General features: G+C 42.9%; 111 protein-coding genes and 2 tRNA genes (1 of these 113 running past the window's edge). 58 read left to right on the top strand and 55 right to left on the bottom strand.

Features of this window, described 5'->3' with window-relative positions; all coding sequences use genetic code 11:
* The 6 genes from M3P07_RS15795 to M3P07_RS15770 all read left to right on the top strand — a co-directional run.
* A protein-coding gene (locus tag M3P07_RS15795) for a T9SS type B sorting domain-containing protein (RefSeq protein ID WP_470299696.1) crosses the window boundary here: on the top strand, nucleotides 1-500 show its final stretch. 1468 nt of this gene lie to the left of the window's left edge; only the last 500 of its 1968 coding nucleotides appear in the window; the start codon falls outside the window, past its left edge; it ends in the stop codon at nucleotides 498-500.
* A 26-nt stretch (nucleotides 501-526) separates the two neighbouring features.
* Nucleotides 527-1459, top strand: a complete 933-nt coding sequence (locus M3P07_RS15790; RefSeq protein ID WP_249970897.1) for a PorP/SprF family type IX secretion system membrane protein — start codon at nucleotides 527-529, stop codon at nucleotides 1457-1459.
* A 73-nt stretch (nucleotides 1460-1532) separates the two neighbouring features.
* Nucleotides 1533-2072 (top strand): isopentenyl-diphosphate Delta-isomerase, encoded by a 540-nt coding sequence (gene idi / locus M3P07_RS15785; RefSeq protein WP_249970896.1) that lies wholly within the window; start codon nucleotides 1533-1535, stop codon nucleotides 2070-2072.
* On the top strand, nucleotides 2062-2469 hold the full coding sequence (locus M3P07_RS15780; RefSeq protein ID WP_249970895.1) for a 6-pyruvoyl trahydropterin synthase family protein: 408 nt from the start codon (nucleotides 2062-2064) through the stop codon (nucleotides 2467-2469). Before idi ends, M3P07_RS15780 begins: the two co-directional genes overlap by 11 nt.
* Nucleotides 2470-2472: 3 nt before the next feature.
* On the top strand, nucleotides 2473-3441 hold the full coding sequence (locus M3P07_RS15775) for a type I phosphomannose isomerase catalytic subunit (protein WP_249970894.1): 969 nt from the start codon (nucleotides 2473-2475) through the stop codon (nucleotides 3439-3441).
* Nucleotides 3442-3465: 24 nt separating this feature from the next.
* A complete protein-coding gene (locus M3P07_RS15770; protein WP_249970893.1) occupies nucleotides 3466-3738 on the top strand; it encodes a hypothetical protein in 273 nt (90 codons plus the stop codon).
* A gap of 5 nt (nucleotides 3739-3743) precedes the next feature.
* Here the strand turns inward: M3P07_RS15770 and M3P07_RS15765 are convergent, their stop codons facing one another.
* Genes M3P07_RS15765 through M3P07_RS15750 form a run of 4 tightly spaced genes read right to left on the bottom strand, consistent with a single transcriptional unit; the run spans nucleotide 3744 to nucleotide 8782 of the window.
* Nucleotides 3744-4442, bottom strand: a complete 699-nt coding sequence (locus tag M3P07_RS15765) for a DUF4369 domain-containing protein (protein ID WP_249970892.1) — start codon at nucleotides 4440-4442, stop codon at nucleotides 3744-3746.
* Between the two features lie 45 nt (nucleotides 4443-4487).
* Entirely contained in the window at nucleotides 4488-5750 is a 1263-nt protein-coding gene (locus tag M3P07_RS15760; protein ID WP_249970891.1) for a DUF819 family protein, read from the bottom strand.
* A 34-nt stretch (nucleotides 5751-5784) separates the two neighbouring features.
* A complete protein-coding gene (locus M3P07_RS15755) occupies nucleotides 5785-6582 on the bottom strand; it encodes a Cof-type HAD-IIB family hydrolase (protein ID WP_249970890.1) in 798 nt (265 codons plus the stop codon).
* Between the two features lies 1 nt (nucleotide 6583).
* A complete protein-coding gene (locus M3P07_RS15750; RefSeq protein WP_249970889.1) occupies nucleotides 6584-8782 on the bottom strand; it encodes a DUF5916 domain-containing protein in 2199 nt (732 codons plus the stop codon).
* A gap of 165 nt (nucleotides 8783-8947) precedes the next feature.
* On the opposite strand from M3P07_RS15750, the gene M3P07_RS15745 reads away from it, so the two are divergent.
* A complete protein-coding gene (locus M3P07_RS15745) occupies nucleotides 8948-9718 on the top strand; it encodes a S1/P1 nuclease (RefSeq protein ID WP_249970888.1) in 771 nt (256 codons plus the stop codon).
* Between the two features lie 2 nt (nucleotides 9719-9720).
* On the opposite strand, the gene M3P07_RS15740 is transcribed toward M3P07_RS15745, so the two are convergent.
* The 3 genes from M3P07_RS15740 to M3P07_RS15730 all read right to left on the bottom strand — a co-directional run bounded on the left by M3P07_RS15740 (nucleotide 9721) and on the right by M3P07_RS15730 (nucleotide 12137).
* Entirely contained in the window at nucleotides 9721-10317 is a 597-nt protein-coding gene (locus M3P07_RS15740; protein WP_249970887.1) for an alpha-ketoglutarate-dependent dioxygenase AlkB family protein, read from the bottom strand.
* Nucleotides 10318-11086: 769 nt separating this feature from the next.
* Nucleotides 11087-11722 carry an MOSC domain-containing protein gene (locus M3P07_RS15735; RefSeq protein WP_249970886.1) on the bottom strand — a complete coding sequence of 212 codons (636 nt, stop codon included), beginning with the start codon at nucleotides 11720-11722 and terminating at the stop codon, nucleotides 11087-11089.
* A 61-nt stretch (nucleotides 11723-11783) separates the two neighbouring features.
* A complete protein-coding gene (locus M3P07_RS15730; protein WP_249970885.1) occupies nucleotides 11784-12137 on the bottom strand; it encodes a DUF6249 domain-containing protein in 354 nt (117 codons plus the stop codon).
* Between the two features lie 453 nt (nucleotides 12138-12590).
* On the opposite strand from M3P07_RS15730, the gene M3P07_RS15725 reads away from it, so the two are divergent.
* Together M3P07_RS15725 and M3P07_RS15720 are read left to right on the top strand one after the other, a co-directional pair.
* On the top strand, nucleotides 12591-13175 hold the full coding sequence (locus M3P07_RS15725) for an RNA polymerase sigma factor (protein ID WP_249970884.1): 585 nt from the start codon (nucleotides 12591-12593) through the stop codon (nucleotides 13173-13175).
* On the top strand, nucleotides 13162-13560 hold the full coding sequence (locus tag M3P07_RS15720; protein WP_249970883.1) for a hypothetical protein: 399 nt from the start codon (nucleotides 13162-13164) through the stop codon (nucleotides 13558-13560). Before M3P07_RS15725 ends, M3P07_RS15720 begins: the two co-directional genes overlap by 14 nt.
* A gap of 99 nt (nucleotides 13561-13659) precedes the next feature.
* Here the strand turns inward: M3P07_RS15720 and htpG are convergent, their stop codons facing one another.
* Nucleotides 13660-15546 carry a molecular chaperone HtpG gene (gene htpG / locus M3P07_RS15715; RefSeq protein WP_249970882.1) on the bottom strand — a complete coding sequence of 629 codons (1887 nt, stop codon included), beginning with the start codon at nucleotides 15544-15546 and terminating at the stop codon, nucleotides 13660-13662.
* 393 nt (nucleotides 15547-15939) lie between these two features.
* Here htpG and M3P07_RS15710 point away from each other — a divergent pair, with 393 nt between their 5' ends.
* Together M3P07_RS15710 and M3P07_RS15705 are read left to right on the top strand one after the other, a co-directional pair.
* Nucleotides 15940-16947 carry a 3-oxoacyl-ACP synthase III family protein gene (locus M3P07_RS15710; protein WP_249970881.1) on the top strand — a complete coding sequence of 336 codons (1008 nt, stop codon included), beginning with the start codon at nucleotides 15940-15942 and terminating at the stop codon, nucleotides 16945-16947.
* A gap of 1 nt (nucleotide 16948) precedes the next feature.
* Nucleotides 16949-17488: a pyridoxamine 5'-phosphate oxidase family protein gene (locus M3P07_RS15705; protein ID WP_249970880.1), complete on the top strand. Its 540-nt coding sequence runs from the start codon at nucleotides 16949-16951 to the stop codon at nucleotides 17486-17488.
* A gap of 96 nt (nucleotides 17489-17584) precedes the next feature.
* Here M3P07_RS15705 and M3P07_RS15700 read toward each other — a convergent pair whose 3' ends face one another.
* The gene (locus M3P07_RS15700; protein WP_249970879.1) at nucleotides 17585-20038 is read right to left on the bottom strand and encodes a TonB-dependent receptor; all 2454 of its coding nucleotides are present in this window, start codon (nucleotides 20036-20038) and stop codon (nucleotides 17585-17587) included.
* A 327-nt stretch (nucleotides 20039-20365) separates the two neighbouring features.
* Here M3P07_RS15700 and M3P07_RS15695 point away from each other — a divergent pair, with 327 nt between their 5' ends.
* Entirely contained in the window at nucleotides 20366-20725 is a 360-nt protein-coding gene (locus tag M3P07_RS15695) for a CoA-binding protein (RefSeq protein WP_249970878.1), read from the top strand.
* Here the strand turns inward: M3P07_RS15695 and M3P07_RS15690 are convergent.
* On the bottom strand, nucleotides 20709-22190 hold the full coding sequence (locus tag M3P07_RS15690) for a sodium:solute symporter (RefSeq protein WP_249970877.1): 1482 nt from the start codon (nucleotides 22188-22190) through the stop codon (nucleotides 20709-20711). The genes M3P07_RS15695 and M3P07_RS15690 overlap by 17 nt on opposite strands.
* A 76-nt stretch (nucleotides 22191-22266) precedes the next feature.
* On the opposite strand from M3P07_RS15690, the gene recR reads away from it, so the two are divergent.
* The 11 genes from recR to M3P07_RS15635 all read left to right on the top strand — a co-directional run bounded on the left by recR (nucleotide 22267) and on the right by M3P07_RS15635 (nucleotide 30412).
* On the top strand, nucleotides 22267-22887 hold the full coding sequence (recR, locus tag M3P07_RS15685) for a recombination mediator RecR (RefSeq protein ID WP_249970876.1): 621 nt from the start codon (nucleotides 22267-22269) through the stop codon (nucleotides 22885-22887).
* Nucleotides 22888-22980: 93 nt separating this feature from the next.
* The gene (locus tag M3P07_RS15680; RefSeq protein ID WP_249970875.1) at nucleotides 22981-24321 is read left to right on the top strand and encodes a dihydrolipoamide acetyltransferase family protein; all 1341 of its coding nucleotides are present in this window, start codon (nucleotides 22981-22983) and stop codon (nucleotides 24319-24321) included.
* 64 nt (nucleotides 24322-24385) lie between these two features.
* A complete protein-coding gene (locus M3P07_RS15675; RefSeq protein WP_249970874.1) occupies nucleotides 24386-25168 on the top strand; it encodes a carboxylesterase family protein in 783 nt (260 codons plus the stop codon).
* Between the two features lie 259 nt (nucleotides 25169-25427).
* The gene (locus M3P07_RS15670) at nucleotides 25428-26678 is read left to right on the top strand and encodes a DUF481 domain-containing protein (protein ID WP_249970873.1); all 1251 of its coding nucleotides are present in this window, start codon (nucleotides 25428-25430) and stop codon (nucleotides 26676-26678) included.
* A 35-nt stretch (nucleotides 26679-26713) separates the two neighbouring features.
* Nucleotides 26714-27490: a 3'-5' exonuclease gene (locus M3P07_RS15665; RefSeq protein ID WP_249970872.1), complete on the top strand. Its 777-nt coding sequence runs from the start codon at nucleotides 26714-26716 to the stop codon at nucleotides 27488-27490.
* Between the two features lie 19 nt (nucleotides 27491-27509).
* Nucleotides 27510-28121: a fumarylacetoacetate hydrolase family protein gene (locus M3P07_RS15660; protein ID WP_249970871.1), complete on the top strand. Its 612-nt coding sequence runs from the start codon at nucleotides 27510-27512 to the stop codon at nucleotides 28119-28121.
* On the top strand, nucleotides 28121-28459 hold the full coding sequence (locus tag M3P07_RS15655; RefSeq protein WP_249970870.1) for an Hpt domain-containing protein: 339 nt from the start codon (nucleotides 28121-28123) through the stop codon (nucleotides 28457-28459). The genes M3P07_RS15660 and M3P07_RS15655 overlap by 1 nt, the downstream gene beginning before the upstream one ends.
* Complete coding sequence (locus M3P07_RS15650) at nucleotides 28460-29707, top strand: competence/damage-inducible protein A (protein WP_249970869.1); 1248 nt, start codon at nucleotides 28460-28462, stop codon at nucleotides 29705-29707. It abuts the gene before it with no gap.
* A 73-nt stretch (nucleotides 29708-29780) separates the two neighbouring features.
* Nucleotides 29781-30008: a 50S ribosomal protein L28 gene (rpmB, locus tag M3P07_RS15645; RefSeq protein WP_249970868.1), complete on the top strand. Its 228-nt coding sequence runs from the start codon at nucleotides 29781-29783 to the stop codon at nucleotides 30006-30008.
* A gap of 26 nt (nucleotides 30009-30034) precedes the next feature.
* On the top strand, nucleotides 30035-30217 hold the full coding sequence (rpmG, locus tag M3P07_RS15640; protein WP_053972430.1) for a 50S ribosomal protein L33: 183 nt from the start codon (nucleotides 30035-30037) through the stop codon (nucleotides 30215-30217).
* A 42-nt stretch (nucleotides 30218-30259) separates the two neighbouring features.
* The gene (locus tag M3P07_RS15635) at nucleotides 30260-30412 is read left to right on the top strand and encodes a DUF4295 domain-containing protein (protein ID WP_073181591.1); all 153 of its coding nucleotides are present in this window, start codon (nucleotides 30260-30262) and stop codon (nucleotides 30410-30412) included.
* A 51-nt stretch (nucleotides 30413-30463) separates the two neighbouring features.
* Here the strand turns inward: M3P07_RS15635 and M3P07_RS15630 are convergent, their stop codons facing one another.
* Nucleotides 30464-32353, bottom strand: a complete 1890-nt coding sequence (locus M3P07_RS15630) for a hypothetical protein (RefSeq protein ID WP_249970867.1) — start codon at nucleotides 32351-32353, stop codon at nucleotides 30464-30466.
* Nucleotides 32354-32571: 218 nt separating this feature from the next.
* Between M3P07_RS15630 and ftsY the strand changes: the two genes are divergently transcribed.
* The 14 genes from ftsY (at nucleotide 32572) to M3P07_RS15560 (ending at nucleotide 47340) form a co-directional block, all read left to right on the top strand.
* Nucleotides 32572-33528, top strand: a complete 957-nt coding sequence (gene ftsY, locus M3P07_RS15625; protein ID WP_249970866.1) for a signal recognition particle-docking protein FtsY — start codon at nucleotides 32572-32574, stop codon at nucleotides 33526-33528.
* A 1-nt stretch (nucleotide 33529) separates the two neighbouring features.
* Nucleotides 33530-33928: an RDD family protein gene (locus M3P07_RS15620; protein WP_249970865.1), complete on the top strand. Its 399-nt coding sequence runs from the start codon at nucleotides 33530-33532 to the stop codon at nucleotides 33926-33928.
* Between the two features lie 18 nt (nucleotides 33929-33946).
* Nucleotides 33947-34717: a hypothetical protein gene (locus M3P07_RS15615; RefSeq protein ID WP_249970864.1), complete on the top strand. Its 771-nt coding sequence runs from the start codon at nucleotides 33947-33949 to the stop codon at nucleotides 34715-34717.
* A 42-nt stretch (nucleotides 34718-34759) separates the two neighbouring features.
* Nucleotides 34760-36163 (top strand): sialate O-acetylesterase, encoded by a 1404-nt coding sequence (locus M3P07_RS15610; RefSeq protein WP_249970863.1) that lies wholly within the window; start codon nucleotides 34760-34762, stop codon nucleotides 36161-36163.
* A gap of 4 nt (nucleotides 36164-36167) precedes the next feature.
* Nucleotides 36168-37031: a DUF2911 domain-containing protein gene (locus M3P07_RS15605; protein WP_249970862.1), complete on the top strand. Its 864-nt coding sequence runs from the start codon at nucleotides 36168-36170 to the stop codon at nucleotides 37029-37031.
* Nucleotides 37010-38773 carry an amidase family protein gene (locus M3P07_RS15600; protein ID WP_249970861.1) on the top strand — a complete coding sequence of 588 codons (1764 nt, stop codon included), beginning with the start codon at nucleotides 37010-37012 and terminating at the stop codon, nucleotides 38771-38773. Before M3P07_RS15605 ends, M3P07_RS15600 begins: the two co-directional genes overlap by 22 nt.
* 56 nt (nucleotides 38774-38829) lie before the next feature.
* Nucleotides 38830-40137: a 30S ribosomal protein S12 methylthiotransferase RimO gene (gene rimO / locus M3P07_RS15595; protein ID WP_249970860.1), complete on the top strand. Its 1308-nt coding sequence runs from the start codon at nucleotides 38830-38832 to the stop codon at nucleotides 40135-40137.
* A gap of 92 nt (nucleotides 40138-40229) precedes the next feature.
* Complete coding sequence (locus M3P07_RS15590) at nucleotides 40230-40715, top strand: DoxX family membrane protein (protein WP_249970859.1); 486 nt, start codon at nucleotides 40230-40232, stop codon at nucleotides 40713-40715.
* A complete protein-coding gene (locus tag M3P07_RS15585; protein WP_249970858.1) occupies nucleotides 40715-42337 on the top strand; it encodes a Gfo/Idh/MocA family protein in 1623 nt (540 codons plus the stop codon). The genes M3P07_RS15590 and M3P07_RS15585 overlap by 1 nt, the downstream gene beginning before the upstream one ends.
* A gap of 94 nt (nucleotides 42338-42431) precedes the next feature.
* Nucleotides 42432-43157 (top strand): FadR/GntR family transcriptional regulator, encoded by a 726-nt coding sequence (locus M3P07_RS15580; protein WP_249970857.1) that lies wholly within the window; start codon nucleotides 42432-42434, stop codon nucleotides 43155-43157.
* A complete protein-coding gene (locus tag M3P07_RS15575; RefSeq protein ID WP_249970856.1) occupies nucleotides 43154-44164 on the top strand; it encodes a sugar kinase in 1011 nt (336 codons plus the stop codon). The genes M3P07_RS15580 and M3P07_RS15575 overlap by 4 nt, the downstream gene beginning before the upstream one ends.
* Nucleotides 44161-44814 carry a bifunctional 4-hydroxy-2-oxoglutarate aldolase/2-dehydro-3-deoxy-phosphogluconate aldolase gene (locus M3P07_RS15570; RefSeq protein WP_249970855.1) on the top strand — a complete coding sequence of 218 codons (654 nt, stop codon included), beginning with the start codon at nucleotides 44161-44163 and terminating at the stop codon, nucleotides 44812-44814. The genes M3P07_RS15575 and M3P07_RS15570 overlap by 4 nt, the downstream gene beginning before the upstream one ends.
* A complete protein-coding gene (gene dgoD / locus M3P07_RS15565) occupies nucleotides 44795-45952 on the top strand; it encodes a galactonate dehydratase (RefSeq protein WP_249970854.1) in 1158 nt (385 codons plus the stop codon). Before M3P07_RS15570 ends, dgoD begins: the two co-directional genes overlap by 20 nt.
* A 62-nt stretch (nucleotides 45953-46014) precedes the next feature.
* The gene (locus M3P07_RS15560) at nucleotides 46015-47340 is read left to right on the top strand and encodes a GntP family permease (RefSeq protein ID WP_249970853.1); all 1326 of its coding nucleotides are present in this window, start codon (nucleotides 46015-46017) and stop codon (nucleotides 47338-47340) included.
* 18 nt (nucleotides 47341-47358) lie between these two features.
* On the opposite strand, the gene M3P07_RS15555 is transcribed toward M3P07_RS15560, so the two are convergent.
* Genes M3P07_RS15555 through M3P07_RS15540 form a run of 4 tightly spaced genes read right to left on the bottom strand, consistent with a single transcriptional unit; the run spans nucleotide 47359 to nucleotide 49730 of the window.
* The gene (locus M3P07_RS15555; protein WP_249970852.1) at nucleotides 47359-47871 is read right to left on the bottom strand and encodes an SRPBCC family protein; all 513 of its coding nucleotides are present in this window, start codon (nucleotides 47869-47871) and stop codon (nucleotides 47359-47361) included.
* The gene (locus M3P07_RS15550) at nucleotides 47868-49025 is read right to left on the bottom strand and encodes a serine hydrolase (protein WP_249970851.1); all 1158 of its coding nucleotides are present in this window, start codon (nucleotides 49023-49025) and stop codon (nucleotides 47868-47870) included. Before M3P07_RS15550 ends, M3P07_RS15555 begins: the two co-directional genes overlap by 4 nt.
* Nucleotides 49012-49272: a hypothetical protein gene (locus M3P07_RS15545; RefSeq protein ID WP_249970850.1), complete on the bottom strand. Its 261-nt coding sequence runs from the start codon at nucleotides 49270-49272 to the stop codon at nucleotides 49012-49014. Before M3P07_RS15545 ends, M3P07_RS15550 begins: the two co-directional genes overlap by 14 nt.
* A 5-nt stretch (nucleotides 49273-49277) precedes the next feature.
* Entirely contained in the window at nucleotides 49278-49730 is a 453-nt protein-coding gene (locus M3P07_RS15540; protein WP_249970849.1) for an SRPBCC family protein, read from the bottom strand.
* 116 nt (nucleotides 49731-49846) lie between these two features.
* Between M3P07_RS15540 and M3P07_RS15535 the strand changes: the two genes are divergently transcribed.
* The 6 genes from M3P07_RS15535 to M3P07_RS15510 all read left to right on the top strand — a co-directional run bounded on the left by M3P07_RS15535 (nucleotide 49847) and on the right by M3P07_RS15510 (nucleotide 56664).
* A complete protein-coding gene (locus M3P07_RS15535) occupies nucleotides 49847-50728 on the top strand; it encodes a peptidyl-prolyl cis-trans isomerase (protein ID WP_249970848.1) in 882 nt (293 codons plus the stop codon).
* Nucleotides 50679-52115 (top strand): peptidylprolyl isomerase, encoded by a 1437-nt coding sequence (locus M3P07_RS15530; RefSeq protein ID WP_249970847.1) that lies wholly within the window; start codon nucleotides 50679-50681, stop codon nucleotides 52113-52115. The genes M3P07_RS15535 and M3P07_RS15530 overlap by 50 nt, the downstream gene beginning before the upstream one ends.
* Nucleotides 52116-52119: 4 nt before the next feature.
* Entirely contained in the window at nucleotides 52120-53073 is a 954-nt protein-coding gene (locus tag M3P07_RS15525; RefSeq protein WP_249970846.1) for an AAA family ATPase, read from the top strand.
* A 100-nt stretch (nucleotides 53074-53173) separates the two neighbouring features.
* Nucleotides 53174-55444, top strand: coding sequence for an aconitate hydratase (locus tag M3P07_RS15520; protein WP_249970845.1), 2271 nt, complete (start codon nucleotides 53174-53176; stop codon nucleotides 55442-55444).
* Between the two features lie 76 nt (nucleotides 55445-55520).
* Nucleotides 55521-56081, top strand: a complete 561-nt coding sequence (locus M3P07_RS15515; protein ID WP_249970844.1) for a TlpA family protein disulfide reductase — start codon at nucleotides 55521-55523, stop codon at nucleotides 56079-56081.
* 10 nt (nucleotides 56082-56091) lie between these two features.
* Nucleotides 56092-56664 carry a TlpA family protein disulfide reductase gene (locus M3P07_RS15510; RefSeq protein ID WP_249970843.1) on the top strand — a complete coding sequence of 191 codons (573 nt, stop codon included), beginning with the start codon at nucleotides 56092-56094 and terminating at the stop codon, nucleotides 56662-56664.
* Here the strand turns inward: M3P07_RS15510 and M3P07_RS15505 are convergent.
* The 17 genes from M3P07_RS15505 to M3P07_RS15425 all read right to left on the bottom strand — a co-directional run bounded on the left by M3P07_RS15505 (nucleotide 56654) and on the right by M3P07_RS15425 (nucleotide 71815).
* Nucleotides 56654-57103 carry a sterol desaturase family protein gene (locus M3P07_RS15505; RefSeq protein ID WP_249970842.1) on the bottom strand — a complete coding sequence of 150 codons (450 nt, stop codon included), beginning with the start codon at nucleotides 57101-57103 and terminating at the stop codon, nucleotides 56654-56656. The genes M3P07_RS15510 and M3P07_RS15505 overlap by 11 nt on opposite strands.
* Nucleotides 57104-57943 (bottom strand): phytoene/squalene synthase family protein, encoded by an 840-nt coding sequence (locus tag M3P07_RS15500; protein WP_249970841.1) that lies wholly within the window; start codon nucleotides 57941-57943, stop codon nucleotides 57104-57106.
* The gene (locus M3P07_RS15495) at nucleotides 57940-59397 is read right to left on the bottom strand and encodes a phytoene desaturase family protein (protein ID WP_249970840.1); all 1458 of its coding nucleotides are present in this window, start codon (nucleotides 59395-59397) and stop codon (nucleotides 57940-57942) included. The genes M3P07_RS15500 and M3P07_RS15495 overlap by 4 nt, the downstream gene beginning before the upstream one ends.
* An 8-nt stretch (nucleotides 59398-59405) precedes the next feature.
* Nucleotides 59406-60305 (bottom strand): MerR family transcriptional regulator, encoded by a 900-nt coding sequence (locus M3P07_RS15490; protein ID WP_249970981.1) that lies wholly within the window; start codon nucleotides 60303-60305, stop codon nucleotides 59406-59408.
* A gap of 150 nt (nucleotides 60306-60455) precedes the next feature.
* A tRNA-Leu gene (locus M3P07_RS15485) sits at nucleotides 60456-60542 on the bottom strand.
* Between the two features lie 88 nt (nucleotides 60543-60630).
* Nucleotides 60631-61344 carry a gluconate 2-dehydrogenase subunit 3 family protein gene (locus M3P07_RS15480; RefSeq protein ID WP_249970839.1) on the bottom strand — a complete coding sequence of 238 codons (714 nt, stop codon included), beginning with the start codon at nucleotides 61342-61344 and terminating at the stop codon, nucleotides 60631-60633.
* Between the two features lie 2 nt (nucleotides 61345-61346).
* The gene (locus M3P07_RS15475; protein WP_249970838.1) at nucleotides 61347-63065 is read right to left on the bottom strand and encodes a GMC family oxidoreductase; all 1719 of its coding nucleotides are present in this window, start codon (nucleotides 63063-63065) and stop codon (nucleotides 61347-61349) included.
* Between the two features lie 111 nt (nucleotides 63066-63176).
* Nucleotides 63177-63959 (bottom strand): ABC transporter permease, encoded by a 783-nt coding sequence (locus M3P07_RS15470; RefSeq protein ID WP_249970837.1) that lies wholly within the window; start codon nucleotides 63957-63959, stop codon nucleotides 63177-63179.
* Nucleotides 63952-64662, bottom strand: coding sequence for an ABC transporter ATP-binding protein (locus tag M3P07_RS15465; protein ID WP_249970836.1), 711 nt, complete (start codon nucleotides 64660-64662; stop codon nucleotides 63952-63954). The genes M3P07_RS15470 and M3P07_RS15465 overlap by 8 nt, the downstream gene beginning before the upstream one ends.
* The gene (locus M3P07_RS15460) at nucleotides 64659-65897 is read right to left on the bottom strand and encodes a nitrous oxide reductase family maturation protein NosD (protein ID WP_249970835.1); all 1239 of its coding nucleotides are present in this window, start codon (nucleotides 65895-65897) and stop codon (nucleotides 64659-64661) included. The genes M3P07_RS15465 and M3P07_RS15460 overlap by 4 nt, the downstream gene beginning before the upstream one ends.
* A gap of 13 nt (nucleotides 65898-65910) precedes the next feature.
* Nucleotides 65911-67302 carry a nitrous oxide reductase accessory protein NosL gene (locus M3P07_RS15455; protein ID WP_249970834.1) on the bottom strand — a complete coding sequence of 464 codons (1392 nt, stop codon included), beginning with the start codon at nucleotides 67300-67302 and terminating at the stop codon, nucleotides 65911-65913.
* 7 nt (nucleotides 67303-67309) lie between these two features.
* On the bottom strand, nucleotides 67310-67603 hold the full coding sequence (locus M3P07_RS15450; protein ID WP_249970833.1) for a cupin domain-containing protein: 294 nt from the start codon (nucleotides 67601-67603) through the stop codon (nucleotides 67310-67312).
* 8 nt (nucleotides 67604-67611) lie between these two features.
* Entirely contained in the window at nucleotides 67612-68058 is a 447-nt protein-coding gene (locus M3P07_RS15445) for a nitrous oxide reductase accessory protein NosL (RefSeq protein ID WP_249970832.1), read from the bottom strand.
* A gap of 1 nt (nucleotide 68059) precedes the next feature.
* The gene (locus M3P07_RS15440; protein ID WP_249970831.1) at nucleotides 68060-68662 is read right to left on the bottom strand and encodes a hypothetical protein; all 603 of its coding nucleotides are present in this window, start codon (nucleotides 68660-68662) and stop codon (nucleotides 68060-68062) included.
* Between the two features lie 77 nt (nucleotides 68663-68739).
* The gene (gene nosZ, locus M3P07_RS15435) at nucleotides 68740-70653 is read right to left on the bottom strand and encodes a Sec-dependent nitrous-oxide reductase (protein ID WP_249970980.1); all 1914 of its coding nucleotides are present in this window, start codon (nucleotides 70651-70653) and stop codon (nucleotides 68740-68742) included.
* Nucleotides 70654-70724: 71 nt separating this feature from the next.
* Nucleotides 70725-71303, bottom strand: coding sequence for a fasciclin domain-containing protein (locus M3P07_RS15430; RefSeq protein ID WP_249970830.1), 579 nt, complete (start codon nucleotides 71301-71303; stop codon nucleotides 70725-70727).
* A gap of 8 nt (nucleotides 71304-71311) precedes the next feature.
* On the bottom strand, nucleotides 71312-71815 hold the full coding sequence (locus M3P07_RS15425) for a c-type cytochrome (RefSeq protein WP_249970829.1): 504 nt from the start codon (nucleotides 71813-71815) through the stop codon (nucleotides 71312-71314).
* Nucleotides 71816-71939: 124 nt separating this feature from the next.
* Between M3P07_RS15425 and M3P07_RS15420 the strand changes: the two genes are divergently transcribed.
* On the top strand, nucleotides 71940-72371 hold the full coding sequence (locus M3P07_RS15420; RefSeq protein ID WP_249970828.1) for an RrF2 family transcriptional regulator: 432 nt from the start codon (nucleotides 71940-71942) through the stop codon (nucleotides 72369-72371).
* Between the two features lie 33 nt (nucleotides 72372-72404).
* Here the strand turns inward: M3P07_RS15420 and M3P07_RS15415 are convergent, their stop codons facing one another.
* Nucleotides 72405-73475: an aldose epimerase family protein gene (locus M3P07_RS15415; RefSeq protein WP_249970827.1), complete on the bottom strand. Its 1071-nt coding sequence runs from the start codon at nucleotides 73473-73475 to the stop codon at nucleotides 72405-72407.
* A 307-nt stretch (nucleotides 73476-73782) separates the two neighbouring features.
* On the opposite strand from M3P07_RS15415, the gene M3P07_RS15410 reads away from it, so the two are divergent.
* Nucleotides 73783-74835 carry an SMP-30/gluconolactonase/LRE family protein gene (locus M3P07_RS15410; protein WP_249970826.1) on the top strand — a complete coding sequence of 351 codons (1053 nt, stop codon included), beginning with the start codon at nucleotides 73783-73785 and terminating at the stop codon, nucleotides 74833-74835.
* Nucleotides 74836-74967: 132 nt separating this feature from the next.
* On the opposite strand, the gene M3P07_RS15405 is transcribed toward M3P07_RS15410, so the two are convergent.
* The 9 genes from M3P07_RS15405 to M3P07_RS15365 all read right to left on the bottom strand — a co-directional run bounded on the left by M3P07_RS15405 (nucleotide 74968) and on the right by M3P07_RS15365 (nucleotide 91627).
* The gene (locus M3P07_RS15405; RefSeq protein ID WP_249970825.1) at nucleotides 74968-76509 is read right to left on the bottom strand and encodes a sulfatase family protein; all 1542 of its coding nucleotides are present in this window, start codon (nucleotides 76507-76509) and stop codon (nucleotides 74968-74970) included.
* 12 nt (nucleotides 76510-76521) lie between these two features.
* On the bottom strand, nucleotides 76522-78372 hold the full coding sequence (locus M3P07_RS15400) for a glycoside hydrolase family 36 protein (protein ID WP_249970824.1): 1851 nt from the start codon (nucleotides 78370-78372) through the stop codon (nucleotides 76522-76524).
* Between the two features lie 39 nt (nucleotides 78373-78411).
* The gene (locus tag M3P07_RS15395; protein WP_249970823.1) at nucleotides 78412-79641 is read right to left on the bottom strand and encodes a cytochrome c3 family protein; all 1230 of its coding nucleotides are present in this window, start codon (nucleotides 79639-79641) and stop codon (nucleotides 78412-78414) included.
* Nucleotides 79642-79714: 73 nt separating this feature from the next.
* On the bottom strand, nucleotides 79715-83023 hold the full coding sequence (locus M3P07_RS15390) for a VCBS repeat-containing protein (protein ID WP_249970822.1): 3309 nt from the start codon (nucleotides 83021-83023) through the stop codon (nucleotides 79715-79717).
* A 97-nt stretch (nucleotides 83024-83120) separates the two neighbouring features.
* Nucleotides 83121-84992 carry a RagB/SusD family nutrient uptake outer membrane protein gene (locus M3P07_RS15385; protein WP_249970821.1) on the bottom strand — a complete coding sequence of 624 codons (1872 nt, stop codon included), beginning with the start codon at nucleotides 84990-84992 and terminating at the stop codon, nucleotides 83121-83123.
* An 11-nt stretch (nucleotides 84993-85003) separates the two neighbouring features.
* The gene (locus M3P07_RS15380) at nucleotides 85004-88480 is read right to left on the bottom strand and encodes a TonB-dependent receptor (RefSeq protein ID WP_249970820.1); all 3477 of its coding nucleotides are present in this window, start codon (nucleotides 88478-88480) and stop codon (nucleotides 85004-85006) included.
* A gap of 187 nt (nucleotides 88481-88667) precedes the next feature.
* The gene (locus M3P07_RS15375) at nucleotides 88668-89774 is read right to left on the bottom strand and encodes a FecR family protein (RefSeq protein ID WP_249970819.1); all 1107 of its coding nucleotides are present in this window, start codon (nucleotides 89772-89774) and stop codon (nucleotides 88668-88670) included.
* Between the two features lie 216 nt (nucleotides 89775-89990).
* Nucleotides 89991-90590, bottom strand: coding sequence for an RNA polymerase sigma-70 factor (locus M3P07_RS15370; protein WP_249970818.1), 600 nt, complete (start codon nucleotides 90588-90590; stop codon nucleotides 89991-89993).
* 86 nt (nucleotides 90591-90676) lie between these two features.
* On the bottom strand, nucleotides 90677-91627 hold the full coding sequence (locus M3P07_RS15365) for an NAD-dependent epimerase/dehydratase family protein (protein WP_249970817.1): 951 nt from the start codon (nucleotides 91625-91627) through the stop codon (nucleotides 90677-90679).
* A gap of 146 nt (nucleotides 91628-91773) precedes the next feature.
* On the opposite strand from M3P07_RS15365, the gene M3P07_RS15360 reads away from it, so the two are divergent.
* The 5 genes from M3P07_RS15360 to M3P07_RS15340 all read left to right on the top strand — a co-directional run bounded on the left by M3P07_RS15360 (nucleotide 91774) and on the right by M3P07_RS15340 (nucleotide 97397).
* Nucleotides 91774-92265, top strand: coding sequence for an Lrp/AsnC family transcriptional regulator (locus M3P07_RS15360; protein ID WP_249970816.1), 492 nt, complete (start codon nucleotides 91774-91776; stop codon nucleotides 92263-92265).
* A gap of 173 nt (nucleotides 92266-92438) precedes the next feature.
* A complete protein-coding gene (locus tag M3P07_RS15355; RefSeq protein ID WP_249970815.1) occupies nucleotides 92439-93455 on the top strand; it encodes a zinc-dependent alcohol dehydrogenase in 1017 nt (338 codons plus the stop codon).
* A gap of 12 nt (nucleotides 93456-93467) precedes the next feature.
* Nucleotides 93468-94238 carry an SDR family NAD(P)-dependent oxidoreductase gene (locus M3P07_RS15350; RefSeq protein WP_249970814.1) on the top strand — a complete coding sequence of 257 codons (771 nt, stop codon included), beginning with the start codon at nucleotides 93468-93470 and terminating at the stop codon, nucleotides 94236-94238.
* Nucleotides 94239-94584: 346 nt separating this feature from the next.
* On the top strand, nucleotides 94585-96507 hold the full coding sequence (locus M3P07_RS15345; protein WP_249970813.1) for an FAD-dependent oxidoreductase: 1923 nt from the start codon (nucleotides 94585-94587) through the stop codon (nucleotides 96505-96507).
* Nucleotides 96504-97397 carry a hypothetical protein gene (locus M3P07_RS15340; RefSeq protein WP_249970812.1) on the top strand — a complete coding sequence of 298 codons (894 nt, stop codon included), beginning with the start codon at nucleotides 96504-96506 and terminating at the stop codon, nucleotides 97395-97397. Before M3P07_RS15345 ends, M3P07_RS15340 begins: the two co-directional genes overlap by 4 nt.
* A gap of 286 nt (nucleotides 97398-97683) precedes the next feature.
* Here M3P07_RS15340 and M3P07_RS15335 read toward each other — a convergent pair.
* A tRNA-Lys gene (locus tag M3P07_RS15335) sits at nucleotides 97684-97756 on the bottom strand.
* Nucleotides 97757-97876: 120 nt separating this feature from the next.
* Between M3P07_RS15335 and M3P07_RS15330 the strand changes: the two genes are divergently transcribed.
* Nucleotides 97877-98392, top strand: coding sequence for a shikimate kinase (locus tag M3P07_RS15330; RefSeq protein WP_249970811.1), 516 nt, complete (start codon nucleotides 97877-97879; stop codon nucleotides 98390-98392).
* On the opposite strand, the gene M3P07_RS15325 is transcribed toward M3P07_RS15330, so the two are convergent.
* Together M3P07_RS15325 and M3P07_RS15320 are read right to left on the bottom strand one after the other, a co-directional pair.
* Entirely contained in the window at nucleotides 98384-98881 is a 498-nt protein-coding gene (locus M3P07_RS15325) for a phosphoribosyltransferase family protein (RefSeq protein ID WP_249970810.1), read from the bottom strand. The genes M3P07_RS15330 and M3P07_RS15325 overlap by 9 nt on opposite strands.
* Nucleotides 98882-98917: 36 nt before the next feature.
* Complete coding sequence (locus M3P07_RS15320) at nucleotides 98918-99289, bottom strand: RNA-binding S4 domain-containing protein (RefSeq protein WP_249970809.1); 372 nt, start codon at nucleotides 99287-99289, stop codon at nucleotides 98918-98920.
* Between the two features lie 78 nt (nucleotides 99290-99367).
* Here M3P07_RS15320 and M3P07_RS15315 point away from each other — a divergent pair, with 78 nt between their 5' ends.
* Nucleotides 99368-100378, top strand: a complete 1011-nt coding sequence (locus tag M3P07_RS15315) for an FKBP-type peptidyl-prolyl cis-trans isomerase (RefSeq protein ID WP_249970808.1) — start codon at nucleotides 99368-99370, stop codon at nucleotides 100376-100378.
* Nucleotides 100379-100434: 56 nt separating this feature from the next.
* On the opposite strand, the gene M3P07_RS15310 is transcribed toward M3P07_RS15315, so the two are convergent.
* The 3 genes from M3P07_RS15310 to M3P07_RS15300 are packed head-to-tail and all read right to left on the bottom strand — an operon-like array spanning nucleotide 100435 to nucleotide 102913.
* On the bottom strand, nucleotides 100435-101046 hold the full coding sequence (locus M3P07_RS15310) for an outer membrane beta-barrel protein (RefSeq protein ID WP_249970807.1): 612 nt from the start codon (nucleotides 101044-101046) through the stop codon (nucleotides 100435-100437).
* Between the two features lie 51 nt (nucleotides 101047-101097).
* Nucleotides 101098-102051, bottom strand: coding sequence for a transketolase family protein (locus M3P07_RS15305; RefSeq protein ID WP_249970806.1), 954 nt, complete (start codon nucleotides 102049-102051; stop codon nucleotides 101098-101100).
* A 16-nt stretch (nucleotides 102052-102067) separates the two neighbouring features.
* A complete protein-coding gene (locus tag M3P07_RS15300) occupies nucleotides 102068-102913 on the bottom strand; it encodes a transketolase (RefSeq protein WP_249970805.1) in 846 nt (281 codons plus the stop codon).
* 155 nt (nucleotides 102914-103068) lie between these two features.
* On the opposite strand from M3P07_RS15300, the gene tgt reads away from it, so the two are divergent.
* The 5 genes from tgt to M3P07_RS15275 all read left to right on the top strand — a co-directional run bounded on the left by tgt (nucleotide 103069) and on the right by M3P07_RS15275 (nucleotide 109379).
* Nucleotides 103069-104199, top strand: a complete 1131-nt coding sequence (tgt, locus tag M3P07_RS15295; RefSeq protein WP_249970804.1) for a tRNA guanosine(34) transglycosylase Tgt — start codon at nucleotides 103069-103071, stop codon at nucleotides 104197-104199.
* A complete protein-coding gene (locus tag M3P07_RS15290) occupies nucleotides 104199-105281 on the top strand; it encodes an LptF/LptG family permease (protein ID WP_249970803.1) in 1083 nt (360 codons plus the stop codon). The genes tgt and M3P07_RS15290 overlap by 1 nt, the downstream gene beginning before the upstream one ends.
* 108 nt (nucleotides 105282-105389) lie before the next feature.
* Nucleotides 105390-106343, top strand: a complete 954-nt coding sequence (locus M3P07_RS15285) for an acetyl-CoA carboxylase carboxyltransferase subunit alpha (protein WP_249970802.1) — start codon at nucleotides 105390-105392, stop codon at nucleotides 106341-106343.
* Between the two features lie 167 nt (nucleotides 106344-106510).
* Nucleotides 106511-108055 (top strand): replicative DNA helicase, encoded by a 1545-nt coding sequence (dnaB, locus tag M3P07_RS15280; protein WP_249970801.1) that lies wholly within the window; start codon nucleotides 106511-106513, stop codon nucleotides 108053-108055.
* A gap of 109 nt (nucleotides 108056-108164) precedes the next feature.
* Nucleotides 108165-109379: an asparagine synthetase B gene (locus M3P07_RS15275; protein ID WP_417952752.1), complete on the top strand. Its 1215-nt coding sequence runs from the start codon at nucleotides 108165-108167 to the stop codon at nucleotides 109377-109379.
* Here the strand turns inward: M3P07_RS15275 and M3P07_RS15270 are convergent.
* Nucleotides 109376-109888 (bottom strand): cupin domain-containing protein, encoded by a 513-nt coding sequence (locus M3P07_RS15270; protein ID WP_249970799.1) that lies wholly within the window; start codon nucleotides 109886-109888, stop codon nucleotides 109376-109378. The genes M3P07_RS15275 and M3P07_RS15270 overlap by 4 nt on opposite strands.
* Nucleotides 109885-110676, bottom strand: coding sequence for an HAD family hydrolase (locus M3P07_RS15265; protein ID WP_249970798.1), 792 nt, complete (start codon nucleotides 110674-110676; stop codon nucleotides 109885-109887). Before M3P07_RS15265 ends, M3P07_RS15270 begins: the two co-directional genes overlap by 4 nt.
* A 72-nt stretch (nucleotides 110677-110748) precedes the next feature.
* On the opposite strand from M3P07_RS15265, the gene M3P07_RS15260 reads away from it, so the two are divergent.
* Nucleotides 110749-111171, top strand: a complete 423-nt coding sequence (locus tag M3P07_RS15260) for a secondary thiamine-phosphate synthase enzyme YjbQ (RefSeq protein ID WP_249970797.1) — start codon at nucleotides 110749-110751, stop codon at nucleotides 111169-111171.
* Here M3P07_RS15260 and M3P07_RS15255 read toward each other — a convergent pair.
* From M3P07_RS15255 to thrS, 5 genes are all read right to left on the bottom strand, one after another.
* Nucleotides 111152-111802 (bottom strand): SGNH/GDSL hydrolase family protein, encoded by a 651-nt coding sequence (locus tag M3P07_RS15255; RefSeq protein ID WP_249970796.1) that lies wholly within the window; start codon nucleotides 111800-111802, stop codon nucleotides 111152-111154. The two genes, M3P07_RS15260 and M3P07_RS15255, sit on opposite strands and share 20 nt — an antisense overlap.
* A 91-nt stretch (nucleotides 111803-111893) precedes the next feature.
* Nucleotides 111894-112238 (bottom strand): 50S ribosomal protein L20, encoded by a 345-nt coding sequence (rplT, locus tag M3P07_RS15250; protein ID WP_249970795.1) that lies wholly within the window; start codon nucleotides 112236-112238, stop codon nucleotides 111894-111896.
* 91 nt (nucleotides 112239-112329) lie between these two features.
* Nucleotides 112330-112527: a 50S ribosomal protein L35 gene (rpmI, locus tag M3P07_RS15245; RefSeq protein WP_073181711.1), complete on the bottom strand. Its 198-nt coding sequence runs from the start codon at nucleotides 112525-112527 to the stop codon at nucleotides 112330-112332.
* Between the two features lie 49 nt (nucleotides 112528-112576).
* Nucleotides 112577-113125, bottom strand: coding sequence for a translation initiation factor IF-3 (infC, locus tag M3P07_RS15240; protein ID WP_262710861.1), 549 nt, complete (start codon nucleotides 113123-113125; stop codon nucleotides 112577-112579).
* A 36-nt stretch (nucleotides 113126-113161) separates the two neighbouring features.
* Nucleotides 113162-115102: a threonine--tRNA ligase gene (thrS, locus tag M3P07_RS15235; RefSeq protein WP_249970794.1), complete on the bottom strand. Its 1941-nt coding sequence runs from the start codon at nucleotides 115100-115102 to the stop codon at nucleotides 113162-113164.
* Nucleotides 115103-115343: the final 241 nt, after the last annotated feature.

Here is a 115343-nt window from a genome sequence, read left to right as displayed (position 1 = left end):
TCGATAATCCATCCCTTGATCTTATGGATACAGATTCAGATGGGGTATTGGATTACAGGGACTCTGATGATGACGATGACGGAATCGCTACTATCGATGAAGACCTGAACGGGGATGGAAATTATGCCAATGACGATTCCGATGAAGATGGCATACCCAACTATCTGGATCCAGACCTAGGTCCAACCCAAGTGGATCCTATTGATGTAATTAACGTGATTACGCCGAATGGCGATGGTATACATGATGTATTCACAATAAACAACTTAGAAGATTATCCAAACAACACAGTTAAAATTTATAACAGATGGGGTGTGCAGGTCTACGCAACCAGGGCATACAACACCAATGGGAATGTCTTTGATGGCACTTCCGAAGGCAGGGTAACCGTGAACAAGGACAACAAACTTCCGGTAGGTACTTACTTCTATGTGATAGATTATCAAGATCCAACAGGAAGAAATAACCAGCTTACGGGCTACCTATACATTAACCGATAAAAGAATTTGATACTGTGGCTAAGCGTATGAGAAAGAGAATTCAGTGGTTGCAATTTCTGGTAGTTTTGAGCATGGGTACCCTGGTACATGCCCAACAAGATGCCCAATACACCCAATATATGTACAACACGGTGAGTGTTAACCCAGGTTATGCAGGGTCCAGGGGGCATATGAGTATAGCTGCGCTGTATCGAAACCAGTGGTTGGGATTGGAGGGAGCTCCAGAAACCCAAACCTTGAATGTACATACTCCCTTGGGCTATCGAGGAATAGGGCTGGGACTTTCAGTGGTGAACGATAAGATTGGACCTACTTCGGAAACCTATTTTGATGTTGACTTTTCATATACCATTCAAACTTCGTTTGACGGAAAACTGAGCTTTGGACTTAAGGCCAGCGCCCATATGTTGGATATTCGGTATTCCGAATTGGACGAGTTTGAAATTGACCCACAACTGCAGGCCCAACAAGATATTCAAAACAAATTTTCTCCGAATATCGGTGCAGGGGTGTACTATCACACTGATAGATTTTACGCCGGCGCATCTGCTCCCAGATTGCTTGAAACCACACATTTTGACCAAGCTTCGGTCTCCACCGCCAAGGAACGAATCAACTGGTACATGATCACAGGTTATGTTTGGGATATCAATCCCTTCCTCAAATTCAAGCCAACGGTCTTGGGAAAAATGGTCCAAGGAGCACCATTGCAAGTAGATGTTTCCGCAAATTTTATGTTGAACGAGAAGTTTGTCGGGGGAATCGCTTATCGATGGGATGCCGCATTTAGTGGGCTTTTTGGATTCAGGCTGTCCGATGAAATCTTTTTGGGACTGGCCTATGATCGTGAAATCACGGAATTGGGTGCCGCCACCTTCAACGATGGATCTTTCGAAGTCATTTTTAGATACGATTTCATTAAGAACTTGGGTAACTTAAAATCCCCACGATTCTTCTAAAGAAATCGATTCGAACCACATTTTTTAGAACCTCTTAGGATATAAATCCTCCCAAAGGTCATATTTTTACCGCATGGAAGAGGAAAAGGTGATTTTGGTCAATGCGGATGACGAACCCATTGGCTTGATGCCCAAAATGGAAGCCCATGAAAAGGCTGTGCTTCATAGGGCCTTCTCTGTTTTTATCATGAATGAAAAAGGGGAAACCATGTTGCAGCAACGTGCCAAGGACAAGTACCATTCCCCCCTTTTATGGACCAATACCTGTTGTAGCCATCAACGGGACGGAGAAACCAATATTGAGGCCGGCAAACGGAGATTGATGGAAGAGATGGGATTTACCACCGAATTGAAAGAATTATTTTCATTCATTTACAAAGCTCCCTTTGACAACGGACTTACCGAACACGAACTGGATCATGTAATGATGGGAACCTATGATTCGGAACCCAAAATAAATCCGGACGAGGTCGAGAACTGGAAGTGGATGCATCCCTCCGAAATCAAACAAGATATCGCCCAAAATCCAGATCAGTATACGGCTTGGTTTAAGATAATCTTCGAACGATTTTACGGTTTTCTAACAGATAACAATGCGGGCCATGAAGGTTAAAGCAAGCAGAAAGGCTAGTTTCAATGCCGCACACAGGCTATTTCGATCTGACTGGAGCGATGAAAAAAACGATGCGGTTTTTGGAAAGTGCAACAACCCCAAATACCACGGCCATAATTACGAGTTGATTGTTAGCGTATATGGGGAAATCGATCAAGAAACCGGGTTTGTCATGGACCTAAAAATTCTGAAAGAGCTTATTAAAGAACATGTGGAGGAAGCCTTGGACCATAAAAACCTGAATCTGGATGTGCCAGAATTTAAAAATTTGAATCCAACGGCCGAAAATATTGCAGTGGTCATCTGGAACAAACTGAGGCCACATATCGACAAAAAAAAGGAACTGGAGGTGGTACTTTATGAGACCCCTCGTAACTTTGTAACCTATTCCGGATAAAATATGAACCTATACCCATTAAAATTTAAACCCATACTAAAAGAACGTCTATGGGGCGGAACCAAGCTTAAAGATGTCTTGAACAAATCCATAGATAGCGATATCACCGGCGAGAGCTGGGAACTTTCTGGGGTTGATGGCGATATATCCATCGTTGAAAATGGGAGTATGGAGGGTACATCCTTACAAGAACTTATTCAACAAGATGGGGAATCCTTATTGGGAAATTCCGTTGTGGACCGTTTTGGAAAGGACTTTCCCATTTTGATCAAGTTTATTGATGCCAAACAGGACTTGTCCATTCAGCTCCACCCAAGTGATGAATTGGCTAAAAAAAGGCATAATTCCTTTGGAAAGACCGAGATGTGGTATGTGATGGATGCCGACCCCGGGGCCAAGCTTATTGTCGGTTTTAATAGGGATGTTGCAAAGGAGGAATATGTGAAAAGTTTGGAAGAAGGTAGCTTGGAAAGTTTGATGAATTATGAAGAAGTGGGGGAAGGAGATACTTTTTTCATCAATACGGGAAAAATCCATGCTATCGGAGCTGGTGTACTATTGGCCGAAATTCAACAGACCTCGGATGTGACTTACAGGGTGTTCGATTTTAACCGGAGGGACAAAAATGGAAATCTCCGGGAACTACATACCGAGCTTGCTCTGGATGCCATGGATTATTCCAAAAAAGACGACTTTAAAGTATCGTATTCCAAGGAGCAGGACAAGGTAAACGATATGGTGGACTGCCCGTACTTTAAGACCAATTTTTTGGATTTAACAGCTACGCTGGACCAGGAAGTTGCCACAAGAGATTCCTTCACAATTTATATGTGTGTGGCCGGCAGCGCGGAAGTTTCGAATGAGGAGGGAGTTGTCGGCATAATCAAAGGGGAAACAGTGTTGGTACCTGCTTCCAGTAATAAAATTTCCATTGCAACCGAGGGGGCAAGACTTTTAGAAGTAACCATTTAATAGTACATTTGAAAAAACACTAGTATGGCAAGTATTCGAGATTTAAAGAAAGATGTCAATTTTGTTTTGGGGGATATCATCGAGGCGGTTTACCTATGGGAAGCCGGTTCCGACAATAAGGACTCCGAGGAAGGAACCATGATCATTGATAAGGCCATTAACGTTTTTGACGAGCTTATGGCCAAAATCCACCAAAAAGACGTGGATAACCGCAAGGCACATTTTAAAGATATCCGAAACCTGCTGGAAGAAAAGGCAACCGCTTTGGTACAAGAGTTCAACAAACTCTCCAACTAAAAAGCTTATTTGCTACTTTCCAATTGTTCCTTTAAGGCTTTACCATATTTGGAGGATGCTACTTCAGGTTCCAAAAGTCCGTATACAGAATCCAAGTACTTAGGGTTTACTACATCCGCAACCGTGCTCATCAAATAAGGCGTTGCATACGAATCGCCGTGCATCAACCCAAAATTCAAAGCATATCTATACGAACTAATGATATTTCGGTCGATTAGCCTTTGTACCGAATCCAATTTCAAGGAATCTTCTTGGTATTCTTCCAAGGTGCCCAATTGTAGCAGCTCAATTTCCCGAATGCTGAAGTTGGACATCATTTCATTGAATTCCTCCATTTTATCATGACTTTTAGAGCCTAGGATTTCAGGATTTAAATCAAAAGTGTTCCATTGGGTATTGATGGTAATCTCCCCGGCCTCCCCAAAAAAAGTAATTCGGTCATTGATCGTGTTGTTATCCTGTTTATCCAGGTATAAGTAAAAAATCTCTGGTTCCATCACTTCGTGGGAAAATGCGAAACTACCATTTCCTTGAATTTCAATGGAATCGATGACAACCAAGGCAGAATCCTGAAAATGTTGTAGAAATAGCACTCCTTTTTTAAGCCCTTTGACATTGCCGGATACCGTCATGGTGTTTTCAGATTTGCCACCACAGGAAGCCAATAATACAACGAAGACCAAAATTGATAAAACCCGTTTCATGAATAAAATTTTTGCGTGGCAAATATGCACAAACTTAGGGAATAATTAAACCTTGGAAGCAACTTCCATAAGGATGGCACATAAATAAGCGCCCGCAGTGCCCACCACATAGCCAAAAACGGCCAAAAGAATCCCGACTGACGTCAAAGAAGGGTGAAATTCAGCGGCGACCACAGGAGCCGAAGCGGCCCCACCAACGTTGGCTTGACTGCCAACGGCCAAAAAGAAATATGGGGCTTTGATCAATTTGGCGACAGCGATCAAAAGTCCGGCGTGGATACATATCCAGACCAAACCAATGGCAATGAGGCCTGGATTTTCCATAACTCGGCCCAAGTCCATTTTCATCCCTATGGTTGCAACCAAAATATAAATGAACATGCCCCCAATTTTACTGGCACCGGCACCCTCATAGTTTTTGGCCTTTGTAAAGGAAAGACCAATACCTATGGCTGTGGCAAAAACAACCATCCAAAGGAATTTGGAACCTAGGGACGACAATATTTTTTCCTTGTTGCGAATCACTTCGAAGTTGTTCTCCAGAAATTCAGCGAAATGATGTCCCACCAAATGGGCGATACCCACACCGGCAAATGCATAAAGTAACATCATCATGAAATCATGAAGCGATGTCACCCTTGCTATTTTGGCTGTATGTGCAGTTACTTTTTCCTTTAGTTCTTCAATAGATGAAGTGTCGGCTTTAAGCCAAGCGTCAATTCTTTTGGTTTTTCCAATGCCCAACAACAAGATCGCCATCCAAAGATTGGCCACCACAATATCCACGAGCACCATTCCCCCATAGTTTTCTTGATTGAATTGGAAAACCTCCAACATGGCTGCTTGGTTGGCCCCTCCGCCGATCCAACTGCCCGCGATTGTGGCCAAACCTCTCCAAACTGCATCAAAACCGACTCCCCCGACTGTTTCCGGAGAAAAAATGGAAACAATTAAGATGGCAAGGGGACCACCGATGATGATTCCCGCGGTACCTGTCAAAAACATGATCAGCGCCTTGGAGCCCAAGTTGGCAATAGCTTTGAGGTCTATGCTCAAGGTCATTAAAATCAAGGCGGCTGGGAGCAAATACCGGCTTGCCACGTAGTAGGTGTTGGAAGACTTTTCATCCACGATACCCGTACTGGCCAGAATGGCCGGCAGCAAATAACACATGAGCACCGTTGGAACGATTCCGTAGAATTTTTTCCAAAAGCCTGATTTAATTGATGAAGTATAAAAAACGAAGCCGAGGCAAAGGCATAGCAATCCAAAGATGATGGTATCTTCGGTAAAGGGTAGTTGGTTCATAGACTAAGACTAGTGATTTCCAAATATAGGAAAATCACAAATGGTCTTGGATAAACTGGGCCACCCCATGTTCTGTGTTGCTAAGGGTTAGGTGATTGGCCGCTTTTTTTGCTGCTTCCCGGGCATTGTAAACGGCAACTCCGCATCCTACTTTTTCCAACATTTCCACGTCGTTGAAGTTGTCACCAAAGGCGATCACATCTTCCAGAGATTCCCCAGGTTGTAAGAGGGACCGGATAGCTTGCAGTTTAGAAACAGTTTTGGGTGCAATTTCAATCAATGTATCATTGGAGCGATAGCCATTCATTTCGTCCGAAAATCTGGCTTGCAAAACCGGGGTTATTTCGTCCATCGCCTGTTTGCTTCCCATGAGCATTATTTTATGGGGACCATTGGCATGTGCTTCCCATCTTTCGAGTGTTGTGGATGTAGGCTCAAAAGTAGGACGGGCTTTGGTGTTGAAAATTTCCTTTTCCACCCTTTCAGAAGTTTCTGCGACGCACCAATCATCATTTTGGTAGAGCCCCAGCTTAATATCGGCTGCCTTGCAAAGGGCATGCAGCTCTTTGGTTTTTGATATGGATATTGTAGTACTGTGGATCACCTTGTTGGCTTCTAGTACCAAGGCCCCGTTGTAGCATACGATTGGATTTTCCTCAATGCCCATTCTTTTTTGAAGATAGGTCATGGATTTGGGCATTCTTGCGGATACCAGGATTATTTTAATCCGATCTTTAATCCGGTTGATTTCGTTTACCGTAAAATCTGAAACATCGTTCTTACTGGACAATAACGTACCATCCAAATCGGAGCATAGTATTTTGTAATTCATCCTAGATATTGAGCCAATAGGTGAGTTTCAGGTTGATGGACCTATTACGGGGCATAAAGGAGTTCACATAATAGTTGTCGTTGTAGACCAAGAACAGGTCGGATAAAGGTGCAAAACGCCACTGAAGCCGGGAATTGAAGCCCAAATTGTCTCTTTGACTACTGTATTGTACCAGGGTGGACCAAAAAATGGACTTGCTAAAGGTGATATCAACCCTTGGTGCCACAAGCCATATGTCTGCTCTGGCATAGGGTGCGGGCAAATCTATATGATCATAATTGAACATCATGGACATATTGACAACGGGTTGTAATCTAAAATTCAAATCTCCTTCAACGGAAAATTTGGTTCCATTGAAGAACTCGCCATAGGTGGGCATAACCCCAAAGGAGAAGTTTTTTCTCCGATCGGATTGAAATTCTATTGTTGAGGCAGTAAAATGGTATCCTTGATTTGCTGGTAAGGCCACCGCACCGTCTTTGCCAGTAGGTTCAAATTCATCGGTTAAATAAATGAACCTATGGGTAACGTCTGCATTCAGCATAGAAAGATTGTTGAATTCTGCTCCCCAGTTCAAATTGTAATAGTAGTCGGTGTTCTGATAATCCAAGCCAGGTCGCCAAGTATAAATGGAAAACAACCCTATACTGTGGTTGTTTATCTTTCGGTCTTTGGGCCAGAAGTTTTTATTGAAGTTGGAAGCAATCTTAAAAATGTCATTCCTTGGGATAAACCCAAGGTCAGATTGAAATTCTTCATCGATGTATACCAAATCAATAAATGCCCCATAGTTTTTAGCATTATAATTAGTAAAAGCTCCAAAGGAATAATTGCCATCACTGTCATTGGGCTGAAATGATTTGTGCCCATAGAACTTACCACTCCAGGTATTGTCTGCACTGGCCAGATTATAGTCCATACCCATCACGCGATTATATTCTTCACTCTCGTCCAAAAACTCGGGAGAATCAAAAGACTGCCTGTTGATGAAGAACATACTGATATTCGACCGCGAGAAGACTTTTTGTTGCAATGCAAGCATCATATTGTTATTGGATGCAATTTCGTTGGCTTCATCTTCTTCCGTCTGAATGTTCAGAAAACCAAGTCTTAGATTGTTATTGAGTTTGCCACTCAAACGCACCCCTCCAATAATTTTATTCTCGATGGTATTGTCATCGGTATCTTTGGCGATACCAATGCGTCTGGAGAAAAATGGATTGGCATCCCTGCCTCCACCAAAAGTGGAAAATAGGTCGCTGTTGTCTATAAAAAACTGTCTTCTTTCCGGTAAGGACACTTCAAATCGGGTGAGGTTGGTAATAAAATTATCCACTTCTACCTGCGAAAAATCCGGATTCAAGGTGATATCCAAATTCATACCGTTACCGATGGCAATTTTGGCATCGCCGCCAACTTTTACGTTGTTTTCGGAAATATCGTTTTCAAAATCCCTCCCTGAAATCCCATTGATATATGGAATTAATGCCAATGGAGTTCTAGATTTCCCCAAGGGTTTTTCAAAATGCATGTCACCCATAAACGCCAAATTGAAGACCCATTGATTTTGGGGTATTATGGTCCAGTTACTGCGTTCATTGCTCTGTAAATCAAATCGGTAGCTGTTAAATCGCCATTTGGTTTCCCCTTCCCTAAACTTAAAGGATGTCAGGGGAATGGCCATTTCCGAAATGTAATAGTTGTCATGGATTTTGGATTCACCACGCCATTTCACGTCCCAGGATGTGGTAAATCCCCTTAGGTCGTTACCTCCTCCGGAAATCAAGGCCTCTCTTCGCACTCCCAATGGATTGATTCCGAACAAAAAGGCATTGGTACCATCATTAAAAGTATCGAACAACAGCGTAATGTTATCACTATTCCCTGCTCTATAATCCCTTCGTAGTGAAGGAGTTATGTAGTCTCTTCCTGCTGCTTCCTGCTTAATCCCGATATACAAGGTGGTATCATCAAAAAGCATTTTGATTTCGGTCTTTTGTTTGGCTATAACAGAATCTGTAGGAAAGAACTGTTGAAATCCGTGCGCACTTTCTGCATCTTCCCAGACGGATTCATCAAGAATCCCGTCTACGGTAATCGGTTGGGTAATGTATTTTACGGTAAAACTCTTCTCGTTGGATTGGGCGATCAAGTACAATGGTAATATGGCCATGGCCAGTACCAAGCGAAGTTTCAACATAAGGGCGTTTGAGTTAGATTGACAAATTTAAGGGCAACCTTAGTTAAAAAAATCCTAAAAAGTGCAATCGTTTGTATTCACTTGACGGATGGGGCATTTGAATTAATCTGTGGGGCATGTGTAAAGTTTCATTTGTAGTTTTTACATTTGAAAAAATCATCAATCATGAAAAACCTCGCTTTCCTTTTCCTGCTGATTCCTACCTTGATATTCAGCAACAATTTCTGGGGGAAGACCGGGCATAGGGTCACCGGACATATCGCGGAAAACCACCTGACAGGAAAGGCAAAAAGAGCATTAAAAGATTTATTGGATGGGCATAGCTTGGCTTATGTTTCCACCTATGCGGATGAAATCAAGGCCGACCGTAAATACTCTGGATATTTTGCATGGCATTTTGTCAATTACCCTTTGGATGTGCGCTATGAGGATTCCGAGAAAAGTAAGTATGGGGATATAATCACGGGAATTGAAGAATGTATCCGCATTGTAAAGGACAAAGAAAGGAGTAAGGAAACCCGTTCTTTCCATCTTAAAATGTTGGTTCATTTGATTGGCGATCTACATCAACCCTTGCATGTGAGCAGGGCGGAGGATAAAGGTGGGAATTCCATTCAAGTACAGTGGTTTGGTGAAGGAAGCAATCTACATCGGGTCTGGGACAAAAATTTGATTGAATCCTATGGGATGACCTATACGGAACTCGGCACCGAATTGGACCATTTGGGACGCAAGGAGCGAAAGAAAATACAGGAGGGAACCATATATGATTGGGCGCAGGAAAGCCACGAAGTGTGCGCCGATATTTATGAATCTGCCAAATCGGGTGACAAATTGGGCTATCAATATGGGTATAACTACAATGATCTGCTTTTTGAGCAACTCCAACGTGGAGGGCTTCGCCTGGCCAAAGTCCTCAACGACCTTTTCGATTGATACTACTGGATAACCCTAAAAGTAAGATTGATTCTTTCCCCGATGGGCTTGGCTGTTTTAGGGATTTGATGTTGCCAAAAATGCTGGGTTTCGCCTTTCATGACCAGTAAACTTCCATGTTCCAACAGCATTTTGTGTTTTAAAGTTTTGTCCGATTTATTTCGCAAATGAAAGAAACGCTCTGCCCCAAGACTTACGGATGCAATGACCGGGTTTTTCCCAAGCTCTTTTTCATCATCGGAATGCCAGCCATTACTGTCTTTGCCATCGCGGTAGAAGTTTAACAAGCAGGTGCTGAAGCTAGTTTTTGCAATTTGCTCCACAATCTCCTTCAGATCTAGAAGATTCTGGGTAAATTCAAGTGGCTGCATGGTAATTCCCGAATAGGAGTAGGCCTTGCTATTATTACCATATAAAGCAGTCAAACGAGGTTGTGGATGGGTTTTACCAAAAACAGTTATTTCATCTTGCCGCCACGGGACGGTTTCCTTCAATATCTTAAAATATTGGTCCGATTTTTCGGTGGATAAAATGGCAGGATAATAAACCATGTCCGATTTTGGTAGATTCAGGTTTATTCCATTGTCGGTAAATCCCATTTTTTAAGTCCTTGTTTAAGTGATGGGTGCTTAGCTTTCGAAGCTTTTTGGAGATTATGAAGTAAGTAAGGACTTTTATATGGAAAGACAAAAAGACCTGCCGGGAAAGATTAGGCCATTGCACCCGGCAGGACAAAAGAACACTAACTAATTACATCACTTCAATCGTAATCTTGGATTGCAATGGTTCTGTTGCACTAAGGCCTAAATGTACATTGGTTTTGTACTATTTTTCCGTCCCAATGGACGTATGCCCGTTTTCAATTGACCGTTGACAATTATCAATGAACAATTATCAATGAACAATGTTCAGTGAGCAATTTTGAATGTTGGGTTTTGAATTTTCAATTAGATAGATGCGGGATGCGGGATGCGGGATGCGGGATGCGGAATGCTAGATGTTTGAAGATGCGCGTTAGATTTCAAATGTTAAACTTCAGACTTCAGACTTCAGACTTCAGACTTCGGACTTCCGACTTCAGACGTCAGTCAACAGTTTTCAACTTTCCATTTTCCATTTTTCAACTTTGTGACACCAGACATCAAACAATCTAATACGGCTTAATAAAAAATTGAACTTGAGTTTGAACATCGAATGCTGGATTTTTCGATTATTGGACTGTTGGAAGCAACTGGATAGCAGATTTCAGATGACAGTTTTAATTTTACTGACTACTGACTACTGACTACTGACTACTGACTACTGGCTACTGACTACTGACTACTGATTACTGATTGCTGAACCTTGAACTTGAACTTGAGTTTGAACTTATTTCAAAAACCTCCGCAGTTTGTCCCTTTTCCGCTCTGGTAATGCCTCATTTTCTATAGCCAGTTGCACTATAGTCGGGTGTTTTTTTCGAGCAAAAAGTAGGTGGTAGAATTGCTGGGTGGTTAAGTCGTTGGTAGCTTCTTTTACCAAGGTAAATTCATCTCCAACCTGTACCTGCCCAACTTCCAAAACTCGAACGTAGGTACCTGGAAAACCATGGTCTATAAATTCCTTGAGAATGCCTTGGTCGTTAAATCGGATTCCTAATTTAAAACAGGGTTCACGTGGTTGTGTAACTTGTACTAAAGCCGACCCAACTTTGTAAATATTTCCAATCTTAAGCGTGGTTTCGTCCAACCCCTCAACAGTCAAATTTTCCCCAAACATGCCCCAATCCCAGTCCAGGTGAGGGTATTTTTCTTTCCAATAAGGGTAGTGTTCAGATGCGAAAAGATAGCAGGCCTTAAACTCCCCACCATGTACCCTTCTGTCGCTGATATTGTCACCAGCTACACTCTCGGTTTCCAAGGTCAACGGGTGGTCTACTGGGTATTTAAAGATTCCGGTTGTTGTTTCTTCACCATTCCAGCGAATTGGAGTGGGTTTACCAAGGTTGGTGGAAATAATTCGCATGGGATGAAATTAAAAAAACCATCGGGATATCCGATGGCCTTTAACAGAAAGATGGTTGGATCTATCCCTTTTTTTCCAGTTTCTTGGTGATTAAAAAACCCACCATCAAGCCGACCCCGGCCATTAAAAAGATGGTCCCCGGATAGGCAATTTCCTCATCCACGCCCAGTCCACTAACCATGGAAGAACCTAAAAAGATGGCCACTCCTATACTCATTAAAAGCACGGAAAAGTTGATCAATACAATTTTCCATGTGGACAGTTCGCCATCGTTCTTGGATTTGAAAAAGATACTGGCGTCCACTCCTTTTTCTATTAAGGCTAACCGCTCTTTGTTACGGGTGGAAAAATAGAGGTAACAAATTGCAAATACGACCAGAAAAAAACTGATTGGGATTAATATTGCTTCTACCATTGTGTTCGTTTTTTAATTGATTAATAAACTTGTTTTGCCCATAGGACGACACTTTTTTTGTCAAGGTTACAGATCAGGTGAATTTTTTTGACCAGAAGTGCATTTGGATGTTCCTTGGTTCAAATCATCTAGAAAAATGGTTTTAAAATTCTAATTCTCGACATATTTGACCCAAGACCCAAGACCCAAGACCCAAGACCCAAGACCCAAGATGCGGGATGCTTGTTGTTTGGTGTTCTAAGGATGAGGAGGCTTTCCATTTTCAACTTTTCATTTTCCATTTTCAATCATCAGACATCAGACATCAGACATCAGACATTGGTTTACCGTTTTTTATTTTTCAGTGTAGGACCATATAGACCACTTGAATGGACGAATTGTTATCCAAATGCACCAGCGTTTTTTTTAATTTTAATGTAACCTACGACGCTTCGGTGTCGTCTTATTGTATAAATGGAGCAGCCTACGGACCAACCGGATATCAATGCTATCGTTCATGGAGATTCGCAAGAATTTTCCAAGTTGGTGGACCAATACAAACATTTGGTATTTACAATTGCCGTGCGGACCCTTAAAAACAGGGAGGAAGCTGAAGAGGTGGCCCAGGATACCTTCATTAAGGTGTATAAGTCTCTCAAAAATTTTAAGGGAGATGCCAAGCTATCTTCCTGGATATATAGAATAGCGTACAATACCTGCCTGGACCGGATTAAAAAGCACAAAAAAGAGCTTGGAAATATCAGTGTGGATGAAGTTTCGGGCAATCAGGTGGCCGACATGAAAAATGCCCTGGACGGAATGGTACAAAAAGAAAAGTCGGACTTGATCAAAGCCTGTATCGCGCAATTGAGTCCTGTGGATGCGGCATTGTTGACGCTGTTTTATTTTGAAGAACGAAACCTTAATGAAATGGCCAAAACCTTGAACCTGGCACCAAACACGGCCAAGGTGAAGCTCTTTAGGGCGCGTACAAGGTTGGGTGTAATTTTAAAGGAACAAATGGAACCTGAAACAATCAAAAGTTATGGGAACGGATAAAGAACTGGAAAAATTGGTAGATCGGTTAATGGAAGAGGCCCCGTTGGAAACACCATCCTCCAACTTTACATTTAATGTAATGCAAGAGGTGGCCAAGCAACAGGCAGCGGTTGTATCAAGGCCCCTGATTTCCAAACGGGCAATTTTTATAGCCCTGACCTCTCTTGCGATTTTTGCGGTTTATCTGTTTTCCATTGGTACAGGGACCGAAGGTGTGGATGGACAATATTTGGAGTTGCTCACAAACACCAAAAGTTGGTTTGCCGAAAGATTACCGCAACTCCAGTTTTCCAAAACGCTCAGCTATATGGTGGGTGCTGTAGGATTGATGGTATGCTTTCAGGCCTTGGTGCTCAAACGGTATTTTAATAACCGATGGGCCTAGCCACAGTGTGAAGCTAAAACCATATCGAGCGCAGTAGAGGTATTTTTGACCTACCCTTTGATAGGGCCTCTACTGCGCTCGAACTGGTATTGTATAATTTTATTTGATCATGTCGTAGCTTCGGGCAATAAAGTTGGTCAATTCTTCACCCTTTAATAAGCCTTTGGACAACCTGGCCAAATCCAATGATTGATTGATCAATCGTTCCCTTTTCTTGGCGGTCTTGGTGTTTAGGATTTCACCTACCAGCTCGTGGTTGGTGTTCACGATCAGGTTGTACATATCCGGCATATTGCCCATCCCGAACATACCACCTCCTCCGGTCTGCTGCATCTCCTTCATCCTTCGCATAAATTCCGGCTCGGTTATAATAAAGGGAGAGGCTTCGCTGTCCATGGCCTCCATTTGAATGGTGAACCCTTTCTCTTGCACAACTTTTTCCAATTCTTCTTTTAGTTTATCCTTTTCCTCGTCGGAAAGTTTGGATATGGCGGTATCCTCTTTTTTGATCAAATTGTCCAGATGGTCAGCATCTACACGGGCAAAAGAGAGGTTTTCCTTGGAGGTTTCCAGTTTTTGCATCAAATGGGATACAATTGGGGAATCCATCAGCAGTACTTCGTAACCTTTCGCCTTGGCGGCTTCAATGTAGCTATGCTGTGCCTCTTGGTCTGAAGCATATAGTACGACCAATTTATCATCCTTGTCCGTTTGGTTGTCTTTGATTTTGTCCTGAAGCTCCTCAAAGGTGTAATAGGTTCCATCAACCGTCGGGTAAAGCGCAAACTTGTCAGCTTTTTCAAAGAACTTGTCTTCGGAAAGCATTCCGTATTCGATTACCACTTTGATGTCGTTCCATTTTTGTTCAAAATCCTCTCGATTGTTTTTGAACAGCGAGTTCAATTTATCGGCTACCTTTCTGGTGATATAGGACGAAATTTTCTTCACCGCACCATCAGCCTGAAGGTATGAACGGGAAACGTTCAGTGGAATGTCAGGAGAATCGATAACCCCTTTTAGCATGGTTAGGAATTCGGGTACAATACCTTCCACATTATCCGTAACAAATACCTGGTTTTGATAAAGCTGGATCCTATCTTTTTGGATGTTGAGGTCGTTGGTCAGCTTAGGGAAATATAGAATTCCCGTTAGGTTGAAGGGATAGTCGACGTTCAGGTGGATGTTGAACAAAGGCTCTTCAAACTGCATGGGATATAGTTCCCTATAAAAACTCTTATAATCCGCATCCTCGAGCTCCGTGGGCTGCTTGGTCCACGCTGGGTTGGGATTGTTGATGATATCGTCTACCTCTTGGGTTGGGGCTGGATCCTCTTCCTTGGCATCTTCTGGTTTGGGAAGGGTTTCCGTCTTGGTCCCGAACTTAATGGGAATGGGCATGAATTTGTTGTACTTGGTCAACAGTTCACGGATTTTCGCATCTTCCAAAAATTCTGTGGAATCTTCCGCTACGTGAAGCACAATTTCCGTACCTCGATCTTCTTTTTTGGCCTCGGTCAAGGTAAACTCTGGTGATCCATCACAGGTCCAGTGCACGGCTGGTTCGTCCTTAAAGCTTTTGGTGATGATCTCCACTTTGTCCGCCACCATAAAGGCCGAATAAAATCCAAGCCCAAAATGACCTATGATCCCTGCATCCTTTTCGGCATCCTTATACTTGTCCAAAAATTCCTCGGCACCGGAAAAGGCCACTTCGTTGATATATTTTTTTACCTCCGCCTCGGTCATCCCAATACCTTGGTCAATAATCCGGATTTGATTGTTGTCCTTGTCAACCTTTATCTCAATCTGGGGGTTGCCATATTCTACCTTGGCCTCGCCAATGGAGGTGAGGTGCTTTAGCTTGAGGGTAGCGTCCGTGGCATTGGAAATAAGCTCCCTGAGAAAGATTTCGTGGTCGCTATATAGAAATTTCTTGATTAGGGGAAATATGTTCTCTACGGAAACATTGATTTTGCCTGTAGCCATTTTAAAATAGTTTTCTTTTTTGCTAAGCATGACAAAAAAAATACCACAATGCCATATCTGACAAACTGACATCGAATTCGAATTCAGGGCCAAAACAATATTTTAACATAATTTTGTTTAACTAAAATTTGGAAAAGATAAACAAAACTATATATTTGTGCTGTTATGGAGGAAGATTGCTATGAAAAATTCCATGCTATAACACATTTGTTTATTGGTTAGGTTGTTTAAAACGCGCTATCGCCCGGTAGCGCGTTTTGTATTGGGAGATCATCGTTTTAAGACCTCCTATGGACTAATTTTTAGGCGATTTCACCACTAGGTTGAATATATTTTTTACTTTTCCACGAAATAGTTCGTGTCCCTTTTGCCGGGCATCCCAAAGAATATCTTATGTACAACTCAAAAATTTCTGGACTCGGGTTTTATGTTCCCGAGAACGTAGTGACCAATGATGATCTTTCCAAAGTGATGGACACCAATGATGAATGGATTCAGGAACGTACTGGAATTCAGGAACGCCGGCATGTGGTAAAAGGCACGGATACAACTACTTCGATGGGCGTAAAGGCAGCAAAAATTGCCATTGAGCGCGCCGGTATCGACAAGGATGAAATAGATTTTATTGTATTTGCCACCTTAAGTCCAGATTATTATTTCCCGGGCCCAGGTGTGCTAGTGCAACGCGACTTGGGCATTAAAACCGTTGGAGCGTTGGATGTAAGAAACCAGTGTTCCGGTTTTGTGTATGGAGTTTCCGTAGCGGACCAATACATCAAAAGTGGGATGTACAAAAATGTGCTCGTTATCGGTTCGGAACTACATTCACATGGATTGGACATGAGCACAAGGGGTAGGGGAGTCTCCGTGATTTTTGGTGACGGTGCCGGAGCGGCAGTTTTAAGTCGTGAAGAAGACAGCTCCAAGGGAATTCTTTCCTCCCATTTACATTCCGAAGGACAACATGCGGAGGAATTATCTTTAATCGCCCCGGGAATGGGAAAAAGATGGGTAACTGATATTATCGATGAAAAAGATCCGGAAGACACTTCGTACTATCCGTATATGAATGGGCAATTTGTGTTTAAAAATGCAGTGGTCCGATTTAGTGAAGTGATCATGGAAGGGCTGCAAAAAAACCAATTGGGTCCCCAGGACATCGATATGTTGATTCCCCATCAGGCCAATCTAAGGATTTCTCAATTTGTCCAGAAGAAATTTGGACTTTCCAATGACCAGGTCTTCAATAATATTATGAACTACGGGAATACCACGGCCGCCTCAATACCCATTGCCCTGACAGAGGCATGGGAACAAGGAAAGGTCAAAGAAGGAGATTTGGTGGTATTGGCCGCTTTTGGAAGTGGCTTTACTTGGGGAAGTGTCATCATTAGATGGTAAGATGGGCCGGCGACTTGAAAGTTTGAACCCTTTCCTCACGGAATTCATAGAAAATCAAAAAATGTTCTTTGTGGCCACTGCCATGCAAGACGGAACCATAAACCTTTCACCCAAAGGTCTGGATTCGCTTCGGGTTATGGACCCCAACAGAGTGCTGTGGCTCAATCTTACCGGAAGTGGAAACGAGACTGCTATCCACTTAAGCCATCACAATAGGATAACCCTAATGTTCTGTGCTTTTGAAGGAGACCCCATGATTCTCAGACTTTATGGCAAAGCCAAGGTATATGGGCCAAAAAATGCAAATTGGGAAGAACATATCGGGCTTTTTCCCAAGATAGCAGGGAGTAGGCAATTGGTGGATATGGAAATTGAAAAGGTGCAGACATCATGTGGTATGGGTGTTCCTTTCATGGACTATAAATCCGACCGACAAGGATTACTGGATTGGGCGGAACAACAAGGAGATGAGGGTTTGGAAAGGTATTGGAGAAAAAAGAATACTACCAGCATAGATGGCGTAAAGGCCAACGAAGATTAAAACAAAACCCCAATTCCTAATCGAAATTGGGGTTTTTAAATGATAGACCTTGAAGACTAACCAACCAACACTCTGTCAAGGAATATCAAAGTCATTCTACAAAATTCCTCCACCGGATTGTTTGGTGTTGTTGTCCCTGCGCTTACGTTGCTTGGCACGGTACTTCCCGCCACCAAATCGGTAAGAAAGTCCAGCATATACATTATGGCTTTCCCAGTTGAATCCACCGGTTTGCACATAAGGTCTTTGCCCGTCAAACTGGAACATCATGCTATTGAAGATGTCGTTGTAATTAAGGCTGATGGTACCCTTGCCTTTAGCAAAGCTGTATCGTGCCCCAAGGTTCATAAAGTACATGGGTTCTATAATGAACTGTATGTTTTGGTTCTGGCCGCGGTAGAATGCAAAAGCTTGCAGCGTGAGTTTTTTGGTCACAGTAAAACTATTGTTCATTCTTAAGTTCCACGCGGTGTTGTCCACCTCTACGTTCTCCACGACAATATCGTTCTCCGTTGGATTTTGACTATCGCCCACCAAACTTTCCGTGATTCCGCGGTTGGTCTGGTTATAGTAGTCAAAACTTCCGTTGATGCTCCACCACTTGAACGGTTTGTAGTTCACAGAGGCTTCAAACCCGTAGGCATTGGTCTTATCAAAATTGTCAAACGTCAGTATCAGTTTGTTAAAGTCCAATCGGTCCACATACACGGCCCGGTTGATTTCATCTGAAATGGTTCTATAGAAAATCCCTCCGGTGACACTACCATTCTTAATTCGATGCGTATAATTCATCTCATAAGAATTGGTAAACTGTGGTACCAAGCTTGGATTTCCAAAAGATGAGATCAAGGGGGTAGCCCATTCCCTTATCGGATTTACCTGTTGCAATCCAGGACGGTCCACCCTACGGCTAAAACTTACTTGCAATTGATCCTTTTCGTTGGGTTTGTAGGTCAAAAATGCCGAAGGATATACTTGGGTGTACTTATCGGTAAAAGACCTAACCGTGTTGGTGTCCGCCTTTACTTCAACATTTTCTATACGAGCACCCACCTGATAGGACCACTTTTCCCTGCTTTGCCCAAAGGTTACGTAAGCACTGTACACATCCATTTTGTAATCGAAGTCTGTGCTAGGGGTAGGTCTAAGTACTCCTTCGGAGTTAAACGATAAGCCCGTGGAATTATAGCCCACATTGGTCTCGAAGTTTCTGGATTCCACCCCAATTTCCAGTTTGGAAATACTGTCCAATGGATTTACATAATCCAAGTTTGCGATGGTTTGGGTTCGTTCGGTATCCACAAAATCCATGTAATCGGGGAACAAACTGGCCCCCCTTGTTGCAAAGTTGGCGTCTTGGTTGTTTTCGAACCGGTTGTGATCAACTTCAAGTTCTATGTTGTGCCCTTCTTTCTTGAAGTCCAATTTATAATCAAAATTGTATTGCTCACTTCTATTTTCGCTTTCATCCGTAAAGATTTGCGTTACATTTCTGGCCAAATCGTCATTATAGGTCACCGCTGTGATACCCTCGCCGTTACCATCGAATATGTTTTGGTTGGTAAATAGCGAGATGGTGTTATTGTCGTTCAGGTAAAAGTCCACCCCGACCTTGTACAAATGCGACTTGTTATTGTTGAAGAAATCAAATTTTTGAAAGGAGTTTTCATCCACTCTTCGAATTCCACCATCATTGACATACTTACCAATATTGGTACCGTAGTTGCCATAAAAGTTGAACTTACCGTTCCTGTAATTCATGTCGATGGAATTGTTGAATTTCGCTTCAATACCCTTGGTAAGCCCAGTGGTCACACTACCGTTAAAACCGATATTGGCATTTTTGTGCAACACAATATTGATGATACCACTCATACCCTCCGGATTGTACTTTGCGGAAGGATTGGTGATCAATTCAATGGACTTAATGGATGTGGAGGGAATCTGGCGTAACAATTGGGCAACCGGTACATTGGATAATTTTCCATCTACCATAACCCTTACATTGCTGTTACCGCGCATGCTAATGTCTCCTGTTTGGGCATCCACATTCACTGATGGAATGTTGTTCATGATGTCCGAGGCAGTGGCACCAGCCGTGGTCAGATCCTTCCCTACATTGATTACCTTTCGATCTACCCGCTGCTCAATGGTGGTTCTTTCGGCCACCACTTCAACTTCGGAAAGCTCTTCGGTCTCTTCCATCAAGGTAATGGTTCCCACATTCACTTTTCTGTTCCTCTTGGTGATGACCAATTTTTGGGAGTGGGTTTTATATCCAATGAACTGGACTTCCAGTGTAAAATTCCCTTCAGGCAATTTTTTAATTTCGAAAGTACCATCTTCAGTGGTAATGCCCCCGGTAATGGTTTCCGTACCATCCTCGGATTTTACCACAATGGCCGCATAGGCCACGGGTCGGTTCAGTGCTTGGTCCACAACAGTACCCGAAATGGAACCTACAGGAGGTTCAGTATCGTTGTTGGCCTTTAAATTTTCTGGTAAAATGATGCACAGGACTAGTGCAAAAAGCAAAATTACTCTGTTCATGAGTTGTTCGTTTTTGATTGATTGATGTTGTCTACAAGACGATGTCTTACCTGGAATGTTACAGATTTATTCAGGTTTAACATATTTTAACAAAACCAAAAACGTTAAGGCCTTGTAAGGCAGTCCTTTTAACAAGGACAAAAAAGAAACCCTGACTTTCGACATTGACCGAAACGCCAGGGTTATACATTGATAAGCTATACTAAACACTAACCATTAACTATAAAAAAATACAGACTTACCAATGCTTAATTTTATACTTACAATAGACGAGCTTTTTTTTGAATAGTTACAATCTTTATTTCAGTTTAACACATAAATTAACAAATGCGTATGACTCTTGTCTTTGGGGCATCCTTAAATCCCGCTAGATACAGTAATCTTGCAATTCACAGATTGGTTGAAAACAACCTTGAAACCATGGCTTTTGGGGTTAGGGAAGGAACTGTGTCCGGAATACAAATTAAAACCAAGCTGGATGATTTTCAAAATGTTGACACCATTACTTTGTACCTAAATCCGTCTCGGCAAAAGGAATATTATCAGAAAATACTGGATTTAAAGCCCAAACGCGTGATTTTTAACCCCGGAACTGAAAATGCAGAATTTTCGAAAATCTTGAAAGATAACGGCATAAAAGTGGAAAATTCCTGCACATTGGTGCTCTTGGCTACTGGGCAGTATTGAATTTTTCCCCTTTTTCCCGAATCAACCAAAGTCCAAAAAAGGTCAAAAGCCCGTTAAGGGGAAGTAGTTCGTAACCCACAATATATCCCCCCAAATAATCGGAAGGAATATTGGCAACAATCCAAATAATGGCAACAGAAAGCCCGCTTACAAGCCATACAAATTGGTCCTTGACCTTATACTTGGTCAGAATGCCAAATGCAAAAAGACCTAATAACGGACCGTAGGTATACCCGGCCACGGTGAGCAAACTATCAATAACATTGCTGCTAAGGATGTATTTAAATGCAATAATCACCGCCACCAACATAAAACTCATGGCGATATGGGTACGCTTACGCAGTTGTTTTTGACGGGCTTCCTCTTTCTTTTCGATTTCCAAAAAGTCCACGCAAAAAGAGGTGGTCAAGGAGGTTAACGCACTGTCCGCACTACTGTAGGCAGCAGCAACAAGTCCCAGCATAAAAGTAACTGCCAAACTAAGCCCCAAACCACTATTCAGAGCCACTTCTGGGAACAACAGGTCGGATTTTGGAGTGCCGTCCATCAGGGGAATGGAAATGCCGTTTTTACCTGCATAGATAAACAGTAAAGCCCCTAAAAGCATAAATAGGAAGGTAACCCCTACCAATACCAAACTAAATGACACCATATTTTTTTGGGCATCTTTTAAGGATTTACAGGTGAGGTTCTTTTGCATCATATCCTGATCCAATCCCGTCATGCAAATGGTTACAAACATTCCACCGATAAAAGATTTTAAAAAATGGTTTCGGTCCAAAAAGCTATCCGTGAACAAGAACTTATCGTACACCTTAAGTTCTTCTGAGGCCAAAAATTCCCCAAAGCTCCAATCCAATTCCCTATTGATCATAATAATGGATAGGATAACAGCCAAAATCATAAACAAGGTCTGAAGGGTATCGGTCCAGACAATGGTCTTTATACCTCCCCGATTGGTGTAGATCCAAATAAGGAGAATGGAGATGATCACGGTGAACTCGAACCGGACCCCTAAATCATCAAAAACAAACTGTTGCAAAACAATGGCCACCAAATACAACCGAAAAGCCGCTCCCAAAACCCGGGAAATAAAGAAGAAAAACGCTCCGGTTTTATGGCTTACCGTTCCAAAGCGATCCAACAGGTATTCATATATGGAGGTAAGGTTAAGCTTGTAGTATAGTGGCAACAGCACATAGGCCACCACAAAATAACCCACTAAATAGCCAAGTACCACCTGCATATACCCGAATTGCGAATCTTCAACCCATCCGGGTACGGAAATAAAGGTAACTCCAGATAACGAGGCTCCGACCATTCCAAAGGCAACCAAGTACCAGGGGGATTGTTTTCCCGCCTTAAAAAAATCGGCGTTACTATCGTTTTTACCAGTAAAATAAGAGATGATCATCAGTACCAAGAAATAGGCACCAACAAGCAAGAGGATTTGAAATGCGGACATAGTTGGAATTTGAATTGCAAAGTACAAAAGTAATTTGGTAAAGGTAAAATCGTAATTTTGTGGGATATCCGAAATTATGGAATTTTCATCGAAGCTTTTGGAGAATGCGGTATACGAAATGTCCCAATTACCGGGCATTGGCAAACGAACGGCGCTTCGGTTGGTGCTACATTTGTTGAAACAACCGGAAGAACGAACCAATTTGCTTTCCGAAGCCCTGTCCAAATTGCGGAACGATGTGAACTTTTGCAAGCGTTGCAACAATATTTCGGATACCGAATTGTGTGAAATCTGCAGCAATCCCAAACGGGATGCAAGTCTGGTTTGTGTGGTCGAAGATATTCGGGATGTGATGGCCATAGAGAATACCTCCCAATACAAGGGGTTGTATCACGTGCTTGGAGGTAAAATATCCCCCATGGAAGGTATTGGCCCCCAGGATTTAAATATTGCCCCGTTGATCAACAGGGTAAAGCAAGGAGAGGTGCAGGAGTTAATATTTGCCTTGAGCTCGACCATGGAAGGGGATACCACCAATTTCTATATCTATAAGCAATTGGAAGGCTTGGAAGTGACCACTTCGACCATTGCACGCGGAATTTCGGTGGGAGATGAATTGGAGTATGCCGATGAGGTGACCTTGGGTCGGAGTATCCTTAACCGGATTCCCTTTGAGAGTTCGATCAAGGCGGGTTAGTTGTGGATTATTAATGCATAAAAACTAAGAATAAGCGGAATTCTTTATTATTTTTGCAAAATATAAGTCAATATCCGTTCGTTAAATAAGAATATGTCAAAATTTGAATTGAAATTGCCGCAAATGGGGGAAAGTGTTGCCGAAGCAACTTTAACCTCTTGGCTGAAGGAAGTCGGGGACAGCATTGAAATGGATGAGGCCATTTTTGAAATTGCCACGGACAAGGTAGATTCAGAGGTGCCCAGTGAGGTGGAAGGCGTGCTGTTGGAAAAACGGTTCAATGTGGACGATGTGATCAAGGTGGGAGAGGTTGTTGCCGTAATCCAGACCGATCAAGCTGTTGAAGCTACTTCAAACGGACAGGATACCAAAACAGTGGAAGAAATCGTTGAAGTCCCAGCTGTTGAGGAACTCGAAAACCAAATCTCCCAAATTCAGGAGACCGTAAGCGCACCAACACCCAATTTTGGGGAATCCCAGCGATTCTATTCCCCCTTGGTTCGAAATATTGCAAAAGAAGAAGGCGTTTCCATGGAAGAATTGGAAACTATTATAGGTACTGGAAAAGAAGGCAGGGTCACGAAGAACGATATCAAAGCCTTTTTGGAACATCGATCAGCCAATGGTACGGCTGCGGTCCAGGAACCCCAGAAGACAAAGGAACCAGTTGCGACCCCGAAACAGACCCCCGCAAAACCTGAGGGTGAATCCATTCCCGTTACCGACGGGGATGAGATTATTCCATTGACGCGAATGGGTAAATTGATTGCACATCACATGGTCGAGAGCCTTTCCACTTCGGCCCATGTCCAAAGTTTTGTGGAGGTAGATGTGACCAATGTGGTGAACTGGAGGAACAAGATGAAGGATGCCTTCCAAAAACGGGAAGGGGAAAAGTTGACCTTTACCCCAATCTTTATGGAAGCAGTTGCCATGGCGCTCAAAAAATATCCCATGATGAACATTTCTTTGGATGGCGACAAGGTCATCAAAAAGAAAAACATCAATTTGGGGATGGCTGCGGCCCTTCCGGATGGAAATCTTATTGTTCCCGTGATCAAAAACGCGGATCAACTCAATTTGGTGGGGATGGCCAAAACCGTGAATGATTTGGCCAATAGGGCCCGTAACAATGCCCTTAAGCCAGATGAGGTTCAGGATGGAACCTATACCGTGACCAACGTGGGGTCCTTCGGCAGTATTTTTGGTACACCGATCATTAATCAGCCGCAAGTGGGGATTCTCGCCCTGGGAGCGATCCGTAAAATGCCATCTGTAATAGAAACCGACCAAGGTGAGTACATTGGTATCCGAAGCAAAATGTTCCTATCCCATAGTTATGACCACAGGGTGGTCAACGGGGCCCTTGGAGGAATGTTTGTAAAGACCGTGGCCGATTATTTGGAGGCTTGGGATGTAAATCGGGAAATCTAGCCCCGAAAATCCCCGTTTTCATTTCACTATGCTTATTTTAGGGGTTGAATAAATTCATCAATCCATGAAGTACCTTATGCCCTTTTGTTTTGGGATTCTTTTTTTGTTTTGCAGTGTTATGGAAGCCCAAGACCTTTCAGCCTATCAGAAAAAATATTTTGAGAAGAACGGGGACAGTATTCCCTATCGCCTTTTATTGCCAAAGGATTACGATCCTACGGTAAAGTACCCTCTTATTCTCTTTCTCCATGGCTCCGGGGAACGGGGAAACAATAATGAGGCACAATTGGTACACGGATCAAGTCTTTTTCTTCAAGAGGCGGTGCGGAGCAATTACCAAGCCATTGTGGTATTTCCCCAATGTGCGGCCAACAGCTCCTGGGCCAAGGTCGATTATGCGGGCAATGCAGATAATTTTAAGTTCATATTTCATGAAGATGCCGATGCTACCAAGGATATGTTGTTGTTGGAAGGACTGCTGAAATATCTAAAAAAGAGCTACAAGTTGGATAAAAACCGGCTTTACGTTGGGGGGCTTTCCATGGGAGGCATGGGGACCTTTGAACTCGTCCGGAGAAATCCCAAAATGTTTGCCGCAGCGTTTCCAATTTGCGGAGGTGCAAATCCACAGATCAGTAAAAAACTAAAAAAACCTCATTGGTGGATTTTTCATGGGGAAGCGGATACCGTGGTGCCCGAAAAATATTCGGCAGATATGGCCCAGGCCATGGGACAATTGGGTATCAATACCAAATACACGGTTTACCCAGGTGTTGGGCACAACAGTTGGGACAATGCCTTTGCCGAACCAGAGTTGTTGTCCTGGTTATTTTCCAAATCCAAATAGGGTTGACCTCAAGATTACCTAGGCCTACTTCAAAGTTTTAAAGGCGTTAATAAGTGCCAACTACTTCACTTAACTGTCATTTTTGGTGGAATGGCTGAATTTTATTGCGAATTTGTCAAAATCTAGAATGATAAATAACAAATTCATAAATAGATAAGTGTTTTTTTGAAATATTTGTCATTAACATAACCCTAACAACCCAGCTCGTTTTTACATTTTATCTTCATGGCCGACCAAACCAATATTTAGAGATACACCCATGGGTTTTTGTTTTCAAAGGGCTAGAAATGTGCTATTGGCCCTGCTACCTCTGTTTTGCTTATCCGTTTCTGCACAAGAAGAACCGACCAAGGAATCCCTTAAACTATTCACCGAATGTAATTGCGATCGAAGATATGTTCTGCAAGAAATAAATTTTGCGGCCCATGTTCGCGATCAAGGTTTAGCCAATATTGTCCTGTTCATTTATGATGTGGCCAACGGTAGTGGGGGTCGTACCTATCGATTGGAATTTGAAGGTACCGGTGGTTACGAAGGAATAGCAAATGAACTTTCATTTGACACCAATGCAAATATGACCTCGGACGACGTTCGCAAAGGCCTGGTCAAAACCATAAAATCAGGGCTATTGAAATATGTCTTGGAATCCGACCTTGCTGATAAAATCACCTATGAAGTCTCCGATGCGCAAACTGCACAAGAGCAGGACATTGACTTTGAGGACCCTTGGAACAATTGGATTTTTGAGATTTACGGTGAGGCAGAGCTGGAAAAGGAGTCGAGCCGAAGAAAATTTGAGTACGAACTGGGGTTTGAAAGCGACAGGGTGACCGAAAAATGGCGTGTTAGAACCGATTTACAATTGAACCAATCGAATAGCGAGTTCGATCGAAGTGAAGAAACCTTTACCAGTAGAAGATCAAGGTATGCCGGGGCAGGCAGTATAGTGAGAAGCCTTTCGGACCATTGGTCCACGGGAATATTTGGAGGAGCGAGGCACGATACCTTTACCAATCTCGATTTCAGGTATTATTTCAGTCCCGCCCTTGAATACAACATTTTCCCTTACAACGAGGTGCTTCGCCGCGAAATTACCTTTGCGTATAAGATTGGGTACTTTTTCAATGATTATATCGATACCACGATATTTGGAAAGGATGAAGAGGGCATTTTTAACCACTCTTTGGATGTTCAGGTAAATTATCGACAACCTTGGGGCAATTTGTACTCCAGGTTGAGGGCATCCAGTTTCTTGGACGATTTTTCAAAGAATCGTATGCAATTGTTCGGAAGGTGTTCCATACGGGTTTTCAAAGGTCTGGCGACCCGCTTTTCCGGAAGGTTTGAAATTATCCGTGATCAAATAAACCTGCCAGCTGGTGATGCTTCCATAGAGGATGTTTTATTGCAACAAAAACAGATTGCCACCGATTTCGAACTCGGTTTCAGCGTTGGGCTGAGCTATACGTTCGGTTCCACATTTAATAATATCATCAATACCCGCTTATAGAATTTTTGATACCCTATCTTTGCTAAAAAACCAATATGGAGCTTAACCTTACAAAGCCAATCTGCTTTTTCGATTTGGAGACTACGGGCATTAATGTTGCCAAGGATAGAATTGTGGAGATTTCCATTCTAAAGGTTTTTCCGAACGGAAATAAAGAGAGCAAAACATGGTTGGTGAACCCAGAAATGCCCATTCCGGCAGAGGTTGTGGCCGTACATGGTATTTCCAACGAAAAGGTGGCCAACGAACCTACCTTTAAACAACTGTCCAAGGAAATTTATAAAATGATCAAGGATAGCGATTTGGCCGGATTCAATTCCGATAGGTTTGATATCCCATTATTGGCCGAGGAAATGCTGCGGGCCGATGTGGATTTTGACATGAAGCATATGGTGTCCGTAGATGTACAGACCATCTTCCATAAAATGGAAAAAAGAACTCTCGAAGCGGCCTATAAGTTCTATTGTGATAAAAATCTGGAAGATGCACATAGTGCCCAAGCCGATACCTTGGCTACCTACGAGGTGCTTTTGTCCCAATTGGACCGGTATCCAGAACTGGAGAACAACGTAAAAAAGCTCTCAGAGTTTACCACCCGAAAACAATCTTTGGATTTTGCAGGTTTCATCGGTATTGATGATCAGGACAGGCCCATTTTTGCCTTCGGGAAACACAAGGGTAAAACGGTTGATGAGGTGATGGAGTCCGAACCAGGATATTTTGGATGGATACTTAACGCGGATTTCCCGTTGTACACCAAAAAAGTTCTTACCCAAATAAAGTTGAGCAAACTGAACAACAAACTTTCTTAAACCAAAATCCCAGAAGCGAATGAAGCTGATATGCATTGGAAGGAACTATGCTGCGCATATTGACGAATTGAACAACGAGCGACCAGAGGAACCTGTGGTGTTCATTAAACCAGATTCCGCCATTCTACCCAGGGAGCAGGATTTTTACATTCCCCAATTTTCAAACGATGTCCACTACGAAGTGGAGGTATTGGTTAAAATCAAAAAGGTGGGAAAACACATTGCTCCGCAATTTGCGCATAACTATTATGATGAAATTGGTTTAGGAGTGGATTTTACCGCAAGAGACCTTCAATCCAAATTGAAGGCAAAGGGACTGCCATGGGAAAAAGCCAAGGGTTTTGATGGATCAGCCATAGTTGGTAGGTGGATGCCGAAAAATGCGTACGAAAATATTGACAAAATTTCTTTTTGTCTTTTGAAGAATGATGAAAAAGTACAAAATGGCAATACTTCCTTGATGCTGTGGAAAATAGACGAACTTATCGCCCATGTTTCCACCTATTTTATGCTAAAAAAGGGGGATATTCTGTTTACTGGAACCCCTGCGGGTGTTGGTAAAGTAAGCCCAAATGATTACCTTGTAGGTATGTTGGAAGGAGAACAATTGTTCGAAATTAATGTGAGATAATGATTTACAACCTCGATAAGATTAATGAAATGGCGGAAGGCGATAACGACTTTGTTATTTCCGTAATTTCTGTTTTTTTGGAAGAAGTTCCTGTGGATTTGGAAGGCCTCGAAAGTGCCATTGCCCAACGGGATTTTGAAAATGTGTATAAACTCGCCCATAAGATAAAGCCCAATGTAGATCTTCTGGGCATGGAGCAGACCAGGGCCACCGCACTGGAAATAGAAACTCTGGGTAAGAGCACCGCCAGTATGGACGAAATTGAGCAAAAATTCCCCCTATTGAAAAAAGACGTGTTGCAGGTCATATCCGAACTGCAAAAAGACTTCAATCTGTAAATGCAAGCTGAAATCATAACCATTGGGGATGAAATCCTCATTGGTCAAATTGTCGATTCCAATTCTGCATTCATTTCCAAAGCACTGAATAAGATAGGCGTTGCTGTCTATCAGATTACTTCGGTTCAAGATGAACGCGAACATATCTTGGATGCCTTGGAAACCGCAGGTAATCGCTCGGAGGTTGTCATCCTTACGGGCGGACTAGGGCCCACAAAAGATGATATTACCAAGCACACCCTCTGCGAATTTTTGGATGATACGCTGGTTCGGGACCAAAAGGTTCTTGAAAATATAGAGGAACTCTTTAAAAAGTACTTTTCCACGCCTATTTCGGAATTGAACAGGAACCAGGCACTGGTTCCTTCGAAGGCAACGGTGTTGCAGAATCCCAATGGCACGGCGCCTGGCCTATGGACGAAAAAGGGCAGGACGGTCTTTGTTTCCTTGCCCGGGGTTCCCTTCGAAATGAAGCATTTGATCCATACCGAGGTAATTCCGAAAATCACTTCAGAATTTGAACGGCCGCATATTTATCATAAGACCATTGTTACCTATGGTATGGGGGAGAGCGCTATTGCAGACAAGATTGAGGAATGGGAAAACAATCTTCCCCATTTCATAAGGTTGGCGTATCTGCCAAATCTAGGGAAGGTGCGCTTGCGTCTTACCGCAAGGGGCGCTGATAAGGAACAATTAGAAACTGTGGTGGCACAGCAGGTACAACAACTCCACACCCTAATAGGGGATATCATATACGGAGAGGATGATGGCGATTCCATTGAACAGCAGATTGGGAAGGTGTTGACACAAAAGCAACTCAGCCTGTCGACAGCCGAGAGTTTTACTGGAGGAAAGATTGCAGAAAAAATAACGGCAATCCCTGGAGCTTCAGCCTATTTTAAGGGTAGTGTGGTGAGTTATGCAACCGAAACCAAGATTGAAGTGTTAGGGGTTCCCAAAGCTGTTATTGAGGAACATTCCGTGGTGAGTGAGGAAGTTGCCACGGCTATGGCCGAAAATGTCCGGAGGATCATGGAATCTGATTTTGCGATTGCCACAACAGGCAATGCTGGACCCTCAAAAGGCGACTCGGATGCCGAAGTCGGAACTGTTTTTATTGCAATCAGCTCCCCAAACGGTACCTTTGCACAAAAATTTACCATCGGGAAGAACCGGGAACGAATAGTGAATCGTTCAGTAAATAGGGCCTTTGAGATGCTCTGGAAAGAAATTTTAAATTTCTGAAAAAGAATTTTGTGCGTCCGATTTAAAAGGCATAAATTTGCAGCCTCAATAAAATCACTCAAAAGTTAGGGAGATGTCTAAAGTTTGTGAAGTTACAGGAAAAAAGGTGATGTTTGGAAACAATGTTTCCTTCTCTATCAATAAGACAAAGAGAAGGTTTGATTCCAATATTTCCAAAAAGAAATTCTACATCCCGGAAGAAGACCGTTGGGTAACCCTTACCGTTTCATCCAAAGGTTTAAAAATCATCAACAAAAAAGGAATCTCTGCTGTTTTGAAGGAAATTAATTCCAAGAAATAAGCTGACAAGGTTTTAAGCACAAGACAATGGCAAAGAAAGGAAATAGAATTCAGGTTATTTTAGAGTGTACAGAGCATAAAGAATCTGGTATGCCAGGTACTTCTAGGTACATTACTACCAAGAACAAAAAGAACACGCCAGATAGAATGGAGATCAAGAAATTCAATCCCATTCTTAAGCGTATGACGATTCATAAAGAGATTAAGTAATTCAGGTTTTACACAGTAGAATCCAACAATAATAAGTAAGCCATGGCAAAGAAAACAGTAGCAACGCTTCAGTCATCATCCAAAAGATTGACCAAGGCCATTAAAATGGTAAAATCTCCAAAAACAGGAGCTTATACTTTCGTGGAGTCGGTTATGGCGCCAGAATTGGTAAACGATTGGTTGAACAAAAAGTAATCAATCCCTAGAAAAAATTGGAAACCGCTTTTTAAGCGGTTTTTTTTTGCCCTAATTTTTATCCACTCGGTAGGTTATCCCTCGATTTGTAATTACGTTGTCGACCCTTGTGAACAAGGTGGCTGTGTTCGAAGTGGTGTCATCACAAACAAAACTTAAGTTTACCAAAACCACGCGATATTGATTATTGTTTTCACTTGGCGTTGGTGCGGTAATGGTCAATGTGCTTGTGGCAGTTCCCGAATAAATACCCGTATCGGAAAGATTGTCCCAAGTAGAACCGTTAAATAGTTGCCATTGGAACGAATCCGCCCCTGAAGTAACGGAGAAATTGGCCACACATCCAGAACCTGGACAAGTGGTAACATCTGTAGGTTGGGTTGTAATAGTTGGAGCAGCTCCGGCTTCCCTATAATCATAGGTGGTATTGGAGTCGCCGTCATCCGGAGTGGAATACCCATCAGAACCACTTGTAACTACTCCATTGGCGTCCACCGTTACTGGAAGTGGCCCCAAAAGACCATCCCCATTGTCATCTGTGAATCCAGCTTCTGTGACATCATTACAACTATCTGCATCGGCGTCCAGACTGAATGCATCATAGGTGCCATCCGAATCCGAATCCAAGACCGAATAAGATAGTATGGCGTAAGCAGTGTCATTGTCTTCTATACTATTGAATAATCCGTTGGATCCCGAACCACTTGTGGCTCCATCTATGACCCCGTCATTGTTGGCATCGGCTACGCCAGATTCTGCCAATACCCCAGATTCAACGATATCGTAAATACCATCATTGTCGGAGTCCAAATCCAATTCATTGCTTATACCGTCTCCATCCGTATCGCAGATGGCACTGGCAAACAGATTCCCGCTAAAACCTTCAGGCCCGGGTCCTGCTTGGTTGGTAACCGTAAATACATTAGGGTTGCCAGGTACCCAGGTTATGGTATTGAACGGAGTGCTGGCTTGGGCCCTCATGGGTTCCAACACGGTTGAACTAGAGGTTCTTGTTCCATACAAGTTAGCATTGCCCGATTCATCAACAATAAGTCGTAATCTCGGAAGACCATTGGAATTGGACACCCAAGGCGAGGAGATAAAAGCTCCATCGGATTGAAACACAAAATACTCTTCCCCAGTACCCAAGGCACCGCTTTCAAACTCTAAAATGGAAGGGTGTACCGTAGTTCCGTTAACGTCAAGCTGAAAGGAGTTGTCCATGGAGGAAAAATCCAATCGTAAAAATCCGGTATCCGTATGGTTTACCACCACAGACCTTGTACCCACGTCGGCAGACACCAAAAAAGTGGCATTGGCCGTGGTGCAATATTCTTCCTCATCGGTCATACCGTCATTGTCATCGTCAAGGTCGACCGAGTCGGCAATAGTATCCCCATCAGTATCTATAATGGGTGCGGCAGTGGCCGTTATAAGTACGTTATCAATATAGACCGTATCGTCATTTCCAGACCAGTTGGCGCCCCCTTTGCTAAATCGTATGGTGGTCGTGCTGGACATGTAAGAACTAATATCCTGGTTGAATGTGCCACTCTGGGTTCCAGTGAATGTACTTAGGGTGGTAAACGAAGACCCGTCGCTCGAGGCTTCCACTATCAGGGTTTCCCCTGATTCAAGACTGTCGGTACGCCAATCAAAAGTTAAGATGGCCGAAGTGTAGGAGCTCAAGTCAGCCGCTCTTCGAATAGTTTCAGACCATATATAGCGAAATCTTAACTCATTTCCAGTAATTCTAATGTAGCCCCCGGAAGCAGAATTATCATCCCCAGATTCTTGCCAGTTGCCCGACCAGTTCTGGTTGCCATTGTCGTTTGCATAGGAAACTGCACTAAAAGTATCGGAAAAGGTGTCTTGTGCTACGCCACGCAAGGATAACATCAGCAGCAAAAAAAACATGGGATATTTGTATCCTTTATGCATGGGAATAGGATATTAAAAGCTTAAAAATAATAGGAGGAGCAAAGGTTACCCAGAAATTGTTGTGAAGCTGCCAAATACATGGGTCAATGGAGGATTTTGGTGTTGAAAACCACGAAAAAGCGAATTCACCCCCAAAATTTCGAACAAATTAGCCCATTGGGGCGTTAACAAAACTCCCCTTACTTTCCTATCTTTGACAGCTTGATGGCGAATGCATTATGAGTCTTTTTAAAAATATTTTTTCTTCTGACAAAAAAGAAACTTTGGACAAGGGCCTGGAAAAGTCCAAAACCAGTTTCTTTGGAAAATTGGGCAAGGCCGTTGCTGGAAAATCCAAGGTAGACGATGAGGTATTGGATAATTTGGAGGAAGTCTTGGTCACCTCCGATGTGGGGGTGGATACCACGCTTAAGATTATAGAACGTATTGAGGAACGCGTTTCCCGTGACAAGTATTTGGGGACCGAGGAACTGAATACGATTTTACGTGAGGAGATAGCTGGACTTCTTTCAGAAACCCACCTTGGGGAAGATACAGAGTTTGTGGTCCCACAGGATAAAAAGCCCTATGTGATTATGGTTGTTGGGGTTAATGGCGTGGGCAAGACCACCACCATTGGAAAACTGGCACATCAATTTAAGAACCAAGGTTTAAAAGTTGTGTTAGGGGCAGGTGACACCTTTAGGGCCGCTGCCATAGACCAATTAGAGGTATGGGCCAATAGGGTGGAAGTACCTATAATCAAACAAAAAATGGGAAGTGATCCGGCATCGGTGGCGTTCGATACCCTGAATTCTGCCGTAGCAGACCAGGCGGATGTTGTTCTAATTGATACAGCTGGTAGATTACACAATAAGGTCAACCTTATGAACGAGCTTTCCAAGGTAAAGCGCGTTATGCAAAAGGTAGTGCCAGATGCTCCCCATGATGTGTTATTGGTCTTGGATGGGTCTACTGGACAAAATGCCTTTGAGCAGGCCAAACAATTTACCAAGGCCACCGAAGTGACCAGCTTAGCGGTTACCAAATTGGATGGAACGGCCAAAGGTGGAGTGGTCATTGGGATTTCCGATCAATTTCAGATTCCTGTGAAGTATATTGGAGTAGGTGAAGGAATAGATGATCTGCAGGTCTTCAATAAATATGAATTTGTAGATTCCTTTTTCAAGCTGTAACATGGATTACGCTATACTACCAAATCGAATAAAGGCTGTGGTTATCGATGCCATAATCCTGATTTGTGCCATGTATCTTATTTCCGAACTTTTTGCCTCCTTCGAACACGTTCCTAATTATGCGAGAATCGTGGCTTTTGTCTTGATTGCCATTTTGTACGATCCTATTTTTACCAGTGCTTTTGGAGGCACAATTGGCCATAGCTATGGAGGAATTACCGTAAGGCGCGAAAGTGACCCGGGCAAGCATATTCTTTTCCCCTTGGCGATTGTTAGGTTTTTGGTAAAAACCTTATTTGGCTGGCTTTCCCTTTTAACGGTCACTAGCTCTGATAAAAAACAGGCATTGCACGATCTTGTAGTGGGATCAATTGTATTGGACGTCAAAAACGAAAAATAAATCAAAAGCCGATACGGTATGGGAAGAATCCATTTGTTCGAATTTGAAGATCAAAAGTGGTTTCCCAGTTTTCTACGTGACTACGGCACCGATTTCCTTCAATTTTTATCGAACAAAACCAAACTCTATAAACCTATTCTTCCTGTTCTCGAAAAAGGATTGGAGGCCAACGGAACCAACCAAATCCTTGATTTGGGCTCAGGCGGCGGAGGGGGATTACTTTGGTTAAATTCCGAATTGAAAAAGAGCCGTCCAGACCTTAAAATTGTGCTGACGGATTTTTACCCCAACCTACAAGCTTTTGAATTCACAAAAAAACAAGCCCATAATTTTGAGTACATCGCCACTGCTGTCGATGCCCGAAAAGTTCCAACGCACCTGAAGGGTTTTCGAACCCAATTTCTGTCCTTGCATCACTTTAGGCCCAAGGATGCCAAACTAATATTGCAAAACGCGGTTGACGCAAAGAGTGTTATCGGGGTTTTTGAGGCCCAGGAACGCAGCTTATCCAGCCTTTTGGCGATGCTTTTTTCTCCCATAAGTGTTTTATTGTCCACTCCCTTTATAAGACCCTTCAAATGGGGGAGAATTCTCTTTACCTATCTTATCCCCATAGTCCCCTTGTTTGTGCTTTGGGATGGGGTGATTTCTTCACTAAGAACCTATTCCGTTAAGGAAATGAAGGCCTTGGTGGCGGAATTGGATGGGGGTGACTCCTATACCTGGGAAATTGAACGGGTAAAATCAGGTCCCGGAGTTATTTTGTACCTTTTGGGTACTCCAAAATAAGGAGTTTTACATAACCTTATAAATAACCAATTGAACCTTGACATGGGAAGAATACTATTTTTTATTTTGTTATTATGGGCACACATCTCCGTTGCCAAAATTTGGACACCGACCATCCTTTCGGACAATATGGTCTTGCAACAACAATCGACCGCAACCATATGGGGTTGGACCACGGCAACCAGTGAAACCATTACCATTACGGGATCGTGGAACAATGAAGCAGTTACCGCTAAGGCCCATCAGGGTGTTTGGTCGGCGCAATTGCCCACTCCCATTGCCGGTGGACCCTATACGTTGACCATCAAGGGCCACGAAGAAATAACCTTTTCCAACGTTATGATCGGGGAGGTTTGGATAGCATCCGGTCAATCCAATATGCAATGGACGCCCAACATGGGCTTGGATAATGCCCAGGAGGAAATTGAACAGGCAAATTTTCCGAAAATCCGGTTCTTTCAAGTGCCCCAGTGGAAATCGACCACTCCGCAAGATGATTCTCCGGGGGAATGGATGTCCTGCTCTCCGGAAACAATGCAAAATTTTAGTTCGGTGGCCTATTTTTTTGGAAGAAAATTGCATAAAGGCTTATCGGTGCCGATTGGCTTGATCAGTTCCAATTGGGGAGGTACCCCTGTGGAGGTATGGATTCCCAAAGATTTGATTGAAGGTAACTCCGGGTTAAACGCAGCTGCCAAAAAACTCTCCGAATTTGAATGGTGGCCGGAACAACCGGGTGTGACCTACAACGCCATGATCCATCCCTTGTTGAAATTTAATATTGCCGGGGCCATTTGGTACCAAGGAGAGTCGAACCGAGATAATGCAATATCGTATTACGAGTCATTCCCATTGCTAATCGATTCTTGGAGAGCGGGTTGGAAGAAGGAATTTCCGTTTTATTTCGCTCAAATTGCTCCCTTCGATTATGACAAGGATAAAAAGGATATTAAAGCGGCAGTGGTACGGGATGCCCAATTATACACCATGCAATCCGTCCCAAAAACTGGAATGGCGGTTACCAACGACATTGGAAATCTAAAAGATATCCATCCAACCAATAAACAGGAGGTAGGGCGAAGATTGGCCCTATGGGCCTTGGCCAAAACCTATGGGGTAAAGGATGTTGCCTACAGCGGGCCGGTGTATAAGGAAATGGAAGTAAAAAAGAACAAAATTGTTTTGACCTTCGACCATGCCAAAAACGGTCTAAAAATGGATGGAAAAGAGCTTAAGGAATTTTACATAGCCGGTGCGGACAAGAAATTTTATGAGGCCAAGGCAAGAATCAAGGGGAATCTGGTTGAAGTGTCCTCCAAAAAAGTCAAGGCACCAGTTGCCGTAAGGTTTGCCTTTTATGACAAGGCTCTTCCCAATTTGTACAACGCTGAAGGGTTGCCCGCATCCGGATTTAGGACCGACCAATGGGAACTAAATTTGGATTGATTGGATGCGGACGGGTAAACTCATATTGGTAAGTGTTTTTTTCTTTTTGCTGATTTTTCATGCGGAAGCACAGCTCACACATCCAAGAGCAAGTCCTTTGGCCAAAATTGAGCAAGGGGTGGGTCTTTCCAAAATAACCGTGACCTATTCCCGTCCAGCCACTAGGGGACGTAGTATTTTTGGCGATTTGGTTCCCTACGGAAGAATTTGGCGTGTGGGAGCCAACGAATCCACTAAAATAACCGTGGACACCGACATGAACATTATGGGAAATCAATTACCCGCAGGGACTTACGCCTTATACGCTTTTCCTGAAAGGGATTCATGGCAGATTGCCTTCCATAGCAACACTGCCCATTGGGGCGATGGTCGTACAAACTATAATCCAAGCGAAGATGTATTTCGGATTTCGGTTAAACCGCAGCAAACATCATATCACCAGGAAAGTTTTTTAATTGCATTTGATTCGATTACCCATAATTCTGCCAAGATGAAATTAGTTTGGGCGAATACCTCGGTGTCCATACCCTTTGAGGTGGATACCCATTCCCAAATGGAAAAGGAAATTGCGAAGCAGTTGGAAGAAAATCCATCGGCAATGACTTATTATGAGGCAGCGCGTTACCTACAAGAACAGGGATTAGGGCACCAACGGGCTTTGGGATATTTGAACAAAGCTTTGGAATTGGGAGGCGACACCTATTATTTCCACAGGGTCAAATCTTTGGTGCAAGCCAAACTTGGAGATTACCCAGCAGCGATTAAATCGGCTAAAACTTCCCTGGAAATTGCAAAAAATCTGGGCAAGGATGAGTTTGTTCGAATGAATCAAAAAAATATTGATGCATGGGAAAAGTTGATCAAATAATAAAAGTATTGGGAAGAATTAAAATCATATCACCAATTGCCGTTTTGATACTGTTTTTGTCATTTCAATCCTGTCAGTTTTTGGAAAAAAAAGAAGCTGGAAACCCGACAGTAGAAGCACCTGAAGTACAGGATGATCCAGAGGTTGAGGAAGAGGAAGTCTCAATTCCACTGTGGACCCCGTATAACGACTCGCTTGAAGTTGCCGCAAATGCAGATCACGAAAAGGAGCGCATGCGATTTAAGTTCATTCAGTCCAAGGTTTTGGACAAGAATGCTGTTTTTACTCCCTTACATGCGGCAGTCTCTGAATTTCCCAATGAGAAGTATGAAATGATGCGACCTTGGGTTTTGGAACAGGATATCCCGACCATTCAAGCTCATATTACAGAGCAAAAATTCACCTATTCGGATTTGGTGCTGTTTTATTTGACTCGGATTTATCGGTACGAATTGCCCAATGAGACCACCCTGAACACAGTGATTGCCATAAACCCCAACATATTGGAGGAAGCCCAAGCCTTGGATGCCAATGCCGAAGGACATCATCCTATATATGGGATGCCCATTTTGCTTAAAGATAATATCGGTGCCACAGCAATGAACACTACGGCGGGAGCCATTGCCTTGCAGGACAACCAAACCGATGATGCCTTTATCGTAAACCGATTAAAGGAGAACGGTGCGTTGATTTTGGGAAAGGTTAACCTAAGTGAATGGGCAAACTTTATCTGTGAGTGCCCCAACGGGCAAAGTGCCATTGGGGGGCAGACATTGAACCCCTATGGAAGACGTGTTTTTGATACAGGAGGCTCCAGTGCGGGGAGTGGTACCTCCGTGGCTGCGAATTATGCAGTGGCTGCTGTGGGTACGGAAACCTCAGGGTCCATTTTATCACCATCTGGTCAAAATTCTGTGGTGGGTATGAAACCGACCGTTGGTCTTCTTAGCCGCACGGGAATTGTGCCTATTTCGAGCACTTTGGACACGCCGGGCCCCATGACCAAGCATGTTATTGACAATGGAATACTCTTGGACGCCATGCGGGGATTCGACATTGAGGACGAAAAATCCGTGCAGGCGAATTGGGCGGAGAATTGGTATTCGGAAGATATGGACCTAAAGGGTAAAAGATTTGGCGTCTTTAAGAACTATATGGAAAGTGATTCCATTTACCGGGCGACTATGGAAAAGTTGAAGTCCGCAGGTGCTACCGTTATTCAATTTGAACCCCCCGAACTCAATTTCGATGGATTCCTTTCCATACTCAACATCGATATGAAAAATGATCTACCGCAATACATCAAGTTACAATCGAAGAATAAGGAACTTGTACTTGTGGAGGATGTTGCGGATGTCGTGGAATTTAATTTGAAGGATAGCACTACCAGGATTCCGTACGGGCAAGCTCGATTGGATGGAATTATGGCAGACACCACCTCTGCGGCAGGTTTGGAAGCAATCAAAAAGCGACTCAAAAACAATGGACGCACATATTTCAACACTCCCTTTAACGAACATCAGTTAGATGCCATACTGTCCATTAACAATTATGATGCAGGAGCGGCTGCTGCAGCCGAATACCCTGCTCTTACCGTACCTATGGGGTATCGCGATTCTGGGGAGCCTGTGAATTTGACCTTTATTGGGAAGCAGTTCCAAGAAGGAAAGTTGTATGCCTTGGGCAAGGCATTCGAAACTTTGACCAAGGCGCGAAAAATTCCAGTGGCCTTTATTGATTAAGAATTACCAATCCATGGGATTAACTTTTGTATTTTTGCACCCCATTTACAGGAAATATGCGTACCAAATCCCTTAAAAAGAACAAAATCAATGTGGTCACTTTAGGTTGTAGCAAAAACGTCTACGACTCCGAAGTGCTTATGGGTCAACTCAGGGCCAATAATAAAGAAGTGGCCCACGAGGAGGAAGGTAACATAGTGGTGATCAACACCTGCGGATTTATAGCCAATGCAAAGGAGGAAAGTGTAAACACCATTTTGGAGTACGTACAGAGAAAAGAAGCGGGCGATGTGGACAAAGTGTTTGTCACTGGCTGTTTGAGTGAGCGCTATAAACCGGATTTGGAAAAAGAAATTCCAAATGTGGATGAGTATTTTGGGACCAGCGACCTGCCCAATCTATTAAAAGCCCTTGGAGCAGATTACAAGCATGAACTTATCGGAGAACGGTTGACCACCACCCCGAAAAACTATGCCTACCTAAAAATTGCTGAAGGTTGTGACAGGCCATGTTCATTTTGTGCCATTCCCTTGATGCGTGGAAAGCACAGGAGCAAACCGATGGAAGAATTGGTGGCAGAGTCGGAAAAACTGGCCGCAAATGGGGTAAAGGAGCTTATTTTAATTGCACAAGATCTTACCTACTACGGATTGGACCTGTATAAAAGACGAAACCTGGCCGAGTTGCTCGAAGCTCTTGCAAAGGTCGAGGGCATTGAATGGATTCGGTTGCATTATGCATTTCCCACTGGTTTTCCAATGGATGTTTTGGAGGTCATGCAAAGGGAGCCTAAGGTTTGTAATTATATCGATATTCCCCTTCAGCATATTGCAGACCCTATACTTAAAAGTATGCGAAGAGGGACCACTAAAGCGAAAACAACAAGGTTGCTACAGGATTTTAGGGCAGCAGTTCCTGAAATGGCCATACGCACCACCTTGATTGTTGGATACCCTGGTGAAACGGAAGAAGACTACGAAACCCTTAAGGAATGGGTCAAGGAAATGCGCTTTGAGCGCCTTGGTTGTTTTACCTATAGCCATGAAGAGAACACCCATGCTTTTAGTTTGGAAGATGATGTTCCAGAGGCGGTAAAACAAGAACGGGCCAACGGAATTATGGAGTTACAATCCCAGATTTCATGGGAATTGAATCAGGAAAAGGTAGGGAATACTTATCGATGTATCATCGACCGAAAAGAAGGGAACCAATTTGTGGGCCGAACCGAATTTGATTCCCCGGATGTGGATAACGAGGTACTCATTGATGCAACCCAATACTATGTTAAGGTTGGGGATTTTGTATCCTTGGAAATTACTGAAGCCTCGGATTTCGATTTGTTTGGAAAACCTGTGAATCCTTGATTCATGCCTTCAAGCTCTTGATAAATATCATTTTGGAATTTAATTTTTCCTTGTAGTTTTGATTTGTTTGCATAAAATCAAAATCAAGGACTATGGCCAATACTACTACGGACCGAAAGGTCAAGATCAGTATTACCCTGCTCAGAATTCTTATTGGATGGCATTTTCTGTATGAGGGGGTAACTAAATTGTACAATCCGGAATGGACCTCTTTTGGGTATTTGGCTTCGGCCCAGGGACCTTTAAAACCACTTTTTACCATGCTTGCCCAAGAACCAATGCTTCAATGGGTAGATGTGCTCAATATGGTCGCCTTGCTGACTGTCGGGATTACCTTGTTGCTTGGGATTTTTGAAAAGAAAGGCGCTCTTGTGGGTGTAGGGCTGCTAAGCTTATACTACTTGGCACATCCGTCCTTACCTGGAATTCAACAAATCAACGTAGAAGGAAATTATTGGATTGTGAACAAAAACCTCATTGAGTTGGTTGCATGTATCCTACTTTACAATTTCCCAACAGGCCAAGTTTTTGGTCTTGCATATTTTTCAGAAAGAAGATTAACCAAAACGCAACAATAATGGACTGGACAAGAAGAGATTTATTAAAAGGACTAGGGGGATTACCCATTTTAGGAGCAGTTTGGTGGGCCGGTGCAGCTGGTGTTGGCAGAAAAATGAAGGAACGTTCCCAAATATTGGAACAATTGAACATTATGCCGTCCTTGCCTCCAACCGTCCCGGGAATCGAGGGAGAACCCATAAAAGTTGGCATTATCGGGTTTGGAATCCGGGGGGAGCAACTTTGCCGGTCATTGGGATTTGCAACGCAAGAATGGAAAGAGGACATGAGATTGGCGGCGGAAGAAGATCCGAACCATTCCGCCTTGAAGGATTTTGAAAATCAGGACAAGCTGAACATCAAATTGGTTGGGATTTGTGATGTGTTTGACGTACGTGCAGAAAAAGCATTGAGATCCTTCAACACGGAGGACAACCAAATCAAAAGGTACGATACCTATGTTTCCATGATACGTAGCGGAGATGTGGACGCGGTGGTTATCGCTACCCCTGATCACTGGCACGCACCAATGGCCATTGAAGCGCTTAACAACAATGTTAGCGCATATGTGGAAAAACCCATGACGCACACCGTGGAAGAGACCTATAGGCTTCGGGAAGCGGCAAGAGCGTCCAAAGCTACTTTTGCCGTGGGTCACCAACACAGGCAGACCTTAAGTTTTCGGACAGCTAGGGATATTGTGGAAAAAGGAACCTTGGGGCATGTATCGTTAATACAGACCAACACCAATCGGAATGATGACAATGGGGCTTGGAATTATGATATTCATGAGCAGGCCAGTCCGCAGACTATAGATTGGGAGCAATTCTTGGGATCGGCACCTAAGGTCCCCTTTAACAAAAACCACTTTTTTAGATGGCGAAAGTGGTGGGCCTATGGATCAGGGCTTTCTGGCGATTTGCTTACCCACGACTATGACCGCCTTAATTGTGTTTTGAATATGGGTATTCCCGAATCTGTAAGTGCCTCAGGAGGCATTTATACCCACAATGATGGTCGGGATGTACCCGATGTATTGCAGGTGAATATGGAGTTTCCCAATTATTCTACCGGAAGTAGTCAAAATAAGGGAAAGGAAAATGGAATGACATTTTGCTATAGTGCTTCTTTGGGAAATTCTTTTAGTAGACCCACAGTATTGATGGGCCATGATGCCACCATGGAACTGGGCAATAGGCTCACGGTTTGGCCGGATGGGGCCTCAACACGATATGGGGATATGCTGGAATTGGGAAAAATGCAGCCCAAGGTTCCCATTTATCAATATAATCCTGCTGCCAATGTGCCGGACGCAATTTCATCGGCCACTTCCCAATATTTTGCAGATAAGGGACTGATGTGGACCTACATCAACGGGGTCCGTGTGGATTCCACCTTTTTGCACCTACGTGAATGGTTAAGTGTGATCAAGAATGGGGGCAAGGTAAGTTGTGGAATCAAAGAAGGATTTGAGGAGGCCATTGCCGCTCATATGGCCGGATTATCTTGGAAATTGGGCCGCAAAATTGAATGGGACGTGGACAAAGAAGTACTAAAACCCATCCCAGGAATTAATTTTGACGAAGTCCTGTTGGCCAATGGGCAATGGGCGGCACCAGTCGCGGAAACCTCTGAAAGCTAAACTTTAACCACCGGTTATAACAGTAGTAACTTACAACGAACATATTTTTTCTAAATTTGTATGATGTATTATAAATTTAGTACGGCGATAGGTTATGTTTGAACCCATTGAAAAACGTGAATCGCTTAGCGGACATGTGGAAACTGAATTGACCAAGGCCATTAGACTGGGTCAATACCTGCCCTTGCAAAAAATACCCACGGAAAATGAACTCTGTTCCATTTTCAACGTGAGTAGGACTGTGGTAAGAGAGGCTATAAAAGGCTTGAGTGCCAAAGGCATCGTGGATGTAAGGAAGGGAAGCGGGGTGTATGTTTCAGAAATGAGTATCCAGAACGCCTCCGAGACACTAAATCTATTCTTTGGTTTGTCCTCCGATGAGGACGTGATGCTGCAAACCATAGATGCCCGGGCTATGATCGAACCTTTGATCGCTTCTAAATCCGCAGTGATCAGAAAGCCAAAACACATTGCCTTGCTACAAGACAATATGGAAAAAATGAGGCTGTGCCCACTGGATGACAAAAAGCAAGAAGCGGAACTGGATAACCAATTCCATAGAATTTTACTCGATTGCATTGAGAATCCTGTGCTTCATCTTTTGGTGGACCCAATTTTTAACCTCATGCCAAAGTTTAAGTACAATGTTTTTGGAAAGACAATTACCGACAATTTGGATAAGGAAAAGGAGAAAATGCTCTATTACCACCAAATGATAACTAACGCCATTGTGGATAAACATCCGCTAAGGGCTGAGAATTTTATGAAGGAACACTTAAAGGTTACCCGCGAAAACTATATAAAGGCATTGAACAAATGATGGGATTTGTCACTTTTGGTGAGATTATGCTTCGACTTACCCCCGTGGTAAAAGGAAATAAGTTGTTAACGAGCAGTGAATTTACGGTAGGTTATGCAGGGGCAGAATCCAATGTAGCCGTTTCCCTTGCTTGTTTGAAAAACCAAGTTGATTTTATAAGCAAGGTCCCAAATAATCCCTTGGGGCAAGCATCCCTACTGAACCTCAAGCGATTTGGGGTCTCCACCGATGAGGTTGTGTTGGGAGGAATGCGAATGGGAACCTATTTTATTGAACTTGGGGCATCTATCAGACCTTCGAGGGTAGTTTATGATAGGGAAGGTTCGGCTATCAGTCAAATAACGGAAGGGGAATTGGATTGGGCTGGGATACTAAAAAACAAGAAATGGCTTCATCTTTCAGGGATAACACCAGCCTTGTCCGAGCAATGTGCAAAAGAAACTGTATTGGCCGCTAAAACGGCTCAAAAGATGGATGTTAAGGTCAGTTTTGACCTAAACTTTAGAAGGAGCCTATGGCCAGATGGTAAAACGGCCAAAGCCATATTTGATCAAATTATCCCATGTTCGGATACAGTTTTTGCCAATTTGGGTGTCTTGGAAGATGTGTATGGACTCAAATTCCCCGGTTCAGATGTCGTGGATAGTACCAAAGCGGCCATTGAGAAGGCAAGTAAGCTATTTAATGTTGGGAATCTTGCTTTTACAATACGGGAACATCCGTCTGCTTCCCAAAACAGACTTCATGGAATGGCCATGCACAATGGTAAAATTGTGGGTTCAAGGGCTTATAATGTTGAAGTTGAAGATCGTTTTGGTACCGGTGATGCATTTGCCGCGGCCTATTTACATGCCTTGGACAAAGCTTGGGAAATTGACCAGGCCATCGGGTTCGCCACTGCAGCTTTTGCACTAAAACACACCATAAAAGGGGATTTGCACACAAGCTCGGAAGAAGAGATTTTTTCGATCATGGATGGTAATTTATCAGGACATGTGATTCGATGAAAAAAAAGGAGATACTACATAAGATTTTAGCGGAAAAGGCGATTTCCATTGTTCGCTTGAAGCAGGAAAAAGCAGTTTCCCAGGCGGTGCATCATCTTGTCCGCGGCGGAATCAAGGTGCTTGAAATCACTTCCAATACTCCCAATTTTGATTTGGAGATACGCAAAGCGAGGAGCAATTACTCTGCTACCCTGATTGGGGCGGGAACCATTACAACCAAGGAGTTGGCAATAAAAGCCATTGCAGCTGGTGCCCAGTTTTTGGTTACTCCCAATACCAACGAGACTATAGTTACTGAAGCAAAAAAGGCTGATATTCCGGTGGTAATGGGAGCTTTTACCCCTACGGAGATTGCCAATGCTGTGGCTTTTGGGGCCGATATCGTAAAACTGTTTCCCGCAGCTAATTTGGGAGTGTCCTATTACAAATCCCTACGAGGACCCTTTGACAACGTAAAGTTTTTTGTAGTTGGAGGTATCGATCAGGATACTATGCAAGATTGGTTTGAAGCGGGAATAGACGGAGTCGGAATTGGAAGTGCCTTGGTGAAGTCAGATATTCAAACCATTGAAGATCTAAATACCTTGGAACAGAATGCTACAAGGTTTGTTGAACGCTTAAATAAAATTCGTGGATTCGATAAAGATTGAAAATATTGAACTATTCAAGGTTCCTCCTAGATGGTTATTCCTGAAAATCACTACCGGCGAGGGTATCATCGGATGGGGCGAACCCGTTGTGGAGGGAAAAGCGGATACAGTTGCCGCTTGCGTCCACGAAATTTCCCAACAGCTGATCGGACGCCCTGCAGCAGCTATAGAAGATATTTGGCAAACCTTGTATCGAGGAGGTTTTTATCGGGGAGGACCCATTCTTATGAGTGCATTGGCCGGAATTGACCAAGCCCTTTGGGATATTAAGGGAAAGGCCTTGGGTGTCCCGGTACATGAATTGTTAGGGGGTGCGGTTAGACAGAAAATGAAAATGTATTGTTGGATAGGAGGGGACACCCCGGAGGTAATCATTGAACAGGCCCAGTCCAAAGTTGATCAGGGGTTTAAGGCCGTTAAAATGAATGCCACCGGTGCGTTTGAATGGATAGATTCAACTAAAAAAATAAAAAATGTAGCTGCCAACATTCGGTTGTTGCGCGAGGAGTTCGGGGATGGTCTGGACGTTGGGTTGGATTTTCACGGCCGGGTACACAAAGGTATGGTGAAGCCTCTTATTGATGAATTGGCCACCTATCGACCCATGTTTATTGAAGAGCCCGTTTTAGCCGAAAACAACAAAGCATTGGACCATATTTACGCCTACAGCCCAATTCCCATAGCTACTGGGGAAAGGATGTTCTCCAGATGGGATTTTAAGGAAATTCTTCATAGGGGAGTGGTAGACATCATCCAGCCTGATCTAAGCCATGCTGGGGGTATATCCGAGGTTAAACGGATTGCTTCCATGGCAGAAGCCTATGACGTGGCTTTGGCGCCACATTGTCCGCTGGGCCCAATTTCCTTGGCCTCTGCGCTTCAAATAGACTTCACAAGCATAAATGCTTGTATTCAAGAAAGTAGCTTGGGCATTCATTACAACAAAGGATACGACCTTTTGGATTACATGGAAAACCCAGAAGTATTTGACTTGCAGGACGGCTATATATCCCTGCTAAAAGAACCTGGATTGGGCGTACGGATTGATGAGGAAAAATTAAGAGAAGCCCAAAAAGTTGGACACCAATGGAGCAATCCTATTTGGAGGAACCAAGATGGCAGTTTGGCTGAATGGTAATGTTTTGGTTTAAAGCTTTACAAATGAACTATATATAATAAATTTCCCTTAGCTATCATCTTATGTTGTACATCATTGCATTGTTGTTGGCCCTTACTTTTTTGGTATTGGGTATTGTCAAATTCAAGATTCATCCATTTTTTGTGTTGCTGTTGGCTGCCATTGGGTATGGATTTTTGGTAGGTATGGATGTTTCCCTAATTATCTCCTCTATAAATGATGGTTTTGGAGGAATCATGGGGAAAATAGGATTGATTATTTTTTTCGGAGTGGTAATAGGGACCGTCTTGGAAAAATCCGGAGGGGCACTTGTTATCGCCAATGCCATTTTAAAACAGATAGGTGAAAAATCCATCCATTTGGCCATGATGCTCACGGGTTATGTATTGTCCATCCCGGTGTTCGCAGATAGTGCCTTCCTAATGATGAATTCGTTGAATAAAGCTTTGTCCCATAAGGCAAAAGTTTCCTATGCCGGAACTACGGCGGCCTTGGCATTGGGTTTAACGGCCACCCATGTAATGGTGCCACCAACACCCGGTCCAATCGCTGCGGCGGGTATTTTGGACGCCCAATTGGGAAGCGTTGTGGGATGGGGGATACTCGTAAGCTTATTGTCCTTGGGGACCTGTTATCTCTTTGCAAAGAGGGTAGCCTCCAAGATCAAAATCCCATATCGATTGGAAACCATTGAAAATCCAACCCATTTGCCAAAATTGTGGAAATCCCTGTTGTCCATTATTGTACCCATATTCCTAATTGTGGTCAAGTCAATATTTGATTATCCAGGATTTGGGTTGACAGAAAGTGCACTGTATCCCTTGGTGGCTTTTTTGGGTACACCCATGATTGCCTTACTGATAGGGGTGGCTTTGACCCTACTCCTGCCCGAAAAGTTGGATGAAAAAATATATGCCGCATCGGGTTGGTTGGGAGATGCCCTTAAATTGGCTGCTCCAATTCTGTTGATAACCGGTGCAGGAGGGATTTTTGGAAAGGTGCTACAAAATTCTGGAATGGCGGAGGTCATTACAAACAGCTTGTCGGACATCAATATAGGATTGTTGTTTCCATTCCTACTCGCTGCATGCCTTAAGACTACCCAGGGCTCTTCCACCGTAGCGTTGATCACCACTGCTTCCATTGTGGCGCCTATTTTACCTGCATTGGGCTTGGATGCTCCTTTTATGAAGACGATGACCGTGCTGGCCATTGGAGCAGGTTCCGCAGTTGTTTCCCATGCCAATGACAGTTTTTTTTGGGTATTTACCGAGCTTACAGGGATGAACATACGGCAAGGAAACCAGATTCAAACCGTAGGAACCTTGGTTTTTGGACTTACTGCCATTTGTATTATTCTCTTGATTTCCCAAATAATGGCAGGATAAAGGGTATTGCCCAAAAGGCTACATGTTCACGAATTCATAGCCGGATAATGGAATGTTCCGTAAATCAAATTCAGTTTCGTTCAGTAGTATTCCATGTTCCAAGTAGGCCTTTAGATTGGCCAGCCAGAAGGTCCAACCATTGCTACATCCATGGTGGATGTTGAGTTTACTGGTTTCATCCGTTGGGATTTGATATTGCTTAAGACTGACCAAGACCGCATTTTTATGATGCTCCAGATGTACCGAAACCTTACTGTCGGCAAAGGAGATTTCCATAAAATCCTTGCCATTGGCCTTGAGTACAGTGCCCTTTTCTTCCCCATCCCAATTGTGCCATTTCCAAGTGTAACTATCCCCGGCCTGGATGTTTTCGTCCCCGGTACGCTGATCGCCATTGGCCGAGATGTATAGTGCATTGCTCAAAAACCAGGAGGTAATTCCAGCTGCCGTTCCCCAACACCAATACAATTTCTCCATGGTAGATTTGATAAAAATCTTCTTGGTGAAACTGTCAAAAGTTAGTTGACTCATCGTTTTCGATTTAATTCATACTTGTAAAGTTCCCTTCCCAATTCTGCCAAAAATGGGATGCCAATTTCATCGTATTCGTAGACGTTGTCATTAAAGATACCATCTTTATTGGCCAAAATAGTAGCAGTGGCCAGAAATTCAATATTGTTCTTAACATCCTGAATATAAGCACAGTCCGTTAAGGTTCCGTAAGCATATCCCACTTTGTTATAAATTTTGATGTGCTCGGGCATGGGTTCATCCGAATCCCCGAACATGAAGAATTTTACGTAGCTGTCGTAATATGTTTCTGGGTCGTACCCTACTTCCTTTGGAAGCGTGTACATGGCATCAAGAAGTAACTCGCGTTGCTCTTCACTCAAATCAAAGCGTTCTTCGAGCGGAAAATTATCGGGAAAAATAATCCTTTTTAACAGGGCATGTTGGGCTTCAATAGGGTAGTGGTTCTTTAGGGAAAAGTCGAAGGCTTCGTGCTGTAATCCCTCGTCATCATAGTATCCGCTTCCCTTTAGAACACCTGTTATTTCCAAGTTTTTAGGATAAGTATTAAATAGGGGTTGGCTGTGGGCCGTAGTGGAATCGTTGAGATAAATGACCAGAGATTTTGTGGCGACATCATCGGCATTTGAGGTCGACAGGCGATGTGCAATACGGATGGGCTCCACGTGTCTTCGCCGCATGCGTTCGTTAAGATCATCCTGACCCAAAAATTCAAGGAGTCTGTTGTTGGCGGTATTGTCAGAAACCGCAAAAATCTCGGAAACTGCTTTGGCAAAAGTAGTCTCAACAGAATCTCCTTCAACATAAAACCGGGTATGGACCGTTAGAGAATCCACCTCGTTTAACTTTTCCAAGGCAGCAACAGCAGCGGGAAATTTTACGGTGCTTGCTGGATAGAAATAGCGGTCTTTATCCAGTTGGAAGTTGTAATCGGTAAAGACAACGCTGTCATTTTTACGATCAATTTGGGTATAGCGTATTTGAACCTCATATTGTTCCAAACTATCCATTACCCTTTTGATATTTGGGTTTTCTGAAGCAAGGGCCAACTCCAAGGGATTACCGGAAGGTGCCTTTCCGCAAGAAGCGCAGATAATGGAAAGGCCAAAAAGCAATCTTACCCCTCTATTTAACAATGCACTAATGGTAGCCATCCAAATAAACTTCGCCCCTATGGGGTTTAAGTATGTCCTTGACTTCATCCAACTCAAATTCTGCCACAACCATAAATGCAATGCTGTGGGTAGGACTAACATGTTTATGCCCTGTGATATCGAATTTAAGTTCTTCGATGATGATAAACTCTTCCAAGTGCTTTTGGTAGTGTTCAGCAGTTCTTTCCGCACCTGGGCCGCGAAAGTCCCAAATGAGCTTTATTTTTCTGTCCAGTACTTTTTCCATATCGATTATTGATCTAAAACGGAGGTGCCATTTTCGGCAAATGCCTTGAAGTCGTTCAGATATTTCATGGATTGTTTTCTAAAAGCACCGGGCATTAAAAACCCCATTAACTTCATTCCAAACCCAGAAAATTGGAACTCACTTTCCGATACCCACTTGGTTTTTCCATCTTCTTCAATAAAAAAGTTCTTCTGGATATTGTGCACGCCCTTGGCATCATAGGACAAATGGAACGCATCAGGAAGAGCACGTTTTAAAATGGTCTCAACCATCTCCATCTCTCTTTTTCCCATTTGGTATTTTAAGGACATTTTAGCGCCTTCAGCCCCCGGTTTGTCGGATAAATGCTCGTAGCCCAGAAGACCACGTTGCCAGTGTTTCATGTTGTCTGGATTATCCAATTTTTTTAGGAATTCATCGCGTGGAAGGTCCACTGTAATTTCACAAGTATATTTCATACGCATAGGTTCTGCTACTAATGTAAGAAAATATGCAGTTATCCTTACCTACTAAAAATCTGTTAACGGTTGCGAAACCTACTTGTAGGGGTTTAAGTAATTGTTATTTTTGCGCAATGCATGGCAATCAAAAGCGAACACTATTTCTAATCTTGACGGTAGGTCTTTGGTTTTTCTCTTCTTGTGATGCCCTGTTTAGGGAAAAGTCCGAGAAGATCCCTTTGGCCAGGGTAGGAGAGGAATATTTGTATAAGGACGATGTTGCGCACCTACTTCGGGATGATATGTCCCCACAAGACAGTGCACTTTTTGTAACCAATTATATCAATAACTGGGCTTCGAAGCAGCTGCTGCTTACCAAATCCAAAATAAACCTGCCGGAACAAAAGTTGACTGAGTTTGACCGTCTTGTTTCGGATTATCGAGCCGATTTGTATACCCGGGCCTATGTGGAGGCATTGGTCTTTAAAGAACAGGATACGGCGGTCTCCACAAACCAGTTAAGGGAGTATTACGAAAAGGAGAAGGAGAACTTTAAACTTGGTGAAAAGTTGGTTCAACTTCGGTTTATTGGACTACCTACCCAATTTTTGGACAAAGAAGATGTTGTTACAAAAATGAAGGAATGGGCCGAAGAGGACAGAACTTATTTGGACTCGATTGCCATCCAATTCAAGAAAATACATTTCAACGATTCCATCTGGGTACGATTGTCCAGGGTAATGGAAGAAATCCCGCCTTTAACTCCCTTGAATGAAGATGACTACTTAAAAAAATCACAATTTTTTGAAATACAGGATTCCTTGGAGGTATATTTGGGACAGGTGACGGATGTATTGGAAATTAACGATATAGCTCCTTTTGAGTATATCGCACCAGATATTAGACAGCTGATTTTGAATCGAAGAAGAATGGATTATGTGAAACAGCTGGAAACGGAAATAATTGATGAAGCGATTAAGAAGAAAGAATTTGAGGTTTATGGAAAAGCGGAATAAAAGAGTATTTGGGCTTTTGGTCTTTATGGCGGCAGGAATGCTGCAAGCCCAGGATTTGGACCAAACAGTGGTCAAAGCTGACTCAACAGAATCGGTAACCCGGGTGAAACTGGATGGGATAGCCGCAGTGATCGGGGATTACGTAATCTTGGATTCTGATGTGGATAAAACCCTGATAGATCTAAAAAGCCAAGGAGCTTCAACTGAAGATATCACCCGTTGCAGCCTTTTGGGCAAATTGATGGAAGACCGTTTGTACGCCCATCAGGCAGTACAGGATAGTTTGTTGGTTTCCGATGATCAGGTAAATGCCCAAAGTGATAGGCAGATTCAACAATTGGTGGCTCAAGTAGGAAACATGGAGAAAGTACTAAAGTTCTATAAAAAGCCCGATATCGAAAGCTTTAGGGAAGAACTTTTTGAAATCAACAAATTGCGTATGCTTTCCGAAAAGATGCAAGGTAGTATCATAGAGGAAATTGAGGTTACTCCAGAGGAGGTGCGCCAATTTTTCAGCAAAATTCCGGAAGAAGAGTTACCCGTATTTGGCGCAGAATTGGAAATTGCCCAAATTGTGAAACAACCCACCGCCCCGGAAGAGGAAAAGCAAAAGGTCATTAACCGCTTGCAGCAGATTAAGCAGGATGTGGAGGACAATGATGCCAGTTTTAATGTGAAGGCAATATTGTATTCCCAGGATCCAGGATCAAAATCCAAAGGCGGATTCTACAGCATGACCCGGGAAACTCCCTTTGTAAAAGAATTTAAGGATGTGGCCTTTAGCTTGCAGGAAGGTGAGATTTCCGAGCCTTTTGAAACCCCTTTTGGGTACCACATCATCTTTATTGAAAAAATTCGGGGCCAGGAATTGGACCTAAGACATATTTTAATGATTCCTGAAATCCCGCAAAGCGCTTTGGATGCTGCGGTTAAGGAGTTGGATACCATTCGTCAACATGTTCTGGATGGTAAGTATACCTTCGCGGAAGCTGCTTTAAATTTCTCCGATGAGAAAGAGACCAGAAATGATGGCGGTATACTACGGAACCCGATCAATTATGGTTCCCGATTTGAACTTACCAACATGGACCCCGCCCTATATAACCAGGTGAGAAATCTTAAGGACGAGGAGATTTCCAGACCCTTAAAAGAGGATGATCCTAGAGGCGGACCTCCCAAGTTCAAAATCATGAAGATTTCCAACCGATATGACGAACACAAGGCCGATTTTGCCAAGGATTACCTCAAAATTCAGGAATTGGCATTGCGCGAAAAGCAATTCAAGGCCATTAAAGAGTGGATGGACGAACATATCGAGGATACCTACATTCACGTAAATGCTGAAAACAAGGGCTGCGATTTTGCAAATAACTGGGTAAAGGAGTAGGTGCATGTCAGACGTTGCAGCAGTAGAAAACCTTGTAAAAAAACATCAGGAGCTAAAGGATGAGATTGCCAAGGTCATAGTTGGACAGGAAAAGGTAATCGAACAAATTTTAATTTCCATTTATACGGGGGGTCACTCACTGTTGATAGGCGTTCCAGGATTGGCCAAAACCCTTATGGTGAACACCATAGCTCAAACATTAGGGCTCGATTTTAAAAGAATCCAGTTTACGCCCGATTTAATGCCAAGCGATATTTTGGGAAGCGAAGTGTTGGACCAAAACCGGAATTTTAAGTTTATTAAGGGGCCTGTGTTTGCCAACATTATTTTGGCGGACGAGATCAATCGTACCCCGCCCAAAACGCAAGCCGCCCTGTTGGAGGCCATGCAGGAAAAAGCGGTGACCATTGCAGGGGAGCAGCATAAACTGGCGATGCCCTATTTTGTGTTGGCCACCCAAAATCCAATAGAACAAGAAGGGACCTATCCCTTGCCGGAAGCCCAATTGGACCGTTTCATGTTTGCCATTGAGCTTAAATATCCTTCTGTGGAAGAAGAGAAACAAGTGGTTAAATCCACTACCACAGACGAACATGTGGAGCTTAAAACCTTGTTGAATGCCGATGACATTGTCGCCGTACAACATTTGGTCCGTCGGATACCGGTACCCGAAAACGTTATTGATTATACCGTACGCCTAGTGAACAAGACACGTCCTGGCATGCCGGATTCTTCAGATTTCATCAACACTTATGTAGATTGGGGCGCTGGACCCCGCGCATCCCAAAATCTGATCTTGGGAGCCAAAGCACATGCTGCAATCCACGGAAAGTTCTCCCCAGACAGGGACGACGTGCAAGCTGTTGCTTTGGGAATACTTCGTCACAGAATCCTAAAGAACTATAAAGCGGAGGCAGAAGGCATATCTGAAGAGCAGATCATCTCAGAATTATTATAAATTCAATTTCTACCCCACTTATTTAGTAGATTCTAATTCCTTAATCGTAGGTATTTTACTAAATTTACCGAATTACAAAAATCTAAAATTCTAAAGCAGAATGGCGTTTGACATTGACATGATCAAGGGGGTGTATGCCTCCATGGGTGAGCGCATAGAGAAAGCCCGCGATTTAGTGGGAAGACCGTTGACCCTAGCTGAAAAAATACTGTATTCGCACTTGTGGGAAGGAACTCCCACCAAACAGTTTGAACGAGGTAAGGACTATGTGGATTTTGCACCGGACAGGGTAGCTTGTCAGGATGCCACGGCCCAGATGGCCTTGTTGCAGTTTATGCATGCAGGAAAACCCAAGGTTGCAGTGCCCACAACAGTGCACTGCGATCACTTGATTCAGGCCAAGGTCGATGCCAAAACCGATTTAAAACGCGCCAACGAGACCAGCAACGAAGTGTTCAATTTTTTGGAGTCTGTCTCCAACAAGTATGGAATTGGATTCTGGAAACCAGGTGCGGGAATCATCCACCAAGTGGTACTTGAAAATTATGCATTCCCAGGAGGAATGATGATCGGTACCGATTCGCATACTGTAAATGCGGGTGGTCTTGGAATGGTGGCCATAGGTGTCGGTGGTGCCGATGCAGTGGATGTAATGGCCGGAATGGCCTGGGAATTGAAGTTCCCGAAATTGATTGGGGTAAAATTGAAAGGAAAATTATCCGGTTGGACTGCCCCCAAAGATGTAATACTCAAGGTTGCAGGTATCGTAACCGCCAAAGGCGGTACCGGGGCAATTGTTGAATATTTTGGTGAAGGGGCAACAGCCATGTCCTGTACCGGTAAGGGCACCATTTGTAATATGGGTGCTGAGATCGGTGCGACAACTTCCACCTTCGGGTATGATGAATCCATGGATCGTTACCTAAGGGCAACGGATAGGGCAGATGTGGCCGATGCGGCACTTGAAGTTAAGGAACACCTTACCGCTGATCTCGAGGTATATGCCAATCCAGAACAGTACTTTGACCAACTCATAGAAATTGACCTTGATACTTTGGAGCCCCATTTGAATGGCCCGTTTACACCGGATTTGGCTACACCAATTTCCCAAATGGGAGAGGCTGCCAAAACCAACGATTGGCCATTGAACGTTGAGGTTGGATTGATTGGTTCATGTACCAACTCCTCCTACGAAGACATCTCAAGAGCAGCTTCGCTGGCCAAGCAGGTGGCAGATAAAAACCTTAAGACAAAATCCAAGTTTACCATTACCCCAGGATCGGAACAGGTAAGATATACCATTGACCGTGATGGCTATATTGATACCTTCAACGCGATTGGGGCCACAGTTTTTGCCAATGCTTGCGGACCATGTATTGGAATGTGGGATAGGTATGGAGACAAGGCTGCTGATGGTCCAAGAAACACAATTGTGCATTCCTTTAACCGGAATTTTGCCAAACGTGCCGATGGAAACCCAAATACCTTGGCATTTGTTGGTTCACCCGAATTGGTGACGGCAATTGCTATTTCCGGGCGCCTGGATTTTAATCCGGTAACGGATAAATTGATCAATGAGGACGGGGAAGAAGTGATGTTGGATGAACCAAGGGGGTACGAGTTGCCACCAGAAGGGTTTGCTGTAGAAGATGCCGGATTTATTGCTCCTATGGAGGATGGAAGTGGAGTTCAGGTGGTAGTGTCACCAACCTCGGAAAGACTTCAATTGTTGGAACCCTTTGTTCCAATTTCCACGGACAGTCTGCAGGGCGTGAAGTTATTGATCAAGGCATTTGGCAAGTGTACCACGGATCACATTTCCATGGCAGGACCTTGGTTGCGATATAGGGGTCATTTGGACAATATTGCCAACAATACCCTAATTGGTGCTGTGAATGCTTTTAACAAGCAGACTAACTTTGTGAAAAATCAACTTACTGGGGAATATAGTGCTGTACCAGATGCCCAAAGAGCGTATAAAAAAGAGGGAATCAGAACCATTGTGGTGGGAGACCATAACTATGGGGAAGGGTCTTCTAGGGAGCATGCCGCCATGCAGCCCAGACATTTAGGGGTTGCAGCTGTTTTGGTAAAGTCCTTTGCCAGGATCCACGAAACCAATTTGAAGAAACAAGGCATGTTGGCATTGACCTTTGCCAATGAAAGCGATTATGATTTGATTCAAGAGGATGATACTTTCAATTTTGTTGATATCGCTGAGTTTGCTCCAGGAAAACAATTGACTTTGGAAGTTGTGCATGCTGATGGCAGCAAGGACAACATCATAGTAAACCATACCTATAATGATTCCCAGATTGATTGGTTCAGAGAAGGCTCGGCCTTGAACCTTATCAAAAAGGAAAATGCATAAACACTTTTATCCATAAAAAAGAAAAACTCCTGATTTTATGTCAGGAGTTTTTTAGTTTTGAGACAAACCCATCGTGATGAAGAAAGGAAAAAAGACCCTTATCAACAGTATTCTAATTCTCTTTGTGCTTTCTTTTTTTATTACCCCAATGGGTCACTTTGGAAAAGTACTGTTAAACAGGTTCTTCGCCTCTTCACCTCCGATAATAGAGGTATCCCAAAGGGAAAAAATAACGGATTATGATTGGAAGTTGAAGGATGCGGAATGGAATTTCTTCAATTTTGAACGCTCCAAGGGAAATGTAATCTTTATCAATCTATGGGCCTCATGGAGATTGCCCAGTGAGGCGGAGTTGGCAAGTATCCAGGACATGTACGACAGATATAAGGGGCAGATGGATTTTTATATCATCACCAACGAAAATAGGCCGCCGGTAGAGGAATTCATGGATAAAAAAGGATTCACTTTTCCAGTCACCTATCTGATTATTGGGGAAAAGACCCCTATTGACCCTGATACGGTACCCGCTTCCTATTTGATTGATAAATCGGGTAATATTGTTATCTACAAAAAGAAAATCGCGGATTGGAGCAACGAAAAGGTGTACGCCCTTTTAGACGCTTTGATTGAAGAGTGATGCTTATCCCATGAAGTTTTCCAAGGAGCAAATAAACAACGGAATCTGGATATTGGCGATTGTACTGCTATTGTTCACGCCTATCGGATTTCACGTAAAGGTTTTGGCCGGAAAACTGTTCTCCTCCAGTGCAGATGTGGTTGTTGTTAGCAAACGTGAGACCCTAAAAGATTACCAATGGGACCTTGTTGATTTGGATGGGAACCCATTCAATTTTGAAAATACCAAGGGCAAGGTGGTATTGATCAATTTTTGGGCAACTTGGTGTCCGCCCTGTGTGGCTGAGCTACCCAGCTTGGACCGACTGCATACCAAGTACAAGGATAAAGTGTTCTTTGCCTTTGTGGCCAATGACGAGAAAGGCAAAGTGCGTTCTTTTCTTACCAAAAGGGAGTATGAGCTTCCTGTTTATTTTGAGACTTCAAAAACCCCTGATTTGTTGGTATCACGAAGTATTCCTGCAACTTATATCCTAAGTAAATCGGGAAAAGTGGCAGTTAGGGAAATTGGTGCGGTCAAATGGGATTCGCAAAGCACAAAAGCACTATTGGACGAACTTTTGGCGGAATTGGTTACTTTTTAAAGTATTTGAAAGGTACCACCAACATTCCAAAACACTCCCCATCTTCCTTTCCTAGATGCTTATGGTGGATTTTATGCGCGCGGCGCACCCCGCGAGCGTACCAATTGTTGGCATTTCGGAACATCTTAAACCGCTGGTGAATAAAAATATCGTGCACTACGAAATAGGCAATACCATAGGCCAAAATACCAAAACCTAGTGGCCACCCGTACCAAAAACTGGTTTCTGCACCCAGATAAAAACAAACCATACTTACAATGGCATAGAAAATAAAGAAAGCATCGTTTCGCTCAAACCACGAATCATGATCCTTTTTATGGTGATCCTTGTGCAAACTCCAAAGAAATCCATGCATGACAAATTTATGGGTGAACCAAGCCATGAATTCCATAATGGAAAAGGTTGTCAAAAAGATTAATATCCAAAGGGCCACTTTCATCTATAACAATTGAAGTTTGTAGTTTACATAAGACTGTGCCAACAGCCCCAATTTTTGATAGTCCGGTACCCGGATGCGGGTATTTTTTATTTCCAGGGGAGGAGTGCTCTGTAATTTTTGCAACAATTTTTTGTAGTACCTATAGGCGGTATAAACACCAAATTTGGCATCCTTGGGAAGTTTCAAAATTCCGGAATAGGCCAAGGCAAAATCCGCCCTAATCTCATCCACAATCCTCTTTTTGGAAACCTCATCCAATTCGGATAGGTTCGTATTTGGAAAATACGTGCGCTCCAAATCTTCAAAATCTGCTTTAAGATCACGCAAAAAATTCACCTTTTGAAAGGCCGAGCCCAAGGCCATGGCAGATTCTTTTAAGGCTTCATATTTTGCCCTATCCCCTTTTACGAAAACACAAAGGCACATGAGTCCCACCACATCGGCAGAGCCATAAATATATTCTCTATACTCATCAAAACTTTCATATTCCTTTTTGGTAAGGTCCATGCGCATACTCTTCATAAAAGCATCGACAAGATGATAAGGGATATCGTACTTGTGATAGGTTTGCTGAAAGGAATTTAGTATGGGATTCAGGCTTATTTTGTGCTCCAAGGCCAAAACCATGTCCTTTTCAAAATTATTGAACAGTTCCTCCTTGTTGAAATCATGGAAGGTATCCACAATTTCATCTGCAAATCGAACAAAACCATAAATGTTGTATATGTCCTTTCGGATGGAGGGTGACAGCATTTTTGTGGCCAAGGCAAAGGAGGTGCTATAGGATTCGGTCACAATTTTGCTGCAATTTCGAGAGACATCATCAAAAATAGACTTCATGATTTTAAATTTTTGGTTAATAGGTCAGCCACCAGCTTGCCGGATATCAAGGATGGAGGAACTCCCGGGCCTGGAACTGTGAGCTGTCCTGTGAAAAACAGGTTTTTTACCTTGCTACTTTTGAGGTTAGGCCGTAAAAAGGCTGTTTGCTTCAGGGTATTTGCCATTCCATAGGCATTGCCCTTAAAGGAATTGTATTGCTCGATAAAATCGTTTACGCAGAAGCTTTCCTTAAAGATAATTGATTTTCTAACCTCTTGGTCCGTAAGGGATTCGAATCTGTCCATCACAATATCGAAATATTGAGACCTTAGTTCTGGTGTATCCTCCAGGCCTGGGGCGATGGGAACCAGAAAAAAACCGGTCTCGCAATTTTCAGGCGCCATGGTTCCGTCCGTTACGGAAGGAAAGTTGGCATAGAACAGAGGGTTTGTTGGCCATTGCGGGTGATCATAGATTTCACGGGCATGTTGCCCAAAATCGGTATCAAAAAAGAGATTATGGTGGTGTACGTTTCTTAGTTTTTTGTTGAATCCGATATAAAACAGAAGTGAGGATGGGGCATAAATGCGGGAATTCCAATACGTTTCGGAATATTGTCGGTACTTTTTGTCCAAGAGAGTTTCCGAGTGATGGTAATCTGCTCCGCTCACCACATAGTCTGCGGTAGTATTGGTGCCATTGCTATGGATACCACATATTTCACCGTCCAATACCAGGATTTTATCCACCGGACTATTGGTATGGATGGTTACCCCCAATTCTTTGGCCAAGGCGGTCATTGCCTTAATAATCTCGTACATACCCCCTCTGGGATGCCATGTGCCAAGCCCGAAATCGGCAAAGTTCATAAAGCTGTAGAAGGATGGCGTTTTACTGGGTTTGGCCCCCAGAAATAACACCGGAAACTCCAAGGTGGAAATCAATTTGGGGTTTTCAAAGCGCTTGCGTACTTCTTGACTGATGGTTTTGAAGAATTGATCCAAACGGAGAACGGTGTCCTTGGTCACCAGCTCAAATGGAGAAATGCCTGGTTTTAATACCACCTTATTTATGGCAATATTATAGTTGTCCTGTGCTTTTTTTATAAAACTTCTTAGATGCACGCTACTGCCCTTTTCGATACGATCGAATTCTTGGCAAATTTGCTCCATACAATCCCCTATAGTGATACTATCGTCCTTGAAAAAAATCTTGTAAGCGGGATTAAGCTTGTCCAATTGGTAGTAGTCCGAAGGACTTTTGTTAAAATCTGCGAAAAATTTCTCAAAAATATCCGGCATCCAATACCAACTTGGGCCAATATCGAAAGTAAAGCCTTGTTTGATTAATTGTCTGGCCCGGCCACCAACGGATTCGTTTTTTTCAAAAACCTCTACTTCCAGTCCGGCCTTTGCCAAATAGCAGGCGGCGGAAAGCGAGGAGAAACCAGAACCGATTACGATGGCCTTCATGGGTCAGTTTATAATATTTCCAATAGTTGGTCAATGGAGTTAAAGGCTTTTACATGGTTGGGAAGCTCATCTTGGGTAATATATTTGATTTGATGCCCAAGCACCCATAATCTGGAATTTTCGGAAGCCTTCATCGTATTCCAAAACTTTTCGAAATAGGAGGTGAGTTCATCCTTGGTCGGGGAGACGGTAAAATAGCTCACAAAATGAATGTCATCGTGGTATTTCAATAAATCCACTAGATTTTCGATGGGCATGGTCTGACCCAAATAGATGGACTTGTATCCTCGTAAATTAATCTCATAGTTGAGGTACAAGAGACCGATTTCGTGAATTTCATTTTCTGGCAGGAAAAGGGCAAATACCTTATCTTTTTTGGTAGGCTCCATCATTTGAAGCTTTTCCGTGTTGATATGGATTTTTTGTTTGATCAAATGGGAAATAAAATGCTCATGTGCTGGGCTAATGGTATCTGTTTGCCATAAAAGACCTAGTTCGTTCAACAAGGGAATAAGCACTTGATTGAAAATATCCTTAAACGAACGATCGGCCAATAGACTGTTATAGGTATTGAGGAAGAGCAATTGGTCAAAGTTGACCATGGCGAGCTTAAAAGCATTTATGGCATGGTCCTTTTCACTGGTGTTGGAAACTATTTCCCGTACCAGTACAGGAATTTGGGTTTCTTCAAGTTTCGCAATTTTCGATATTTTGTATCCATTATTGTACAGCAAGGTGACATTCAACAATTTTTGAAGACTTGCCAAACTATAGGTCCTGATGTTGGTGGTTGTCCGCTCAGGGCTAAACAAATTGTACCTTTTTTCCCAGATTCGAATGGTGTGTGCCTTTATTCCAGACAAGTTTTCCATATCACGAATGCTGAAAGATTTCTTTACATTGTTCATCATTTTCAAATAAAGATTAAACAAATTTACAATTAAATCGCTGCCATCCTAATAATGTCATTAATTTTTAGGAGGCTTTTAAGAAATGTGTTTAAGGGAAGATGGCTATTTAAAACTGCTAGAAACAAAAAAACCGCATAAAATGCGGTTTGGTGCCCACGACTGGAGTCGAACCAGCACGTCCTTTCGAACACTACCCCCTCAAGGTAGCGTGTCTACCAATTCCACCACGTGGGCGTTTAGGAATTATCCAGAAAAATGTGAGCGCAAATATCGGTAAAATTTAGCTTGCCATGCAAGCCAATCCTCTTTTTTGGTCAGGTGTTTAGGTTATAAGCTTTCCGTCATCGTCCCATTCGGCGAGCACTCCCCGTTTGCTTTGGTCCACGCACTTGGCCAACCATTCCTCATCATAAGAAACCCCGTGTTGCGCCAAGACATCCTCTGGCACTCCGTCCCATACGTTGGGGGAGTTGCCCTTATAATCCAATTCTTCAATACCCAATTTGGAGGTATAATACCCAGTTAGGGTTAGGTTCCGCATCAGCGAAAAGAATTGAATCTCCAATGGACGTTCTGCTTCAGGGACCGAAATATCCGGAAAAGCGATACCATCCAAGATGCTTTTTTGCTGTTCTTCGGTTGCCGCATTGAACAGCAGGTTGAATTCCGTACCGCATTTGTGGTCCAACCACATGAGGCCTCCCCTTAGTGTGGGTTGATATTCCGGGATATCCTTGACCATGAACTCGATAAAATCGGGGACTTCTGCATCCAGGGCACCCTTAAGTTCACCTTCTGCAGGAAGAATAAGATTGCAAAGGGTAGAAAGTGTGTTCATTTCATGTTCATTGAAAAAAGTCTCGGACAAAAGTTTTTCAATGGCCTTCTGCTCCTTAGGGGTTCTTCCGTAGCTGTATTTTTTGATTTCCACCACAGGTTCGGTGGCATTTTCGGGCTTGGGACTGCATCCATGAACGGCCAATCCACCGGCCACTCCTCCGAGGAGTATCGACTTTAGACTTTTTCTTCTATCCATGGCTAAATGTTTTGTTGTTTGAGTTGTTCAACGATATAATCGGAAGTTCTCCACGAGAGGGCCAAAATGGTCCATGTTGGGTTTTTATCCGCTTGGGACACAAACGGACCGGCATCTACAACGAATACGTTTTTAGCATCGTGCAATTGCTGATGGCTATTTACCACCGAAGTTTTCTTGTCATCCCCCATTCGTGTGGTTCCCACTTCGTGAATGATTTCACCAGGAACCAAGATTCCATAGTTGGTATCTTTCCCAGGCTTTCCACCCAATGGCTCGCCACCCATGTTATGGATGACTTCTTCAAAGGTGTCGTGCATGTGTTTCACCTGTTTTATCTCGTGGTCCGTCCATTTGTAGTTGAACTTTAGAATGGGAACGCCAAATTCATCAACCTTGGTGGGGTCAATCTCGCAATAATTGTCTTTTTGCGGAATAGATTCCCCACGACCGGCCAAACCTATCACAGAACCGTAATATTTTTTCACATCCTTTCGCAAGGAGTTGCCGTATCCACCGACCGGTAAACCAAAAAACGAATTGAAATCGTTGGCATTGAATCCGAAACCATAGCTTGGCATGCCCAGACCTCCCCACATTTCTATGTGATACCCCCTTGGGAAATCCAGTTTTTCATTTTCCAACCACCATGGGGTATACACATGCATTCCGCCCACTCCATCTTCGTTATAGGTTTTGCGGTTCATTAGGTCTGGTACAAATCCCATTCGATTGGTACCAGTGGAATCGTGTAAATATCTGCCCACAATATTACTGCTGTTCCCAAGGCCGTTTGGATGCTGTGAACTTTTGGAGTTGAGCAGTATTCTTGCCGAGCTACATGCCGAAGCAGCCAATACCACCACTTTGCCCTTAAGCTTGTACTCCCGCCTATCTTCTTTGTTGATATAGGAAACCCCGGTGGCCCTTCCTTCTTCATCGGTAGTAACTTCCCGAACCATGCAGTTAACAAACAAATCTATTTGGCCTCCACTTTTCTGGGCAGGAAATATTAAACAGGTACCGGCCGAGAAGTCAGCATAGACCTGGCAGGCCCTGGAGCATTGTCCACAATAAAAACAAACACCGCGATCGTTATTGATTTTCTTGGTCAACATGGACATCCGTGATGGATAGACCGGTATGTTGGATTTTCGGGCGCCTTTTATGTAGAACAACTCGTGTAATCTTGGTTTGGGTGGGGGAAGAAAAAAACCATCGGGATCGTTGGGCAATCCTTCGTTGGTTCCAAATACCCCGATCAATTTATCCACCTTATCGTAATAGGGCTTGACATCTTCATAGCCAATGGGCCAATTGTCCCCTAAACCGTCATGATTTTTTCTTTTGAAATCTTTGGGGCCAAATCGCAACGAAATTCTACCCCAGTGATTGGTACGACCTCCCAACATGCGTGAACGGAACCACAGAAAGTCCGTGCCCTCTTCCTTTGTATAGGGTTCCCCTTCAATTTCCCATCCCCCATAGGCGGTATCAAAATCGCCAAAAGGACGAACAGTACTGGCACCTCTTCGAGGTGATTCATAGGGCCATTTTAGTTGAGTCATTTGTTCTGGGTCGGCAGGGTCGAAAAAAGGACCTGCTTCCACAACAGCTACCTTTAAACCAGCTTCGGAGAGAATCTTTGTGGCCATCCCGCCCCCAGCACCAGAACCTACGATAATGACATCGTAGACTGTTGAATTTTCAATTATTTGCATGTATTGGTCGTATTTGACCAACAAAGTATAAAATTAAGTTGAAGCCATTGTATTTTTTTCGCTTTTTGACAGCTAAAACAAAGTAATTGACAAACTGGGACGAATTTGTGGCTAAAAGTCCTTTCGCTTGGCTTTGTGAACGATTCTAAAAATGGGCAGGAGTGTCCAAACGACCAATATGGCCATGGAGACCAAAAAGCCCATTTGGGTCCCGAAGAATTTTTTAAAGATTGCTCCGGTATATCCCAACAAGGCCGAAATATCCAGCTTTAATAAAATCAAAGTTCGGGAAAGATCAATTGGGTTGAGCATGGTGGCGATCAACGAAAAGTTATCTAAGGGATATTCTTCAAATACGATGAGCGAAATCAGGAAGAGGCCATCATAGACCACAGCCAAAAATAACCAGAGCAAAACGGCATATCCAAAGCCCTTTATCTTGTTTTCATTGGACAAGGCAATATTAAAGGCCAGTGCTGTAAAAATAAATGTGAGAAATGCCCCTGTCACCAGCAAGAGAGAGAAATCCCAAATCGCATTGCTTCGCAACAGGCCATACAACATAAACGGAATACCCAGGCCGAGGACCAAACTCATTGCCAGGGAACCGGAAACGCCTAGATACTGCCCCAAGAATATGGAAGTTCTTTTCACAGGTTGTGCAAGTAACAGTTCCGTAAATTCCTTGGAATTGTAGTAGTACATCACCCCAAAAATTGTGGCGATCAGGGGAACCAGTACAATTATGATGTTCATTAAGGTAATCACCGCCTTGGATACATCGTTGTTTAGGAAGAGCAACACAAAACCCAATAGCAAATAAAAGATGAAATACACATAGCTCCAGCGGCTACGCATGAGATCATAAAAACTGTATTTTAAGATTTTAAGCATGTTCCTGTTCTGTTGCTATGGCCGCAATGGCATGTTCAATATCGGTTTGGTTGGTCCGTGTTTTTAGTTGGTCCATGGTACCTTTGAAATAGATTTTGCCTTCCAACAGATAAACGATTTCATCGGCCACTTCTTCCACAAACCTTAGGATATGTGAGGTAACCAAAATGGTTTTTCCCTGGGCCTTTTCTTTTTGGATCAACTCTTTTAAGCTAATTAGGGCCGAGGGGTCCAATCCGGTTGTAGGCTCATCCAAAATAAGGAGGGGGGAATCGAACATAAATGCCAATACGATGTTCACCTTTTGTTTGGTACCCCCGGAAAGGGTGGCCAGTCTTTTGTCCATAAAGGGCTCCAACTTGAACAAGTTGATAAGTGTTTCTGCCTGGTTGGGTTTTTGCCTAAGGTCTTGTATCATCTTGATCAACTCCCGCACCCTTAGGTTGCCTGGAAAGTTAGCTATTTGGGGTAGATAATTGATTTCCTTTCGGTATTTCCAATTCGTTTTTACGGAATTTCCCATTACCGCAATTTGTCCTTTATCCATGACCACCATACCCAGAACACTCTTGATCAGGGTGGTTTTTCCCGAACCATTGGGTCCTAGAATGGCAAATATGCCCCCGCCATCAATGTTGAGGTCCAAATTGTCCAAAACAAGGTTTTTACCAAATTTTTTATGGAGGTTGTTTACTTGGATCATGGTAATTTTTTCATTAGAGGGCTATTATCCCTCAAATTATCGGGAGTAAAGACCGGGGATACTTTTTCGGAAAAATCGATAATATCCATAAAAAGGCTCCTGAGCAATATAATGGTCTCGGGGGTCCTGTTCACAATATAGGAAAATAGCTTTACCGGGCGGTATGGCACATCGCCAACTCCGTTTTTGTCCAGGTCGTACCCGGTGTAGTTGCTCCAAAAATTTCCGTTGAATTGGTTGTCGTTCAATTTACTGTTGTACGAAACATCAAAGGAATTGTATAAAAAATTATTGGCCGAAAAGACATTCCCATAACAAGCACCGCGAACCTTTAAGGCCCAGCCGTTGTTTACAAAGTCGTTTTCCATATATTTAATTCGGTTCGATCCCTCAATGCTGATTCCCACAGTATTTTCCTCGAAAATGTTTCCAATGATTTCTGAATCGTTGATTTCCTTCAAGAGCATGCCAAAGGAGGCCGAACCCCAGTTTTTCTTAAAGGTGTTTTTATACATCCTGATTTTTTTGGAGAACATCACGGCCACCCCGGCTCCATTGTTTTCAAAAGTGTTACCCTCATAGAGATCGTCGTTGGAGAACATGAAATGAAGTCCATATCGGATATTGTTGGTACTGATATTATTCTTGATGGTAATCTCGTCCGAAAATTCCAGATAAATCCCATCCCTTACATGTTGAACGATGTTTTGTTCAACCTCAATATTGTTGCAGTACCAAAGTTGAATTCCGTTTCCGGAATTGAATTCTTCCACGGCATCGCCAATGATCTTGTTATGATATACCTTGCCATATGTTGATTTTTCCAGATAAATCCCAAAAAATAGCTTTTCCAGGACCACATTTTGGATCAAGAAGTTTTTGCTCTTTACCACTCGAATGGCGGCAAAATCCTCGGTATAGCTGGTTCCTACATTAATGATGAACAAGCCATCCACAGTAACGTTATCTGAAGTAATGGTGATAATCTCGCCTTGATCTTCCCCATCGATAATGGGATAATCATCTCCCAAAAGCGATAGAGGTTTGTCCACAACAATATCAAATTCGCGGTAGGTCCCTTTTCTGATCAATAGGGTATCGTAATCTTTTGCCAGGGCAACTCCTTGTTTCAGGGAACTTATGGCACAGCTGGAACATATTTCCAAAGTGGACCCATAGGAAATATAACTCCATGCGAAAAAGAGTAGTAAAATAAGCTTGCTCCTGGAATCCATCAACCCAAATGTACTAAAGCACGTTGTATCTTATACCGGCATGAATCGAGTAGTCTGAGTTCATGAAAATCCCGTTGTAATTTTGGTATAAGGGTGCATTGAACTCTACCCCCAAGATCAATTTTCCCTTTGCAATTAGAATATTGGTGCCCAATCCCCCGGAAACAAGTTCACCTCCATAATTATTAGGGTTTGCTGTGGGCACCATCATAGGATTCAAATCTGTGTCCATTCCTGATATAGCACCTTGGGTACTACCGCTCAATCTGGCATTTACGCCAATTATATTGGAGAAATTATATCCCAACCAAGTATGGAGCTCACTGATGTTTCCAAGGCGATAGCCATCGCTGTTCCGACCTGTACTAAAAGTGTTCAGTTGTTGGATTCCCAAAGTAAAATGGGAAAAATTCTGTTTGAAAGTGGCCCCGAGGGTCCAATCGAAGGTTCCTGAGCCCAATTGCATGGCATATGGTAGTTTGGCATCGGCCATCATAGGCGTAGCGTCCCTGCTATCAATTTTTCCAATTGGGAGACTCACCTTGGTATTGAGATGAAGCGAGTTTTTTCCATTTGAAAATACGCCATATAACATGCCCAATTTTAAATCTCCAAGTCCACTGGAAGAGGTGGAAAAATCGTTGATCATGGACATGCCGTTGTCCATCATCATCCTGGCAGACAGATCCATATCCTTGCTCACCATGTTTTGCATAAGCATCAAGGTAACTCTTTCGGAAGGAGCGTACATCAATCCCAACATAAACATTTCCATGCCCATTTGTTGGGGAGCGACCATAAAATTTTGGTAAATCTCCGAATCCTGCACTTTGCTGCTTCCATTTCGATTCCCTTGCATACTCATGTACATGGATCGCAACGAAATCATAACCCCGCCTTTGGGATGCAAATGATCGCCCATTACCCCACTAGGCGCATAGGAACTGGGCCCATGGTTGTGGTGAACGTGTTCGGTAACCCCAAAGCTTGAGGAGGTAAAATAATTGTTCAAGGCATCCCAATCCATAATATCACCTCCGTTGACCTTTCGGGATTCCTGCGCACTTTTGCGTGTGGCATAAGCGGATAAATTCGCCCCCATTGGACTAGACACTTTCTCGCTTCTTAAATAATATGCCTTGGTTGCATCAATTTCCTCTTCTGTTTTAAAATCTGTGACGGCCAGGGCCACAAAAGTTTGGCTCGCCTTGCTCTGAACTTGCTGTACCAGACATTCCACGGAATCAAAATGATCCATTTTGCCATTGGTTTTTTCGGCACGCGCCTTAAATTGATTTTGCCTGATGTCCATTCCGCATGCGGAACATCTTTCCGTGTTCTGCCCTGTTGCAAAAAAGAAACCCAGGCTGAATAGAACCGCTAGAAGTATATTTTGCTTTATCATGATGGTATTATCTTATGATTAGAAATTTGGTGTTCATATGTGCTTTTACCCAATGTTTTTGTTCCTTGGGAAAATGAAAAAACTGTTGTTTTGTCAGCCTATGGATATGGTCATTTATGAAGAAGCTAATATCTCCTTCCAATACCAATAAATGGGCATCCTTAGGGGAGTCGTGCTCTGGAAATAGTGCATCTTTCTCCAAGCTGATCAACAGCACTTCAAGACTATCCGTATGTGTCAAACGATGTACTTTTAGTCCATTGTATTTTTCGGTTTTGATATGATTGTCGATTTTGTACATGTTGATGTTTAGCGATTGAACTTGTCCAATAATTGATTCCAGGAGTAAATGATTCCCTCATGATCCTTTTGCACTTCTTCAGCAAGGTTTTTGGAACTGAAGGCGGTTAGAAACTCCCCCATAGGGCTTGGAATTTCTTTGCTAATGAGGAAGGTGGCCTGGGTGGCATCTATCAAATCTGTTGGTTCGTTGTAATGATTGCACAAATACAGGGCTACCGAATTGGAATCCACGTCCTTTAAATGATTGACCATACACTCTATGGCATCGAACTTAAAGGCCTTCCCTTTTTTGGTGACAAGTTGGGCAGCATGTTGGGCATCCACAATGGTCATTCTGCAAAAATGGCAACCATCGGTTCCGTATACAATTTCTTGTGGCTTTGGGGTACAGCCCATGAAAATCGTTACCAATAGCAAGGTGCCCAATGTTTTTACATCCCTAAGCCTTCCCATGTTATGCTGTTTTCAGTTTTTTGTTTTCCTTTCTCACCAATAGGTAGCCAAACAAAGACAATCCCATTCCTAAACCGAGGCTGTAGGCACCCAATTGGGGGTAGGAGTGGGCTTTGAAGTTAAGGATGTCCTTGGTTCCGAAAAGTGGAGGTTGGAATCCCATAACAGACCCGTCAGGGTTGGTAAATTTCATAATGGCCTTTGGGTCAAGGTCGTGTCCGTAGTCATGTTCCCAGAGATAGAAGTCATAAAGCCCGGCACTACTCAGAATCACCATTAAAATAAACCAGTACAAATACCATTTGTGGTTGGCTTTCCAGGCAATCAAAAGTCCTATGATCGTGGTGATGAGGATTCCGGCCGGAAATATTTTGAACTCTGGAATGGCTTCCGGGATGTATTTCATGCCCACGTAGTGGTTCATGAGGTTAATGTTCTTGATATCATGTGGATTGGCATCCGTAAAATCGTTGATATGGATGAACATTCCCAAGGGTGTTGGGTATTGTGGTGCTTCCAAAGTTATTTTCCAAAGTGGGAACACAAACAACAGTAAGGGGAGCAAAGCTCCAGCGAACATTAATATTTTGGCTTTTTTTTTCATCTCAGGATTCTTTAGTTTGAAAAAGCGGGAGGGAAACCCTCCCGCTCTTCCGTACACAATTCAACTATACATTAACACTAATCCTCACCTAACGACCAGCTCAAATCTAAATCGGAACTAGCCGGAGAAACTCTTACATAGCCCTGCATCTCCTGGTGCAAGGCAGAACAGAAATCTGTACAATAGAAGGGCCATACCCCCACTTGTTTGGGTTCCCAAACAAAGGTTTCGGTCTGTCCTGGCATGATCAGCAGTTCGGAGGTATTGGCACCGATCATACTTACTCCGTGGGGTACATCGTAATCCTGTTCCAAGTTGGTTACGTGGAAATACACTTTGTCCCCAACCTTGATTCCTTCAATATTATCTGGATTAAAGTGGCTTCGGATCATGGTCATGTACACATGTACCTCCTTGCCATTTCGTTCAACCCTAACATCCGCATCCGAAGTGGTGGCATACTTATGCTTGTTTTCCTCCAGACTGTAGATTTTTTTGGATCGTTCCTTTACAATATCAGCGGCAATACCTGCGGCGTAATGGGGCTCACCCACCGTGGGGAAGTCCAACAGCAATTCCATTTTCTCTCCGGAGATATCGTAAAGCTGTGCCGATTGTGTCACCTCGGGACCGGTTGGGAGGTATCTATCCTTCGTAATTTTATTCATGGCCACTACATACTTACCGAATGGTTTTCTTGAGTTCCCACCAGGAATCATCAAGTGTCCCACGGAATAGTAACAAGGCTGTCTGTCCACAACTTCCCAAGTTCCCACTTTCCATTTTACTACCTCAGAAGAGATAAAGAATGTGGTGTAACCGTTTCCTTTTCCGTCGAACTCAGTGTGCAGGGGCCCAAGACCAGCTTGTTTTACAGATCCTGCCAAAACATCTTCAAAACTTAAGATTGGGATACCATAAGCCTCGCCATCAAACCTTTCGTTTTCAATGGCATCGATCATTTTGGTAAAGGAGTGTACTGTCAAATCCGAAGAAAGTTTTCCGTTACCGACGATATATTCTCCTGTTGGGTCTACATCACAACCGTGAGGGGACTTTGGAGTCGGAAGCAAGTACACCAAACCTGGCAATTCAGCAGCGTCCAATATCCTAACCTCTTTTTTCATGGTTGAGGTTGCCGTATGGGTCGATTCGTCATATACGTTGTGTGCATAATTGGCCGGCATGGTCCTAAACTTCCCTTCTTTGATATATTCTTCGGCCTTCTTCCAGTTCACGGCAGCGATAAAATCCTTGTCGTTTTGAGAAGCGTTCACCTCCATCAAGGTGTGGGATTCCTCAGAGTTGTAAGTGGAGAAGAACATCCAACCGTGGGAAGCACCTCTACCAGGGTGGGCCAAATCGTAGTCAAACCCGGGCATCAAAATCTGAAAGGAAAGGTCCATTCCACCATCTTCAGGGTCTACGCTAATAAAGGAAAGGGAACCTTTAAAATTACCTTTGTACTCTTTAATTGGCATATCCCTTTGCGGAATTGGCACAGAGAACCGCGTTCCTGCAACTACATATTCGGTGTTTTCGGTAACAAAAGCAGAACTGTGGTTACCGGCACTATTTGGAATTTCAATGATTTCGGTAGTTTCAAACACGCTGAGATCAACCTTGGCTATCCTTGGCGTGTTATTTCCGTTGATAAAGACAAAACGTCCGTCCAATTCCCCATTGGTCTGTGAAATATCAGGGTGGTGGGCGTCATCCCAAGGAACAAATCCGTGGGAGGTGTTTAACATAGGCTTGGTTTCCTCGTTGTATCCCCAAGCCTTTTCAGCATCTTGGGAGAACACGGGAATTACCTTGAAGAGTCTTCCCGAAGGAAGCCCATAAACGGACATTTGTCCACTGAACCCACCCGAAATGAACGCATAGAATTCATCATGTTCCCCGGGTGCAACATAAACCTTTTCGGCAGCACTGGAAGACAGTGCCCCATTGGAGTCTTTGCCTTGCTGGTTACAGCCGATCAGGAACATGGTTACGGCCGCAACGGCAAACATTAAAAAGCGAAATTTATTCATCATACTTGTTTTAAAATTTTGTTTTTCTATTCTTCAGGGGGTAACATTACTTTATCCACTACGTGTACAATGCCATTTCCGGCAGGTACACTGGCCACAATCTTGGCGCCGCCAATAAGGACATCATCCCCTTGTACCTCAACTTGTACGCTCTGGTTGTTCGCCTGCCCCAACTTTTTAAACTTCTTCAAGAAGTCTTTGGAGTATTTTCCCGGGGTGACGTGGTACTGTAAAATGTTGGCCAATGCTGCCTTGTTCTCTGGCTTCAGTAAATTCTCAACGGTACCTTCGGGCAAGGCTTCAAATGCTGCGTTGGTAGGTGCGAAGACCATAAGGGGGCCTGCATTTACCAATGCGTTTTCCAATTCTGCTGCCTGTACTGCCGCGACCAAGGTGGTATGGTCTTTGGAACCAATGGCAATGTCAAGAACGTTTGGCGTGGCCTCATCGTCCTTTAAAAATGCCTGTCCTTGTTTTTCACCGTCTTGTGATTCCACTGTTGCTGTGGATGGGTTCTGGGTCTTGGTTTCGCTCTTACAACCGATCATCAGAGATGCGGCCAAGAACAAACCAATAGTAAGTTTAATGCTGGTTGCTAGTTTCATACATGTATTTATAAGGTTCTAAAGTATTCGAGCACGGCCCGGGCCTGTTCTTCACTAAGCCCTTGATTGGCCATGGGAGATCCGTTAAATTCCATGAAAAGGTCTTTGGCCAGTGGGTCTTCCTTGACCATGCCTTCGGGGTTTAAGATCATGTTCATGATCCATTCAGGTGACCTTCTTTTTAATATTCCATCGGGAGCTGGACCAATAAATTTTTTCCCGACCCGGTGACAAGCCAAGCACAATTGGTCATAAGCGGCTTTACCTTCCGCGACCAAAGCTTGATCTATGTCGGTACTCAGGTCCACCGAGGTTATAGGACCGACCCCTTTGTTTTCCAAATCGATTCTTTCCGAAGCCTTGGTGGTTTCGGTTTCAACTTTTTGTGTGGCCTTTTGGGTAGTTTTTTGTCTTTCTACCTGAAAGCCATCTTGTTTTTTTTCTTCTTTACCCCCGCAGGAAATCAAAATACCTAGGAGTAGAACATAACCGCCTTTTAGAATAGTTTTCATGTGATATCAATTGTTGGATTTTGGGTCAAATGTATGGGCTGAAATTGACGCAGAATATGATAAAAATCACATTTCGGATAAAAACATCTTTTTAATATTGTATATGATTTAAAGACAGGGTAAAATGCTTTCCAATTCGGCCAAATATGCTTTGAAGGCGGTGCTATATTTGGCTCTACATACCAGTGAGGACAATAAGATGATGGTCAAGGATATTTATACCAATATCAACGTGCCCCAATCTTATTTGGCAAAGCTGTTACAGGAACTCTCCAAACACGATATCATTTCATCATCACGGGGACCTAAAGGCGGTTTTTATTTGAGCGCCAAAAATCTTGGGCTGCCGTTGATCAGGATTGTGGATGTAATAGATGGGGAGCAAAGGCTACGTTCCTGTATGCTCAGTATTCATGAGTGTGATAGCGAGAACCCCTGCGCCCTGCATCATCTTGTGGGCAATGCAAATAGCGATTTCATAAAAAATCTGGAACAGACCACCATAAACGAGCTTATCCTGGAAGTCAGGGCAGGAAAATCCGTATTACCACTTTAATGCAGCCTGCTCAATACAAAGTACTGCAATACGCTATTTTTCTACATCGAATTTGTAAACGCAGATAGATGAATAGGTTTCACCGGGTTCCAAGACCGGGGAAGGAAAGTTGGGTTGATTGGGAGAGTCTGGATAGTGTTGGGTCTCCAAACAGATGGCACCTCTATAAATGTATGCCTGGCCATTTTTTCCGCTCACGGACCCGTCCATAAAATTACCACTGTAAAACTGCATTCCTGGCTCATTGGTATAAACCTCCATGATTCTTCCCGATTCGGGTTCGGTTACCCTAGCAGCGAAGGTTAGGCCATCCTTATTTTTTGTTGCAGTGTTAAAAACGTAGTTATGGTCGTATCCCCCTCCTATCTTAAGTTGATCAAAATCGGATTCGATATCCCTTCCAATCGACTTGGGCTTTCTAAAGTCCATGGGTGTTCCGTCCACGGGGTCAATGGTACCCAAAGGAATTAAAGTGGAGTCCACAGGAGTGTAATGGTCTGCATTGATTTCCACAATATGGTCCAGAATACTACCCATGCCTTCTCCTTTAAGGTTAAAGAAGGAATGATGGGTAAGGTTAACAATGGTTTTTTTATCGGTAGTGGCCTCATAGAAAATTTGAAGCTCATTTTCCTCAGTCAATACATAACGGACGATTACGGAAAGGTTTCCGGGATACCCATCCTCCCCATCTGGGGAAATCCTTGAGAACTGTATTTCATTTTCACTGGAATGGTCCACATCCCAAACCACGTTGTCAAAACCCATATCCCCTCCATGCAAATGATTGGGGCCATTATTGGTGGCCAAGGTATAGTTAACGCCATCCAATGAGAATTTGCCCTTGGCAATCCTGTTACCATACCTGCCTATTACTGATCCAAAATAATCAGTACCTGGTTCGTAGTAACCCTCCAAGGTATTGCATCCCAACACAATATCGCCCATGTTTCCATTTTTGTCCGCAACGTACAATGCAATCAAGCGTTGCCCAAAGTTGGTAAAATAGGCCTCTGTGCCAGCCTGGTTTTTTAGGATATACAAATGGACCGAATCGCCTTCAACTATCTTTTCAAAATTGTTTGGGTCGATGTTAGATGTCATGCTACTTTTCACTTGGTTTTTGTTTGCGTCGAGTGTTGGTTTTTGCCCATTTCTTTTACACGCTGTAACCATTAAGAAAAAGGCAAAAAGAAACAGGATTGGTTTTTGAATCGACATAGGTGTTGGATTTATTGATCCTAAATGTAACTAAAAACAAGTGAACATTCCGAGAGAACTTTGTTAGGGTTTTAGGAATCATACATAAAGATTTTAAGAGGGTAAGGATATCGGTTGAAAATCAACCAACAAATAGTTGAAACTGCTATATTTGGAATCGTTCATTTAACCAATCCTAGAGTCTACCAATATGAAAAGAAACATTGCACTTGGGTGTCTTGCCGCTTTGTTTGCTATGTCGTGTAAGCAAACTGCCAAGAAAGAACCTGTAAAATCGGAACAACCAACGGAAGAAGTCAACGATATTACTAAGGCGTTCGGCATTGAAATCCTGGATGAAGAAGCGCTTAAGATCATAGATTCCAAGGCTTCCATACAACTATTGGCCAGCGGTTTTGAATGGTCAGAGGGTCCACTTTGGATTGATGACGGGGAATATTTGCTCTTTTCCGATATCCCGAATAACAAGGTCTACAAATGGGACACCAAAAACGATACCATTACCTATTTGAATCCCTCCGGGTATCTGGGGGAAACCAACGAAGATTTTAAGGAACCTGGGTCTAACGGACTTGTCTTGGACAGCGAAGGACGATTGGTGCTCATGCAACATGGAGAGCGAAGGGTAGGCCGAATGGTTGCACCGCTGGATCAACCCAAACCGGTTTATGAGGCCTTGGTCGATAATTATCAAGGCAAACGGTTCAATAGTCCCAATGACGGTTTTTTTGATAGCCAGGGAAACCTCTATTTCACGGATCCACCCTACGGACTACCGAAGGGAATGGAGGACCCAGAAAAGGAATTGGATTTTCAGGGCGTTTACTGCCTAAAAAATACTGGAGAGTTGGTGTTGTTGGATAAACTTACGCGGCCGAATGGTATTTGTCTGTCCCCAAAGGAAGATAAACTGTATGTGGCGGTGTCTGATGCCAAACATGCGGTGTGGTACCAGTACGATGTGGTGGAGCCAGGAAAGGTGGAGCATAAAACCTTATTTCATGATGCCACTCATTTAATGGGCAAAGAAGGACAGCAAGGTGCACCTGATGGATTAAAGGTACATAGCTTGGGCTATGTGTTGGCCACTGGTCCAGGAGGATTGTGGATTTTTGATGATTCGGGTAAAACCTTGGCAAGAATCTACACCGGACAGCGAACTTCCAATTGTGCTTTGAGTACCGATGAAAAACAGCTTTTTCTCACGGCTGATGATCATTTGTTAAAGGTTGATCTTAAATAAAGTGTCATAAAACTGTATTTCGACTTAGGAAATACCAAGTCCAAATAATAGCAAAAGAAATCCCGGCCTTAGGTCGGGATTTTGTTTTGAGCGGTCTTTTTTAGAAGATTGTTTGGTTTTGTTGGGTACTTTTTATTCCCCGCTGGAAGCCACTAATTTGGCCGGCGTATTTTTAAGATGTAACAAAGATCCCTCCAAATCGGGATATTTTTCTCTTAGGGTATCGTATTCAGGGTTCACACAATTTGCTCCCCAAATTCCCAACATTACCTTGAGCCCTTCCTCATTTTCGGCGTACTGTCCTTTATCATCCGTTTCTTTGATCCATTGGTCCAATACGTTCGCATATTCATTAAGAATGTACCCATACTCCGGATCTTCCGCCAGGTTATGGAGCTCATGGGGATCATCGGCGAGATCGTATAATTCCTCGGCCGGTCTAACATCAGACATAAAACGCCTTTGTTCTGGATTTAGTGAGTCCTCTGCATAAAGCTGCTTCATCACTTTTACAAACTCAACATTGTCAACATCCATATAGGTAAGCTGCGTATACGGTCTATCGGTCATAAAATTTCTGATGTATTTAAAATCCATAGATCGAACGGAACGTATTCGATCTATGGTAAAATCGCAGCGATCTCTGGCTGAAATCACGTACTGACGCTTGTTTCCGCTGTCATCAAAAATGTCCTTACCCTCCATGTATCCTGGGATGGGGATGCCCGCCAAGGAAAGGGAACTTGTTCCAAGATCAAGCCCGCTGATTAAATCAGTATTGGTGCTTTTTTGGGGAACACGCTTTTGGCTTTTGGTGAAATCTGCAATAATCAAGGGTACATGTAGCCCTCCATCGTATAAAAATTGTTTGTTTCTAGTGATGCGCATGCCGTGATCGGAGAAAAAGAAAACTATGGTATTTTCCAAAACCCCACTTTCCCTCAACTGCTTTATAATCCCACCAACTCTTTCATCCGTAATTTGGATAGCATCCAGATGGTTGGCATATTCCTCTATAATAGCAGGGTGGTCTGGAAGGTAGGGGGGGAGCGAAATTTTAGATCGGTCCACGGGATTTTTTACATTTTCCTTAAAACTGGAAGAAAAGATTTCCTTACCTCCATAGAGCTGGACCTGTCCAAAGAAAGGTTGTTTATCGGCCAAGGTTGCCAAATCCAACCGCACCCCACTTTTACCATACAACGAATGAAGTTTATAATCTTGGGTATACAAGTCCAAACGGTCGTACATAAAGTTGTAATCATCCTTACCGTTGTTAAAAGTGAAATATCCTGCTTCCTTGAAAAGCTCTGGAATTGTCTTTAGGCTGTCCGGCAAGTAAATGGCAGATTCCTCGGTTCGGGAACTATGATGGTTATGGACCCCCAAGGTAGTGGCCATTACTCCGGTAATGATACTTGAACGGGTTGCCGAACATACCGGTGCGGGCATATAAACATTGCGGTACACAGTTCCTAAGGATGCCAGGCTATCAATGTTTGGTGTGGCAATTTCTGTAGTGCCGTAGCTTCCCATAAGCGGAGCTGTGTCCTCCAGATAGATCCAAACAATATTCGGCTGTTTTTTGGAATTATCCTGCTGTTGAGGTCCGCAAGAGATGGAAGCAAAACATAACAGGATCAAGGCGAGGGTTGGTATTTTGTTTGTTTTCATGGCTTGGAAATATTAGCGGATGCTTGTTAATGATATTAAACCGGAAGGGGGTACGGTCACCAGATGGGATTCTTGGTTGAGCTCCAGGGTGCCCTCATCCGTTTGATTTCCCATACAATCCCTGATTACGTATGCATACTTTTTAGGTTGCCCCTCCTTCAACAAGATGATTTGTTTGGAGCGCTTTGCATTGAGTATATCCATCTTATCCCATTTGTTGGTTTGAACCTTTACAAGTTGGTCGTTAAAAACGGTGGTGATTTTCTTGTTGTTCCGACTGCCTTCCAAAATGGGATAATTGGTAAGCGGGCTTGTTGGGTGGAATTCCCCATCCAATAGCACATCGCGGTTTTGTAGCCAATAGTCCGTGTAAAATTTGATCATCTTAAAATGATCTTGGGGAATATCCTCTAACCGCACGGAAATTTGGGGTACGGAGTACATTACATTGAGCATTTGTAATGCAGCTACCTCCACAGGTTCGTCATAGTGCCACATCAACATATCGGAGTGAACTGCGGTGTTCCCGCTGAGCATCCTTAGATCGGAAGTACGTATTCTGTTTACAGAAGATAGGTTTGGGCAATCGGTGGCCCGAAACATATTGCCGTATTTTCGCATGGCCGGACCTATATAGGGTTGCCTAAATTCAATCATAATATCTGGCTTGATCGCTTGAAGGGATTTCATCAAATCCGTCATCAATACATCTGTGGCCTCATTTACCGAGGCATAGTCCCGCCCATTTTCTTTGGTGAGTTCGGTTTCACTGTCCGACACAAAGCGTCCAATAAAGTCCAATTTAAAACCATCCAGATTCCATTCACGGGTAGCATCCACATAGGTGTTGATGATAAATTCCCGGACTTCGGGATAACGTGGATCTAGGACATAGGTTCCCTGTCCGTTCCAGTATCTCAGAAATTTCCCCTTCATTTTTTCGTAGGCCTTGGAATTTTCCCCGGCAAATGGAACTGCGTACCACAGGATGAATTTCATGCCCAAGTCGTGCACGGCCTGCACAAATTCTTTCATTTCAGGAATACGTTCAGGTTCCCAATCCCCGGTATAAGCGTATCCTCTATTGCTATCGAGGGTTTGCCAGCCATCGTCAACAATAATGGACTCAAACCCCATTTTTTTGGCGAGCTTGCATTCTGCTACCAATTCCTTCATGGATACCTTTTGATGATAGCTATACCAACTGGAATATACCGGAAGTCGTGCCACTTCGGGAACCGGTGCAGGGGTATACAATTCAAAAGAAGCCCACCAATCGGCAACTTCGTTCAAGGCTTTGGAATACAACTGGGGTCTACTATCGAACCTCACCTTGACCTCATAATTTTTAAGGGAACGATTCTTTTCCGTGAAAAAGGTAATCTGGTTATAGACCTTCCCATCTTCTTCCTTGATTCCGGTGCTCAGGGTTACGGTGTTCAAGGCTTCGGATACCGAAAAATTTAGGCGATTGATATCGTCATGTCCAAAAAGTACGATGACCGGTGCTTGTTTGGCCAACATGGAGTTGGTTTTGGACGGGCTCCAACTGGGGCCAATATTTTTATTGTTAAAGCTTCCCGTGCCCCAATGTCCTGCTATATCACTTGAGGGCAAATTCCATTTTAGGGTGAATTTGGGTGGCGTGGCGCCGCTTTCATGGGAAAGTGTAATTGTGGCTATATCCAAGCCTTCGGAAATATTTTCAACTTCAATTTTGGTGTCAAAGCCGGAAAAATCCCCGCTTATTTCGACTTGTTGTCCGGCAAGTTCAATTTCCTTAACAGTATTTTGGGCAATTGCGCCGACACAGAACAGGGCGGTTATCACTCCCGTGGTCAAACGTTTTAAATTAAGGGTCATTTGTATTGGTTTTAGTGCTTTTGTAGCGTTTGTTATCGGTTATTTGCTTTGGTCCCACTGCTCTTCTTCGTAGATGGCTATTAAATGGGTCCGAATAAAAAAGGAAGTCTCTAGACTGTCTTTGCCTACTTGGGCTGTCATCACTTTGGACGGAAAGCTGGGCATGTGACAGGCTATGCAATTGTTCGCCACTGATTCCATTTTGTGGGATTCAACCTTACATTCAACGGTTGCTGTATTATGACAGGCCATGCATTTTTGGTTAAAAAAAGCTGTTTGTCCCCTTTGGTTTTTATGGGGGTCATGACATGTGCTACAGTCAATGGTTCCTGCTTCCTGAAAGCATTTACTGCTGGTCAATAGCCCATATTGGTTACCGTGTACGTCTAGACTGCTATTAGAAGTTTGGGTCTCCATGTTTTGGGAATAGTCATCTAGGTTTTCACCAGCCAAAAAGGAAAAAGGGCTACCCCTTAATGTTACTTCCCGAAGCCCGGAATGACATTGCGCACATATATCCAAACGCTGCTGCTTGGGTAATTCACTTATATTAAGCATAAATTTTGCCTCCGGTACTTCTGGATTTTCCCTATGATAAGCGACATGTTTTAAGGAGGGGCGATGACATCTTTCGCAATCCACTCCATATAGCATTTTTTCCTTGTTGTAGGTGTTTCGTTTGCTTGAGTTGAGATTGGTTGCAACGGTAAGATGGCATTTTAAGCAAGCATCATTGATAGGCCTTTTGATGTTATGGGTTGGATATCCAGGACTGTTGATCCATCCATCCGAAGCTGTATGGTAAGAGGGTTGTAATTGAAACAATCCATCTCCATCCCAAGTAAGGTAGGTTTGGCCCCGAACCCCAGAACCGATCACGATATCAAATTTGGAGGGAGGGAATTCCACCGCCCTGTTTTTAATATTCACGTGTTGAAAAAAGGAATCTTGTTCGATTTTCATGGTGAACCTAACGTCTTTCAAATCCAACACATTAGACCCCTCTGTGAAACTTCCTTTTATGTTTTCAGCATTGGCTATCGCTGAAGTCTGGAAATGGGCCGTCTCCAAATGTGTGGTAAAAATATCACTGTGACATTCCATACAGGATTCGGAACCGGCAAACTGCTCCCCACTCAAATGGGTTGCAATCGCATCAGGACTTTGATAGTCCGAGGCCATATTTGGATTTTTGCAATGATAGACGACAGCCGCGCAAAGCACTGCCAACAAGATCATAAGGCTATATAACAAGCGCTTTTTGTTCATTCTAGACTTCTTTTAGAGCTGTTGGTCTAGTAGGTTGGAGTTTCCTTTTAAATATTATGTGGTCCCAGGTGAATCAATTCACCTTAATCAGTTGTACCGGAGCGTTGTTTTTGGCCACTAGTATGTGTTCTTCCCCGTTTTTGGAAAGCAGTTCCATATCACGCACGTCCCCAACGATTTTCAATCCAGATTCCATCATGGTCTTGGCCTGGAAGTTTCCATTTCCATCCCCTTTCAGGTAAAGTCCAAAACTGGCATCGTTTCTCGGTGTTTCCACTTCGGCATTATATAGATTACCGGCCAATACGGCATCAAGGTTTCCATCCTTGTCAAAATCGTTCACCACAAATTTGTTGATGCTTGATATTTGGGCCAATTGGGGTAAGGGCTTTACCGTGAATTTTCCATTGTCGTTTTCGAGATATACACTTTCGAAGGAAGTAATTTCATAACTCAGTGATTCTTCCAGCATTTGAGTAGTGTAAATCTGATTTAAGGATGCACTCGCAAAGGAATTGTAATCTTTGAACTTGTTTTTGATTGCTGGCATTTGTTGCGATGAACATTGTCTGCCCCGAACAGGAAACTCGGTATCTCCTTTTTTATAACTCAAAACAATATCTGCTTTTTCATTACGGTCAAAATCATTGAGGTAAATTTTGAAGGGGTAATCCGTACTTGCCTGATACTTGTAGTTTTTTCCTAAGTTTCCTACAATGAGGTCCAAATCGCCATCTTTATCAAAGTCTCCTTTTTGAATATCGAACCACCAACCGGAAAATTGGTCGGATAATAGTTGGTCGGAAACATCGGTAAAGGTGCCTCCATTGTTTTTAAAAACTTTAATGGGCATCCATTCCCCTACTACTACTAGATCTTCCCATCCATCTTGGTCAAAATCTATCCAAGATGAGGCCGTAACAAGACCCAATGCTTTTAAATCGGGTAACATTTTATCTGTTGCTGGGACAAACTTTGGACCTTTAGCATCACTTACATTCTCTAAAATATAAGAATCGGCAGGGTAGGGGTACTTTTTAGGAACCAAGCGCCCGCCAACAAACAGGTCCAAATCTCCATCGTGGTCTATATCCGAAGCCGTGATATCCAGTCCACTGTTTCTTATTGCCGGAATGGCGTTTATGTTTCGTTCAAACTTTTCGTTGCCCAAATTCTCATAGAATCGGTCTTCGTAGCCTTGGGAACCTGCACTAAATTCGTTACCCCCAGAAGCGATATAAAAATCGTTGTCACCATCATTGTCCGCATCAAAAATCAAGATTCCGAGATCTTCGTAGTATCTATCTGCTGCCAAGTCTGGGATAACAAGTTCGGAAAACGATCCCGCCTCCTTTTGAAGGAACACAGAGGCAGATGTGCCAATGGAACTTCCCACGATATAGTCTTCCTTGCCATCTCCGTTTAGATCTCCGGTAGCCAAGGCAGGGCCTAGGGTGGAGTTTTTGTGTGGCAGTAAAATCTCCAGGTCAAAATCGTTAAATGGATTTTCCTTGTGCACTGTAGGATTGGGAAGATCTACGGTATTAAAAAGTCTGGGATTTTCATCGGTTTTGGCCAAACTGGAGTTTTTTGCATTGGATTCTCCGTAACCAATTGTCAGCCTTTTGTTGGCCTTAACATTTTCCAATTTTGTAAGCTTTCCATTGGGCCAGGTCACCACTATACTATCTACCTCTTTGGCATTGCCCAGACCAAAGTGCATTAAGGGCGTTACCGAAGATAAATAACCTCTTACGGTGTTATGCTCCAGCACTTGGGTTCCTTCACGGGTATGTACGGAAACCACACTACCATTGGGCAGCACTTTGCCCTTACCATCCAGATGAATAGTTAGTTGGTTGGTTTTGAAGCTGTTGTTCCGATAAATACTGGAGATGTCCTCCAAATTGTTGATGATCAGATCCAAATCTCCATCATTGTCCAAATCTGAATAGGCCACCCCATTGGAAAACGTTTTCTCCCCAAAGCCCCATTCTTCAGTTTTTCTGGAAAAGGTTAGATCCTTGTTGTTGTGGAACATATAATTGCTCAGTTTTTCGGAGGGTAGTTCAGCTAAAATGTTTAAAAGACCCGCTTCTTCTTCTTTGGTTTCGTAATCTGGAGAGTTTTCCAGTTCGTCAAAGAAGGTTCGGTATTTTGCATAGAAATCTTTGTTGTTCACATCACGGCGAATGCCATTGGTAACGAATAGATCTTTCCATCCATCGTTGTCAAAATCGGCCAAAAGGCCTCCCCAACTCCAATCGGTGGAGGATACACCTGCCAATCGTGCTACATTGCTAAAAAGTGGCGGCTCCGAACCGGAATTACCATTGTTTAGCTGAAGGGAGTTCTGCATATATTGGTGGTGCAGTCCCATATTCACAGATTGGTAAAACGCATCGGGATCCATGGAGGACATGTTGGCCTTGGAACGGAAGTTGTCCTCGGCAGACATATCCAACTGGAAAATATCTTTAAAGCCATCGTTATTGAAATCGGCAATGTCTGCACCCATTCCAAAAAACGAGGTTTGTTGTAGGCTTGTGTTGATTTGGTTGGTAAAGGTACCATCTTGGTTGTTGAGGTAAAGGAAATCTGGAGCGTTAAAATCGTTGGAGACAAAAATATCGATATACCCATCATTGTTCACATCCGAGGCCACAACTCCAAGGCTTAGCCCAAAGTTGCTCACTCCCGCCTCTACGGTAACATCGGTAAAATGGCCGTTATCGTTTCGATAAAGACGATCGGAATCTTTAAGCTCGTGATTATCCAGCATATAGGCATAATAAGGAACAGGTGCCACAAAACTGGTAGGAGGGTAGTTGATCACGTATAGATCTAAGTCCCCATCCTTGTCGTAATCGAAGAATGTCGACTGCATGCTATGGCCATCGCAGTCGATGCCATATTCGGCGGCTTGTTCTGTAAAGGTATTATCTTGATTGTTGATATACAGCACATTGTTGTGTGGCGCTACTTTTCCATTTACCGAGCAATAAATGTCCAAATATCCGTCTTGATTGATGTCTACAAAAGTAGTTCCGGAATACCATCGTTCATCGCCCATTATTCCGGCGGTTTCCGAGATATCCTCAAATTGCATGTCCCCTTTGTTCAAATAGAGTTTATTGGGAACCATGTTTCCGGTAAAGAAAATATCTTCCAAACCATCGTTATTGATATCGCCTACGGAAACACCTCCGCCCAGGTACATATACGGATAAGAAAAGTAGTTGTACTTGTGGGTTTCAGTGAGTTCGTTTTTGAAATCGATTCCGGTCTTGGAGGCATCCAATTTTGTGAATAGGGTTTTTGGTTCATTTTGACAGGATGAGATCAAGACTGTGGCTACAATAAGGAGGAGTATATTTTTCATCAGCAATTGTATAGTTTGAGGAACAAAAATAAGAATAGCCCCGTATTTAGAGATACGAGGCCATTCTACTTACTTGAGCATAATTTACTTTAAATTTCTAGTACCCTGGATTCTGAATCAAGGAAGGGTCCTTGTCAATTTCAGATTGCGCAATAGGCAAGAAATAAACTTTATCCAACCATTGTCTGTTTTCAAAGACAATATCGGTAGGTCTATAGGTATAATCCCAAGCTGCAGGGTCTTTCCTGTAATTGGTAACCGTGGTACCAGGTATCTGGTCTGCCTGGATCAAAACAGTCTGTACTTGCTTGTCCAGGGAATATGGTCCTTCCAACCAACGCTTCATGTCAAAGAGTCTGGCATCTTCGTTAACCAATTCTTTGTCGCGCTCCCTTCGGTACAGCTCTTTAAGGGCATCTCCAGTTTCGGTTACTCCTGGTAGGCCATTTCTGAACCTAAGCTTGTCTAACCAAAGAATGGCTTCTGCCTCATCACCCAATTCGATATTTGCCTCTACATAATTCAAAAGAATCTCAGATTGTCTAATGTAAGGCGCATCGATTTTCTGCAGGTTATTTGGCCAAGAGGCAGGTAACCTAGGATCGGAGAACTTTCTAAAATAGTATCCGGTACGGGAACCGTTCCAATCCTCAATGGGCCCTTGACGCGTGTCTACACCATTCTTGATGGTACCATCGGAGAAAGTATAGAATCCAGTTTGGATTTCATTGAAATTGTCATGTACAACAACATCATCCGTTCTTGGCTTCCAAGGAGCTCCATCGTAAAGGATAGTTGAATAAAAACGTGGTTCACGATCGGTATAAGGATCCGCAGCGTGAGCTGGGTTGTCCCAATCGAAAGTTGTTCCATCAGACATGGTGTATTTGGAAACCAAAGCTTCTGTTGGTGTGGTTCCAGCCCATTCGTGGTATCCGTTTGGACCTTGGTTCAAAGCAAACATACCAGGACCTTGGGACCAACCATCACCTCCGTCATAAGTTCTAGAGCTAAATCCAAACTCCTCAACCAAACGTCCCCAAATAAAATCGACGTTCTCATCACCTTGAAGCCACATGTCGTCATAGTTCTGAATGGCTTCTTCATGCGAGGCTGGTGCAGTGTAGTCCAACTTGTAGCCAGCATGCTCGTCCAAAAGTGCTTTAGAAGCAGCCTTGGCAGCTTCCCATCTGGCTGTCTGGGATCCTCCTGTGTACTGAACCAATTCCTTGTTTCCGTAAGCAGCAATAGTGGATACGGATGCACTTTTTCCTGCATCGTATAAATCACTCGCCGCATGGGTCAACACTCTTGATTTAAGTGCCAAAGCTGTAATCTTATGGGCTCTTGCCGGGCTAACCGGGGCATCGTCCAATAAATTGATAGCTTGATCTAAATCGGAAACAATCAAATTGATGGTTGCTTCAAAGGAAGACCTTGGGTTGTTTGCCTCACTATCCAAGTCTAATGGCTCCGTAAGTAATACAAGTCCACCATACTGACGCATCAAATTGGTATAAAAATGGGCTCTCATAAAATAAGCCTCACCCAACATTTGATCAACAAAAGCTTGGTCAAATCCAGCTTCGTTGGCAGTTAATCTAGTGATGGCCAAATTGGCACCACGAATAAAGGAATACAAAGCCCCCCAGTTATCCAACCAGTTACGGGTCATGTAGTTTCCTCCAGCGGTCATTTTACCTTCGGTATAGCCATCAACCCCTCTACCAGGGTGGGTAAATACCGCATTATCTGTAAAAGCGTCTGAAGTTTCCTCTTCGGTAAGTGTTCCTGCCCATGTACCTTGGTACAGGTCAAGTACGGCCGCTTCGGCTAAATTTCGATCGCTCCATACCGCATCCTCCGCAATTTCATTTAGCGGGGTCGTATCTAAAAAATCCTCATTGCAGCCCATTATCACAAAAGCGAAAAGCGACAACGATGCAAGTTTTAAAATGTTCTTTCTCATCATAAGAATTTTTAAAAAGTTAGTTGAAGTCCAAGGTTAAACGTTCTTAACGATGGGTAGGCACTACCATCTGTTTGTCTACCACCACTTACACCAATTTGACTTCCTCCTTGATTGATACCATTGTTGTTAAGCGTACCGTTATCAATATCCAGTGTTTCCGGATCAAATGGGAAATCGGTGAATGTCAAAAGGTTGGTTCCAGAAGCGGAAACCCTGATGTTCTTAGCACCAATCTTTTTGGCGATGTCTTCATCAAAGCTATAACCAAACTCCAAAGTCTTTAAACGGATGTAATCCCTAGTAAGTAGGTATCCATCAGTTTGTCCTGAGTACCATTGGTCACCCCTGTCAGCCAATCTTGGTAGTGGGGCATTAGGATTGTCCAAGGACCAAGCTCTATCGCGAACGTCACGTTGTACGTTGGCAAGCGTACCAGACATAAAGGACCACTCGTAGTTGATGTAACCACCAGCACCACCGGCCCAGTACATGTTAAAGTCGAAATTTTTGTAGTTCAAGGCAGTGTTGATACCGTATTGCGTATCTGCAAAGGCACTACCTCCAGTACGACGCTTATCGGCATCGGTAATTCTACCATCACCGTTAAAGTCCACAACTCTAGCATCTCCTGGTTTTAGGATAGGCGCTACATCGCTATAATCCAAGGTCTCGGCGTCAATCTCTGCTTGTGTACGGAAAACTCCGTCAAAATCATAAAGCAATGGACGTCCAATTTCTCCACCAGTTTGTCTTTGCCATGGTCTGTCTGCCAAGGTTGGCTCGTCAAAGAATACCAACTTGTTGTTGGAATCACTGAAGTTGACAGTTACGCTATAGCTCAATCCAGAATCAGTGGCTCCGTTGTACCCAATTGAGAAATCAAAACCTTTGTTCTCAAATTCCCCAATATTAACGTTTGGAGGAGTAATTCCACTATAATCTGGCAATGTCAAGTTTGGCCTTGTAAGGATATCTTCCCTGGTGTTGATGAAATAGTCAAAACCAACGGTAAGTTTATTATCCAAAGCCTTTAAATCGAAACCAACGTTGGTTGAGGTCGCGGTTTCCCATGTTACTGCTGGGTTCGCCACTTTGTTTTCCCTAGCGGTGGTCACTACGCTTTCAAGACCTGTAAAGGATAGTTCGTAGGAAGCGTTGAATTGGTATGGATCTACGTTGTCGTTACCCATTTGTCCCCATGAAGCTCTTAACTTGAAAAAGTCTAACCACGGTACAGATTTTTGGAAGAAATCTTCTTCAGACATCACCCAACCGGCAGAAGCCCCTGGGAAAAATCCAAATCGTGTGTCCCTTGGGAAAAGATCGGATCCGTCATATCTAAACAATAGCTCCAACAAATACTTGCTCTGGTATGCATAGTTCAAACGTCCGTAGTAATTTAAACGCGCACGTTCGAAGGCACTACCTTGGCTAAACTGTCCGTCTGTCCCACCGAAATCCAACTGGGCAAGGTCGCTGGACAGGAAGAAACGCTTGAAAGCCCTAGTAAAGCTCTGTTCGTTTTGTTCTTTGGTAACCCCACCAAGAATTTTCATATAGTGGTCTCCAAAATCTCTTTCGTATGATGCATTAAGGGTTGCAGTGAAATCTGTACGGTCGGTAAGATCTTCTGTCAAACTTGGATCTCCAGGACCTCTTTGGGCTTCGGTAAGACCGGAAGAATCCCTGTTTTCACCATCCCATGTAAATAGCGTCCATGGTCTGTTCCATTGCGAACGCTTGTAGCTAAACCTATCGTAGGAAACGTTACCTCTAAGTTCCAAACCTTCAACACCTGGTACTTGAAGTGTAAGACCGATGTTACTTTGAGTATAGGTACGGCTGTGATCGATATAACCTGGACCTTCGGTTACCCTTACTGCAGGGTTGTTTCCGTTTTCAATATCTGGGCCAAACTCTCCAGTTGGCCAGTATGCTGGGAACCAAGGATATTGTCGGATAAGGTCTCCGATTACATTTTCCCTTGTAGCGGTACGGTTGTCTTCTTGTCTACCGTATAGTCCCACATCGAGTTTCAAATACTTATTGATGTTTGCATCAAGATTCAAACGTAGGTCATACATTTCAAATCCTTTGGGAGCTCCATTAAAGTTGATCGCTTGGGTAAAATGTCCCAAGGAAGCCAAATATCTCACGTTTTCAGAACCACCTGAAATTTGGATATTCTGACGGGCAATAGGAGCATCCTTGCGGTGCAGTTCCTCAAACCAATCCGTGTCAGGATATAGCCAAGGGTCGTCACCGGCTGCGGTATTCTCAATTCTTTCTGTTGAGAAGGTTGGGTTTACCACTTCCCCATTATCAGAACGGGTATATGGAGCACCTCTACCGGCGTGGGCAGCATCCCACTCTCCAACAGGTAATTTGTAAACGTTCAATACGTTAACCAAATCCATGTACTCTGCACCAGATAACATTTCTGGTAGCTCGGTAAAACTTTGCCATCCATAGTTGGTGGTAAGCTTAACCGTAGGAGCACCTGTTTTACCACGCTTGGTGGTAATCAGGATAACCCCGTTTGCCGCCCTTGCTCCATAAATTGCAGCAGAGGCATCTTTCAAAACGGAGATACTTTCAATATCCGCTGGGTTGATTCTCGCTATTCCACCAGCCCGGTTAGGAATACCATCAATAACCACAAGTGCGGAGGAGTTTCTAAAGGTATTTGTTCCTCTAATCCTGATGGCACCGGTATCAGATCCTGGTTGATTGCTACCTGTATCCACAAATACACCTGCCACTTTTCCTGAAAGGGCAGAGGTAAGGTTTGGAGAAGAAGACTTTTCAAGGGTCTCTCCTGTAGCAGTGGCCACGGATCCTGTTAATGTTTCTTTTCGCTGCGTACCATAACCTACAACAACAACCTCATCCAAGCTAGCGGCATCTTCTTGCATGACAACGTTGATCGTGGTGTTGGTACCTACCAAAATGGCTTGGGCTTGCATCCCTAAGTATGTGAATTCCAATACTTCGCCAGTGGCAGCTTTAATGGCATAGTTTCCGTCAAAATCGGTTTGGGTACCAATAGTAGTTCCCCTTACCACAATGTTTACTCCAGGTAATGGAACATTTTCTGAATCGGTAACCGTTCCTGAAATATCCAATTGTACAGGTTCAATTTCGGTTTTTTCAATGGAAACCTTTTGCTGTACTATCGATTTTTTCGGTTCCAATCGCAGCACTATCTGTTTTCCAACAATTTCATATCGTACATCAGTATTCTTAAAGAGAATATTGAGGATTTTCTCGATTCGACTTTTGTTGACCTTTACAGATACTTTGCGATCCAGGTTGATTTCGGAGTTCATGTAGAATACTTTGAACTCGGTTTTTGACTTTATTTCATTAAAAACCTCAGAAACACTCACATCTTTCATGTCGAGTGTAACCTTGGTCACTTGCGAATAGCTGCTGGCATTGATTTTAAGCAGAGCCGCTATTAGAAAAATAAATGTCAATCTCATCTTTAAGTCAATTTTAGGAAAGAATACCTTCTTCCCTAAAAAACACGAATAATTATTCATAATTTTGAGTTGATTTAGATATTTTGTTTGATTATTTAAATTGTTTGCTAATCAGGGAATGTTGCCGCATTTCCTGATTTTTTTTGGTCATTTAGGTTGTTTCTGCATAGGCGCTTTTTTGTTTGAGTTATGGGTTAATTGTTATACTACTTCCGTCTACTTCGTATACAAAAGGCTTATGTTTACTAAAGGTTCTTAGAATGTCATCAACACTCTCAATATCAAAGTAACCGGTATATCTATTATCGTTTATTGCGGTATAGTTATTTTTAATGGCCACATCGTAATGTCTTTCCAATCTCTTGAGCACATTTTCAAGGCGTTCGTTCTCGAAAACCAAAATTCCATCTATCCAGGCGATATAACCAGATACATCAACAGATTTTCTTAGCAGTTGTCCGTCCAGACCTATGGAAGCTTTTTCACTCGGCTTTAATACAAACTCATTGGTTTCAGAATTATCGTTTTGAACCCCAACCGAGCCTTCTACGAGTACCACTTCCTGCACATCGTCCCCTTCATAACTGTTTACGTTGAACTTGGTTCCATAAACCTTGGTGGTCAACCCATTGGTGTTTACGATAAACTCACTTTCCTTGTTTTCCGCTACTTCAAAAAATGCTTCTCCATCCAAATAGACCTCCCTAGACATCCCATCCAAGAATTTTACTGGATATTTTAAGGTAGAACCGGAATTCAAGTGAATTTTACTACCATCGGATAGCACGATATTAAAACGCTTTGAATAGGGAATGTACAAAGTGTTATAGGCCAGATTATCCTCTTCGGAATTGGAATATGATATGCCGTCCCCGTCCTTTTTTCCCAACACCTTGCCATCTGCATTCAAAATTTCCTGGGCCCCATCACTTTTTATGATCTTCTTTGTTCCATCGCTAAGTTCCAGTACAATTTGATCGGCGGGAAGGTCATAATCCACTTTCTTTGGGTTCAACAGACTTGCAGCAATGGTCAAACCAATAATTAAGACTGCGGCATACTTAAGATTGGAAACAATTTTCCTCTTAATCTTGAGCTTCCGCAATCTTTGCTGAACCTTTCTCCATGCTTCTTCCTTATCTCCATTGACCTCCATGGATAGACTCCATATTTTTTTGAGTTCAACGAATTCGAACTTGTTTTTTGGTGAAGCATCGATCCAGTCAAAAACAATTTTGATTTCTTCTTCGGAAGCTTTTCCGGAAAGATATTTGTTAATCAGTTTGTTATCCATCTGTAATTTTTCGGATTTGAAGTCGCTTTAAGTGGTTTCTTTTCCGATTATTGCTTGAAATAGGTTAAAAGTCAGAAGGGCGGAGCCCGCCCCCCTGAAACTTTTAACTAACTCAAACTAACTTAAAAAACTTCAGAGTACGCTAAACCTTGATGTTTGATATTAGTACACTTAAGTCTCTTTTAACCCTATATCGGAATGCTGTTTTTTTTGTTTTTAGCTAAAAAATACCAAAAGAATTATTGTCATGTAATTGGAAAGGCTGTGTTTAAGACTTCTCATGGCCCGCGTCATATTGGCTTCGACAGCTTTGACTGAAATGCTGAGTTCTTCTGCAATCTCTTGATTCTTTTTGTTGTCAAAACGGCGCATGCTAAACACGCGTTTGCATCTTTCTGGGAGCTTTTTAATTGAGGTTTGGATCAACGTTTCCAGTTCAGATAGCGTAGCGCTGTCAAATTCCATGGAATGAAGCACATCCTGGTTTATTTGTCTTTCCTTTTTTCTTAGGTATTGATCGGAGTATTTGTGGACCACCTTTTTATGACGGATTAAATTTAGGCAATTGCTTTTGGCAGAGGTATATAAAAAGGAACGGACTCCTTTGGGTTCCTTGACTTTTTCCCTATTGACCCAAAGATTGACAAATGCATCCTGGGCAACATTTTTGGATTCGTCAAGATCTCCTAGAAATTGCATACTGAATCCAACAATTTGATCATGATACAGGTCAAAAAATGACTTGAAAGCGGTTTCGCTACCCTTTTTAAACTGCTGGAATTGATATTCTTCGTGTTCTATAAGCCTACGTTCCATGGTCCTAAAGTTTTTCTGGCGGTCTGGTTTGGTAATTTACCTCTACACAATAGTTTGATTTTTATTTATAATAATTGACATTTTAATTAGATAAAATGTTCGTGCTCTCGTTCTAAATTATCGATCATTACCTCGGTGATTTTTGGTAGGTTAAATTGGGGCTTCCAGCTCCAATCCCTCATAGCTTCCAAGTCTTGTATACTCTTGGGCCATTGGTCCGCAATCTCCTGTCTATGATCCGGTGCATATTCTATTTCAAAATCAGGATACTTTTCCTTTATGGAAGCAGCAACCTGGGCCGGTGAAAAACTAATGCCGGCAATATTATATGATGTCCTTACCTTGATATTTTCCCTTGGGGCCTCCATAAGTTCAAGGGTCGCCCTTACCGCATCATCTATGTACATCATGGGCAAGGTGGTTTCCCTATCCAAAAAGCAGGTAAAAGATTCACCGGCCACGGCCTTGTGATAGATTTCAACAGCATAATCCGTGGTGCCTCCCCCAGGTCTGGACTGGTATCCAATAAGTCCAGGATATCGGAGGGATCTGACATCCAACCCATATTTATAAAAATAATATTTTCCCCAATTTTCTCCTGCGGCCTTGCTCAAGCCATACGAAGTCAACGGATCTAATAAAGAATTGTTTGGGGTGTTTATTGGGGGGGCGCTTTCCCCAAATACGGCTATGGAGCTTGGATGAAAGACTTTCTCAACATTATTTTTCCTTGAGGCCTCCAATACGTTCAACAAGGCTCGCATATTGATTTCCCATGTATTTAATGGGTTACGTTCCCCATTGGCAGATAAAATGGCCGCCAAGTGATAAATCTCTTTTACATTGTATTTGAGAATTACTTCCTCCAAACGATCGGAGTCAGTTACATCCAAATACTCAAAAATACCTGTGTAGGATGCCTTTTCCCTTAAATCAGAAGCAATCACGTTCTCCACTCCATACTTAAGTTGGAGAGATTCGGTCAATACCGTTCCGAGCTGTCCATTCGCTCCGGTTATCAGAATTGATTGGTGCATTGAGGTTGTTAGCTAGTTAAGTGTTTGTTACTACCAAATTTATATTAAACCACTTAATTAATTGTAAATTATGCCAAAAAACATTATTATTATTGCATAATCCGCATTTATCACTTTTTTTTACTTTACATGAGTTAATTTAACATTTGTTAACAGTAAAGATTATTGAAGGTTTTATGGACAAACTTGATAGTACCGATATCACAATTCTAAGAATTCTTCAGAAAGATTCCAAAAGGACGGCCAAAGAGATTGCGGCGAACCTCAACCTTACCGTTTCTCCCGTTTACGAAAGAATAAGACGTTTGGAGAAGCAAGGCTACATTAGAAAATACGTGGCCTTATTGGATAAAAATCGGGTTGGATTGCCCGTTACTGCCTTCTGTCAGGTGGCCATGCGGTTTCACGAATCCTCCTTTATAGAGAAGTTTGAAGAGCAAATCCGAAATATCGAAGAAGTCCAAGAATGCTTTCACATGGCGGGAAAGGTTGACTTTTTCCTAAAGATCAACACTGAAAGTTTGGAGGCATACCATGACTTTGTAAAATACAAACTCTCTAAATTGGAGAACATAGGGGAATTGAACAGTACCTTTGTGTTGAAGGAAATCAAACATACATCTGAATTTGATATTTAAATCCTGATTACATTTATAGGATATATAAGGTATCAGTATTCCTCGCAAGTTGGTTTTTGCGGGGGATTTTATTTTGGGAATGTCGGAGGTGCCAAAAATCTATGATTTTCCACAAACAGGTGCGGATAAAATTATCAAAAACTGCTGTGGTATAGCTGATCAATACAATAGGCATGATTGCAACAGAATATAAGGGAAATAGAACCTTCTCGGTGGTGGACAAAGAAAATGAAGAGCCATCCCAGGACGAGGTGAGGATTAAGGTGGCCTATACCGGTGTATGCGGTACCGATGTGCATATTTACCACGGAATGATGGACAAAAGAGTGAAAACACCCATGACCATAGGTCATGAAATGTCTGGTACCATAGATGCCATGGGCCAGAATGTTACTGGATATTCCGTGGGCGAAAAAGTGGTGGTGAGACCTTTGGACGATCGGGGGGCAAAACCTTCGGATAAAGGCTTTAACCACATTTGCGAAGACTTGAAGTTTATCGGTATAGATAGCCCGGGATCCATGCAACAATATTGGAACGTCCCTGCTTTTACCTTGCATAAACTCCCAACAGATACCGATTTAAAATTGGCTGCCTTGGTAGAACCGCTATCCGTGGCCGTGCATGATGTTAGATTAAGTGGGTTGCAATCCGATGAAACAGCGGTAGTCCTCGGTGGGGGGCCAATTGGACTTTTGGTAGCCTTGGTGGCCAAGGAAACTGGGGCGAAGGTGATTATTTCCGAGGTGAATAAAAACCGAATTGCCAAAGCCAGGGAATTGGGATTTACGGTTGTGAATCCTGCGGAAACGGATTTGGTGCAATATGTAAGGGAAAAAACAGGAGGACGATTAGCCGATGTGGTTTTTGAAGTTGCTGGGGTACAACCTGCGTTGGACGTGATGACGGAGGTGGCCGGAATAAGGGGTCGCATTGTTATGGTGGCCATTCACGGTCAAAAAAAAGAAGTTGATTTGTTCAAGTTCTTCTGGAAGGAATTGAAATTGATAGGTGCAAGGGTATACGAAAAAGCGGATTATGAGAAGGCCATTGCATTGGTCACATCCAACGAACTACCTTTCGAGGCCATGATTACCGATGTGCAGCCCCTAACACAGATCCAAAAAGTTTTTGAAAATATTGATAATAACCCCGACGGTCTAAAAGTATTAATGGACTGTCAATTATAAAACGTAAAAAATATGGGTGTTTTAAACACATTCAGTCTTGAAGGGAAGGTGGCTTTGGTAACGGGTTGCAAGCGTGGAATAGGAAAAGCGATGGCCATTGGTCTTGCAGAAGCAGGCGCCGATATTATAGGAGTGAGTGCTACTTTGGAGCTGTCTGGAAGCGAGGTTGAAAAGGAGGTAGTTGCAACGGGAAGAAATTTCAAGGCCTATAATTGTGATTTTAGTGTTCGCAAATCCCTGTACGAATTCATAGCCAAGGTAAAGTCCGATTATCCCAAAATAGATATTCTGGTGAACAATGCAGGTACCATTTTAAGGGCTCCCGCAGCAGAACATCCGGATGCGTATTGGGATAAGGTTATCGAAGTGAACCAAAATGCGCAGTTTATACTGACCAGGGAGATTGGCAAGGAGATGGTAAACCGGGGATCAGGGAAAATAATCTTTACCGCTTCGCTATTGACCTTCCAAGGTGGGATAACTGTCCCTGGCTATGCGGCCAGTAAAGGAGCTATTGGCCAGATGACGATGGCGTTTTCCAATGAATGGGCAGGAAAGGGGGTCAATATAAATGCCATTGCTCCGGGATATATCAGTACAGACAATACCGAGGCCTTGCGAAACGATCCCAATCGGGCCAATTCCATCTTGTCCAGAATTCCTGCAGGCCGATGGGGGAACCCCGAAGATTTTGCTGGCCCGGTAGTCTTTCTTGCTTCCAAAGCCGCAGGCTATATGCATGGGAGCATCCTTTTGGTAGACGGCGGATGGATGGGAAGGTAAATTATAATGAAGTCAGCCAATAGCTACTTAAAAAATGATTCCGGATTGGGTAATACGAAATAAAAAAACCTGCAAAGCAAGGGTTTTATTATTATCTGATCGGAATCTTAACCCCAATTCGAAATTTCACTCAGAGTCATGGTTTTGACAGTTTTTCCTTCTCGGGCCGAATCATGGACAAACTATGATTTAAAATTATATAAGTATTCGCCCAGAAAATTCTAGTTTTAAACTGTCCTATCTATTGCGAGAAGGTCGTATTCAAAAAATGTCGAATTTAAAGTGGTCTGAAAAAGGAAAAGGCTAGGTGGTCATAGGATTAAGACATTCTATTAATAAAATGGATATGAATAAAATAAGAAATTACCAATGCAATGGTGCATTAACGCTTGTAAGAAGTATTACTGCAACACAAATGATGCTTATTGTAGTATTACTCTTTACAGCATCCTTTAACAAAACATATGCGCAGGAAGTTTTATTGGAAGCTGAAAGCTTTGATGAAAAAGGTGGGTGGTTCATAGATCAGCAGTCTATGGATGAAATGGGCTCACCTTATCTTATTGCTCACGGTATAGGAAATCCTGTAAAAGATGCGACCACTACTGTGCGTTTCCCTAAAAAAGGAACATATAACGTATATGTGCGTACTCGAAACTGGACTGCACTTTGGTCCGATAAAGCTGCTGGGCAATTTCAGATTTTGGTAAATGGAAAACCTGTACCAAAAACCTTTGGTGTGAGTTCGAGAGATTGGGATTGGATACCAGGAGGAAAGGTTAAGATTAAAAATGTCAACGCAACAATTACTTTGCGGGACCTGACTGGATTTGATGGAAGGTGCGACGCAATTTATTTCACGCGGGAAAAAAATAGTCCGCCCCCCAATGATATTAGCAAGTTGTACGCTATGAGGGTGAGGCTATTGGGATTGGAGAGATCACCAAAAACGAATAGCTATGATTTTGTAGTTATAGGAGGTGGAATGGCAGGTACTTGTGCTGCTATTTCTGCAGCAAGACTGGGAGTTAAAGTGGCTTTGGTCCAAAACCGTCCAGTTCTCGGTGGAAACAACAGTTCCGAGGTAAGAGTGCATTTGGGAGCAAGAATTAATCTACAACCGTATCCAGCATTAGGGAATCTTGTCAACGAAATAGGTCCATCACAAGGAGGGAATGCGCAGCCGAAAGATTATTATGAAGATGACAAAAAGCTAAAAGCTGTTCTCGCTGAAGAAAATATTTCATTGTTTTTGAACCATCATGCCAATCAGGTGAAAATGGAGGGAGACAAAATTGTAAAGGTTTTTGCAGAAAATTTGGAGACAGGAGAGAAGATAGGGTTTGAAGCTCCTCTTTTTGCAGATTGTACTGGAGATGGTACTATCGGCTTTCTTTCTGGAGCCGAGTTTATGTCTGGAAGGGAGAGCAAGGCAACCTTCAATGAGCCAACAGCTCCGGAAGTGGCTGATAATCTGACAATGGGAATCTCCGTGCAATGGTTTTCAGAAAAAATGGATGAAGCCATTGGTTTTCCTGATATAGATTGGGGGCTGCCTTGGAGCGAGGATAAATCTTTTGCAATGACAAGGGGTGACTGGGATTGGGAAACAGGAATGGGAAAAGACATGGTCAGGGAGACGGAGTTCATTAGGGATTATGGACTACTCGTCGTTTTCTCAAATTGGTCCTACTTAAAGAATAAATACTCAAGGAAGGAAGAGTTTTCCAATGAGAGATTGAAATGGGTCGCTTATATTGGAGGCAAGCGAGAATCAAGGAGATTGATTGGGGACTATATCCTTACGGAAAATGATATAACAGAACAAAACTTTTTGTCTGATGGTACCGCTCCTTCTTCTTGGACTATCGACTTGCACTATCCTGATGAGGAGAACAAAGAAAAATTTAATGGAGAGGCTTTTCGGTCTATCGCAAAGCATATCAAGATTTACCCTTATCCTATTCCGTTTAGATGCCTTTACTCTAAAAATGTGAACAATCTAATGATGGCTGGAAGGGATATTAGTGTTTCCCACGTTGCACTGGGAACTGTTAGGTTGATGAGAACTGGGGGCATGATGGGAGAGGTCGTCGGCATGGCAGCTGCTGTAAGTAAGGAACATAATGCTACGCCGCGACAAATATATGAAAGTCACTTTTCTGAATTGGAAGTGTTGATGGAAAAGGGTGTAGGTAATCCAAACCTTGAGAAAATACAGAACTACAATTTAGGAGGAACGTTATTGGAGTCTGAAAGAAAACGATGAAGGTAGCCCAGTTTTTATTTCTAATACTTACTTGTGCATTAATCCTCAGCTTTATCGGGAACGAGCAAAGTGATATTTTACATTTTGAAATAAAAGAAGTTAGGGATAAGGAGGGGTTGCTGGATAAGTACGAGACGTATATCAGAACCCCGGTCTGTGAAGATGATAAATGCTACTTAGTAGAGATTATGTTCTATTGGGATGTAATGGGGAGGTATGTGGGTTACGATACAATTCCTGGCCAACAACTTACCAAATTGGACCATATCCCGTTCACTCACGAGGATTATCAAAAACTAGGTCGTTTACTTAACGATGGGGCATCTCCAATTGGTAATTATAGCAAAGAGGAACTGACTAAGGATTCGCGTGAATCAGAAATAGATGGATTCTCGGGGGCCACAATTCAGGAAATTAAAGAGCAAGTCATTAGTGGAGGGGTATATTCGTGCCACACCTTATGGCATATTGCCCATAAAGGAGAGATAATCGATAGTTTAAAATCTAGGACCAAAGCCTTATTGACCAAACCACTCGTAAAAAAACTTGTAAAACTGGATGATCAAGATGTGAATTATTTTCTAATCAATTCTTTTAAAGATGAAGAATTCGACCTCTATATGCCCGAGGTGTTTTTGATGATGAAACATGCAAAAGGATATTTTGTCAAGAATACAGTTGAAGCCATGCCTTCAAATGTGATTCAGGACAGTCTGTCCCAAACCTATTTTGCTTCAGAGTTCAAAGAACTCAACTATTTTAGTCAAGTGGCGTTATTGAAAAAGTTAAAACCCGATATTCTTATCACGGAAATGAAAAATGTGCTCAAGGATGCATTAAGCGATAATAATTCAATCAAAAATGAATTGATAAAAAAGTTAATCAAGTGATAAAAGAGAGAAACTTACTATCTATTTATGCACGGAGCACTTGCTGAAAAGGTCAAGCGAAACCAAAAATTGAAAAATAACAGGGAACTTATGATGGTCCGGTCGTACGGAAGACTCAACCTGATCGGTTTGCAGGTTGCCAGGTCATGAAAGCAAATCAAAATAGGTTGACGATTTGTGAACTTTTAAATCCAAATAATTACAACCAAAATGATGTCCTTAAAAACATAAAACCCTGCCAATTATGTATTTAGCAGGGTTTTGATTTGTTTGATATCCTTTTCAGTGACCTGACTGGGGCTCGAACCCAGGACCCTCTCCTTAAAAGGGAGATGCTCTACCAACTGAGCTATCAGGTCTTGCTCAATGTGCAACACAAGTTACTCTAAGCGGGTGCAAATATAATATCAATAATCTATTTTACAAGTTGATTTAATGATAAATTTTCGTTTTTTTGAAATCGAATTTATTTCTGAAGAATGAAAGTAGTTTTGGTAGGTTATATGGCAAGTGGAAAGTCCTCTGTGGGTAAGCAACTTGCGCAAGAATTGGGACTGGAATTTGTAGATCTTGATGAATACATTGAGGCGCAACAACAAAAATCCATCAAGGAGATATTTAAAGATAAAGGTGAGATTTTCTTTAGAAAATTGGAGCATAAAATGTTGCTAAAGATCTTGACCGAAAAAGAGACCTTGCTCCTGTCAACAGGAGGAGGTACCCCATGCTATAGTAACAACATGGATACAATCCTGGAACACTCCGACCAATCCATTTACCTTCAACTACCGGTTTCGGCTTTGGTGGAACGCATTAAAGGGGAAAAGGATCAAAGACCCTTGGTGAGGGACCTCAAAGATGGGGAACTGGCGGAATTTGTAGGGAAGCACCTTTTTGAACGCAGACCGTTTTACTCGAAATCAAAGTTTATTTTGGACTGCTATAACAAATCCATAGCGGAACTTGTCGAAGAAGTAAAACAGGAATTACTCTAAATAAACTGCGTTGTTTCGCGCTTCGAACTCCACCCGGACATGCTCGTTCAACGAGGTGGACAATGATATGCCTTTGTAGTCGGCCTTAATGGGGTATTTCTTGTGGTTCCGGTTTACCAGTACCGCAGTTTTCAGCTGCTTTATAGGTGTTTTTAGAAAATGGTGCACCCCATAGATCAAAGTGGTACCAGAATTGAGCACGTCGTCCACCAAAACAATCGATTTGTTGGTGTACCCCTCTTCTGGAATTGAGGTAACAACCCCGCTCTCCAAAGGATTTTTTTTATCCATTTTCATTTTGCAGAGCACAATATCAGCTTCCGTGATTTTTTTGAGCACGTTGGCTATTTTCTTGGCCAGGTTAAGACCGCCACCCTCAATACCGGCAATAACGATTTCCTTTTCGGTAACGTTGGCCTCATAAATCTGGTAAGCTATTCGCTTTACCTTGTGTTGTATTTGATCGTGGGTAAGAATGCGGTTCAACATAGAACTGGTTTTGAGCAATCAAAGATAAAAAACAGATCATTCTGATTCATCCAAATACCCTTCAATGTCTCTTCTATCTTTTTTGGTGGGTCTGCCTTGCCCTTTTTTTCTGTAATGGTCCTTGGCAAATTTTAAGAGTTCGTCGTGCTCAAAGGCTTCTTTTGGGGTGGTATCCTTTCTGTAGATATCCACCAATTTAGCGCCCACACGGCTCGTAGGGATGTCCAAAACTGTTAGTTGGTAATCAATTTGGTTTTTCCGCAGGACAATTTCATCCATTGGGTATACCTCCCGGGATGCCTTGACCACATTGCCGTTTACCCTAACATGTCCTTTTTTAACAGCATTTGCGGCAACGTTTCTGGTTTTGAAGTATCTAATACACCAGAGATATTTATCAATGCGCATAAACTCTGCAAATCTTTGTTAATGCCTTAAGCAAAAATAGTGGAAAATTGTATCTTGCGCAGCTAAATAATGTACTTGATGAAGCACTGGTTTTTAGTTTTTATGTTTGCCTTGTTCTTGTTTTCCTCCTGCAGTAGCGATGATGAGGGTGGACCCAATGTTGAAATTGTACCCCCAAGACTGCTGGCGGAAGTAGCTGCGGAGAACGATACCGAGATCAAGGAATTTTTGCAGACCCATTTCTACAATTATGAAGATTTCGCCAATCCTTCAGCGAACTTTAACAATAGAATTAAAATTGATACCATTGCCGGTGCAAACGCCGATAAAACTCCACTTAGTGAATTTGTAAGGGAGGCTACGATCAATGTGTCCGATTTTGAATGGTTATTAGATCAAGATGAGGACGACATACCTCACACCTTATACTATCTCTCTGCAAGTCATTCCTATGAGGAACTTGAACAGGAAAGAATTGATTGCCCAGAGTGTTTTCCAAGTGTTGCAGATTCTGTATTTGTACGCTATGAAGGAAAGCTATTGGATGGATCGTCTTTTGATGGGGCCCTTAATAATGCGGTTTGGTTTGATTTGGCGAGGCTTCAAGATTTGACCCAAGGGTTTAGGGGATTTTCAGAAGGAATTCCCAACTTTAAAATAGGGGATGTAGAAAATATTATAGATAATGGTGATGGTACGGTTACCGTAGACGATTATGGTGTTGGGTTGATCATTTTCCCTTCGGGATTGGGCAATTTTAACCGTGTAAATCCTGATATACCACAGTACAGCCCACTCATGTTTACGATTGATTTGTTTACTATGAACCAAACGGACCATGACGGGGATGGAATTCCGTCCATATTAGAGGACGCAAACCAAAATGGTTTCTTGTACGACGATAACACGGATGCCGATACCGAACCCGCTACTGTGGCATTTGCCAATTTCCAGGATGCGGACGACGATGGGGATGGGGTTTCTACAAGGGATGAGATTACCAACGATCAAGGTGAAATCAACCTAGATGACCTCCCAGATGATAACAACGACGGGGTTCCCAATTATTTGGACCCAGATGCAAACTAATAGAAAAAGCCCCGAGAAACTCGGGGCTTTTTTATTGTCGTTTAGTAAAGTACAATTTACAGTTTCAGGGAAAGTGCAAAGATTACTTGCGAAGGTCTGGAATCAACCCGACCAGAGATGTCAGTAATATTGTCTCCGATGAATTCGGCCTCGTTTTCAGAGAATCCTCTTTCATAACGAACATCCAAACCTACTTTTCCGAGGTTTACCCCGATTCCGGTATTAAGTCCCACGGTAAAGTCGTTTTTCACGTCTTCTACCTCCAAATCCCCTAAATCGTTGCTAAGGGTATACTGAAAAGCCGGGCCGGCGAAAATGTGCAATGGACCAATCAATTTATATCCCAATAAAATAGGGGCATCAATTTTGGACACATCATAATCGTTGGAATCTCCATTCACGCTATAGGTACTCTTGGTCTTGGAATAGACAATTTCTGGCCGCAAATAAATTTTGGGAAAATCCAGTTTGCCCCAGAAACCTGCGTGAAATCCTGTTTTACCTTCGGCGCCTTCTTTAATGTTCTGGGCGGCATCACCGACCGTACCAATAAGATCACCGTTTTTGTTGTAGCTAATACCTGCTTTGATTCCAAAGCCAGAACCGCTTTGGGCGAACGCAGCTGTACCCATTAGGGCCAACACTGCAATGAAAAGTGTTTTTTTCATATGTGCTTCGTTTTTTAATTGGTTGAAGAGTATCAAAGATGATACCGAAAACTATTTTCGTTTCAACACTCTTAAAACGGCAGCCTCAATGGCTTTATTGTTCAAGCCATATTTATCCATTAATTGATCGGGAGTTCCACTTTCACCGAAGGTGTCCTGGGTGGCGACAAACTCTTGTGGAGTAGGGTGGTTCATGGCCAATACACGTGAAACGCTTTCACCCAATCCACCTAGAAAATTATGTTCCTCGGCAGTGACCACACATCCTGTTTTCTTGGCCGAGGCCAGAATGGCTTCATCATCCAATGGTTTGATCGTGTGTATGTTGATCACTTCCGCAGAAATGCCCTGATTCTCCAAATTTTCGGCTGCAATCAAGGCTTGCCATACCAAATGCCCGGTAGCAATAATGGTTACATCAGTACCTTCATTGAGCATAAGGGCCTTCCCAATTTCAAATTTTTGGTCAACTGGGGTAAAGTTGGCCACTTTAGGCCTACCAAACCTCAAATATACCGGTCCATGATGCTCAGCAATGGCGATGGTAGCCGCTTTGGTCTGGTTAAAGTCACAAGGGTTGATCACGGTCATGCCAGGAAGCATTTTCATCAAACCTATATCTTCCAAAATCTGGTGCGTTGCCCCATCCTCACCTAGCGTAATACCAGCATGGGAGGCACAGATTTTTACATTTTTGTCAGAGTAGGCGATGGATTGGCGAATCTGGTCGTAGACCCTTCCGGTGGAAAAGTTGGCAAAAGTCCCTGTAAAAGGAATTTTCCCTCCAATGGTCAAACCAGCTGCAATTCCCATCATATTGGCTTCTGCAATTCCAACCTGGAAAAAGCGTTCAGGATTCTCGTCAATGAACGTTTGGATTTTTAGGGAACCCACCAAATCGGCACAAAGGGCCACAACGTTTGGATTGGTTCGGCCCAGTTCTGTCATTCCGGCTCCAAAGCCGCTACGGGTATCCTGTTTTCCTTGATCTGTATATTTAGTCATGTCTTTGTCTTACGAATTAATAGTCACCTAATGTTTCTGGATTCTGTGCCAAGGCTGTTTCCAACTGCTCGTCGCTTGGTGCCTTGCCGTGCCATGCGTGGGTGTACATCATAAAGTCCACTCCATTGCCCATTTCCGTGGTCATCACCACACAAACTGGCTTCCCTTTTCCGGTTCGGCTCTTGGCCTCGTTTAATCCGTCGATCACTTGTTCCAAGTCATTTCCGTTTTCAATTTCCAAAACGTCCCAACCAAAAACACGGAATTTTTCAGCAACATCGCCCAAAGGCAATACATCTTCGGTGCCTCCATCAATCTGTTGCCCATTTCTATCCACTGTGGCAATCAAGTTGTCCACCTTGTTTCCGGCAGCATACATAATGGCTTCCCAGTTCTGTCCTTCTTGTAGTTCTCCATCTCCATGTAGACTGAATACCAAATGGTCATCCCCATTTAATTTTTTGGCCTGTGCCGCACCAATGGCAACCGACATTCCCTGTCCCAAAGAACCGGAAGCTATCCGCACCCCTGGTAAACCTTCGTGCGTGGTTGGGTGCCCTTGTAGGCGGGAATCTATCAATCTAAAGGTATTCAATTCGTCTATTGGGAAGTAGCCCCTACGAGCCAAAACACTGTAATACACAGGCGAAATATGGCCATTGGAAAGGAAGAAGACATCTTCGCCAATTCCATCCATGTCAAAGCCATCTTTGAGTTCCATGATTTCATTGTAAAGGGCTACAAAATATTCGGTACAGCCCAAGGAACCTCCTGGGTGTCCGGAATTTACCTTGTGGACCATGCGTAAAATATCCCTACGCACCTGGGTAACTAGATCCTGTAATTCTTGAGTGTTTGGCATTGTATTGATTTTAAGGCTTCAAAAGTAACGGCATTCACTTTGTTATACAAGCACTTGCACATTATTTTACGAAACGGTTTTCGGAACAAACTTTATTTTTTTGTTAAGGCTTTCTGGAATTGAGATCGCTATATTTGCGGTCTTAATTGTGACATTTGGAATTTACCTTAGTAAAGAAGGACAAAAACAGCAAGGCCCGGGCCGCGACATTAACCACGGATCACGGGAGTATCCAAACCCCGATTTTTATGCCAGTTGGTACTGTAGCCTCCGTAAAGGGGGTTCACCAGCGGGAGTTGGCCAATGATATCAATCCTGACATTATTTTAGGCAATACCTACCATTTATATCTGAGGCCGGGCACTGGAATTTTGGAACAGGCCGGAGGACTTCATAAGTTTATGGGTTGGGATCGAAACATTCTTACCGATAGTGGAGGCTATCAGGTATACTCTTTGTCCAACAATAGAAAAATCCAAGAAGAGGGGGTTAAGTTCAAATCGCATATTGATGGCTCACTTCATACCTTCACCCCAGAAAATGTAATGGAGATTCAACGCACCATAGGAGCTGACATCATCATGGCCTTCGATGAGTGCACACCTTATCCATGCGATTACAATTATGCCAAGCGATCCATGCATTTGACACATAGATGGTTGGATAGGTGCATTTCCCATTTGGAAAATTTGCCTTATAAATACGGATACTCCCAAAGTTTTTTCCCAATTGTTCAAGGATCTACGTTTAAGGATTTACGAAAGCAATCGGCAGAGTATATCGCTTCAGTTGGGGCAGAGGGAAATGCAATCGGTGGACTTTCCGTGGGGGAACCGGCGGAAGAAATGTACGAGATGGCGGAGTTGGTCTGCGATGTGCTACCGGAAGATAAACCACGCTATTTAATGGGTGTTGGGACACCTATTAATATTTTGGAGAATATTGCACTGGGTGTGGATATGTTCGATTGTGTAATGCCCACCCGTAATGCCAGAAATGGCATGTTGTTTACGGCCCATGGTACCATCAACATAAAAAACAAAAAGTGGGAGGACGATTTTACACCTATTGATGAAATGGGAACCACCTTTGTGGACACCGAATATTCCAAGGCTTATTTAAGGCACTTGTTTGCTGCCAATGAATATTTGGGCAAACAAATTGCGACCATCCATAATCTCGGTTTTTATTTGTGGTTGGTGCGTACTGCCAGAGAACGTATTTTAGCGGGGGATTTTCTGGAATGGAAAACCAAAATGGTTCAACAAATGGATAAAAGGTTGTAATGCTCACAATACTGGACAGATATATACTAAGACGTTATTTGGTCACCTTTTTGGGGATGCTGTTGCTCTTTATCCCAATTGGAATCATGGCCAATTTGGCCGAAAAGGTGGGGAAGATCATAGATAACGAGGCCCCTTTGAGCGAGGTTATCGTGTATTATGGAAACTTCACCTTGGTGATCGGAAATCTTCTGCTGCCCATATTCCTGTTCTTGTCCATTATTTTCTTTACCTCTAAATTGGCGAGTAATACGGAGATAGTCGCCATTTTAAGTTCGGGGGTTTCATATTGGCGTTTTTTGCGTCCCTATTTTATTGGAGCGTCCCTGGTGGCCATCCTAATTTTTATGATGGGGATGTTTATCGTACCCAATGCCAGTATCGGTTTTAACGAGTTTGAATACAAGTATTTCAAGAGGGGAAGAAAGGTCCAGGAAACATCCAATATTTTCAACCAATTGAATGAGTCCGACTATATCTACGTAAGCAGATTTGAGCCAAGCAGAAAGATTGGGTACAATTTTACTTTCGAGCACTTTGATTCCATAAAGCAATTGGACTACAAAATCTCTGCTGCTAATATCCGATGGGTGGAGCGGGACAGTATTTATAGATTGACCAACTATGTGAAACGAAAATTAAGGAACGGGGTCGAAATCATGGAGACCAAGCGTAGGTTGGATACCTTGTTTACGTTCAAGATTGAAGATCTTACACCCGTTTCCTATGTGGCGGAAACCAAAAACCTGTTTGAGCTCAACGACTTTATTGAAGATCAAAAGAGCAAGGGAGCCTCCAACATTAATGCCTATGTATTGGTAAAATATAAACGTTGGGCCTTGCCCATTGCTGCCTTTGTACTCACCATAATCGCGGTGGCCGTTTCATCTGTTAAACGCAGGGGAGGCATGGGTCTTAACCTAGCCTTTGGTATCGGGGTAGCTTTTGTATATATCTTTTTTGACAAGGTTTTTGGAACTTTGGCAGAGCAGTCTGGATTTTCCCCATTCTTGGCGGTATTGATTCCCAATCTGTTGTTCGGGGCATTTGCCGTTTACATGTTAATGAAGGCCAAACGGTAAGCACATATTTTCCTATTTTTCCATTTTAAAAATCCTAAAACAGGGGGCTAGGGTATCCTAAATAATGTTATATATTTGACCCCTATATTTTGTTGAAACCAACTTTTCATGGAGTATTTAGATTTTGAACTTCCCATCAAAGAACTTGAAGATCAACTTGAAAAATGTATGATCATTGGGGAAGAAAGCAATGTTGATGTCACAGAGACTTGCCTGCAGATTGAAAAAAAGCTGGAAGAAACCCGCAAGGACATCTACAAGAATTTGACGGCTTGGCAACGCGTTCAGTTATCTAGGCATCCCAATAGGCCCTACACCATGGACTATGTAAATGCCATTTGTGGGGATACCTTCCTGGAATTGCATGGCGACCGTACGGTAAAGGACGATAAGGCCATGATTGGGGGTTTAGGTAAAATTGGGGATCAAAGCTATATGTTCATTGGTCAACAAAAAGGATACAACACCAAGACACGCCAATACCGAAACTTTGGAATGGCGAACCCAGAGGGTTACCGAAAAGCCTTGCGTTTAATGAAATCCGCAGAGAAATTTGGTATCCCGGTGGTATGCTTTATCGATACTCCAGGTGCTTACCCAGGTATTGAAGCCGAAGAGCGCGGACAGGGAGAGGCCATTGCACGAAATATTCTGGAAATGACCCGACTTAAGGTGCCGATCATTGTGGTGATCATCGGAGAAGGTGCTTCAGGAGGTGCCTTGGGAATTGGAGTGGGCGACAAGGTTTTGATGTTGGAAAATACATGGTACTCCGTTATTTCCCCAGAATCCTGTTCCTCTATTCTTTGGAGGAGTTGGGAGTTCAAGGAACAAGCCGCCGATGCCCTTAAGCTTACCGCCTCTGACATGAAAAAACAGAAGCTAGTGGATGAAATTGTTAAGGAACCGCTTGGGGGTGCACATTCCAATCGTGATAAAACTTTTGAGGCGGTAAAAAATAAAATTTCTGCCCATTTTGAGGAACTCAAAAAGTTATCACCAAAAGAATTGGTAAAATCTAGAATGGAAAAATACGCCTCTATGGGTGTCTTTAACGGTTAATCAAGGGTTTCTGGAGGTTCCTTGTTTTTTTCAGATTTTTTCTTCAAACTATTTTGGGTTATTAACATTTTTTCAGAGTTATCAACATTAACTTTGTTAATGACCTGTGGACATCACAGCATGGAAATTTAAAGTTAACTAAAGGTTAAATACCTACTTTCGTAGCTATGGACAAGCCCAGCCCAATTATCGGCCATAAAATCGAAAAGTCAACCATCATTAATTTGGAGCGTGGCAAAATACCTCCACAAGCGGTTGATTTAGAGGAAGTTGTGTTGGGAGCGATGATGATTGACAAAAAAGGAGTAGACGAAGTAATAGATATCCTACATCCTGAAGTTTTTTATAAAGACGGACACAGATTCATTTACGAGGCCATCTTCAAATTGTTCGAATCTTCCGAACCAGTTGATTTATTAACCGTTTCAGCGCAATTAAAGAAAGACGGGCACCTCGAAGCGGTGGGGGGCGACTTTTACCTGATAAAATTGACTCAAAAAGTGGCTTCCTCAGCCCATATTGAGTTTCATGCCCGAATTATTCTCCAGAAGTACATCCAAAGAAGTCTAATCAAGATTTCCAACGAGATCATCGAAGACGCTTATAGCGATTCAACCGATGTTTTTGATCTTTTGGATAATGCAGAAGCAAAATTATACGAGGTTACCCAGGGCAATTTGAAACGTTCTGCCGAAACCGCACAAAATTTGGTGATTCAAGCCAAAAAGAAGATTGAGGAAATTTCCAATAAGGAAGGATTGAGTGGAATCCCATCCGGGTTTGACAAATTGGATAAGCTCACTTCGGGATGGCAACCTTCCGATTTGGTGATTGTGGCGGCTAGACCAGGTATGGGAAAAACCGCCTTAACGCTTTCCATGGCAAGGAACATTGCCGTTAACTCTGAAATTCCAGTGGCTTTTTTCTCCTTGGAAATGTCATCGGTACAGTTAATAACCCGTTTGATTTCTTCAGAAACAGGATTGTCTTCCGAAAAACTGAGAACGGGACGTTTGGAAAAGCACGAGTGGGAACAGTTGAACGTAAAGGTAAAGGCGTTGGAAAAAGCACCTTTGTTTATAGACGACACCCCTTCACTTTCCATTTTTGACCTTAGGGCCAAAGCCAGAAGACTTGCTTCCCAACACGGTATAAAACTGATAGTAATTGACTACCTGCAGTTGATGACGGCCGGAGGAAGCCAAAAAGGTGGAAATAGGGAACAGGAAATTTCCACGATTTCCAGAAACTTAAAAGCCTTGGCAAAAGAACTGAATGTGCCAGTAATCGCATTGTCACAGCTTTCCCGGGCCGTAGAGACCAGGGGTGGTAGTAAGCGACCGATTCTTTCCGATCTGAGGGAGTCCGGGGCCATTGAGCAAGACGCGGATATTGTTTCCTTTATCTATAGGCCGGAGTACTATAAAATTGACGAGTGGGATGATGAAGAACGTACACCTACCCAGGGTCAAGCAGAGTTCATTGTAGCCAAACACCGTAATGGTGGATTGGATAATATTAGGTTAAAGTTCATTGGAGCGCTCGGTAAATTTGATAACTTGGATGACTTTGATTCCCCATTTGAGTTCCAATCAAAGATGAATGCAAATGAGGACAACCCCTTTGCTACACCCAACCTGCCCAATACTGATGAGGCATTTGGCAGTGCAATGAACAGTGACGATGACCCGGATAATGACGTACCTTTTTAAGAGTATTAATTGTGTACCTCCACGAGCGCAGTCGAGAGGTGGCCGATTATTTCAATCTAATGCCAGAAATCTCCTTTTAACGTTTTCCCTTTTCCTTTTTTCATTTTCCATTACAGCTTCCGTAATCCTTATTCCAATGGATGCCGATAGCCAGGAAAACCATTTAAAAGCTTACGGAATTACCTATTGGGTCCTCACCAAACAGCAAAAAGTGCATTGGCTGCTCAATTATAGGGGCGGTTCCTTTTTGTTGCCCGATGGGGAGGTTATAAGAAAAGAGTGCCAAATTCGAGGGGTTTCCTTTGAAATCCTATCGGATGCAGAGGCCGAGTCCGTGCTTGAAGGAATTAGTAGTCCTTCGCAGAATCAAGAGGCCGTTATTTTGGAAAAGGCCCCTAAGATTGCGGTATATTCCCCAAAGGGAAACCATCCTTGGGACGATGCAGTGACGATGGTTCTTACCTATGCTGAAATTCCCTATGTAACGGTATATGATGAAGAAGTGCTGGATGATAAGCTAGCCCTGTACGATTGGCTTCACCTGCACCATGAGGACTTTACCGGGCAATTTGGCAAATTTTATGGAGCTTATAGGGCCGCGCCATGGTATATTGAAAGCAAGAGGGAGGCTGAAGCCTTAGCCCAAAAGTTGGGGTTCAATAAAGTATCCGAGGAGAAACGGGCAGTAGCGCTCAAGATCAGAAATTATGTGATTGGTGGGGGATTTATGTTTGCCATGTGCTCTGCCACAGATAGTTTTGATATTGCACTTGCCGCGGAAAACGTCGATATCTGCGAACCCATGTTTGATGGTGATCCCTCGGACGCCAATTATCAAGGCAAGCTTAACTACGGAAATACCTTTGCCTTTACCAATTTTATTTTGGAACGAAATCCCCTTCGTTACGAATTTTCATCCATTGACATGACCAATAAGCGACGGGATATTCCTCGCGAATCCGATTATTTTTCCTTGATGGAATTCTCGGCCAAATGGGATCCCGTACCCACGATGCTGACCCAGAACCATACCAGTCTGGTCAAGGGATTTATGGGTCAGACCACTTCCTTTACCCGGAAGGAGATAAAACCAACGGTCATGATTTTGGGTGAAAGCAAACTCAACGGAGAGGCGCGATATATTCACGGTATCAAGGGGAAGGGCTTTTTTACCTTTTATGGTGGCCACGACCCAGAGGATTATCAGCATAGGGTAGGAGACCCAAAGACCGAACTGGAGCTGCACCCTACCTCTCCAGGGTATCGACTGATTTTGAACAATGTTTTGTTTCCGGCTGCCAAGAAGAAAAAGCAGAAGACCTAAAACTCTCCTGTTCGGGTAAATTTCGCGATGAGCTTGCTGTGTTCAGGAAATTTTTCCAAAAGCTCTTTTCTTTCGGGCAATACAAAATCTGCAAAATCAAAACCTGGGGCTACAGTGCATCCTACAAATGAATAACTGTCTTTTTCTATGGTTTGGGCAGCAAACCAATGATTGCCTGGAACTACAAGTTGTGGCACTTCACCAGCTTCAAAATCATTGCCTATGCAATGCTCCGAAAGCTCTCCTGATTCAGAAATAATGTAAAGCATCAAGGGGGAACCCGCATAGAAATGCCAAATTTCATCCTGTTTAATCTTATGGAATGCGGAAAAGGTATCCGAGGTCAACAGGAAATAAATGGAAGTGCTAAAATTACGCGACCCCTCATATTCTTGTGGCAATGCATCCAAAGCTATGGAACCCTTGCTCCTATAGGTTTCCTTAAAATAACCCCCTTCAGGGTGGGGTGCTAGTTCAAACTTTTCGATCAAGAGTTCGATGGGGCTCATATCAATTGCTCCAATATGCGTTCAACCCCGAAATCGTCGTTGCTGGCCGTGTTAAATTTAGCCACTTTTTTTACGTTGGGATGGGCATTGGCCATGGCAAAGCTATAATCGGACAGCTCCAACATCTCCAAATCGTTGTTGTAATCACCAAAGACCATCACCTCGTTGGATGAAAGTCCCTGGGCCTTCATTAGTTTTTCCAAGGCGTAGCCTTTGTGGGCGTCAGAGTGGTTAAGGTCTACCCAGTACAGGCCAGAAACTTTTACCTTGAGCAAATGTTCCAAATCTTTTAAGGCCGGGTAGATATGTGTTTCGGCATTTTGATTATGATATACGGCTATCTTGATAATCTCGTCGGTAACATCCTTCAAGCTTTCGTGTATCTCATAATTGGAGTAATATTCTTTTAAATCCCCAAGAAATGCAGCAGACCTTCCATCAAAATAGGCATTGTATTTTCCGCAGAGCATGGCATGTGCCCCCTCAATTTGGTCAATGACCTCCAATAGCTCGTCCTTAAGGTCCTGTTGTATGGGAGTAACCAGGAGCTCCCGGTCTTTGTCCTTGACCAGCGCGCCGTTTTCGGCAATAACCAGTATTTCTTCCTTTATGGGCTTTAGTTTATCAACAATGCTGTGATACTGCCTTCCGCTAGCGGCCACAAATTGGATGTTTTTTTGCTGAAGGGCCGTAAAGATTTCGAAGAACCTAGGGCTTACCTCATGGTTGGAATTTAAAAGTGTTCCATCCATATCGGTGACGACCATTTTTATTTGGGATAAATCCATTTCGTTCAATTAAGCTGCAAAGGTATGTGAAGTCGACAGAATGATGTAAAGTTTATATTATTTTCGTTCCATATGAATGTGTATCAATCAGAAATACAATTAAGGCCCCATTCCAGGGGGTTCCACCTAATTACCGCTGAAGTATTGGATGCAATTCCTGAGATTCGGAACCTCAAGGCTGGACAACTGCAGGTATTTATAAAGCATACCTCTGCCAGTTTGAGCATCAACGAGAATGCGGATCCAACGGTTCGGGTGGATTTTGAGAGCCACTTTAACAAAATGGTCCCTGAAAATGCGCCCTACTATATCCATACTTACGAGGGACCAGACGATATGCCTGCTCATATTAAAGCTTCGCTTTTGGGGGCTTCGGTTCAAATTCCTATAACCAATGGAAAACTCAACTTGGGCATTTGGCAGGGAATTTACTTGTGCGAGCATCGTGACCACGCATCAGGAAGAAAATTGATCCTTACGGCGATTGGAATTTAAAATCTTTCTGGACTTTCCTTACCCAGGCTTTGTACATCTTTTTGGAAGGGTGGAGGCTGTCATGGGTAATCCAATCAGGCCTAAGACTGGCATTCCTGGAAATTTTCGTGATATCAATAAATGTAGCCCCGCGATTTTTGGTTTCTTGCTCAATGAATTTATTATAGGCCTGGAGTTCCTTAATGATTCGCTTCTTGTCCTTAAACCGTGCAAATGGGGTAACCGTCCAATCTGGAATGGAAAGTACCATAACACGCTTGGGGTCATTTTTTGCGAAAACGATACTCTTTTGAAGAAGCTCTGGAAATTCCCGTTCAAATAATTCAAAATCCTTGCCTTGATATTGGTTGTTAACCCCAATCAAAAGCGAAACAAGATCATAAACCGGTTTGGGATTTTTCTCCTCAATCGCTTGTAGTAGGTCTGTAGTCGTCCAGCCTACTTTTGCAATAATTAGCGGGTCTTTTATGGCCACCTTCTTTTTGCGTAGTTGCAAGCTTAATTGATAGGGCCAACTGTTGATCGCTAGTTCGGAGGTTGCTTCGGTATAGCTATCGCCCAGGGATAAAAATGAAATGCTATCATTTTGGGCCATGCCATTGCAGCCCAATCCCATAAAAACCAGAAGCATAGTTTTTCGGATTCCGAACATGCATATAAAATACAAAAATCCCGCTCAATTGAGCGGGATCTTAATAAGCGGGGTAAGTTTATATTAACTCTTATTTTACTCTTTCAACAATGGCCTTAAAGGCATCTGGGTGGTTCATGGCCAAATCGGCAAGAACTTTTCTGTTCAATTCAATACCGTTGGATTTAACCTTTCCCATAAATTGAGAGTAGGACATTCCGTGCAATCTGGCACCTGCATTGATACGGGTGATCCATAGGGCACGGAAATTACGTTTTTTGTTTCTTCTGTCGCGGTACGCATAAAGCATTGCTTTTTCAACCGCATTTTTGGCTACTGTCCAAACGTTTTTACGTCTTCCGAAGTAACCTTTGGCTTGCTTCATTACCTTTTTTCTTCTGGCTCTAGAAGCAACTGAATTAACTGATCTTGGCATAATGTTTCATTTTTTTGTAGCAGGCGGTCAACATTTGACTCTTTGTAAGCCTGACTCCATGGTTAATAATTAATGTACCTGTTTGAACAATTTATTTAAGTCTCAATTGTTCTTTAATACTGTTGACATCGGACTCGTGTACCAAAGTAGAGTGTGTCAACTTAAGCTTACGCTTTTTGGATTTCTTGGTCAAAATATGACTCTTAAAAGCGTGCTTCCTTTTAATTTTACCAGAACCAGTAAGCTTAAACCGCTTTTTGGCACTGGATTTTGTTTTCATTTTAGGCATTTTCTCCTCTTTATAAATTATACCAGATAAGCTCCGGTATCCCGCTTTATTATTTTTTTGTTTTTGGGGCGATGAACATGGTCATTCGCTTTCCCTCCAACTTTGGCATTTGTTCCACCTTTCCAAGTTCTTCCAACTCTTGGGCCAAACGCAGCAACAATATTTCACCCTGGTCTTTGTAAACAATGGACCGTCCTTTAAAAAAGACATAGGCTTTTAGTTTGGCACCGTCCTTCAAAAACTTCTCGGCATGCCTTTTTTTGAAGGCATAATCGTGATCATCCGTTTGGGGTCCAAACCTGATTTCCTTTACAATAACTTTAGTGGCCTTGGCCTTCATGGCCTTTTCCCGCTTCTTTTGTTCGTAAAGGAACTTTTTATAATCTATAATTTTACAAACTGGTGGATTTGCTTTGGGTGATATTTCCACCAAATCAAGTTCCAGTTCATTGGCCTTGGCCATTGCTTTTGAAATAGGGTATACCCCTACTTCAACATTATCCCCAACAAGCCTTACCTCTGGGGCCGTGATTTTATCATTGATATTATGAGGGTTTTTGTTTTCCCTCCTAGGTTGGGGTCTAAATCTTCTTCGTATTGCTATGACGTATACTTTTTAATTAAACTAAAATTCTTAGAACGACTTTAAGGTACTATTTATTTCAGTAGCTACCAAGTCGGAAAATTCATTGATGCTGATACCTCCATAATCCTTGCCCCCGTGCCTTCTTACCGATATGGTTTCTGACGCTTCTTCCTGCTCACCAACGATGAGCATAAAGGGGATTTTATTGAGTTCGGCTTCACGGATTTTCTTCCCTACCGTTTCATTCCTATTGTCAATGAGCGCGCGAATTTCGTGATTTTCCAGTGAATTCAAAACTTTTTCCGCATATTTTTCATGTTTCTCACTGACAGGCAATACTATAGCTTGCTCTGGAATAAGCCACAATGGGAAGTTTCCACCCGTGTGTTCCAACAATAATGCCACAAATCGTTCCATGCTACCAAAGGGTGCGCGGTGAATCATAATTGGTCTGTGCAGTTCATTGTCGCTTCCCTTATAGGTGAGGTCAAATCGCTCGGGTAGATTGTAATCCACCTGAATGGTCCCCAATTGCCATTTTCTCCCAAGGGCATCTTTGACCATAAAGTCCAATTTTGGACCATAGAAGGCAGCTTCCCCGGGTTCAATAACAAAATTCAACCCCCTTTCCTCCGCTGCATTGATGATGGCCTGCTCCGCCTTTTCCCAATTTTCGGGTTCACCGATATATTTTTCTGGCTTGTCCAAATCCCGCACAGAGACTTGGGCAGTAAAATTTTCAAATCCAAGGGAATTCAAAACATAAAGCGAAAGATCAATAACGTTTTTAAATTCTTCATTGAGTTGGTCGGGTGTACAGAAAATGTGGGCGTCATCCTGGGTAAAACCCCTAACGCGTGTAAGCCCGTGTAGCTCTCCGCTTTGTTCGTACCTATATACCGTTCCAAATTCAGCATATCTAATGGGTAAATCCTTATAGCTAAAGGGACTGCTATTATAAATTTCACAGTGGTGGGGACAGTTCATGGGTTTCAACAAGAATTCCTCGTCCTCCTTGGGTGTGTGTATGGGTTGAAAACTATCTTCCCCGTATTTAGCATAATGACCAGATGTCACATAGAGTTCCTTTTGACCTATATGGGGTGTCACCACCATTTCGTATCCGGCCTTCTTTTGTGCTTTTTTTAGAAATTGCTCCAAGCGCTCCCGCAATGCTGCTCCTTTGGGCAACCATAGTGGAAGTCCTTGACCAACCTTTTGGGAAAACGTGAATAGCCCAAGCTCCCTACCGAGTTTACGATGGTCTCGTTTTTTGGCTTCTTCCAGAAGCTGTAGATATGCTGTGAGCTCTTTCTGTTTTGGAAAGGAGATTCCATATACACGGGTGAGTTGCTTTTTGTTTTCATCCCCCCTCCAATAGGCTCCGGCAACACTCAGTACTTTTATGGCCTTTATAATTCCTGTGTTCGGAATGTGCCCACCCCTACAGAGATCGGTAAAGGAGCTATGGTCACAAAATGTGATGGTACCATCCTCCAGATTCTCAATGAGTTCTACCTTATATTCGTTTTGTTGTCCCTTATAATAGGAAAGAGCATCTGCTTTGGAAACGCTTCGCATTTCGAAGTCGTGTTTTCCACGTGCAATCTCGAGGGCCTTCTTTTCTATATTGGGAAAGTCTTTTTCAGATATGGGATGGTCCCCAAAATCGACATCGTAATAAAACCCGTTTTCAATGGCAGGTCCAATAGTGAGTTTTATTCCTGGATAAAGTTCTTCAAGTGCCTGTGCCAATACATGGGATGATGAATGCCAGAAAGCTTTCTTTCCCTCATCATTGTTCCAAGTAAATAAAGTAAGGGTGCCATCCTCGGTCAACGGGGTTACGGTTTCCACTACGGTTTCATTAAATTTTGCGGAAATAACGTTTCGGGCCAAACCTTCGCTGATGCTTTTTGCAACTTCTAGGGGAGTGGTGCCTTCAGCAACTTTTTTTACTGCGCCATCGGGCAATGTAATCTCAATCATTTGTTCTCCTTATTTTGGATGGTGCGCAAAGATACTATCTTGATATGATGCTTACAATAGTATGTGGTGCATATTGCTATTTCACTTTCTTTCAGTATATTACTAGTTCCCTTGTAAATTAAGGAGGCTTGATAAATGGGGTGGAAGCATTTATTTCAATTGTAATTATTTGATTGTCAGTTGATAGTAATTTTTTTTGATTTTTTTTCAAAATTGTTTTGCCGTATCATTTAAACCTCTC

It is taken from the genome of Flagellimonas myxillae (genome assembly GCF_023502235.1).
GTDB classification, from domain to species: domain Bacteria; phylum Bacteroidota; class Bacteroidia; order Flavobacteriales; family Flavobacteriaceae; genus Flagellimonas; species Flagellimonas myxillae.
This window is presented reverse-complemented; position numbering and strand designations above follow the sequence as displayed.

Excerpts from the sequence above, each read along its gene's own strand:
- M3P07_RS15790 (WP_249970897.1), top strand. The coding sequence starts at position 527 with ATGAGAAAGAGAATTCAGTGGTTGCAATTTCTGGTAGTTTTGAGCATG.
- idi (WP_249970896.1), top strand. The coding sequence starts at position 1,533 with ATGGAAGAGGAAAAGGTGATTTTGGTCAATGCGGATGACGAACCCATT.
- M3P07_RS15780 (WP_249970895.1), top strand. The coding sequence starts at position 2,062 with ATGAAGGTTAAAGCAAGCAGAAAGGCTAGTTTCAATGCCGCACACAGG.
- M3P07_RS15775 (WP_249970894.1), top strand. The coding sequence starts at position 2,473 with ATGAACCTATACCCATTAAAATTTAAACCCATACTAAAAGAACGTCTA.
- M3P07_RS15770 (WP_249970893.1), top strand. The coding sequence starts at position 3,466 with ATGGCAAGTATTCGAGATTTAAAGAAAGATGTCAATTTTGTTTTGGGG.
- M3P07_RS15765 (WP_249970892.1), bottom strand. The coding sequence starts at position 4,442 with ATGAAACGGGTTTTATCAATTTTGGTCTTCGTTGTATTATTGGCTTCC.
- M3P07_RS15760 (WP_249970891.1), bottom strand. The coding sequence starts at position 5,750 with ATGAACCAACTACCCTTTACCGAAGATACCATCATCTTTGGATTGCTA.
- M3P07_RS15755 (WP_249970890.1), bottom strand. The coding sequence starts at position 6,582 with ATGAATTACAAAATACTATGCTCCGATTTGGATGGTACGTTATTGTCC.
- M3P07_RS15750 (WP_249970889.1), bottom strand. The coding sequence starts at position 8,782 with ATGTTGAAACTTCGCTTGGTACTGGCCATGGCCATATTACCATTGTAC.
- M3P07_RS15745 (WP_249970888.1), top strand. The coding sequence starts at position 8,948 with ATGAAAAACCTCGCTTTCCTTTTCCTGCTGATTCCTACCTTGATATTC.
- M3P07_RS15740 (WP_249970887.1), bottom strand. The coding sequence starts at position 10,317 with ATGGGATTTACCGACAATGGAATAAACCTGAATCTACCAAAATCGGAC.
- M3P07_RS15735 (WP_249970886.1), bottom strand. The coding sequence starts at position 11,722 with ATGCGAATTATTTCCACCAACCTTGGTAAACCCACTCCAATTCGCTGG.
- M3P07_RS15730 (WP_249970885.1), bottom strand. The coding sequence starts at position 12,137 with ATGGTAGAAGCAATATTAATCCCAATCAGTTTTTTTCTGGTCGTATTT.
- M3P07_RS15725 (WP_249970884.1), top strand. The coding sequence starts at position 12,591 with ATGGAGCAGCCTACGGACCAACCGGATATCAATGCTATCGTTCATGGA.
- M3P07_RS15720 (WP_249970883.1), top strand. The coding sequence starts at position 13,162 with ATGGGAACGGATAAAGAACTGGAAAAATTGGTAGATCGGTTAATGGAA.
- htpG (WP_249970882.1), bottom strand. The coding sequence starts at position 15,546 with ATGGCTACAGGCAAAATCAATGTTTCCGTAGAGAACATATTTCCCCTA.
- M3P07_RS15710 (WP_249970881.1), top strand. The coding sequence starts at position 15,940 with ATGTACAACTCAAAAATTTCTGGACTCGGGTTTTATGTTCCCGAGAAC.
- M3P07_RS15705 (WP_249970880.1), top strand. The coding sequence starts at position 16,949 with ATGGGCCGGCGACTTGAAAGTTTGAACCCTTTCCTCACGGAATTCATA.
- M3P07_RS15700 (WP_249970879.1), bottom strand. The coding sequence starts at position 20,038 with ATGAACAGAGTAATTTTGCTTTTTGCACTAGTCCTGTGCATCATTTTA.
- M3P07_RS15695 (WP_249970878.1), top strand. The coding sequence starts at position 20,366 with ATGCGTATGACTCTTGTCTTTGGGGCATCCTTAAATCCCGCTAGATAC.
- M3P07_RS15690 (WP_249970877.1), bottom strand. The coding sequence starts at position 22,190 with ATGTCCGCATTTCAAATCCTCTTGCTTGTTGGTGCCTATTTCTTGGTA.
- recR (WP_249970876.1), top strand. The coding sequence starts at position 22,267 with ATGGAATTTTCATCGAAGCTTTTGGAGAATGCGGTATACGAAATGTCC.
- M3P07_RS15680 (WP_249970875.1), top strand. The coding sequence starts at position 22,981 with ATGTCAAAATTTGAATTGAAATTGCCGCAAATGGGGGAAAGTGTTGCC.
- M3P07_RS15675 (WP_249970874.1), top strand. The coding sequence starts at position 24,386 with ATGAAGTACCTTATGCCCTTTTGTTTTGGGATTCTTTTTTTGTTTTGC.
- M3P07_RS15670 (WP_249970873.1), top strand. The coding sequence starts at position 25,428 with ATGGGTTTTTGTTTTCAAAGGGCTAGAAATGTGCTATTGGCCCTGCTA.
- M3P07_RS15665 (WP_249970872.1), top strand. The coding sequence starts at position 26,714 with ATGGAGCTTAACCTTACAAAGCCAATCTGCTTTTTCGATTTGGAGACT.
- M3P07_RS15660 (WP_249970871.1), top strand. The coding sequence starts at position 27,510 with ATGAAGCTGATATGCATTGGAAGGAACTATGCTGCGCATATTGACGAA.
- M3P07_RS15655 (WP_249970870.1), top strand. The coding sequence starts at position 28,121 with ATGATTTACAACCTCGATAAGATTAATGAAATGGCGGAAGGCGATAAC.
- M3P07_RS15650 (WP_249970869.1), top strand. The coding sequence starts at position 28,460 with ATGCAAGCTGAAATCATAACCATTGGGGATGAAATCCTCATTGGTCAA.
- rpmB (WP_249970868.1), top strand. The coding sequence starts at position 29,781 with ATGTCTAAAGTTTGTGAAGTTACAGGAAAAAAGGTGATGTTTGGAAAC.
- rpmG (WP_053972430.1), top strand. The coding sequence starts at position 30,035 with ATGGCAAAGAAAGGAAATAGAATTCAGGTTATTTTAGAGTGTACAGAG.
- M3P07_RS15635 (WP_073181591.1), top strand. The coding sequence starts at position 30,260 with ATGGCAAAGAAAACAGTAGCAACGCTTCAGTCATCATCCAAAAGATTG.
- M3P07_RS15630 (WP_249970867.1), bottom strand. The coding sequence starts at position 32,353 with ATGCATAAAGGATACAAATATCCCATGTTTTTTTTGCTGCTGATGTTA.
- ftsY (WP_249970866.1), top strand. The coding sequence starts at position 32,572 with ATGAGTCTTTTTAAAAATATTTTTTCTTCTGACAAAAAAGAAACTTTG.
- M3P07_RS15620 (WP_249970865.1), top strand. The coding sequence starts at position 33,530 with ATGGATTACGCTATACTACCAAATCGAATAAAGGCTGTGGTTATCGAT.
- M3P07_RS15615 (WP_249970864.1), top strand. The coding sequence starts at position 33,947 with ATGGGAAGAATCCATTTGTTCGAATTTGAAGATCAAAAGTGGTTTCCC.
- M3P07_RS15610 (WP_249970863.1), top strand. The coding sequence starts at position 34,760 with ATGGGAAGAATACTATTTTTTATTTTGTTATTATGGGCACACATCTCC.
- M3P07_RS15605 (WP_249970862.1), top strand. The coding sequence starts at position 36,168 with ATGCGGACGGGTAAACTCATATTGGTAAGTGTTTTTTTCTTTTTGCTG.
- M3P07_RS15600 (WP_249970861.1), top strand. The coding sequence starts at position 37,010 with ATGGGAAAAGTTGATCAAATAATAAAAGTATTGGGAAGAATTAAAATC.
- rimO (WP_249970860.1), top strand. The coding sequence starts at position 38,830 with ATGCGTACCAAATCCCTTAAAAAGAACAAAATCAATGTGGTCACTTTA.
- M3P07_RS15590 (WP_249970859.1), top strand. The coding sequence starts at position 40,230 with ATGGCCAATACTACTACGGACCGAAAGGTCAAGATCAGTATTACCCTG.
- M3P07_RS15585 (WP_249970858.1), top strand. The coding sequence starts at position 40,715 with ATGGACTGGACAAGAAGAGATTTATTAAAAGGACTAGGGGGATTACCC.
- M3P07_RS15580 (WP_249970857.1), top strand. The coding sequence starts at position 42,432 with ATGTTTGAACCCATTGAAAAACGTGAATCGCTTAGCGGACATGTGGAA.
- M3P07_RS15575 (WP_249970856.1), top strand. The coding sequence starts at position 43,154 with ATGATGGGATTTGTCACTTTTGGTGAGATTATGCTTCGACTTACCCCC.
- M3P07_RS15570 (WP_249970855.1), top strand. The coding sequence starts at position 44,161 with ATGAAAAAAAAGGAGATACTACATAAGATTTTAGCGGAAAAGGCGATT.
- M3P07_RS15560 (WP_249970853.1), top strand. The coding sequence starts at position 46,015 with ATGTTGTACATCATTGCATTGTTGTTGGCCCTTACTTTTTTGGTATTG.
- M3P07_RS15555 (WP_249970852.1), bottom strand. The coding sequence starts at position 47,871 with ATGAGTCAACTAACTTTTGACAGTTTCACCAAGAAGATTTTTATCAAA.
- M3P07_RS15550 (WP_249970851.1), bottom strand. The coding sequence starts at position 49,025 with ATGGCTACCATTAGTGCATTGTTAAATAGAGGGGTAAGATTGCTTTTT.
- M3P07_RS15545 (WP_249970850.1), bottom strand. The coding sequence starts at position 49,272 with ATGGAAAAAGTACTGGACAGAAAAATAAAGCTCATTTGGGACTTTCGC.
- M3P07_RS15540 (WP_249970849.1), bottom strand. The coding sequence starts at position 49,730 with ATGAAATATACTTGTGAAATTACAGTGGACCTTCCACGCGATGAATTC.
- M3P07_RS15535 (WP_249970848.1), top strand. The coding sequence starts at position 49,847 with ATGCATGGCAATCAAAAGCGAACACTATTTCTAATCTTGACGGTAGGT.
- M3P07_RS15530 (WP_249970847.1), top strand. The coding sequence starts at position 50,679 with ATGAAGCGATTAAGAAGAAAGAATTTGAGGTTTATGGAAAAGCGGAAT.
- M3P07_RS15525 (WP_249970846.1), top strand. The coding sequence starts at position 52,120 with ATGTCAGACGTTGCAGCAGTAGAAAACCTTGTAAAAAAACATCAGGAG.
- M3P07_RS15520 (WP_249970845.1), top strand. The coding sequence starts at position 53,174 with ATGGCGTTTGACATTGACATGATCAAGGGGGTGTATGCCTCCATGGGT.
- M3P07_RS15515 (WP_249970844.1), top strand. The coding sequence starts at position 55,521 with ATGAAGAAAGGAAAAAAGACCCTTATCAACAGTATTCTAATTCTCTTT.
- M3P07_RS15510 (WP_249970843.1), top strand. The coding sequence starts at position 56,092 with ATGAAGTTTTCCAAGGAGCAAATAAACAACGGAATCTGGATATTGGCG.
- M3P07_RS15505 (WP_249970842.1), bottom strand. The coding sequence starts at position 57,103 with ATGAAAGTGGCCCTTTGGATATTAATCTTTTTGACAACCTTTTCCATT.
- M3P07_RS15500 (WP_249970841.1), bottom strand. The coding sequence starts at position 57,943 with ATGAAGTCTATTTTTGATGATGTCTCTCGAAATTGCAGCAAAATTGTG.
- M3P07_RS15495 (WP_249970840.1), bottom strand. The coding sequence starts at position 59,397 with ATGAAGGCCATCGTAATCGGTTCTGGTTTCTCCTCGCTTTCCGCCGCC.
- M3P07_RS15490 (WP_249970981.1), bottom strand. The coding sequence starts at position 60,305 with ATGAACAATGTAAAGAAATCTTTCAGCATTCGTGATATGGAAAACTTG.
- M3P07_RS15480 (WP_249970839.1), bottom strand. The coding sequence starts at position 61,344 with ATGGATAGAAGAAAAAGTCTAAAGTCGATACTCCTCGGAGGAGTGGCC.
- M3P07_RS15475 (WP_249970838.1), bottom strand. The coding sequence starts at position 63,065 with ATGCAAATAATTGAAAATTCAACAGTCTACGATGTCATTATCGTAGGT.
- M3P07_RS15470 (WP_249970837.1), bottom strand. The coding sequence starts at position 63,959 with ATGCTTAAAATCTTAAAATACAGTTTTTATGATCTCATGCGTAGCCGC.
- M3P07_RS15465 (WP_249970836.1), bottom strand. The coding sequence starts at position 64,662 with ATGATCCAAGTAAACAACCTCCATAAAAAATTTGGTAAAAACCTTGTT.
- M3P07_RS15460 (WP_249970835.1), bottom strand. The coding sequence starts at position 65,897 with ATGGATTCCAGGAGCAAGCTTATTTTACTACTCTTTTTCGCATGGAGT.
- M3P07_RS15455 (WP_249970834.1), bottom strand. The coding sequence starts at position 67,302 with ATGATAAAGCAAAATATACTTCTAGCGGTTCTATTCAGCCTGGGTTTC.
- M3P07_RS15450 (WP_249970833.1), bottom strand. The coding sequence starts at position 67,603 with ATGTACAAAATCGACAATCATATCAAAACCGAAAAATACAATGGACTA.
- M3P07_RS15445 (WP_249970832.1), bottom strand. The coding sequence starts at position 68,058 with ATGGGAAGGCTTAGGGATGTAAAAACATTGGGCACCTTGCTATTGGTA.
- M3P07_RS15440 (WP_249970831.1), bottom strand. The coding sequence starts at position 68,662 with ATGAAAAAAAAAGCCAAAATATTAATGTTCGCTGGAGCTTTGCTCCCC.
- nosZ (WP_249970980.1), bottom strand. The coding sequence starts at position 70,653 with ATGTTCCTGATCGGCTGTAACCAGCAAGGCAAAGACTCCAATGGGGCA.
- M3P07_RS15430 (WP_249970830.1), bottom strand. The coding sequence starts at position 71,303 with ATGAAACTAGCAACCAGCATTAAACTTACTATTGGTTTGTTCTTGGCC.
- M3P07_RS15425 (WP_249970829.1), bottom strand. The coding sequence starts at position 71,815 with ATGAAAACTATTCTAAAAGGCGGTTATGTTCTACTCCTAGGTATTTTG.
- M3P07_RS15420 (WP_249970828.1), top strand. The coding sequence starts at position 71,940 with ATGCTTTCCAATTCGGCCAAATATGCTTTGAAGGCGGTGCTATATTTG.
- M3P07_RS15415 (WP_249970827.1), bottom strand. The coding sequence starts at position 73,475 with ATGACATCTAACATCGACCCAAACAATTTTGAAAAGATAGTTGAAGGC.
- M3P07_RS15410 (WP_249970826.1), top strand. The coding sequence starts at position 73,783 with ATGAAAAGAAACATTGCACTTGGGTGTCTTGCCGCTTTGTTTGCTATG.
- M3P07_RS15405 (WP_249970825.1), bottom strand. The coding sequence starts at position 76,509 with ATGAAAACAAACAAAATACCAACCCTCGCCTTGATCCTGTTATGTTTT.
- M3P07_RS15400 (WP_249970824.1), bottom strand. The coding sequence starts at position 78,372 with ATGACCCTTAATTTAAAACGTTTGACCACGGGAGTGATAACCGCCCTG.
- M3P07_RS15395 (WP_249970823.1), bottom strand. The coding sequence starts at position 79,641 with ATGAACAAAAAGCGCTTGTTATATAGCCTTATGATCTTGTTGGCAGTG.
- M3P07_RS15390 (WP_249970822.1), bottom strand. The coding sequence starts at position 83,023 with ATGAAAAATATACTCCTCCTTATTGTAGCCACAGTCTTGATCTCATCC.
- M3P07_RS15385 (WP_249970821.1), bottom strand. The coding sequence starts at position 84,992 with ATGAGAAAGAACATTTTAAAACTTGCATCGTTGTCGCTTTTCGCTTTT.
- M3P07_RS15380 (WP_249970820.1), bottom strand. The coding sequence starts at position 88,480 with ATGAGATTGACATTTATTTTTCTAATAGCGGCTCTGCTTAAAATCAAT.
- M3P07_RS15375 (WP_249970819.1), bottom strand. The coding sequence starts at position 89,774 with ATGGATAACAAACTGATTAACAAATATCTTTCCGGAAAAGCTTCCGAA.
- M3P07_RS15370 (WP_249970818.1), bottom strand. The coding sequence starts at position 90,590 with ATGGAACGTAGGCTTATAGAACACGAAGAATATCAATTCCAGCAGTTT.
- M3P07_RS15365 (WP_249970817.1), bottom strand. The coding sequence starts at position 91,627 with ATGCACCAATCAATTCTGATAACCGGAGCGAATGGACAGCTCGGAACG.
- M3P07_RS15355 (WP_249970815.1), top strand. The coding sequence starts at position 92,439 with ATGATTGCAACAGAATATAAGGGAAATAGAACCTTCTCGGTGGTGGAC.
- M3P07_RS15350 (WP_249970814.1), top strand. The coding sequence starts at position 93,468 with ATGGGTGTTTTAAACACATTCAGTCTTGAAGGGAAGGTGGCTTTGGTA.
- M3P07_RS15345 (WP_249970813.1), top strand. The coding sequence starts at position 94,585 with ATGAATAAAATAAGAAATTACCAATGCAATGGTGCATTAACGCTTGTA.
- M3P07_RS15340 (WP_249970812.1), top strand. The coding sequence starts at position 96,504 with ATGAAGGTAGCCCAGTTTTTATTTCTAATACTTACTTGTGCATTAATC.
- M3P07_RS15330 (WP_249970811.1), top strand. The coding sequence starts at position 97,877 with ATGAAAGTAGTTTTGGTAGGTTATATGGCAAGTGGAAAGTCCTCTGTG.
- M3P07_RS15325 (WP_249970810.1), bottom strand. The coding sequence starts at position 98,881 with ATGTTGAACCGCATTCTTACCCACGATCAAATACAACACAAGGTAAAG.
- M3P07_RS15320 (WP_249970809.1), bottom strand. The coding sequence starts at position 99,289 with ATGCGCATTGATAAATATCTCTGGTGTATTAGATACTTCAAAACCAGA.
- M3P07_RS15315 (WP_249970808.1), top strand. The coding sequence starts at position 99,368 with ATGAAGCACTGGTTTTTAGTTTTTATGTTTGCCTTGTTCTTGTTTTCC.
- M3P07_RS15310 (WP_249970807.1), bottom strand. The coding sequence starts at position 101,046 with ATGAAAAAAACACTTTTCATTGCAGTGTTGGCCCTAATGGGTACAGCT.
- M3P07_RS15305 (WP_249970806.1), bottom strand. The coding sequence starts at position 102,051 with ATGACTAAATATACAGATCAAGGAAAACAGGATACCCGTAGCGGCTTT.
- M3P07_RS15300 (WP_249970805.1), bottom strand. The coding sequence starts at position 102,913 with ATGCCAAACACTCAAGAATTACAGGATCTAGTTACCCAGGTGCGTAGG.
- M3P07_RS15290 (WP_249970803.1), top strand. The coding sequence starts at position 104,199 with ATGCTCACAATACTGGACAGATATATACTAAGACGTTATTTGGTCACC.
- M3P07_RS15285 (WP_249970802.1), top strand. The coding sequence starts at position 105,390 with ATGGAGTATTTAGATTTTGAACTTCCCATCAAAGAACTTGAAGATCAA.
- dnaB (WP_249970801.1), top strand. The coding sequence starts at position 106,511 with ATGGACAAGCCCAGCCCAATTATCGGCCATAAAATCGAAAAGTCAACC.
- M3P07_RS15270 (WP_249970799.1), bottom strand. The coding sequence starts at position 109,888 with ATGAGCCCCATCGAACTCTTGATCGAAAAGTTTGAACTAGCACCCCAC.
- M3P07_RS15265 (WP_249970798.1), bottom strand. The coding sequence starts at position 110,676 with ATGGATTTATCCCAAATAAAAATGGTCGTCACCGATATGGATGGAACA.
- M3P07_RS15260 (WP_249970797.1), top strand. The coding sequence starts at position 110,749 with ATGAATGTGTATCAATCAGAAATACAATTAAGGCCCCATTCCAGGGGG.
- M3P07_RS15255 (WP_249970796.1), bottom strand. The coding sequence starts at position 111,802 with ATGCTTCTGGTTTTTATGGGATTGGGCTGCAATGGCATGGCCCAAAAT.
- rplT (WP_249970795.1), bottom strand. The coding sequence starts at position 112,238 with ATGCCAAGATCAGTTAATTCAGTTGCTTCTAGAGCCAGAAGAAAAAAG.
- rpmI (WP_073181711.1), bottom strand. The coding sequence starts at position 112,527 with ATGCCTAAAATGAAAACAAAATCCAGTGCCAAAAAGCGGTTTAAGCTT.
- thrS (WP_249970794.1), bottom strand. The coding sequence starts at position 115,102 with ATGATTGAGATTACATTGCCCGATGGCGCAGTAAAAAAAGTTGCTGAA.